Origin of the sequence: Caballeronia sp. LZ034LL, from assembly GCF_031451215.1 — a bacterium.
Taxonomy (GTDB): domain Bacteria; phylum Pseudomonadota; class Gammaproteobacteria; order Burkholderiales; family Burkholderiaceae; genus Caballeronia.
Window position 1 is genome coordinate 267,893 of the sequence record NZ_JARUXR010000002.1, and the last position, 115,343, is coordinate 383,235.

Annotated in this window: 93 protein-coding genes and 2 pseudogenes (1 of these 95 cut by a window edge); 59 read left to right on the forward strand and 36 right to left on the reverse strand. The window is 64.5% G+C overall.

Features of this window, described 5'->3' with window-relative positions; all coding sequences use genetic code 11:
* The 3 genes in view from QCE83_RS15665 to QCE83_RS15675 are tightly spaced (at most 8 nt apart) and all read left to right on the forward strand, a layout consistent with a single transcriptional unit that may run on beyond the window.
* Window positions 1–350: the final stretch of a restriction endonuclease subunit S gene (locus QCE83_RS15665; RefSeq protein WP_309812440.1), read on the forward strand. The gene continues 910 nt to the left of window position 1, outside the view; 350 of the gene's 1,260 nt are visible here — the last part of the coding sequence; its start codon lies off the left edge, out of view; it ends in the stop codon at window positions 348–350.
* Between the two features lie 8 nt (window positions 351–358).
* On the forward strand, window positions 359–3,445 hold the full coding sequence (locus tag QCE83_RS15670; RefSeq protein ID WP_309812442.1) for a type I restriction endonuclease subunit R: 3,087 nt from the start codon (window positions 359–361) through the stop codon (window positions 3,443–3,445).
* Window positions 3,446–3,447: 2 nt separating this feature from the next.
* Window positions 3,448–4,170 carry a SprT family zinc-dependent metalloprotease gene (locus QCE83_RS15675; RefSeq protein ID WP_309812444.1) on the forward strand — a complete coding sequence of 241 codons (723 nt, stop codon included), beginning with the start codon at window positions 3,448–3,450 and terminating at the stop codon, window positions 4,168–4,170.
* A 299-nt stretch (window positions 4,171–4,469) separates the two neighbouring features.
* Here the strand turns inward: QCE83_RS15675 and QCE83_RS15680 are convergent, their stop codons facing one another.
* Window positions 4,470–5,432, reverse strand: a complete 963-nt coding sequence (locus QCE83_RS15680; protein WP_309812446.1) for an AraC family transcriptional regulator — start codon at window positions 5,430–5,432, stop codon at window positions 4,470–4,472.
* Between the two features lie 100 nt (window positions 5,433–5,532).
* Here QCE83_RS15680 and QCE83_RS15685 point away from each other — a divergent pair, with 100 nt between their 5' ends.
* The 10 genes from QCE83_RS15685 to QCE83_RS15730 all read left to right on the forward strand — a co-directional run bounded on the left by QCE83_RS15685 (window position 5,533) and on the right by QCE83_RS15730 (window position 15,467).
* Complete coding sequence (locus QCE83_RS15685) at window positions 5,533–6,558, forward strand: aldehyde reductase (protein WP_309812449.1); 1,026 nt, start codon at window positions 5,533–5,535, stop codon at window positions 6,556–6,558.
* 320 nt (window positions 6,559–6,878) lie between these two features.
* On the forward strand, window positions 6,879–8,111 hold the full coding sequence (locus QCE83_RS15690) for a porin (RefSeq protein WP_309812452.1): 1,233 nt from the start codon (window positions 6,879–6,881) through the stop codon (window positions 8,109–8,111).
* 181 nt (window positions 8,112–8,292) lie between these two features.
* Window positions 8,293–9,495 carry an MFS transporter gene (locus tag QCE83_RS15695; RefSeq protein ID WP_309812456.1) on the forward strand — a complete coding sequence of 401 codons (1,203 nt, stop codon included), beginning with the start codon at window positions 8,293–8,295 and terminating at the stop codon, window positions 9,493–9,495.
* Between the two features lie 60 nt (window positions 9,496–9,555).
* Entirely contained in the window at window positions 9,556–10,386 is an 831-nt protein-coding gene (locus tag QCE83_RS15700) for a fumarylacetoacetate hydrolase family protein (RefSeq protein ID WP_309812458.1), read from the forward strand.
* Window positions 10,376–10,858: a nuclear transport factor 2 family protein gene (locus QCE83_RS15705; protein ID WP_309812461.1), complete on the forward strand. Its 483-nt coding sequence runs from the start codon at window positions 10,376–10,378 to the stop codon at window positions 10,856–10,858. The genes QCE83_RS15700 and QCE83_RS15705 overlap by 11 nt, the downstream gene beginning before the upstream one ends.
* A 3-nt stretch (window positions 10,859–10,861) precedes the next feature.
* Window positions 10,862–11,863: an ornithine cyclodeaminase family protein gene (locus tag QCE83_RS15710; protein ID WP_309812463.1), complete on the forward strand. Its 1,002-nt coding sequence runs from the start codon at window positions 10,862–10,864 to the stop codon at window positions 11,861–11,863.
* Window positions 11,864–11,907: 44 nt separating this feature from the next.
* Window positions 11,908–13,011, forward strand: a complete 1,104-nt coding sequence (locus QCE83_RS15715) for a hypothetical protein (protein WP_309812465.1) — start codon at window positions 11,908–11,910, stop codon at window positions 13,009–13,011.
* A 55-nt stretch (window positions 13,012–13,066) separates the two neighbouring features.
* Window positions 13,067–13,870, forward strand: coding sequence for a 2-oxo-hept-4-ene-1,7-dioate hydratase (hpaH, locus tag QCE83_RS15720; protein ID WP_309812468.1), 804 nt, complete (start codon window positions 13,067–13,069; stop codon window positions 13,868–13,870).
* A gap of 9 nt (window positions 13,871–13,879) precedes the next feature.
* On the forward strand, window positions 13,880–14,695 hold the full coding sequence (gene hpaI, locus QCE83_RS15725; RefSeq protein WP_309812471.1) for a 4-hydroxy-2-oxoheptanedioate aldolase: 816 nt from the start codon (window positions 13,880–13,882) through the stop codon (window positions 14,693–14,695).
* Between the two features lie 28 nt (window positions 14,696–14,723).
* Window positions 14,724–15,467: an SDR family oxidoreductase gene (locus QCE83_RS15730; RefSeq protein WP_309812474.1), complete on the forward strand. Its 744-nt coding sequence runs from the start codon at window positions 14,724–14,726 to the stop codon at window positions 15,465–15,467.
* Between the two features lie 20 nt (window positions 15,468–15,487).
* Here the strand turns inward: QCE83_RS15730 and QCE83_RS15735 are convergent, their stop codons facing one another.
* A complete protein-coding gene (locus QCE83_RS15735) occupies window positions 15,488–16,420 on the reverse strand; it encodes a LysR family transcriptional regulator (RefSeq protein ID WP_309812479.1) in 933 nt (310 codons plus the stop codon).
* A 152-nt stretch (window positions 16,421–16,572) separates the two neighbouring features.
* Between QCE83_RS15735 and QCE83_RS15740 the strand changes: the two genes are divergently transcribed.
* From QCE83_RS15740 to QCE83_RS15795, 12 genes are all read left to right on the forward strand, one after another.
* Window positions 16,573–17,712, forward strand: a complete 1,140-nt coding sequence (locus QCE83_RS15740; RefSeq protein WP_309812482.1) for an FAD-dependent monooxygenase — start codon at window positions 16,573–16,575, stop codon at window positions 17,710–17,712.
* A 213-nt stretch (window positions 17,713–17,925) separates the two neighbouring features.
* On the forward strand, window positions 17,926–18,636 hold the full coding sequence (locus QCE83_RS15745; RefSeq protein WP_309812486.1) for a hypothetical protein: 711 nt from the start codon (window positions 17,926–17,928) through the stop codon (window positions 18,634–18,636).
* Window positions 18,637–18,970: 334 nt separating this feature from the next.
* Complete coding sequence (locus tag QCE83_RS15750) at window positions 18,971–19,876, forward strand: HEPN domain-containing protein (RefSeq protein WP_309812489.1); 906 nt, start codon at window positions 18,971–18,973, stop codon at window positions 19,874–19,876.
* Window positions 19,877–20,423: 547 nt separating this feature from the next.
* Window positions 20,424–20,816, forward strand: coding sequence for a DUF4174 domain-containing protein (locus QCE83_RS15755; protein WP_309812492.1), 393 nt, complete (start codon window positions 20,424–20,426; stop codon window positions 20,814–20,816).
* 147 nt (window positions 20,817–20,963) lie between these two features.
* Complete coding sequence (locus tag QCE83_RS15760; protein WP_309812495.1) at window positions 20,964–22,004, forward strand: LacI family DNA-binding transcriptional regulator; 1,041 nt, start codon at window positions 20,964–20,966, stop codon at window positions 22,002–22,004.
* 107 nt (window positions 22,005–22,111) lie between these two features.
* Window positions 22,112–23,296 (forward strand): enolase C-terminal domain-like protein, encoded by a 1,185-nt coding sequence (locus QCE83_RS15765; RefSeq protein WP_309812498.1) that lies wholly within the window; start codon window positions 22,112–22,114, stop codon window positions 23,294–23,296.
* 112 nt (window positions 23,297–23,408) lie between these two features.
* Complete coding sequence (locus QCE83_RS15770; RefSeq protein ID WP_309812499.1) at window positions 23,409–24,752, forward strand: MFS transporter; 1,344 nt, start codon at window positions 23,409–23,411, stop codon at window positions 24,750–24,752.
* Window positions 24,749–25,711 carry a D-glycerate dehydrogenase gene (locus tag QCE83_RS15775; RefSeq protein ID WP_309812502.1) on the forward strand — a complete coding sequence of 321 codons (963 nt, stop codon included), beginning with the start codon at window positions 24,749–24,751 and terminating at the stop codon, window positions 25,709–25,711. Before QCE83_RS15770 ends, QCE83_RS15775 begins: the two co-directional genes overlap by 4 nt.
* A gap of 5 nt (window positions 25,712–25,716) precedes the next feature.
* The gene (locus tag QCE83_RS15780; RefSeq protein WP_309812505.1) at window positions 25,717–26,766 is read left to right on the forward strand and encodes an Ldh family oxidoreductase; all 1,050 of its coding nucleotides are present in this window, start codon (window positions 25,717–25,719) and stop codon (window positions 26,764–26,766) included.
* A gap of 30 nt (window positions 26,767–26,796) precedes the next feature.
* A complete protein-coding gene (locus QCE83_RS15785) occupies window positions 26,797–27,705 on the forward strand; it encodes a dihydrodipicolinate synthase family protein (RefSeq protein WP_309812509.1) in 909 nt (302 codons plus the stop codon).
* Between the two features lie 18 nt (window positions 27,706–27,723).
* Window positions 27,724–29,067 (forward strand): MFS transporter, encoded by a 1,344-nt coding sequence (locus tag QCE83_RS15790; RefSeq protein WP_309812511.1) that lies wholly within the window; start codon window positions 27,724–27,726, stop codon window positions 29,065–29,067.
* A 52-nt stretch (window positions 29,068–29,119) separates the two neighbouring features.
* Window positions 29,120–30,301 (forward strand): porin, encoded by a 1,182-nt coding sequence (locus QCE83_RS15795; protein ID WP_309812514.1) that lies wholly within the window; start codon window positions 29,120–29,122, stop codon window positions 30,299–30,301.
* Here the strand turns inward: QCE83_RS15795 and QCE83_RS15800 are convergent.
* Complete coding sequence (locus QCE83_RS15800) at window positions 30,228–31,028, reverse strand: hypothetical protein (protein ID WP_309812518.1); 801 nt, start codon at window positions 31,026–31,028, stop codon at window positions 30,228–30,230. The genes QCE83_RS15795 and QCE83_RS15800 overlap by 74 nt on opposite strands.
* On the opposite strand from QCE83_RS15800, the gene QCE83_RS15805 reads away from it, so the two are divergent.
* Genes QCE83_RS15805 through QCE83_RS15820 form a run of 4 tightly spaced genes read left to right on the forward strand, consistent with a single transcriptional unit; the run spans window position 30,997 to window position 36,369 of the window.
* The gene (locus QCE83_RS15805; protein ID WP_309812522.1) at window positions 30,997–32,496 is read left to right on the forward strand and encodes a methyl-accepting chemotaxis protein; all 1,500 of its coding nucleotides are present in this window, start codon (window positions 30,997–30,999) and stop codon (window positions 32,494–32,496) included. The genes QCE83_RS15800 and QCE83_RS15805 overlap by 32 nt on opposite strands.
* Before the next feature lie 45 nt (window positions 32,497–32,541).
* The gene (locus QCE83_RS15810; protein ID WP_309812525.1) at window positions 32,542–33,276 is read left to right on the forward strand and encodes a gluconate 2-dehydrogenase subunit 3 family protein; all 735 of its coding nucleotides are present in this window, start codon (window positions 32,542–32,544) and stop codon (window positions 33,274–33,276) included.
* A gap of 2 nt (window positions 33,277–33,278) precedes the next feature.
* The gene (locus QCE83_RS15815; protein ID WP_309812528.1) at window positions 33,279–35,060 is read left to right on the forward strand and encodes a GMC family oxidoreductase; all 1,782 of its coding nucleotides are present in this window, start codon (window positions 33,279–33,281) and stop codon (window positions 35,058–35,060) included.
* A 4-nt stretch (window positions 35,061–35,064) separates the two neighbouring features.
* A complete protein-coding gene (locus QCE83_RS15820; protein WP_309812532.1) occupies window positions 35,065–36,369 on the forward strand; it encodes a cytochrome c in 1,305 nt (434 codons plus the stop codon).
* A 217-nt stretch (window positions 36,370–36,586) separates the two neighbouring features.
* On the opposite strand, the gene QCE83_RS15825 is transcribed toward QCE83_RS15820, so the two are convergent.
* Window positions 36,587–37,528, reverse strand: a complete 942-nt coding sequence (locus QCE83_RS15825) for a LysR family transcriptional regulator (protein WP_309812535.1) — start codon at window positions 37,526–37,528, stop codon at window positions 36,587–36,589.
* A 280-nt stretch (window positions 37,529–37,808) separates the two neighbouring features.
* Complete coding sequence (locus tag QCE83_RS15830; RefSeq protein WP_309812537.1) at window positions 37,809–38,813, reverse strand: aldo/keto reductase; 1,005 nt, start codon at window positions 38,811–38,813, stop codon at window positions 37,809–37,811.
* 198 nt (window positions 38,814–39,011) lie between these two features.
* On the opposite strand from QCE83_RS15830, the gene QCE83_RS15835 reads away from it, so the two are divergent.
* From QCE83_RS15835 to QCE83_RS15885, 11 genes and pseudogenes are all read left to right on the forward strand, one after another.
* On the forward strand, window positions 39,012–39,395 hold the full coding sequence (locus tag QCE83_RS15835) for a Rid family hydrolase (RefSeq protein ID WP_309812540.1): 384 nt from the start codon (window positions 39,012–39,014) through the stop codon (window positions 39,393–39,395).
* 30 nt (window positions 39,396–39,425) lie between these two features.
* On the forward strand, window positions 39,426–40,223 hold the full coding sequence (locus QCE83_RS15840) for an alpha/beta fold hydrolase (RefSeq protein WP_309812543.1): 798 nt from the start codon (window positions 39,426–39,428) through the stop codon (window positions 40,221–40,223).
* 15 nt (window positions 40,224–40,238) lie between these two features.
* Complete coding sequence (locus QCE83_RS15845; protein ID WP_309812546.1) at window positions 40,239–41,234, forward strand: helix-turn-helix domain-containing protein; 996 nt, start codon at window positions 40,239–40,241, stop codon at window positions 41,232–41,234.
* A gap of 10 nt (window positions 41,235–41,244) precedes the next feature.
* A complete protein-coding gene (locus tag QCE83_RS15850) occupies window positions 41,245–41,787 on the forward strand; it encodes a flavin reductase family protein (RefSeq protein WP_309812547.1) in 543 nt (180 codons plus the stop codon).
* A gap of 32 nt (window positions 41,788–41,819) precedes the next feature.
* Complete coding sequence (locus QCE83_RS15855) at window positions 41,820–42,845, forward strand: ABC transporter substrate-binding protein (RefSeq protein ID WP_309812551.1); 1,026 nt, start codon at window positions 41,820–41,822, stop codon at window positions 42,843–42,845.
* Window positions 42,846–42,951: 106 nt separating this feature from the next.
* Complete coding sequence (locus tag QCE83_RS15860) at window positions 42,952–43,776, forward strand: ABC transporter permease (RefSeq protein ID WP_309812554.1); 825 nt, start codon at window positions 42,952–42,954, stop codon at window positions 43,774–43,776.
* Between the two features lie 22 nt (window positions 43,777–43,798).
* Window positions 43,799–44,602: an ABC transporter ATP-binding protein gene (locus QCE83_RS15865; protein ID WP_309812558.1), complete on the forward strand. Its 804-nt coding sequence runs from the start codon at window positions 43,799–43,801 to the stop codon at window positions 44,600–44,602.
* Window positions 44,603–44,635: 33 nt separating this feature from the next.
* Window positions 44,636–45,760 (forward strand): LLM class flavin-dependent oxidoreductase, encoded by a 1,125-nt coding sequence (locus tag QCE83_RS15870; RefSeq protein WP_309812560.1) that lies wholly within the window; start codon window positions 44,636–44,638, stop codon window positions 45,758–45,760.
* Window positions 45,757–46,161: a RidA family protein gene (locus QCE83_RS15875; RefSeq protein WP_309812562.1), complete on the forward strand. Its 405-nt coding sequence runs from the start codon at window positions 45,757–45,759 to the stop codon at window positions 46,159–46,161. The genes QCE83_RS15870 and QCE83_RS15875 overlap by 4 nt, the downstream gene beginning before the upstream one ends.
* Window positions 46,158–46,733, forward strand: a pseudogene (locus QCE83_RS15880) (nitroreductase family protein). Before QCE83_RS15875 ends, QCE83_RS15880 begins: the two are co-directional and overlap by 4 nt.
* A 499-nt stretch (window positions 46,734–47,232) precedes the next feature.
* Window positions 47,233–47,517 (forward strand): hypothetical protein, encoded by a 285-nt coding sequence (locus QCE83_RS15885; protein WP_309812564.1) that lies wholly within the window; start codon window positions 47,233–47,235, stop codon window positions 47,515–47,517.
* Between the two features lie 1,269 nt (window positions 47,518–48,786).
* Here the strand turns inward: QCE83_RS15885 and pepE are convergent.
* The 13 genes from pepE to QCE83_RS15950 all read right to left on the reverse strand — a co-directional run bounded on the left by pepE (window position 48,787) and on the right by QCE83_RS15950 (window position 61,723).
* A complete protein-coding gene (gene pepE, locus QCE83_RS15890; protein WP_309812566.1) occupies window positions 48,787–49,503 on the reverse strand; it encodes a dipeptidase PepE in 717 nt (238 codons plus the stop codon).
* Between the two features lie 52 nt (window positions 49,504–49,555).
* Window positions 49,556–50,494: a DUF1177 domain-containing protein gene (locus tag QCE83_RS15895; RefSeq protein ID WP_309812569.1), complete on the reverse strand. Its 939-nt coding sequence runs from the start codon at window positions 50,492–50,494 to the stop codon at window positions 49,556–49,558.
* 46 nt (window positions 50,495–50,540) lie between these two features.
* Window positions 50,541–52,160, reverse strand: coding sequence for an OPT/YSL family transporter (locus QCE83_RS15900; RefSeq protein WP_404984877.1), 1,620 nt, complete (start codon window positions 52,158–52,160; stop codon window positions 50,541–50,543).
* 48 nt (window positions 52,161–52,208) lie between these two features.
* Window positions 52,209–53,033: an IclR family transcriptional regulator C-terminal domain-containing protein gene (locus tag QCE83_RS15905; RefSeq protein ID WP_309812573.1), complete on the reverse strand. Its 825-nt coding sequence runs from the start codon at window positions 53,031–53,033 to the stop codon at window positions 52,209–52,211.
* Between the two features lie 351 nt (window positions 53,034–53,384).
* A complete protein-coding gene (locus QCE83_RS15910) occupies window positions 53,385–53,738 on the reverse strand; it encodes a RidA family protein (protein ID WP_309812575.1) in 354 nt (117 codons plus the stop codon).
* Between the two features lie 79 nt (window positions 53,739–53,817).
* A complete protein-coding gene (locus QCE83_RS15915) occupies window positions 53,818–54,960 on the reverse strand; it encodes an FAD-binding oxidoreductase (RefSeq protein ID WP_309812578.1) in 1,143 nt (380 codons plus the stop codon).
* Window positions 54,953–56,359 carry an FAD-dependent oxidoreductase gene (locus QCE83_RS15920; RefSeq protein ID WP_309812580.1) on the reverse strand — a complete coding sequence of 469 codons (1,407 nt, stop codon included), beginning with the start codon at window positions 56,357–56,359 and terminating at the stop codon, window positions 54,953–54,955. The genes QCE83_RS15915 and QCE83_RS15920 overlap by 8 nt, the downstream gene beginning before the upstream one ends.
* The gene (locus QCE83_RS15925) at window positions 56,349–56,711 is read right to left on the reverse strand and encodes a (2Fe-2S)-binding protein (protein WP_309812583.1); all 363 of its coding nucleotides are present in this window, start codon (window positions 56,709–56,711) and stop codon (window positions 56,349–56,351) included. Before QCE83_RS15925 ends, QCE83_RS15920 begins: the two co-directional genes overlap by 11 nt.
* Window positions 56,712–56,718: 7 nt before the next feature.
* The gene (locus QCE83_RS15930; RefSeq protein WP_309812586.1) at window positions 56,719–57,855 is read right to left on the reverse strand and encodes an FAD-dependent oxidoreductase; all 1,137 of its coding nucleotides are present in this window, start codon (window positions 57,853–57,855) and stop codon (window positions 56,719–56,721) included.
* Window positions 57,852–58,649, reverse strand: a complete 798-nt coding sequence (locus tag QCE83_RS15935; RefSeq protein ID WP_309812589.1) for an ABC transporter permease — start codon at window positions 58,647–58,649, stop codon at window positions 57,852–57,854. Before QCE83_RS15935 ends, QCE83_RS15930 begins: the two co-directional genes overlap by 4 nt.
* A 16-nt stretch (window positions 58,650–58,665) precedes the next feature.
* A complete protein-coding gene (locus QCE83_RS15940; protein WP_309812592.1) occupies window positions 58,666–59,538 on the reverse strand; it encodes an ABC transporter permease in 873 nt (290 codons plus the stop codon).
* Complete coding sequence (locus QCE83_RS15945; protein ID WP_309812595.1) at window positions 59,525–60,613, reverse strand: ABC transporter ATP-binding protein; 1,089 nt, start codon at window positions 60,611–60,613, stop codon at window positions 59,525–59,527. Before QCE83_RS15945 ends, QCE83_RS15940 begins: the two co-directional genes overlap by 14 nt.
* 42 nt (window positions 60,614–60,655) lie before the next feature.
* On the reverse strand, window positions 60,656–61,723 hold the full coding sequence (locus QCE83_RS15950; protein ID WP_309812601.1) for an ABC transporter substrate-binding protein: 1,068 nt from the start codon (window positions 61,721–61,723) through the stop codon (window positions 60,656–60,658).
* Window positions 61,724–61,895: 172 nt separating this feature from the next.
* Between QCE83_RS15950 and QCE83_RS15955 the strand changes: the two genes are divergently transcribed.
* Entirely contained in the window at window positions 61,896–62,840 is a 945-nt protein-coding gene (locus QCE83_RS15955; protein ID WP_309812604.1) for a LysR substrate-binding domain-containing protein, read from the forward strand.
* A 39-nt stretch (window positions 62,841–62,879) separates the two neighbouring features.
* Here the strand turns inward: QCE83_RS15955 and QCE83_RS15960 are convergent, their stop codons facing one another.
* Entirely contained in the window at window positions 62,880–64,415 is a 1,536-nt protein-coding gene (locus QCE83_RS15960; protein WP_309812607.1) for an NADH-quinone oxidoreductase subunit M, read from the reverse strand.
* A 374-nt stretch (window positions 64,416–64,789) separates the two neighbouring features.
* Between QCE83_RS15960 and QCE83_RS15965 the strand changes: the two genes are divergently transcribed.
* Window positions 64,790–65,023, forward strand: a complete 234-nt coding sequence (locus QCE83_RS15965; protein ID WP_309812610.1) for an adhesin — start codon at window positions 64,790–64,792, stop codon at window positions 65,021–65,023.
* A gap of 109 nt (window positions 65,024–65,132) precedes the next feature.
* Here QCE83_RS15965 and QCE83_RS15970 read toward each other — a convergent pair whose 3' ends face one another.
* The 3 genes from QCE83_RS15970 to QCE83_RS15980 all read right to left on the reverse strand — a co-directional run bounded on the left by QCE83_RS15970 (window position 65,133) and on the right by QCE83_RS15980 (window position 66,339).
* Window positions 65,133–65,264, reverse strand: a complete 132-nt coding sequence (locus QCE83_RS15970; protein ID WP_309812615.1) for a DUF3563 family protein — start codon at window positions 65,262–65,264, stop codon at window positions 65,133–65,135.
* Between the two features lie 68 nt (window positions 65,265–65,332).
* On the reverse strand, window positions 65,333–65,509 hold the full coding sequence (locus tag QCE83_RS15975) for a hypothetical protein (RefSeq protein ID WP_309812618.1): 177 nt from the start codon (window positions 65,507–65,509) through the stop codon (window positions 65,333–65,335).
* The gene (locus tag QCE83_RS15980) at window positions 65,506–66,339 is read right to left on the reverse strand and encodes a class I SAM-dependent methyltransferase (protein WP_309812621.1); all 834 of its coding nucleotides are present in this window, start codon (window positions 66,337–66,339) and stop codon (window positions 65,506–65,508) included. The genes QCE83_RS15975 and QCE83_RS15980 overlap by 4 nt, the downstream gene beginning before the upstream one ends.
* 309 nt (window positions 66,340–66,648) lie before the next feature.
* Here QCE83_RS15980 and QCE83_RS15985 point away from each other — a divergent pair, with 309 nt between their 5' ends.
* Window positions 66,649–67,680, forward strand: a complete 1,032-nt coding sequence (locus tag QCE83_RS15985) for an AraC family transcriptional regulator (protein WP_309812623.1) — start codon at window positions 66,649–66,651, stop codon at window positions 67,678–67,680.
* A gap of 4 nt (window positions 67,681–67,684) precedes the next feature.
* Here the strand turns inward: QCE83_RS15985 and QCE83_RS15990 are convergent, their stop codons facing one another.
* Window positions 67,685–68,641 carry a helix-turn-helix domain-containing protein gene (locus QCE83_RS15990; RefSeq protein WP_309812627.1) on the reverse strand — a complete coding sequence of 319 codons (957 nt, stop codon included), beginning with the start codon at window positions 68,639–68,641 and terminating at the stop codon, window positions 67,685–67,687.
* Window positions 68,642–68,735: 94 nt separating this feature from the next.
* On the opposite strand from QCE83_RS15990, the gene QCE83_RS15995 reads away from it, so the two are divergent.
* On the forward strand, window positions 68,736–69,980 hold the full coding sequence (locus tag QCE83_RS15995) for a DUF1479 domain-containing protein (protein WP_309812630.1): 1,245 nt from the start codon (window positions 68,736–68,738) through the stop codon (window positions 69,978–69,980).
* Window positions 69,981–70,037: 57 nt separating this feature from the next.
* Window positions 70,038–71,285, forward strand: a complete 1,248-nt coding sequence (locus tag QCE83_RS16000; RefSeq protein ID WP_404984885.1) for an ABC transporter substrate-binding protein — start codon at window positions 70,038–70,040, stop codon at window positions 71,283–71,285.
* A gap of 10 nt (window positions 71,286–71,295) precedes the next feature.
* Here the strand turns inward: QCE83_RS16000 and QCE83_RS16005 are convergent, their stop codons facing one another.
* The 5 genes from QCE83_RS16005 to QCE83_RS16025 form a co-directional block, all read right to left on the reverse strand.
* Complete coding sequence (locus QCE83_RS16005; protein WP_309812632.1) at window positions 71,296–71,652, reverse strand: hypothetical protein; 357 nt, start codon at window positions 71,650–71,652, stop codon at window positions 71,296–71,298.
* Window positions 71,653–72,610: 958 nt separating this feature from the next.
* The gene (locus tag QCE83_RS16010; RefSeq protein WP_309812633.1) at window positions 72,611–73,585 is read right to left on the reverse strand and encodes a ferritin-like domain-containing protein; all 975 of its coding nucleotides are present in this window, start codon (window positions 73,583–73,585) and stop codon (window positions 72,611–72,613) included.
* Window positions 73,586–73,858: 273 nt separating this feature from the next.
* Window positions 73,859–75,004 carry an epoxide hydrolase gene (locus tag QCE83_RS16015; RefSeq protein ID WP_309812636.1) on the reverse strand — a complete coding sequence of 382 codons (1,146 nt, stop codon included), beginning with the start codon at window positions 75,002–75,004 and terminating at the stop codon, window positions 73,859–73,861.
* A gap of 95 nt (window positions 75,005–75,099) precedes the next feature.
* Window positions 75,100–75,378 carry a hypothetical protein gene (locus QCE83_RS16020; RefSeq protein WP_309812639.1) on the reverse strand — a complete coding sequence of 93 codons (279 nt, stop codon included), beginning with the start codon at window positions 75,376–75,378 and terminating at the stop codon, window positions 75,100–75,102.
* A 144-nt stretch (window positions 75,379–75,522) separates the two neighbouring features.
* Entirely contained in the window at window positions 75,523–76,065 is a 543-nt protein-coding gene (locus QCE83_RS16025; protein WP_309812641.1) for a low affinity iron permease family protein, read from the reverse strand.
* Window positions 76,066–76,257: 192 nt separating this feature from the next.
* Here QCE83_RS16025 and QCE83_RS16030 point away from each other — a divergent pair, with 192 nt between their 5' ends.
* Window positions 76,258–76,497, forward strand: a complete 240-nt coding sequence (locus tag QCE83_RS16030; RefSeq protein WP_309812644.1) for a hypothetical protein — start codon at window positions 76,258–76,260, stop codon at window positions 76,495–76,497.
* Between the two features lie 10 nt (window positions 76,498–76,507).
* Here QCE83_RS16030 and QCE83_RS16035 read toward each other — a convergent pair whose 3' ends face one another.
* Window positions 76,508–77,728 carry an MFS transporter gene (locus QCE83_RS16035; protein WP_309812647.1) on the reverse strand — a complete coding sequence of 407 codons (1,221 nt, stop codon included), beginning with the start codon at window positions 77,726–77,728 and terminating at the stop codon, window positions 76,508–76,510.
* Between the two features lie 101 nt (window positions 77,729–77,829).
* Here QCE83_RS16035 and QCE83_RS16040 point away from each other — a divergent pair, with 101 nt between their 5' ends.
* Window positions 77,830–78,768 carry a LysR substrate-binding domain-containing protein gene (locus QCE83_RS16040; RefSeq protein ID WP_309812650.1) on the forward strand — a complete coding sequence of 313 codons (939 nt, stop codon included), beginning with the start codon at window positions 77,830–77,832 and terminating at the stop codon, window positions 78,766–78,768.
* On the opposite strand, the gene QCE83_RS16045 is transcribed toward QCE83_RS16040, so the two are convergent.
* Window positions 78,765–79,688 (reverse strand): LysR family transcriptional regulator, encoded by a 924-nt coding sequence (locus QCE83_RS16045; protein ID WP_309812652.1) that lies wholly within the window; start codon window positions 79,686–79,688, stop codon window positions 78,765–78,767. The genes QCE83_RS16040 and QCE83_RS16045 overlap by 4 nt on opposite strands.
* A gap of 126 nt (window positions 79,689–79,814) precedes the next feature.
* Between QCE83_RS16045 and QCE83_RS16050 the strand changes: the two genes are divergently transcribed.
* On the forward strand, window positions 79,815–81,014 hold the full coding sequence (locus tag QCE83_RS16050; RefSeq protein ID WP_309812655.1) for a M20 aminoacylase family protein: 1,200 nt from the start codon (window positions 79,815–79,817) through the stop codon (window positions 81,012–81,014).
* Window positions 81,011–82,318 (forward strand): MFS transporter, encoded by a 1,308-nt coding sequence (locus tag QCE83_RS16055; protein WP_309812658.1) that lies wholly within the window; start codon window positions 81,011–81,013, stop codon window positions 82,316–82,318. Before QCE83_RS16050 ends, QCE83_RS16055 begins: the two co-directional genes overlap by 4 nt.
* Window positions 82,319–82,333: 15 nt before the next feature.
* Here QCE83_RS16055 and QCE83_RS16060 read toward each other — a convergent pair whose 3' ends face one another.
* Window positions 82,334–83,332, reverse strand: a complete 999-nt coding sequence (locus QCE83_RS16060) for an ABC transporter substrate-binding protein (protein WP_309812661.1) — start codon at window positions 83,330–83,332, stop codon at window positions 82,334–82,336.
* A 113-nt stretch (window positions 83,333–83,445) separates the two neighbouring features.
* On the opposite strand from QCE83_RS16060, the gene QCE83_RS16065 reads away from it, so the two are divergent.
* Window positions 83,446–83,952: a MarR family winged helix-turn-helix transcriptional regulator gene (locus tag QCE83_RS16065; protein ID WP_309812663.1), complete on the forward strand. Its 507-nt coding sequence runs from the start codon at window positions 83,446–83,448 to the stop codon at window positions 83,950–83,952.
* Here the strand turns inward: QCE83_RS16065 and QCE83_RS16070 are convergent.
* The 4 genes from QCE83_RS16070 to QCE83_RS16085 all read right to left on the reverse strand — a co-directional run bounded on the left by QCE83_RS16070 (window position 83,949) and on the right by QCE83_RS16085 (window position 89,237).
* Window positions 83,949–85,322 (reverse strand): efflux transporter outer membrane subunit, encoded by a 1,374-nt coding sequence (locus tag QCE83_RS16070; RefSeq protein ID WP_309812664.1) that lies wholly within the window; start codon window positions 85,320–85,322, stop codon window positions 83,949–83,951. The genes QCE83_RS16065 and QCE83_RS16070 overlap by 4 nt on opposite strands.
* Before the next feature lie 7 nt (window positions 85,323–85,329).
* Window positions 85,330–87,327: a MacB family efflux pump subunit gene (locus QCE83_RS16075; RefSeq protein WP_309812666.1), complete on the reverse strand. Its 1,998-nt coding sequence runs from the start codon at window positions 87,325–87,327 to the stop codon at window positions 85,330–85,332.
* Window positions 87,321–88,508, reverse strand: a complete 1,188-nt coding sequence (locus tag QCE83_RS16080; protein ID WP_309812668.1) for an efflux RND transporter periplasmic adaptor subunit — start codon at window positions 88,506–88,508, stop codon at window positions 87,321–87,323. Before QCE83_RS16080 ends, QCE83_RS16075 begins: the two co-directional genes overlap by 7 nt.
* A 96-nt stretch (window positions 88,509–88,604) precedes the next feature.
* Window positions 88,605–89,237, reverse strand: coding sequence for a nitroreductase (locus QCE83_RS16085; protein WP_309812670.1), 633 nt, complete (start codon window positions 89,235–89,237; stop codon window positions 88,605–88,607).
* Between the two features lie 382 nt (window positions 89,238–89,619).
* On the opposite strand from QCE83_RS16085, the gene QCE83_RS16090 reads away from it, so the two are divergent.
* From QCE83_RS16090 to QCE83_RS16130, 9 genes are all read left to right on the forward strand, one after another.
* Window positions 89,620–89,865 carry an MbtH family NRPS accessory protein gene (locus tag QCE83_RS16090; RefSeq protein WP_309812671.1) on the forward strand — a complete coding sequence of 82 codons (246 nt, stop codon included), beginning with the start codon at window positions 89,620–89,622 and terminating at the stop codon, window positions 89,863–89,865.
* Between the two features lie 3 nt (window positions 89,866–89,868).
* On the forward strand, window positions 89,869–90,666 hold the full coding sequence (locus QCE83_RS16095) for an alpha/beta fold hydrolase (protein ID WP_309812672.1): 798 nt from the start codon (window positions 89,869–89,871) through the stop codon (window positions 90,664–90,666).
* Complete coding sequence (locus QCE83_RS16100) at window positions 90,654–91,628, forward strand: TauD/TfdA family dioxygenase (protein WP_309812674.1); 975 nt, start codon at window positions 90,654–90,656, stop codon at window positions 91,626–91,628. The genes QCE83_RS16095 and QCE83_RS16100 overlap by 13 nt, the downstream gene beginning before the upstream one ends.
* Before the next feature lie 73 nt (window positions 91,629–91,701).
* The gene (locus QCE83_RS16105) at window positions 91,702–102,630 is read left to right on the forward strand and encodes a non-ribosomal peptide synthetase (RefSeq protein ID WP_309812676.1); all 10,929 of its coding nucleotides are present in this window, start codon (window positions 91,702–91,704) and stop codon (window positions 102,628–102,630) included.
* Window positions 102,627–108,089: a non-ribosomal peptide synthetase gene (locus tag QCE83_RS16110; protein ID WP_309812678.1), complete on the forward strand. Its 5,463-nt coding sequence runs from the start codon at window positions 102,627–102,629 to the stop codon at window positions 108,087–108,089. The genes QCE83_RS16105 and QCE83_RS16110 overlap by 4 nt, the downstream gene beginning before the upstream one ends.
* A gap of 65 nt (window positions 108,090–108,154) precedes the next feature.
* Window positions 108,155–108,946 (forward strand): ATP-binding cassette domain-containing protein, encoded by a 792-nt coding sequence (locus QCE83_RS16115; RefSeq protein WP_309812680.1) that lies wholly within the window; start codon window positions 108,155–108,157, stop codon window positions 108,944–108,946.
* Window positions 108,943–109,884, forward strand: coding sequence for an ABC transporter substrate-binding protein (locus tag QCE83_RS16120; RefSeq protein WP_309812681.1), 942 nt, complete (start codon window positions 108,943–108,945; stop codon window positions 109,882–109,884). The genes QCE83_RS16115 and QCE83_RS16120 overlap by 4 nt, the downstream gene beginning before the upstream one ends.
* A 1-nt stretch (window position 109,885) precedes the next feature.
* Window positions 109,886–111,901, forward strand: a complete 2,016-nt coding sequence (gene fhuB / locus QCE83_RS16125; RefSeq protein WP_309812683.1) for a Fe(3+)-hydroxamate ABC transporter permease FhuB — start codon at window positions 109,886–109,888, stop codon at window positions 111,899–111,901.
* A gap of 426 nt (window positions 111,902–112,327) precedes the next feature.
* The gene (locus tag QCE83_RS16130; RefSeq protein WP_309812685.1) at window positions 112,328–114,463 is read left to right on the forward strand and encodes a TonB-dependent siderophore receptor; all 2,136 of its coding nucleotides are present in this window, start codon (window positions 112,328–112,330) and stop codon (window positions 114,461–114,463) included.
* 662 nt (window positions 114,464–115,125) lie between these two features.
* Here the strand turns inward: QCE83_RS16130 and QCE83_RS35135 are convergent.
* A pseudogene (locus QCE83_RS35135) lies at window positions 115,126–115,269 on the reverse strand (hypothetical protein); the annotation flags it as partial.
* Window positions 115,270–115,343: the final 74 nt, after the last annotated feature.

The following is a 115,343-nucleotide window of genomic DNA, read 5'->3' on the forward strand; positions in this document are numbered from 1 at the left end:
TTGACAAACTCGATAGGCCTGCAACGTTGAACAGTGGCGTGTTTGTTATTCGCCCCAAAAGCGGTAAGTTCGAACAAGAGTTTCTTTATTTCCTGCTTAAGTCGAGGGCGTTTGATGAATTCCTATCTCAGCTAAGTGCTGGCTCGACCATCAATCATCTTTATCAGAAAGATTTTGTTGGATTCACCTATCTGATCCCGCCAACGAGTGAAGAGCAGCTTGCCATCGCTAACGTGCTGTCCGACATGGATGCCGAACTGGCTTCACTTGAAACCCAACGCGAAAAAACCCGCCTTCTTAAACAAGGCATGATGCAAGAACTCCTGACCGGCAAGACCAGACTGGTATAGAGGCGACAATGACCGACCAAATCGGCAAATCAGAAAAAGCCACGCAGAACCGCATCGTCAAGCTGCTTACCGAGCAGCTAAGTTACGCCCCGCTCGGCGACTGGACCGATCGCCCGGGCAACAGCAACATCGAGGAAAGTCTGCTGACGGCCTATCTGACCGAAGCCGGTTATCGTCCCGCGCAAATCAGCCATGCCATCTACCGCCTGAAGACCGAGGCCAACCATCCGCAGCGCGGCCTCTACGCGAACAACGAAGCGGTCTATAAGCTTCTGCGCTACGGCATTCCCGTCAAGGTTGAAGGCGACAAGGTGGCCGAAACGGTCTGGCTGATAAATTGGGACCAGCCGCTGCGCAACCGTTTCGCCGTTGCCGAAGAAGTCACGCTAAAAGGCGGGTACGAGCGCCGCCCCGACATCGTGCTCTACGTCAACGGCATCGCCATCGGCGTGCTCGAACTGAAAAACAGCCGCGTCAGCATAGGTAACGGCATCCGGCAGAACCTGTCCAACCAGCAGCCCGAATTCAACGCATGGTTCTTCAGCACCGTGCAGTTTGTCTTCGCAGGTAATGATTCGAAAGGTCTGCAGTACGGCACGACCGGCACACCCGAGAAATTCTTCCTTCAATGGAAAGAGGACGAGGCCGAGAACAGCGGCTATAAGCTGGACAAGTACCTGCTGAAGATGTGCGAGAAAACCCGACTCGTCGAGTTGATGCACGACTTCGTCCTGTTCGACGGCGGTATCAAGAAGCTGCCGCGCGTCCACCAGTATTTCGGCATCAAGTCCGCGCAGGAACATGTGCGCAAGCGTCAGGGCGGCATCATCTGGCATACCCAGGGCGCAGGCAAGAGCATCTTGATGGTGCTGCTGGCCCGCTGGATTCTGGAGAACAATCCGCGTGCACGCGTCGTTGTCATCACCGACCGCGACGAACTGGATAAGCAGATCAAGCGTGTCTTCGAGAACAGCGGAGAAAAAATTCATCGCACCAGCAGCGGGCGCGACCTGATGACTCAATTGAGCCAGCCGGCTCCGCGCCTGTTGTGCTCGCTGGTACACAAGTTCGGCGCGGGCAAGGGTCTCGGCGATGGCGATTTCGATGCTTTCATCAAGGAACTGGCCTCTCAGCCGAGCGCGGCGGTAGGCGATCTCTTCGTGTTCGTCGATGAATGCCATCGCACCCAGGGCGGTCGTCTGAACCGCGTGATGAAAGCGATGATGCCTTCGGCGGTATTCATCGGCTTTACCGGCACGCCGCTGCTGAAGCGCGATGCGGCGACCAGCCTGGAAGTGTTCGGCAGCTATATCCACACCTACAAATTCAGCGAGGCAGTTGAAGACGGTGTGGTGCTCGATCTCGTCTACGAAGCGCGAGATATCGACCAGACACTCGGCTCCCAGGACAAGATCGATACCTGGTTCGAGGCCAAGACAAAAGGCCTGAATGACTGGCAGAAGAACGAACTGAAAAATCAATGGGGCACGATGCAACAGGTGCTCAGTTCGCGCGCGCGCATGGATCGCGTGGTCCAGGACATCATCTTCGACTTCGGCACCAAACCACGGCTGTCCAGTGAACGCGGCAATGCGATGCTCGTGGCTTCCAGCATCTACGAGGCATGCAAGTATTTCGCGCTGTTCCAGAAAACTCCGTTCAAGGGCAAGTGCGCGATCATCACGTCCTATAACCCGCTCGCGAAAGACGTGACGCTCGAAGAGACCGGCGCGAATACCGAAACGGACAAGCAGTTCATCTACAACACCTACAACGACCTGCTGGCGAACGTGCAGCCGAAAGCCGGTCTGTCCAAAACCGAGACGTACGAGGAGCAGGCAAAGACCCGTTTCATCAAGGAACCGGCCACGATGAAGTTGTTGATCGTTGTGGACAAGCTGCTGACGGGCTTCGATGCGCCACCTTGCAGCTATCTCTACATCGACAAGTCGATGCAGGACCACGGCCTGTTCCAGGCTATCTGCCGCACCAATCGCCTGGATACCGCCGACAAGGATTTTGGCTACATCGTCGATTACAAGGACCTCTTCAGGAAGGTGGAAAAGGCCATCGCGGTGTACACGTCCGAGCTGGATCACAGCGCGGGCGGCGTCGAACCGGAAGTCCTGCTTGAAAGTCGGGTCCAAAAAGGACGCGAGCGTCTGGACGCGACGCTGGAAGCGTTGGCTCTGCTGGTCGAGAAGGTGCAGCCGCCCAAGGGCGAACTGGACCACATTCATTATTTCTGTGGCAATACCGAGGTTGCCAGCGATCTGAGCGAACGGGAGCCGCAGCGGGTTGCCTTGTATGCAGGAGTGGTTGCACTGTTGCGTGCTTATGCCAGCGTTGCGGACGAGTTGGACGAGGCCGGGTACGACGCGGCACAGCAGGCATCGATCCGGCAGGAGCTCGATTCATACGTGAAGCTGCGCGAAATTATTCGTCTGGCGAGCAACGAGACGCTTGACCTCAAGCCGTATGAAGCTGACATGCGCCATTTGGTCGATACGTATATCTCCGCCAGCGAGCCGCGCAAGATTTCCGAATTCGAGAACATCGGTCTGCTTGACCTGATCGTGAAGACGGGCGTCGCCGATGCGATCGCGAAGAAACTCGGCGCCATGAAAGACCGGCAGTCGGTCGCCGAGACCATCGAAAACAACGTTCGTAGCAAGATCGTCAAGGATCACCTGACCGATCCCGCCTACTTCGCCAAGATGTCCGCGCTGCTCGACGAAATCATCAAGAAGCGCAAGGAAAAGGCCATCGACTACGAAGAGTACCTGAAGCAGATGGCCGATCTGGCGGGAAAGGTTCAGAGCGGCAAAGCTGACGATACGCCAGCGGTGCTGGATACAGGCGGCAAGCGCGCGCTTTTCAACAATCTGAAAGCCGCTGAGAGCCATACCTCGGAACAGGCGCTGGCACTGGCGCTCGACATCGATAGGGCTGTCAGGCGGGTTCGTCCCGATGGTTGGCGTGGCGTGCTACCGCGCGAAAACGTCATCAAGCAGGCGCTGTGGGACATTCTTGGGAACGATTCGGAAGTCGAACGTATCTTCCTTATCATCGAAGCTCAGCAACAGGAGTATTGAACGTGGAGCCCCGCGACAGCATCGACTTAGGCGAGATGAGCATCGATGTTGTGAGAAAGGACATCAAACACGTCCATCTGAGCGTGTATCCGCCGGATGGCCGTGTACGTATTTCCGCTCCCCGAAATATGACTTTGGACTTGATCCGGGTGTATGCCATTACCCGGCTTGACTGGATCAGGCGGCAGCAGCGCAAGTTACTGGCACAGGAGCGCGAGACGCCTCGTGAGTTTCTGGATCGCGAAAGCCACTACGTCTGGGGCAAGCGCTATCTTCTCAAGGTAGTAGAGGCCACCGCAGCACCGATGGTGAAGCTGAAGCATTCGACGCTAGAGCTCTGGGTACGTCCGGGAAGTGATGTCAGCCGACGCCGCGAAGTGCTGGATGGATGGTATCGCGAGCAACTGCGGGAGGCCGTCGGGCCGTTGCAGGAAAAGTGGGAGCCGTTGCTAGGCGTTAAGGCACACCGCATTCTCGTGCAGCACATGAAGACGAAGTGGGGAAGCTGCAACTCGGGGTCCGGCAATATCCGCCTGAATACGGACCTGGCTCGTAAGCCGTCAGATTGCCTGGAATACATTCTCGTGCATGAGTTGCTGCATCTTGTCGAGCCAACTCACAACGCACGGTTTCAGTCGCTGATGGACAAGTTCATGCCGCAATGGAAGCAGATTCGAGACGAAGTGAATCGACTACCTGTGCGGCATGAAGATTGGGCGTATTAGTCCTTGAATTTTATCCGGTATGTTCAATCGACCGGACATCACGCAAGGCGGCTTCGAGGGGAACGAGGTGCGGCTGGTCGTTGCACTCCGTCAAAAGACGTCCGGTCGAGCGAGAATCGAAAGACCGCTCTGGGTCCATCGCTGACAAACATTCCAACATCGCGTGAACGTCCCACAGCCTGACGCGAATGCCGTTACGGCGTTTGGTTTCCTCTCGCGAAGTGCGAGATTGAGCCCTTGCTGCGCGTTGAGCGCTCTTGGCGGAGCAGCACGAACACCCGATATCGCGCGATCTTCAATCACACCGATTCATCCTCCGCCTTCAATACATCATCGCGAGCACTGGAAAAGCGCCCCGCACTGCGATACTCCCTCGGCGAATGTCCGGTCGATCGCTTGAACGCGTTGCTGAACGCGCTTTCCGACGCATAGCCGATTGATTCCGCAATGGCCGCCACCGGTGTCGCCCCATCCCGCAACGCACGCTCCGCGAGACGCATGCGCCACTCGGCGAGGTAGGTCAGAGCGGGCACGCCCGCCGTGGTCCTGAAGCGCAGCGCGAAGGTGGTGCGCGACAACGCACAGGCGTCGGCAAGTTCTTCGAGGCGCCAGTTGCGCGCGGGATCACCGTGCATCAAGGCCAACGCGGGCGCGAGACGCCTGTCGCTCATCGCGCGGAACCAGCCGGCGGACAGCACCGCATCGGTCTCCATGTGCGCGCGCAGAATCTGGATGAACAGCAGTTGCGCCAGATGCGCGGTCGCGAGCGTCGCGCCGGGCTGCGTATCGTTGCGTTCCGCGACGAGCTCGGCGAGCAGCCACCGGAAGGCGGTCGCCTGCGTGCGCGATGCATCGATCCTGATCCATGGCGGCAGCACATTCGCGAGTAGCTGGCCGCTCGCGGCATCCAGCAGAACATGTCCGCCGATATACGCGAATTCCCGTCCGTCGCCGATGCACACGGGCGACTTCCCGGCGCTCGAAAAGAGGCTCATCGCATCGACCGGAACGAGACCCGGCTCACTCGACACGACGAAAGACCGCGCCAGGGTCATCAGCCCGACATCGCCCTCGGCGAAGCGGATGGATTCGGCTTCGCCGTCGATGCTCACCCAGCAATGGCCGCGCGCGATAGCAAAAAACTTGATCCTGGTGGGCGCCGGAAAGCGGATCGCCCACGGGCCGCCCGCGGAAAAGCCACCCGTCACGAGCGACTGGGCGCAGGTCAGCCTGAGGATGTCGGACAAGGGATCGACGTTCATTTCCGTACTATTGCGCAACTAAGCCGCACTTTCAAGCATTCTGCGTACGGCCGCGCGCCGTTAATCTGATCGCACTCCAACACACGGAAGGATCGATCTGATGAGCGGCGAATTAGTTCTGGTCACTGGCGGCACAGGTTTCATTGCGCAGCATTGCATCCTGGCGCTGCTTGAACGCGGCTATCGCGTGCGGACGACGGTTCGTTCGCTTGCGCGGGAAAAGGACGTGCGCGCCCAGTTGCGTGTCGGCGGCAACGTGGCGGACGAGCGTCTGTCATTCGTCGAGGCCGATCTTTCGAACGACGCCGGCTGGCGTGACGCGATGTCGGGTTGTGTCTACGTGATGCACGGCGCATCGCCGACGCCGTCGGGCGATCTGATCACTGAAGACGACTGGATCCGGCCCGCCGTCGAAGGCAACCTGCGCGTGCTGCGCGCCGCGCGCGATGCGGGCGTGAAGCGGGTAGTGCTGACGTCCGCGTTCGGTGCGATCGGCGTGGGGCATCCGCCCGAATACCGGCGTCCCTTCGATGAAACAGACTGGAGCGATCTGACGGGCGATGTCGCGCCGTATCAGAAGTCGAAGACACTGTCGGAGCGTGCCGCGTGGGACTTCATCGCGCGCGAGGGCGGCGGGCTGGAGTTGTCGGCGGTGAATCCCGTTGCAGTGCTCGGCCCGGTACTGGGCGCGGATTTTTCGCATTCCACGCGAATCATCAAGAGCCTGCTGGACGGGCAGCCCGGATGCGTGAACATCAACTCATGCTTCGTCGATGTCCGCGACGTCGCCGATCTGCATCTGCTGTCGATGATCCATCCCGCCGCCAATGGCGAGCGCTTCCTCGCGACGGCGGGCGCGAGCCTGCGGATGATCGAGGTCGCAAGCGTGCTGCGCGACAGGCTCGGCGCAGTGGCGGACAAAGTGCCGACCAACGTCTGGCCGGACGAGGAAGTCCGCAAGCATCCCGGCATGAAGTCGGTCGCGCCCTTGCTCGGCATCGACATGAATGCAACGAGCGCCAAGGCCATACGCCTGCTCGGCTGGAGGCCGCGTTCGAGCGAGGAAGCCATCATCGCGAGTGCAGAGAGCTTCCTCAGGCTCGGCCTGATCGACGGACAAGCGTAAGGCCACTTGCAATCGCGTCAGGCGGCGACGGATGGTCATTGTGGCCCAAGGCGCACAAGGACCGTCAGCCACCTATTGCCCTCGTCGCCGCCAACATTCAGCCTCACCCAGGGCATGTAGCGAACCTCGCCCTATCTCCAACCAAAGCACCCCCAATTCGCCTCATGCATGTCTCTCATGCGCAGGTTTCAGTTTCGGATGCATCTGTCATCCGATAGATTCGCAGCGTCCGATCGCGCTTGCAGCCTTAAAACAAAAAGCACAAAAGGACACGCTTCCACTGAAGCGAAGCATATAAAAAATAACTCGGAGGAGATTGGATGAAAAGGTACGTGCTATTGGCACTCGTCCCTGGCGTGCTCACAGTTCCCGCCTACGCACAATCGAGCGTCACGCTGTATGGTCTTCTGGATGTCGGCATCAGTTATGCCGTCGGCTCGCAGCGAGCCGTAGTCAAGGGTCGTCCGGTCGGCGGCGGAAACCAGCTCGCCATGACCGACGGCGCGTTCGGTCTGAGCGGAAGTCGCTGGGGCATTCGCGGCGCCGAAGAACTCGGCGGCGGCTTGCGAGCCATCTTCACGCTCGAGAGCGGCTTCACGTTGAACAACGGCGCCCTCGCGCAAGGCGGCAGTGAGTTCGGCCGGCAGGCCTTCGTGGGCATCGAGTCGGGACTGGGCCGGGTCGCACTCGGCCGGCAATATGATCCGCATCTCGACATCGTTGCACCGTTCTCCGCCGCATGGCAGTTCGGCGGCTATGCGGCCACGCATCCAGGCGACATCGACAACCTGTTGAGCACGCGTCGGCTGAACAACAGCATCAAATACGTGATGCCGAAAATCGGAGGCATCACGGCGGAAGCGCTGTACAGCGTGGGCGGCGCAGCAGGATCGAATGCGCGCAACTCGGCCTGGTCGCTCGGCGCTGCCTACGACGGCGGAGCGCTGCGTGCCGGTACTGCCTGGCTCTCCGTGCGCAATCCGAACGTCGCCTTCTATGGCGCGAATCCAAACGGTGCGGGTGTCGGTGCAAACAATCTCGGCTCGCTCGGCAGTGCGACGACGCCCGAGAGCAATCCGTTGTATGCGGGCTATGCATCGGCCAATGCGTTCGATCTCTTCGGGGCCGGCGCATCCGTCACGTGGCAGGCGGCGACCGCAGGCGTCATCTACACCAATGTCCGTTACACCGGTCTCGGCGATGTCGCGACATCCGGGCCCAATCCGCTCGGATACACGGGCACGGCGGCCATCAATACGGTCGAACTGAACCTGCGCTACCAGTTCTCGGCAGCGCTGCTCGCCGGGGTGATGACAAGCCTGACACGCTCGGCATCGGTGGGCGGGCACGACGGCGCCTGGTATCGCCAGCTCGGTCTGGGAGCCAGCTATGCGCTGTCCAAACGCACCACGATCTACACCACCGCCGTCTATCAACGCGCAAGCGGAATCGATTCGACCGGCAACGCCGCGGTCGCCTCGATCTCCGGTCTGAGTCCGTCCGCGACCCATGCCCAGACCGCCGTGCGGGCCGACATCGCGCATCGCTTCTAAGCTCGATGCAGCGCGTGCACTTGGCGAATGCACAGGTTTCAGTGTCAACGCCCGCGCAGATCCGCTAGATTTCATTCATAAAAAATCCAGATCCAATCCAGGAGACACCACGATGGAAGGCTCGCACACGGCCCTTTCTGAGCCGATTGCCGCATCTTCGAGTGAAACCCGGCACTCTGTCATGCGCAGCGCCATTCTGCTGCTCGCGACGTCGCTGGGACTGGCAGGCGGTTACACCTCGCTGTTCGCCGGCACGACGGGCGTCTTTTTGCTGCCGATCGCGTCATCGCTCGGCTCCGGCCGTGCGGTCGCGTCCACCTGTCTTGCCATGGCATCGCTCGGACTTGCGCTGGGCGCACCGATCGCCGGCAAGCTGATGGACCGCTACGGCGCCTATCGCGTGATCGCGTGGTCGCTCGCGCTGTTCGTGGCGAGTTTCCTCCTGATCTGCGTCGGCCCTGCGACGCCGCTGTTGATCGGCTTCAAGACCTTCGTGATCGGGCTGCTCGGCGTCGCGACATCGCCGGTCGGCTATCTGCCGATCCTGGCGCGTTCGTTCGAGCGCCGGACGGGCTTTGCGTTCGGCGTTGCATCGATCGGCGCGGGAATCGGTGCGGCGTCGGCGCCCTGGGTCGCGCGCTGGGCGATGACCCGCTACGGCTGGGAGCAAGCCTATGCCGTGCTCGGCGTGCTCGCGGCAGTGATGGGTGTGGCCGCGCTGTTGCTGCTGCGCGTCGACCGTCAGGCGACGCTGCCGATCCCCGCAGCCTCCCGCGGCGGCAAGCACGGACCGTCGAACTCGCTGCGCGAGTCGCTGGCAGAGCCGCGCTTCTGGGTCATCAGCATCAGCATCGCGATTGTGGCGGCGGTCGGGTTGGGCAGCATCGTGCATATTCCCGCGCTGCTGACCGACAAGGGCTTGTCGGCGAACCAGGCCGTGGCCGGCGCGGCGTTCTCGGCGATCGGTCTCACCATCGGCCGCTTCGGTGCGGGCGTGCTGCTGGACATCGTTCCGGCTCGCGTGGTGGCCTGTGGCGCGTTCCTGCTGGGCGCTGTCGGCGGGCTGATCCTCGCGACCTCGTCGCACAACCCGTCCTATGCGTTGCTGGCAACGGGCGCGGCACTGACCGGCATGCTCGTGGGCGCGGAAGGCGATCTGATGCCCTTCCTGGTGAAGCGCTACTTCGGTCTGAGGTCGTTCGGCTCCGTGTACGGCGTGATGATTTCGCTGTTCTGTCTCGGCACGCTGGGCGGACCGATTCTCTTCGGCATCGCTTTCGATCGCCTGCAAAGCTATACGCCCGTGATGATGTTCGCGTCGGCTGCATGCGTCGTCAGTGCATTCGCGATCACCTTGATCGGCCCGTACCGGTATCCGCGTTGATCCCCGCGTCGCGACGCATGGTTTCGACACGCAAGTGAATTCTTGAATGGGAAGTGCGAGATGAAAATTGTTCGTTTTGAGCACGCAAGTCGCCAGCGATGGGGCGTTCTGAGTGAAGACCAGGTGACGTCGATCGACGGTGCCGACACGTTCGAACAGGCCGTCGCACGGGCGCGCTCCGGCGCCGCTGGCGAGACCGTGCCGCTCTCCGCCGTGAGGCTTCTGCCGCCCGTCGGGCGCGATGCGAAGATCATATGCGCGGGCTTGAACTATCGCGCGCATCTGGTGGAAATGAAGCGTGCCTTTCCCGAGTATCCGTCCATCTTCGTTCGTTTCGCCAATTCGCTGGTCGGACATGGCGAGCCGGTAGTTAGGCCGTTCAATTCCGATTGCTTCGACTACGAAGCGGAACTGGCGGTTGTCATCGGCAAGCCTGCGCGGCATGTGAGCGTCGAGCACGCGCTCGAATACGTTGCCGGTTATACGTGCATGGCCGAGAACTCGGTGCGGGATTTCCAGCAGCACAACACGCAGGCAACGCCAGGCAAGAACTTCGAGCGTTCGGGTGCGCTGGGTCCGTGGATCGTCACCGCCGATGAAGTGCCCGATCCAGGCCGGCTTGTGCTGACTGGCCGGCTCAACGGCGAAGAAGTGCAGCGCTCCGGAACGGATGATCTGATCTTCAGCGTGCCGCAGTTGATCGCCTACCTCAGTTCGTTCACGACCCTCGATGCCGGCGATGTCATCGCCACCGGCACGCCCGAGGGCGTCGGCATGACGCGTAAGCCGCCGCGCTATCTGCGGGAAGGCGATGTGTTCGAGGTTGACGTGTCGAGCATCGGCACGCTTGCCAATACGGTGACCAACGAGCGGAGGACGCATGTCGGATGAAGCAACGCTTGCAGCGTCGATGGCCTGCACCGAAACCGTCTTCACCTTCTTCCGCTGTCTCGACGAGCGTACCCACGAGCTGGCGGTGTCGTTGTTCGCGCCGGATGGCGTGTGGCATCGGAACGGCGAGGCACTGCGTGGCCGCGAAAGCATCGCCCGGGCGCTTGCCGCGCGTCCGGAGAGCCGGAGAACGTTCCATGCGGTCTGCAATCCGCTGGTGTCGCAGGTGGACTGTACCCATGCCGAAGTGCGCTTCTTCCTGATGGCCTTCGAAGCGCAACGCACGGACGCAAGCGAAACGCCGTCGATGACACCCTCGGCAGTGCGGCGCTGCATCGATACGCTGGTCTTCGATGGCGAGCGTTGGCTGATCGCGAGCAAGTCGAGCGAGCGTCATCTTCCATTCATCCGATTCGATGTAGCCGGCAGCGACCACGATCGCCCCACACTCCATTCACATTTGGAAGGATAACTGATGACACAAGAAGCAATCTGGATCACTGAATCCGATGTATCGAAGCTGGTGCCGCTCGACGACGCCATCGATGCGCTGGAGAACAGCCTCGGCGAGATCGCGAACGACACGGCGTTCAACGTGCCCAAGGCAATCGGCGATATCGGCGATGGCGGTTCCATGCATGCGCTCGGCTCCGCGTCGCTGCGCGAGGGCGTGTGCGGCTTCAAGACATGGGTGCATACCGCCGCCGGCGCGAAAGCGGTGTTCTCGTTGTTCAGCACCGAAAACGGCCGGCTGCTCGCCATGCTCGAAGCAAACACGCTCGGCCAGATCCGGACCTCTGCGATGACCGCTGTCGGCACGCGCTGGATGGCCGACAGGCACGCGAGCGACATGGCGATCATCGGCAGCGGACGTCAGGCGCTCGCGCAGATCTTCGCCGTCAACGCGGTGCGGCCGCTCAAGCGCCTGCGCATCTGGAGTCCTACCGCCGAGAAGCGTCACGCGTTCTTCGAGAAGGTGGCAACCAGTCTCGGTTCGGTGCAGGTCGTCGAGGCAACGTCGCTCGAAGATGCCGTCGACGGCGCCGAGATCGTGACGCTGGTCACGCGCGCGACGCAGCCTTTCTTCAACGCCCGTTTGCTGGCGCCGAATGCGCACCTGAATGCGGTTGGCGCGATCCTGCCGCACAACGCGGAGTTCTTTCCCGATGTGTTCGAGCGTGCCGGCGCGATCGTGGTCGATAACCTCGTCAACACACAAAAGGCATCCCGCGAATTCATCGACTTCTTCGGCTCCGCGAATGAAGGCTGGGCACATGTTCAGACCTTGCCCGATGTCATTCGACACGGACTCGACAAGAAGCGTGACGGCGATATCACGCTCTTCAAGGCCATGGGCATGGGTATTTCGGATCTGGCGGTCGCCAAGCTCGCCTATGAGCGCGCAGTGACGGGACACGGCGCGGAGATCCGTCTGCCGCTCAGCGGTCCTGCGCCGATCCGCTGGTCCAGGAACTGACCGGCTCCCACCTCACAACAAGTTCAGGCATATCGGAGGACACCATGAGCGAACCCACATTCACGATGCTGGACGGCAGCGCAGCCGCACCGGCGCCCATCACACCCTGGCAACCGTTGCTGGTCCCGCGCGAGGAGATCGAGCGCGAGATCAGCCGCTTGAGCGAGATGCCGCTGCCCGAGGACGGCCGGCGTGCGGCGTTGATCGTTCATCCGTCGTGCACGGATGGCTCGATGGGCTTCGCGCCCGGCATCGACGTCACCATCAGCGTCGTCAATCCCGGCGAAGAGACGCGTGCGCTGATGCGCAATTCCAATCAGATCGAGTTCTGCATCCGTGGCTCGGGTAGCGTCAGAGTGGGGACGGAGGCGCATCAGTTGAGCAAGTGGGGAACGCTCACCATCCCTTCGATGCAGGCGTATTCGCACAAGAACACCGGCGACGAGCCCTGGGTGCGTCTCACGTATTCCAACGCGCCCTTGTTGCGCAAGCTCGCCGTGCACTGGATCAACTATGCCGATTCGGTCGCCGAACGCAATGTCGAGACCTCCACGACCGGACTCGACCACAGCTATAACCGCAACAACGCGCCTGACCGGCAGATCTCCGATGCAGGCGCGCGGCTGCGTGGTTATGAATTCCTGACGGATATCGAAGTGGTGCGCAACCGGCCGCTCGTGTGGCCGTGGGAAGCCGTCGCCGACATGCTGACGATGGAAAACGGCGATGCGAAGCGCAACATCATTCTTCTCTATAACCCGGCCACGGAACGCCGCAACGGTACGACGCACTCGTTCTTCGCCACGATCTTCTCGCATCCCGTGGGAAAGCCGGCACGCAAGGTCGGACGCGGACATAAGCACAGCTCGGTCGCGATCAACTATCACTTCACGGGGCACGGAAGAAGCATCGTCGATGGTGTCGAGATTCCATGGAAGGCGGGCGACCTGCTGCTCTCGGGACCGTCGTGGTCGGAGCATGCGCACTACTACGACGAAGAGGCGACCTTCATTCTCACGATCCAGGATCATCCGCTGCACATCGGTATGGAATCGCTGATCTGGCAGGAGCGCATGGACGGCCCCATTCTGAACCTCGGGTCTGAAGCCGGGCAGACGGGTTATGTCGGTCCGCGCATGGCCGGCTGATTCATGACGGTCCAATGCAATCTCCATCCGCCAGCCACAAGGAAAAGGTCGATTCATGCTTCCGCAAGACACCATCGCGCAACTCGCTCGCCAGTTGTATGAGGCGCGCAAGACGCGCGTCCAGTTGCCGCATTTCACGAAGCAGTATCCGCAGATGACCGTCGACGACGGCTATGCGATCCAGCGTGCGTGGGTCGCGCTCGAAGTCGCGGACGGCCGCAAGATCAAGGGACGAAAGATTGGCCTGACGTCGCGCGCGATGCAGCAGGCAAGCCAGATTACCGAGCCTGATTTTGCGCCCCTGATGGACGACATGTTCTTCGAGGGCGGCGGCGATATCCCGTTCGATCGCTTCATCGCGCCACGCGTCGAAGTGGAGCTGGCCTTCGTCATGAACCGTCCGCTCAAGGGCCCGGGCATCACGATGTTCGATGTACTGTCCGCGGCGAGCTATGTGGTCCCGGCCATCGAGATCATCGACGCGCGCATCGAACAGCGCGACAGCGAAACGGGCGCCATGCGCCGGGTCTGCGACACCATCAGCGACTTCGCGGCGAACGCAGGCATCGTTCTCGGCGGACGGCCGATGAACCCGCTGGAAGTGGATTTGCGCTGGATCGGCGCGATGCTCTACAAGAACGGCGTCATCGAGGAGACCGGGCTCGCGGCCGGCGTACTGAATCATCCGGCTAACGGCGTGGCGTGGCTCGCGAACAAGATCGCGCCCTACGACGAGCAGATCGAGGCGGGCGACATCGTGCTGGCGGGCTCGTTCACGCGGCCGTGCTTCGCGGCATTCGGCGACAGCTTCCATGTCGACTATGGTCCGCTCGGCGCGATCTCGTTCCGCTTCCATTGAGGACGTGCAATGCAGATTCGGCAGAATTCATTTCGACGGGCGCTGCATGCGGGAGAGCGGCAGATCGGGCTGTGGGTGGGACTCGCCGACGCCAATGCCGCCGAGTTGCTCGCCGCGACCGGCTTCGACTGGCTCCTGCTCGACAACGAGCACGCGCCCAACGATGTGCGGACGACGCTGGACCAGCTTCGTGCGATCGAGCCGTATTCGTCGCACGCGGTGGTCCGTCCTGTGCGTGCCGATGTGGCGCTCGTCAAGCAGTACCTGGACATCGGGGCGCAGACGCTGCTCATTCCGATGGTCAACACCGCCGAAGAAGCGCGCCTGATGGTGCAGGCCATGCGCTATCCGCCCGAGGGCGTACGAGGGCTTGGGGCAGCGCTGGCGCGGGCGTCGCGCTGGAACCAGATCGACGACTATCTGAATCAGGCCAACGGCGAGGTTGCCTTGCTGGTTCAGGCCGAGACGCGGCAAGCCATGGGCAACCTGCACGAGATCGCATCGACCGACGGCGTCGACGGCGTGTTCTTCGGCCCGTCCGACTTGTCCGCGGACATGGGTTTGCGCGGACAGGCCAATCACCCCGATGTGCGAGCGGCGATCATCGAGGGCATCGCGGTGGTGCGAAGCGCTGGCAAGGCGGCGGGCGTTCTCGTGACGGATCGCAAGCTCGCGCATGACTATCTTGAGGCCGGCGCGCAGTTCGTAGCCGTCGGTGTCGACACGACCTTGCTGGTGCGCGCGGCGACTGAGCTTGCGCGAAGTTTCAGCGCGACGGCTCTTGCCGCGAAGAGCGCGTCTCATCCGAGCGACGGCGCTTACTAGACCTCTATCAGACTGGAAAGGAAGCTGGATGAGCGATAAACCCCTGTTCGTGATCACGGGCGGCAGCCGCGGCATCGGCGCGGTCATTGCGCGTCGCGCCGCGATGACGCATCCCGTTGTGATTCTTTATAAGGACGACGCGCTCGCTGCGCAAGGTGTCGTCGACGAGATCGAAGCAAACGCAGGCAAGGCATGGGCGATCCGCGCGGACATGGGCGACGAGCACGCGCTGCTCGAAGCGTTTCGGCAGATCGACCAACTGGGCCGCATCGGCGTGCTGGTGAACAACGCGGGCATCACGGGCGGCATGTCTCGCGTGGCGGATCTCGCCAGCGACAACCTTTCCAAGCTGTTCAGCATCAACGTGATCGGCGCCTTCATCGCCACGCGCGAGGCGGTGCGGCGCATGTCGACGGCGCGAGGCGGCGCGGGCGGCGTCATCGTCAACATGTCTTCCGGTGCGTCGGTGCTGGGTGCGCCCAACGTATGGGTCCACTATGCGGCGACCAAGGGCGCAATGGATACGATGACCATCGGCTTGTCGAAGGAACTGGCGCAGGAAGGCATTCGCGTCAACGCCGTACGGCCCGGCGTCATCGACACGGAATTGCACGAGCAGCGCACGGCCGATTCGCTGGCGCGCTTTGCGAGCATGATTCCTATGGGACGCATGGGGACGGCGGATGAAGTCGCGGAAGCCGTGGTGTGGCTAGCATCGCCCGCTGCTTCCTACGTGACGGGCTGCCTGATGGATGTGCGCGGCGGATTATGACGATCGCCTTCAGGTAACCATCATCGCGCCGTCAGCGCCGCCACCGATTGCTCGTCCGACTTGAACAGGGAAAGAAAGGTCTCGCGCAGCCACGCGTGAGCGGGATCGGTGTCGAAGCGCGTATGCCAGTACATGCGGACATCGAAGAACGGGCAGGGGAAGGGCACGTCATAGACATCGAGCGACATGCTGCGCTGGAAGTGCGCGGCGACGCGTGACGGCACGGTGGTGAGCAGGTCGGACTGCGCGATGACGCTCGGCAAGGCGAAGTAGTTCGGCATGCGCATGACTACCGTGCGCCGGATGTTGAGATCCTCGAACGCGGACTCGACCGGGTCGTCCAGTTGTTTGATGGCGACATGCGAACCCGACTGGAATTCATCGAGCGTCAGCGCATGGGGGGCGCTGCCGGCACGTTCCCGCTTGCGCGTCACCACCACGCATTGATCGCGAAACACATGGGCATGTCGAATGGTCTGCCGGGTCATGTTGAGGTGACCCACCACCAGATCCACTTCGCGTCCCACCAGCATCTGCTCATAGCTCGAACGCGGCGCCTGGAAGATCGCGAGCTTCACCTTCGGCGCAATCTCGTTGAGGCGGCTGAGCAGCCGAGGAATGAACAGGATCTCGCCCACATCCGACAGCAGCAGGCGGAATTCGCGCGTGCATTCTTCGGGCAGGAATTCGATCGAGTCCAGCAGGGAATCCTGAATGGTCGCTAGCGCGGAGCGTATCGGTTCCGCGAGGCGCTCGCAGCGCGCCGTCGGCTCGAGTCCGGCGGACGTCCTGATGAACAAGCGGTCGCCGATGGCCTCGCGCAGCCGCCCGAGCGCATGACTCACCGCCGGCTGACTGAGATGGACTTCCTTGGCGACTTCCGACAGGTTACGCAGGCGATAAACAGCGTCGAAAATCTTGAGGAGATTGAGGTCCAGGCGGTTGATGTCCATTTGAATTGTCTGTATCGCCTCGGCCCGCGGAGAGGGTCACAAGGGTACAACGAAGGTCGGGTTTTGAATAGAAGCGCTTACGCGAATGGCGCATGGCACGCTGACCGATTGCGCTAGAATCGCCGGCAAGACCGACAGCGAGGAGATGTGCGATGACTCGAAACGTTCTGATTTCAGGCGCCGGCGTCGCTGGCCTGGCTGCTGCCTTCTGGCTGGACCGTGCCGGGTACGATGTGACGCTCGTCGAACGTTCCGGCAAATTCCGGCGCGGCGGTCAGGCTGTCGATATTCGCGGCGTCGCGCTGGATGTCATGCAAGCAATGGGCTTGCTCGACGATGCAAGGGCGTTGCGCACGCAGCTCAAAGGCATGTCGATGCTCGATGCCGATGGGAACGAGATACATCGGACGGAAGAACGTACCTACAGCGCGGGCCGTCTCGACAGCACCGACATCGAGATCTTTCGCGACGACCTTTGTGAATTGCTGATGAAGGCATTGAGCGCGAAGGTCGAATTTCTTTATGGCGAGAGTATTCGTTCAATCTCCCCGCGTGAGGACAGTGTCAGCGTCGTGTTTGAAAGCGGCGGCGACAGATCGTTCGACCTCTTGATCGGTGCGGACGGCATCTACTCGAATGTTCGCAAGCAGGTGTTCAACAACGAGGCGGCGTCTGTTTTTCCACTGGGCGTCGTCCTCGCACTGTTCTCGACGCCCAACTTCATTGCGCTCGACGACTGGCAGATCGGGCATCGCGTCGCCGATTTTGGGTACATCATTTATCCGAGCCGCGACAAGCGCGAGTTGCGCATCGGTGCGGGCTTCGCCGCGCCTGAACCGCCCTTGTCCCGAAACGATGTCGAAGGGCAGAAGCGCATCGTGTCCGAGAGCTGCGCGCATCTGAAAGGCGAGTTTCCCCGCTTCATCGATGCAATGAAGAGCACGGATCAGTTTTACTACAACGAACTCGCGCAGATTCACATGCCTGCGTGGTCGAAGAGCCGTGTCGTGCTGATCGGCGATGCGGCGCATTGTGCATCGCCGTTTTCAGGGCAGGGCACGAGCCTGGCGCTCGTCGGCGCGTTCGTGCTCGTGCATGAGCTCGTGCGCAACGGGTCGGATCTTGCGGCGGCGTTTGCGGCCTACGAGAATCGGATGCGTCCGTATGTCGATCTGAACCAGGCACTCGTCGATCCGGAGCGCGAGGGACCGGTGCCGGACGAGCAACTGGACGCAGCGAAGAATGGGATCGATTTGACTGGGCTGCTCGGTGGGGCGATCGGAAAGCGGTAGGTTCGTCAATCCAGCGGCTGCTCTACTCTGATTTTTACCGTTGCACCACTGCGGTTCGACCGGCGGCAAAGGATCAACTTGCGCTGCCCGCAGCGGGCTGGGTTCGGCGAGTATGGGACATTCGACATATGTCCGTTGATCGTCGACAATTCCCGTGTCATGCAACGAAATTGCGAACTTCCCGTCTCCGGTACATCAGTCAAGGAGCTGACAATGACTGAGAGAAGCAACGTCAGGTCGACGTACACCTTGTATGAAACTCTTTTGGGAAGCGCGGCGGTGGTCGCAGTGACGATCTCCGTCGTGGTGTTTCTGATTCAGACTGTAAAGGGCGTCGCGGCGCGTGACATATGGCCTGGCCTCAGTTCGCTAGGTACATTGGCAGCTGTTATTGTCGCGTTGGGTGTTGCGGCAGTAGACAGAAGCCGACGCAGGAGAGAGGAAGAAAAACGGGCACTTCTTGGGGCATGTGCGATAACGCCGCGCTTGGGTAGCCTATGTAGGCGCTTGCGGAATGTTGAAGAGACATTCCTGGCCGCCAGCGTGACCGACATCGGTGTTGCAGACTATACAAGAGCGATGAAGTATGCGCAGGAGATTTCTTTTAACCTTGATCTTGAACAGCTAGCGGCTCTCACCCCCTTACCTGGATACTGCGCACATAAGCTTGCAGCGGCTCAAGGATGCATCCAGGCTTTAAAGGAGGTGATTGAAAGTAACCAACCACTGCTCGTACTTGAAGGACAGGGAGAAGAACGCATCAAGGTTGCGGCTGACATACTCACCGTTGCGTCTCAAGCAGCGCGGTTCGTGCATGAAGCTCGAGATATCATGGATCGCGTACGCCCTGATGAGGCACGCCCATCGGCGGGACCTTATGCGCCGGTAGGCGTCATAGCAGTAACGCCCGAGGAAGGCACTTGAAGCAGCGCGTTACGTCATTGAACTGGGTTCGCCGCCAACCGCGATCATTCGACATGGGCGCCTAGATAGCTGACAATCGATCACAGGTACAAACGCGAGCCCTCCGAACCCTATGTCAGACGCGCCAAATGCAGCGAAAGAACCGTTGCGCCCTCGAGAGACGGTTCAAAAACTTCTGCTATCAAGCACTTGCCGCTTCATAGGCGAATATGAACAACCTGGAGTTTTGCTGACGCAAGCTTGGCCCGGCTTCCGTGACCGAGCCGGAGCAATAAGGATGGCAGAAGGGCCTCTTTCTAGGAACGCCTTTGTGCTGTGCTTTGAAAGTCCTCCCATGGAAAAGTCGGCCGGCATTGTTCTTCCAGACTACAGCCAGATCGGGGAATCAATGGCATCTCTGATGAGCGTGCTCTATGGGAAAAGGTTCGATAGTCATGGAGTCATTGAAAGCAATGGGCACTTCTCATTGCCAGACAGCACCATATTTGCCTTAATTTCCGATCCAGACCTGCCACATAACTCTCACCGCATACGCGCCAACTCGCCGGTCGATCTCGACATCAGAGAGGTGGCTCAGGTCGTTACGTTCTTCACCCATGCACGCGCGAATGAGCGCTTCTCACAAACGTTCGAGACCGCATGCTCTTTTTACAGCCGGTCATTGAGGGCTTGCGAAAGCGACCCTGAGGTTGCCTATCTTCATTTGATCACGGCCGGAGAAATCCTGGCGAGCTATTTTGAGCGGGACCACGATGACTTGCTTGATGAGTCCATGAAAAGCGCTTTGATCGCCATCGATTCTGGGTTGCCGAACGGCGACAAGATTGTGAAGACTATCAGAGGAAGGCTGCTCCAAATGCAGCGGAGGTTTGTAAAGGCGTTTACGGAATTGGTAACGGCCGACTTTTTCGTCAATTCCGAGTCGTCGCAAGCGTTCTTCGCTCTAAGTTTCGACACTTTCGAGCAGCGTATAGCGGCGGCCTACGATCTGCGAAGTCAATTCGTTCATACAGGTATTCATTTTGGTACTTGGATTGCGCCGCGGGGAACGCAAAGAGCGGAAATTCAACACGGCAAGCCAGTGGTTTCAAACAAAGATTTCGCTAAAACTTTGGCGACGGCGCCGACCTTTATCGGGTTGGAGCGCATAGTTCGATTCGCCTTGCTTCGTTTTGCCGCCACAGAAGGGCGCAAGGTGTTTCCGGCTCTCAACGTTGAGCAGCCAGGTCCGACCGCGTAAGCCACCTGAGATTCGAAATCCATTCGGATTACATTAGTTGAGTTGAGCGGCCGCTATGCGGAAGCGCGGATGTCTCATGTGGGTCGGAAACGGCCGCTCATCTAAAGAAGCACCGGTGCGGCAAACCACATGGGTGCAGCGACATTCGTCGCAACGAACATCGCGTTCCAGGGACTCGGCGATACGTCGAGGGGTCGGAATCCCGCTGGGTACGGCGCCAATGCGACGTTCAACAGCGCGGAGTTCGACCTCAAGTATCAGCCGATGCCATCGCTGCTGCCCGGCGCGGCCTGTATCCATACAAACGGCGGCAGCGTCTCGACCGCGACCGGAATCGGGGTAGACCAGCGCCGACGATCCCCTGTCCAAGCGCACAGAGTCTCAAGACACCCATCAAGCCCCAACCGAAGCCAACGGGTAGCGGTATGCTGAACATAGAAACCCGGAGCGCCATGTCGTATCTGGCCTCCTTGAACCTTGTCTGAGGGGTATGCCAATGCACCGGTATCTAGTACTTGCAGGCATGATGGGAACGATGCTGATGGGAATGACCACACTCTCAAGCGCTGGAGAAAGCACAGCCCCCACGACCGTAGAACAGTACTCGTGGCAAAAGCGCTTGCTCATCATCTTCGCCGGTAACGCAGATTCCGCAGCACTGTCGAAACAGCGCGCGACCATCAAGGGAAGCAAGGGCTTCCCAGAGCGCGACCTCCTGGTGATCGAAGTGATCGGGAATGACGTGCAAGGCGTCGGCGATTCCGCCAGCGCTCTACGTCAACGATACGGCGTCAAGGCCGGCACGTTTCGCGTGCTTCTCGTCGGCAAGGACGGCGGCGTAAAGCTGGACTCGCACGAGCCGATCGAATCCCGTGAGTTGTTCAAGACCATCGACGCCATGCCGATGCGCAAGCAGGAGGCAGCAGGCAGCGGGGCTTAGTCAACTCCAACTGGAGCACGCCACCCCAACGCGCCACAGCTCCAGCTCCTCTCAAACGCCATGCAGCCCAGCCCTTCGGGCATACTTCGCCTGTGGAGCTCGTCGAAGCACGAGCATTGTTACTCGCAAGTCTCGAGGGAACGCGTTTTGTCAGTCGACAACCCTTCTTCATTGGTCAAGCGTCGCGCGCGCAGAGGCAGCGGACGCGTGACGCTGGCCGATGTCGCCCGGGCAGCGGGTGTGGCGCCGATGACGGCCTCGCGAGCATTGAATTCGCCGGAAACCGTCAATCCGGAAATGGTCGAGCGTGTACGCCTCGCCGTGATCGAAACGGGCTATGTGCCGAATCTGCTCGCCGGGGCCCTTGCATCGGCGCGCAGTCTGCTGGTGGCGGTCATCGTGCCGAGCATCGCATCGACGATCTATCTCGAGTTCGTGCAGGCCCTGCGAAGCGCGCTGGCGAAGAAGGGTTATCAGGTCATTCTCGGCGAGAGCGACTACGGCCATCAACTCGAGCCCGCATTGCTGGATACGCTGATCGCACGCCGTCCCGACGCGATCGTCACGGTGGGCGCCGTGCGCTCGAAGGAAGGGCGCAAGCGGCTGCTCGTATCCGGCATTCCGGTCATCGAAACCTGGGACATGCCCCCGGAGCCGCTCGACATGCTCGTCGGTTTCTCGCAGACCGCCGTGGGTCGCGGGGCCGCCGAATTCCTGATCGGCGAAGGGCGGCGCCATATCGCCATCATCAGCGCGAACGATGACCGCGCAGCCATGCGCGCACAAGGTTTCATAGCCGCCATACGCGAACACGACAAGAAGGCACGCGTCGAATCCGTCCTGATTCCCGCGCCGAGCACACTCGGCGAAGGGCGCCGCGCGCTCGCCGACTTGCTGTCGCGGCCCGCGTCCCTCGACGCCGTATTCTGCACCTCCGACATGGTCGCGCTCGGCGTGCTGACGGAAGCGAAAGCGCGCGGCATCGACGTGCCGGAACAGCTCGCCGTGATGGGTTACGGCGACATGAACTTCGCGCCGGACACCGATCCCCCGCTCACCACGATCCGCGCCGACGGCAAGATCATCGGGCAGGAAGCGGCGCGGCTCATCGTCGAGCGTGCATCGAAAGACGTGACTGAACGCGTCGTCGATGTCGGCTTTTCTGTCGTGCGACGCGCTTCCGCGTAAACCCCAACCTCGAAAAGTAACGCAAAAAGCCGCTTGTCATCCGGATGAGATAGCGCTATCTTGCACATCGGATAGCGCTATCTCGCGCCGAACACCGGAGACTTCTCATGAGCAAAATCAACCGCGTCGAGATTTTCGACTTCGAATACGAGGTCGAGAACCTCGCCGCCGCGTCCGAGCACACGCACAACCACGTCGCCTACAAGAAGGGCGGCAGGATGAAGCTGAAGAAGTACGCCGTCGTGATCGAAGCGGACGACGGCGCGCGTGGCGAATACGTGGCGATGTGGGGCGGCACGCGCCCGGCGCTCGCCCAATCGATCATGCTTGCCCCGGACTTGCTCGGCCGCGATCCCGCCATGCGCGAAGAGCTCTACGACGAGTTCAAGCGCAAGCTGCATCACTTCGATCACATGGGCCACGGCCCGGTCGACATCGCGTTGTGGGACCTCGTCGGCAAGCAACTCAATACGTCGATCGCGAACCTGCTCGGCGGATATCGTTCGCGTCTGAAGGCCTATGCGAGCACCTTCCACGGCGATCGCAACGGAGGTCTCGACAGCCCCGAAGCGTATGGCGAATTCGCCGTGCGATGCCGCGAGATGGGCTATCGCGGCTACAAGATTCACGGCTGGTTCGACGGTAACCCGAAGGAAGAGGCCGCCGCGATTCTCGCGACGCGCAAGGCCGTGGGCAACGAAATGGACCTGATGTACGACGGCGCCTGCGATCTGAAGACCTTCGCCGATGCGCTCTACGTCGGCCGCGCCTGTGACGAAGCCCACTACTTCTGGTTCGAAGATCCGTATCGCGATGCCGGCCTGTCCGCGTTCTCGCACAAGAAGCTGCGTGAAATGCTCAAGACGCCGCTGCTCATCACCGAGCATGTGCGCGGCCTCGAACCCAAGGCGGACTTCCTGATGGCGGGCGGCACGGACTTCCTGCGTGTCGATCCGGAATACGACATGGGCATCACCGGCGCGATCAAGACGGCGCGTCTCGCGGAAGCCTTCGGTCTCGATGTCGAAGTGCATGCGGTCGGCCCGGCGCATCGTCACGTGATGGGCGCGATCCGCAACTCGAACTACTACGAAGTGGCCCTCGTCGGTCCGGACTGTGCGAACAACATTCCGCAGGTCTATGCGTGCGACTACAACGACCAGATCGACTGCATCGACCGCGACGGCACGGTGCCGGTGCCGACCGGCCCGGGGCTGGGCGTCACCTACGACTGGGACTACATCAAGCGTCACACGAAGCAGCATCACGTCTTCGAGTTGAACAAGCGCTAAGCACGGCGCTTGCAAAAAGAGCTGCATCGAGCAGCCGGATGCAGGGGCGGCCCGCCCGGGCCGCTTACCCGACGGGCGGCATGAAGGCCGCCCGACACTCAGGAGACATTCGATGTCAACGCAGGCTGTCCTCAGCGCAGTCCGTGCGCGGCACCGCTACGTGCGGTACTACGTGCTCGCGCTCATTCTGCTCGTCACCGCAGTCAATCTCGGCGATCGCGCGAACCTCTCGATTGCCGGCGCACCGATGGCCAAGGAACTCGGCCTGAGCAGCGTCACGATGGGTTATGTGTTCTCGGCATTCGCGTGGGCCTATGTCATCGGGCAATTGCCGGGCGGCTGGCTGCTCGATCGCTTCAACTCGATCAAGGTCTATGGTGCGGCGCTCTTTCTCTGGTCGTTCTTCACGTTTCTCCAGGGCTATGTCGGCTTTCTGCCGGTGACGCTTGCCATCGGCGCGCTGTTCGCATGCCGCTTTCTCGTCGGTCTTGTCGAGGCGCCGATCTATCCGGCCAACAACTACATCGTCGCGGCGTGGTTTCCGCTGCGCGAACGCGGACTCGCGACCTCGATCTTCAGTTCGGCGCAATACGTCGCGGTCGTTCTGTTCGTCCCGGTGATGGGCATGCTCAGTCACGCGTTGAGCTGGCACTGGGTGTTCTGGTTCATGGGCGGCTTCGGCATGTTGCTCTCGGTCTTCTGGTTCGCGGTCATGCGTGCGCCGGACAAGAGTTCCAAAGTGACGCAGGAAGAGCTCGACTATCTGCGCGAGCACGGCGCGATGATCGATATCGAAGCGAACAAGAAGAAGCGTGTCCCGCCGCCCGCCGGTTCGATCAAGGTGCTGCTCAGGAGTCGCATGATGGCGGGCGTGTATCTCGGCCAGTATTGCATCACGTCGCTTCAGTATTTCTTCATCACGTGGTTCCCGATCTACCTGGTCAAGGGGCGGGGCATGGATTTGCTGCACGTCGGTTTCGTCGCGACGCTGCCCGCGATCTGCGGTTTCGTCGGCAGCGTGCTCGGCGGATGGATTTCCGATCGCGTGTTGAAGAGCGGCGGCAGCGTGACGGCCGCGCGCAAGATACCGTTCGTCTCCGGCATGTTGCTCGCGAGTCTGCTCGTGCTGTGCAACTTCACGGATTCGACCGCCGTGATCGTCGCGCTGATGTCGCTTGCCTTGTTCGGCAAAGGTCTTGCGCAGATCGGGCTTGCCGTCGTCGTCGATACCGCGCCGCCTGAAATCGTCGGCGTCGCGGGCGGACTGTTCGGCGTAGCAGGGAATATCGCAGGCATCGTGACGCCGATCGCCATCGGCTACATCCTCGCGATCACCGGCTCGTTCACGGGCGCGATGTATTTCGTCGGCACGCATGCGCTGGTCGGTGCATTGAGCTACCTCTTCATCGTCGGCAAGCTGAAACGGCTCAAGTTGCCGGAGGCGGTCGCGGCATGAAGCATCGAATCATTCTGTCGCGGCCGATGCAGGCCGCCGTCGAGGAACGTGCGAAGGCGCTCTTCGACGCCGTCGTTCCGCACGAACCGCTGTCGGTCGACGATCTGGTGAACCGGGCGCATGCCCACGAAGCGCAAGGCTTGCTGTTCTCGGGCGCGCTGCGTCTGGATCGGGCGCTGATCGAGCGCCTGCCGCAGAGCCTGCGCGTGGCGGCGACGACCAGCGTCGGTTTCGATCACATCGACCTCGAGGCGGCCGAAGCCCGGGGCATCGTCGTGACGAATGCGCCGGTCGTGACCGAATGCACTGCCGACGCTACTTTGCTGCATATTCTCGCCGCCAGCCGGCGGGCCCGCGAACACCTGCAGGTGATGCAGGACGGCTGGGGCCGTGCGCTCGGGTTGAGCGAGCTGCTCGGGCATCGGGTGACAGGCAGCACGCTCGGCATCGTCGGGATGGGGCGCATCGGGCAGGCGGTTGCGCAGCGTGCCCGTGCGTTCGACATGAGCATCCTGTATCACAGCCGCCGACGCGTTGCGCAGGACATCGAGCAGGGCGCGCGCTACTTCGACTCGCTTGACGAGATGTTGCCGCATGCACGGATTCTGTCGCTGCATCTTCCCGCGAGTCCGGGCGCGGCGCCGCTCATCGGCCGACGTCAACTCTCGATGCTGCCGCGCGGCGCGATTGTCGTGAACACCGCGCGTGGTTCGCTGATCGACGAAGACGCGCTCATCGACAGCCTGCGCAGCGGCCACATCGCCGCTGCGGGACTCGATGTGTTCGCCAGCGAACCGCACTTCGACAGGCGCTTTCTCGAACTGCCGCAAGTCTTCATGACGCCGCACAGCGGGTCGGCCACCGTGCAGACGCGCAACGATCTCGGTCTGCGCGGACTCGACAACATTGCGCTGGTGCTGGGCGGAAATCACTGCCCCGACACGCTGAACCTTCATTGAACGCCATGCCAACTTATTCCCCTAACGATCTGACCCAGTACGCATCGCAGGCATTGCAGCGCTGCGGCATGTTGGCTGACCATGCGCATCAGGTCGCGGCAAGAATGGTCGATGCCGAGTTGCTCGGACATCGCAGCCACGGTCTCTGGCTGCTCGCGACCTATCTCGAACGCCTGCAGGCAGGTCAGATCGCAACCCAGGGCGAAGTGCGCGTCCTGTCCGATACCGACAGCGCATTCTCATGGCACGCGAACCGCCTGCCGGGCGCGTGGGTGATGCATCGCGCGATCGACGAGGTCATCTCGCGCGCGACGGCGCGTGCCGTGGTGGTAGCAACGATTGCAGAGTGTTCGCATATCGGCTGCCTGCAAAGCTATCTGCTGCCGCTCGTCGAACGCAATTTCTTCGTGACCTTGTCCGCGACCAATGCGGGCGTGGCTTCCGTTGCGCCGTTCGGTGGCATGGACGCAGTGCTGACGACGAACCCGATCGCCTACGGCATCCCGACGCGCGGCGATCCGATTCTCATCGATCAATGCACATCGCTCGGCAGCAATACGTTCTTCACGGCCTTCGCGCAGCGCGGCGAAACCTTGCCCGGCGAATGGCTGCTCGATGCGGAAGGCAAGCCGACGAACGATCCCCATGTCCTGACGGCCAGGCCGCCCGGCACGGTGCTGCCGCTCGGCGGCGTGGAGTTCGGCTACAAGGGCTTCGGCCTCGGCCTGGCCGTCGAGGCGCTGACGCTCGCGCTGCCGGGATCGGGCCGCCGCACGAAGCCTGACAAGTTTGGTCAAGGCGTGTTCCTCCAGGTACTGAATCCTCGTCTGCTCGGCGGACTGGATGTGTTCCTGGACGAAACCACCTGGCTTGCCGATGCCTGTCACGCCAGCCGCGTGCGCGAAGGTGCGCCGCCGGTGCGCCTGCCCGGCGAGCGCGCGCTCGCACTGCGTCGCGAACAGATACGCGATGGCGTCTCGCTCACTGACGACGTCATCGCCCGCATGAAGACCTGGTCAAACACACTCGATCTGCCGATGCCTGCATCGGCGTGATGCCAACGCAATTCAACTCTGGAGTTCCCCATGTTGCGCGATTCAAAAGGAGTTTTCATCGTCACGCAGACGCCCTTCGACGAGCGCGGCGAGGTCGATCTTGAAAGCATCGACACGCTCGTCGATTTCTACATCCGGCACGGTGCGCAAGGCTTCACCGTGCTCGGCGTGAGTGGCGAAGCCGGCAAGCTGAACGCGGACGAGGCCTTGCAGGTCGCGTCGCGTTTCATCAAGCGCGCGGGTTCGCGGCCGTGCGTGGTCGGCGTAAGCAACGCGAGCCTGGCGCAACTCACCGACCTGTCCGCGCGCGTCATGGACCTCGGCGCGGCAGGCGTGATGATCGCCCCGCCCGCCGGCATCCAGACCGACGAGGAATTGCACGGCTATTTTGCCGAAGTGTTCCGGCGGAACGTCGGCGTGCCGACGGTGCTGCAGGACTTTCCCTTCGCGTCGAAGGTGGCGATGTCCGTGCCGGCGATGCTCGCACTCATCGATACGCACAAGGAGATCGAACTGGTGAAGGAAGAGGATCTTCCTTGCCTGAACAAGATTTCTCGCCTGCGCGCCGGCGGCGGCCGTCGCGTTGCGATCCTGACGGGCAACAACGCGATGTATCTGCCGCTCGAACTCGGCCGCGGCGCCGATGGCCCGATGGCCGGCTTCTCGTATCCCGAGATGCTGTCCGAAGTCTATGCGTTGCACGCCGCGGGCAAGTTCGATCAAGCCGACGACGTCTTCGACATCTATCTGCCTTTGTTGCGCTACGAGGCGATGGGCTTCTGGGGAGTGTGCGCACGCAAGGAAATGATGCGCCGACGCGGCGCGATCAGTTCCGCCACGATGCGTACACCGGGCCCGAAGCTCTCCGCAGCCGACATCCAGGAACTGGACCGCTTGTCGAGCCGGCTGGAGAAGAGACTCGCCGAACGCCGCGCTTAAAGAGAAGACAGAGGAGACATGCAAATGAAAAGCGAAAGCGTCGCCGTAAGCGTAGCGACGACGCAGCGCACCTCCGTGCGTTACGCGGTGCTCGCGATGCTGGTCATCGCCAGCGCGGTCAATCTGGGTGACCGGGCGAATCTGTCGATCACCGGCTCCGCGATGTCGGCGGATCTTGGCATCGGACCGGTCGCACTCGGCTATGTGTTCTCGGCGTTCGCATGGGCCTACGTGCTCGCGCAACTGCCTGCGGGCTGGCTGCTCGACCGTTTCGATTCGATCAAGGTCTACGGCATCAGCCTCGTATTGTGGTCCTTGTGTACGGTCGCGCAGGGCTTTCTCGGTACGCTTTCGACGGCGGCCGCCATCGCCGGATTGTTCGTACTGCGCTTTCTGCTGGGGCTGGTCGAGTCGCCGGTGTCGCCCGCGAACAGCCACATCGTCGCGGCGTGGTTTCCGGTCCGCGAGCGCGGCCTTGCGACGTCGATCTATAACTCGGCGCAGTACATCGCGGTCGTCGTCTTCGTGCCCTTGATGGGTTTTCTCGTGCACAAGGCCGGCTGGCCGAGCGTGTTCTGGATCATGGGTGCACTGGGTCTCGTGCTGGCGATGGTCTGGTTCAAGGTGATGCATCAGCCGCAGACGCATCCACGCGCGAATGCCGCCGAGCTCGACTATCTGCGCGAAGGCGGTGCGAACCTCGGTACGGACGGGAAGAAGGCGCTCGAGACCAGTAATGTCGATCTCAGTGCGGTGCGCTTCTTCCTGAAGAGCCGGCTCATGCTTGGAGTGTACCTCAGCCAGTATTGCCTGACGTCGCTGCAGTACTTCTTCATCACGTGGTTCCCGATCTATCTGGTGAAGGGACGCGGGATGAACATCGTGGAAGTCGGCTTTCTGGCGACGCTGCCGGCGATGGCAGGATTCATCGGCGGCATCGCGGGCGGCTATCTGTCGGATTTGCTGTTGCGCCGCGGCCTTGGCGTCAGTGTGGCGCGCAAGACGCCGTTCGTGATTGGCATGCTGCTCGCGTCGAGCCTCGTGCTGTGCAATTTCGTCGCCTCACCTTATACGGTGGTTGCGTTGATGTCGCTCGCGATTTTCGGCAAGGGCCTTGCGGCCGTGAACTGGGCCGTGGTCTCGGACACCGCGCCGCCGCATCTCGTCGGAATGGCGGGCGGCCTGTTCAATCTGTTCGGCAGCATCTCGGGCATCGTCACGCCGATCGTCATCGGCTATGCGTTGCAGCTGACGGGCTCGTTCACCGGCGCGATGTACTTCGTCGCGGCCCATGGGTTGATCGGCGCGATCACCTATCTCTTCATCACCGGAAAGATCCGTCGACTCGAAGTGGCGCGCTGACCGCGTGGCTTCTCGCCATAACTATTCTTATCAGTACAGTCAGGAGACTTGCATGAAAAAGACGCTTGCGCTCGGCGCGGCTTGCATGACGCTGTCCACGATGTCCCACGCCCAAAGCAGCGTGACGCTTTATGGTGTTATCGACGAAGGGCTGACGTTCAATACCAACATGAATGGCAACCGCTCCTATGCGATGCAAAGCGGCGTGCTGTCCGGCAGTCGCTGGGGTTTGAAGGGTGTCGAGGACCTCGGAGGCGGGTTGAAGGCAATCTTCACCCTGGAGAACGGTTTCGATCCGAGCACCGGCAAGCTGGGGCAGGGCGGTCTGGAGTTTGGCCGCCAGGCATTCGTCGGCGTGTCGAGCCCGTTTGGAACGATTACGCTGGGGCGTCAATACGATTTGAGCGTCGACTTCGTCGGACCGCTCGAAGTGGGCGCGCAATGGGCGGGCAATATCGGCGCGCATCCGGCCGATCTGGACAACCTCAACAACGCGTACCGTACGAACAACGCCGTCAAGTTCAAGAGCATTGTGTACGGCGGCTTTTCGTTCGGCGCCATGTACAGTCTCGGCGGCGTGGCGGGCGATACCACGCGCAACCAGATCTGGTCGCTCGGCGCGGGCTATGCAAGCGGGCCGCTGACGCTCGGCGTCGGCTATATCAATGCACGCAATCCGAACGTGAGCTTCTTTGGCAACTCGACTTCGGGCACGCCTTCAGCGACAACAGCAAACTCGGTCTATCCGGTGTTCAGCGGTTATCTGTCGGCGCATACCTATCAGGTCATCAGCGCCGGCGCGGCGTATAACATCGGCGCGGTAACGGTAGGCGCGACGTATTCGAACATCGCGTTCAAGGGACTCGGCAACACGTCGAGCGGGCCGAATCCTTCGGGCTATAGCGGCAACGCGACATTCAACAGCGCGGAATTGAGCCTCAAGTATCAACTGACGCCCGCATTGCTGATCGGCGCGGCGTACAGCTACACGGATGGCGGCAGCGTGACGTCGGCAAGCGGTCGCAACGAAGGCGCGACGTATCACCAGGGGGATATCGGCTTCGATTACTTCCTGTCGAAGCGGACCGATATCTCACTGCTCGGCATTTACCAGAAGGCGTCAGGGACGGACTCGCGCAATCGCGCAGCGGTGGCGTCGATCAACAATCAGAGCTCACCGTCCAGTAACGATCATCAAGCTGTGGTGCGGATCGGTCTTCGCCATGAGTTTTGATTGATAGGTAAATGCAGGCGCGCCATCTCCGCGAAGTGGAAATCGTGGAGATTTTCCCCTTTGTTTCAGGGGCGAGCCATTGCGACAGGCCTGCGCCTACGACAGCGTAGTGCAGCAGCGGCCAAGATAGAAATTGTAGACGAGCTGCATCAGCCAGGTCGCCCTGCAACGGGCCGTCGACGAGCAACGCGCGGTGACCTTCCTCCTGTTGCGCACAAGGCAGATGGTAGTCGATGCGGCACGCATTCCAGATCGCCGCGTTATACAGAAAAAGCTGCACCGCCCCCGTGCGATGCTCGCGCGCAGGCAGCTGAAGACGGTCCTCGATCGAGGCCTGTGAAGTTGGGTTCGCGTCAGAGCAATCCGGACAAGCCGTTGATTTCGCGAGAGCTACGCTAATTTTGGTATACCGAAGTGCATTTGACAATCTACAGCGGAACGCCTTTCCTATCCCGGGCGCAAACGCTTTCGTACATTGGGCTAAAATGCGACGATTTCCGAACCTCACAATCTGGTATACCAAATTGGTGTAACATGCGTCGACGTCGGACAAGATGATGCGCGACATTCTGTCGCTAAATTTAAGTAAGTGTTCGCCGTAAACCTGACTACGCGGTATTGACGCCGGGTTACGGAGAAATGAGATGAGAAAGGGAAAGGCAGCATTCACGCTGCAAGCGCGAATCGCGTCGACGATGAGTTTTCTTGCTGTGCTGATGGTCGCCATCGGGGTGCTCGGTCTCCTTGGGACGAGCCGCGCGAATCGCGCCAATCAGGACACATATCAGAACAAGCTGACCGCCGCGACGAACATCGGCAACGCGGAAATCTATATCGCGCGCACGCGGCTCGTGCTGGATCGCGTCGCGCTGCATCCCGACGATCCGGAGACGGCCGATCAGATTCAGCGCGCGACGGGCTTCTTCGCAAAATCCGACGAGTGGTGGAACACGTTCGTCGCCCAGCCGCACGAGCCGGCCGAAGCCGCGCTCATCGGCGAGGCGACGAAGCGTCGGCAGGCGATGCGCGGCGCCGTCTCCGCGTTCATCGACGCGATCCGCGCGCATGACACCGCGACGGTCGACCAGATCGCGATGAAGCAGCTTTCCGCGCTCTACAACGACATGAGCGCAGCGAACGACAAGGTCAAGCAGGCGCTCTACGCCGATGCCAAGCGCAACTACGACGACGCCGAGTCCGCCTTTCGCACATACACCGTGCTGTCGGTCGCGATGATCATGATCGGCGCGATCGCGGCGGCGTTGAGCTGGGTCACGCTGCGTCGCGCGATCATGACGCCGCTCAACGAGGCGCTGTCGCATTTCGAGGCGATCGCCGCGGGCAACCTGCAGCGCCGCATCGACACGCATCGCGACGACGAGATGGGCATGCTGATGCGCGGCGTCGCGCAGATGCAGGCGAGTCTTGCGAGCACGGTGCGCGAAGTGCGCACGAGCACGGAATCGATCGCGACGGCGACGCAGGAAATCGCCACCGGCACGCTGGATCTGTCGGTGCGCACGGAAGAGCAGGCGGCATCGCTCGAGGAAACCGCCGCGAGCATGAGCCAGCTGACGGCGACCGTGAAGCAGAACACCGAAAGCGCGCGTACCGGCCGCACGCTCGCCGACAACGCGTCGGGCGTCGCGGCGCGCGGCAACGACGTGGTCGAGCGCGTCGTCGGCATGATGGGCGGCATCGACAATAGTTCGCGCAAGATTTCCGATATCACGGGGATCATCGAAGGCATCGCGTTCCAGACCAATATTCTCGCGCTCAACGCGGCGGTCGAAGCGGCGCGTGCCGGCGAACAAGGGCGCGGCTTCGCGGTAGTCGCGAGCGAAGTGCGCAGTCTCGCGCAACGTTCGTCGGCGGCAGCGAAGGAAATCAAGGAACTGATCGCCGAATCCGTGGAAGCGGTCTCGATCGGCAGCGGACTCGTCGCCGATGCCGGCAAGACGATGCGCGAAGTGCTCCAAGCGGTGCGCGACGTCGCTACCATCATGGCCGAGATCGCCTCCGCCGCCGAGCAGCAGCGCATGGGCATCGAACAGGTCGATACGGCCGTCAGCCAGATGGATTCGATCACGCAGCAGAACGCGGCGCTCGTTGAGCAGGCGAGCGCGGCAGCGCAGGCCTTGCGCGAACAGTCGAACCACATGCGCGGCCACGTCGAGACCTTCCGGCTCGCCTGACGCCATACAACAATTACACGTTTTCCTCACCACGACTCGCAATCCATGACGCAAGCGAAAGATCGCAGTCGCCGGAGCTTTCTCAAGGGCTCCATCGCGATTGCACCGATAGCCGTCGTCGGCATCTCGGGCGCCGTCGCGAGCAACGGCCAGCGCGCCGTTGCGCCCGGCATGCCGCCCGCCGACCAGCCCACCGCCGACAACTACACGCCCGGCTATTTCACGCCGGAAGAGTGGGTGTTCATCAACGCCGCCTGCGACGTACTGATCCCGAGGGACGCGAACGGTCCCGGCGCCACGGAACTGGGCGTGCCGCAATACATCGACCGGCAAATGCAGACGCCCTACGGCGATGCATCGCGCTGGTACATGCAAGGGCCGTTCTTCAAGGTCGAGCCGGAGTTCGGCTATCAGTCGAAGTTGACGCCGAAGGAGCAGTATCGCCTCGGCATCCGCGCGATCAACGGCTATTGCCGCAAGAATTTCAGCGGCAAGACGTTCGCGGAACTGACGCACGCGCAGCAGACCGACTTCTTCAAGAAGCTCGAAAAGGGCGACATCAAGACCGACGATTTCAACGCCAAGACCTTCTTCAGCTCGTTCCTGCTGAAGAACACGATGGAAGGCTATTTCGGCGACCCGTCCTACGGCGGCAACAAGGACATGGCTTCCTGGAAGATGATCGGATATCCCGGCGTGCGCGCCGATTACCTGGAGTTCGTGGGTGAGGCCAAGCCTTATCCGTACGCACCGGTCAGTCTCTACGGCAAGCGAGGATAAGCATGGCAAGCATCAAGAAGAAGCCGGTCGACGCCGTGATCGTCGGCTTCGGCTGGACCGGCTCGATCATGGCGATCGAACTGTGCAATGCAGGACTCAACGTCGTCGCGCTTGAGCGCGGCGATGCACGCGAGACAATTCCCGATTTCGCGTATCCGCAGATCGTCGACGAAATCAAGTATTCGGCGCGCCACGCGCTGTTGCAGAACCTCGCAAAGACCACCGTCACCACGCGTCATACGCAGGATCAGACGGCGGTACCGTATCGGCAGATCGGTTCGTTCAAGCCGGGCGAAGGCGTCGGGGGCGCGGGTGCGCACTGGTCGGGCGTGCAGTCGCGCGTCATGCCGGATGAACTGCGCTACAAGAGCCACATTACCGAACGCTACGGCGCGAAGTTCATTCCAGAAGGCATGAACCTTCAGGACTGGGGCGTGACCTATGACGAACTCGAGCCGTCGTTCGATCGCTTCGAGCGCGTGTGCGGTACGTCGGGCAAGGCCGGCAATATCGAAGGCAAGCCGATCGAAGGCGGCAATCCGTTCGAAGGCCGCCGCTCGGGCGAATATCCGCTGCCGCCGCTCGTCGATCATCCGACCGGCAAGCTGTTCGCGGCTGCTGCAAAGGGCCTCGGCTACAAGCCGTTTGCACTGCCTGCGGGCAATGCATCGGGTCCGTACAAGAACGAATACGGCTGCCAGCTTGGACCGTGCAACTTCTGCGGCTTCTGTAGCGATTACGGTTGTTTGAATTATTCGAAGGCATCGCCGCAAACGGCCATCATTCCGGCGCTGCTGCGCAAGCCGAACTTCGAATTGCGCGTGAATTCGCACGTCGTCAAGGTCATTATGGATTCGACGGGAAAGCGCGCTATCGGCGTGATGTATATCGACGCGGAAGGCAACGAAGTCGAGCAACCAGCGGAAATGGTGATTCTCGCGGCGTTTCAGTTGCACAACGTGCATCTGATGATGCTGTCGAAGATCGGCAAGCCGTACGATCCGGTCTCGGGCGAAGGCGTCGTCGGCCGCAACTTCTGCTATCAGCTTCTGAACAGCGTGAACATGTTCTGGGACAAGGACACGTACATCAACCAGTTCATGGGCGCGGGCGGCGGCGGTCAGGCTATCGAAGAGTTTAACGCGGACAACTTCGATCACTCGAAGCTCGGCTTTATCGGCGGCGGCATTATCTGGGGCCGTCAGACCGGCAACGGTCCGGTGCGTGGCATTCCGCTGCCGAAGGGGACGCCTAAGTGGGGCAGCGAATGGAAGCAGGCCGTCAAGGATAACTTCCTGCATACGGGCCGTATCGAATCGCAGTGCTCGAACATGGCGTATCGCAACTGCTTCCTCGATCTCGATCCGAACTATCGCGATGCCTACGGTTCGCCGCTCCTGCGCATGACGCTGGACTGGCAGGACAACGATCTGCGTGCATCGGAATACGTCGCCGGCAAGATGATGGAAATCGGCCGCGCGATGAATCCGAAGTCGATCTCGGGCCGCATCATCAAGCCGGGCACGCATTGGGACACGCGCGCGTATCAGAGCACGCACATCAGCGGCGGCACGGCGATGGGCGCGGATCCGAAGACGAGCGTCGTCAACAAGTATCTGCAAAGCTGGGATGTGCCGAACCTGTTCGTGCTCGGCTCGAACGTGTTCGCGCATGGCATCGGCTATAACCCGACGGGGCTCGTGGGCGGTCTCGCTTACTGGGCCGCGAGCAACATCCGCTCGCAATACCTGAAGAATCCGGGTCAACCGATGGTGCAGGTCTAAGACGATGAAGATCAAGAAACTCGTTTCGGCAGTGGTGGCGGTCGGTGTCGTTGCTGTGGGTGCGCTGTGGGCGTTCGCATCGGTGACGCCGGACGTGAAGGTCGATGCAGCCGTTGCCAGCAGCAAGGGCGATGCGGTCCACGGCGCGTATCTCGCGCGCGCGGGCGACTGTGTCGCGTGTCACACGGCAAAGAATGGCGCGCCGTTCGCGGGCGGTCTTCCGTTCGACACGCCGGTCGGCAGGATCTATTCGACGAACATCAGCAGCGACCGTGAACACGGTATCGGCGGCTATACCTTCGATGAGTTCGTGCTCGCAATGCGCGAAGGCGTAGCGAAGGGCGGCAAGCATCTTTATCCGGCGATGCCGTTCACGTCGTACGCGAAGGTGTCGGACGCGGACCTGAAGGACCTTTACGCGTACTTCACGACGCAAGCGCCGGCATCGACGCAAGCGAATCGCGATGCCGACATCGTGTGGCCGCTTTCCATCCGCTGGCCGCTCGCGTACTGGAGCAAGATGTTCCATGACGACACGCGTTTCATCGCGGATACGTCGAAGAGCGTCGAGTGGAATCGCGGTGCTTATCTCGTGCAAGGTCTCGCGCATTGCGGCACGTGTCACACGCCGCGCGGCTCGGCGATGCAGGAACTCGATCTGAGCGGCAAGAGCGATCTGTATCTGGCGGGTTCGTCGCTGGATCATACCGCGCCGATCAACCTGCGTTCGTCGGCGGGCGGCGGTCTGGAAGCGTGGTCGGTTGCGGACATCGTCGATACGTTGAAGACGGGTCGCAATCCGCATGCATCGGTTTCCGGTCCGATGGGCGAGGTCGTCGAGAACAGCACGCAGCATTTGAGTGATGCCGATCTCAACGCGATCGCCGTCTATCTGAAGAGCCTGGGCGCGCCGCCGCAAACGGCGTCGTTCCATGCGTCCGACGACACGGTCAAGGCGATCATGGCAGGCACCGTGCAGGGCCGCGGCGCGGAGATGTATCTCGACAGCTGCGCGGCGTGCCATCGTGTGAACGGACGCGGCGCATCGGGCGTGTTCCCGTCGCTCGTGAACAATGCGATGGTCACGCAGGCCAACGCGGATTCGCTGATCGGCGTGATTCTCGCAGGCGCCCGTCTGCCGTCGACGCAAGGCGCGCCTTCGCCGCTCGCCATGCCGCCGTTCGGCTGGCGCTACAGCGACGACGATGTTGCGCAACTCGCGACCTTCGTGCGTTCGAGCTGGGGCAATCAGGGCCCGGCAGTGACCGCGAAGGAAGTAGCCGCAGTGCGAGCGAAGGTGGGCGGTTGACGCTTGGCTGAATCTGCCGATGAGGACAAAGGGCGCTGTGAAAACAGCGCCCTTTGTTTTGTGCTTCGGTTGTATGCAAAGCGCGCAGTGCGTTGGCGCCCTTCGAGGTCGGGTTGCGGCGGCGAAGCTTGAACCGACAGATGGCTGGATCGGAATCGTCGACGATCAAGTCGGATGGAAACGCCATCGCCTGAGATTGGAGATGACCGCTGCGATATCAAGCACGGCGCCCCTTCCTTTGACTGCGAGTCGTAGAACGCGCCGAGTCAAGCCTGCGAAATTCCGCGCGCAGCACTTTCAGCAACTCACGCGCAGCAAACGACAACGCCCGATCGCGATGAATGCACAAACTCGTGCGTGACTCCGACAGTTCCTTGGACTCGACAGGAATAGGCCGCAACAGTCCTTCAGCGAGCTCACGCTGAACCGTGAGCGTCGGCATGAACGCAATCATGGTGCCGGTCATCGCCATGGCCTTGGTCAATTCGAGCGAATTCGTCGTGATGGCCGGCTCGAACTCCGAGCGGTATCGCTGAAACGCGCGCTCGATCAACTGCCGCAAACCGAAGCTCGATTCCGCGAGCGCCATCGGTTCGTCGATCAGCTGGCTGATCTTCAGTTGCGTCTCATCGGCAAACCGGTGATCCGGCGATACGAGGCACGACACCGGCTCCACATACTCCTCGATATTCTGAATCTCGTCGCGTGGCGGCGCATTGAACGTCAGCCCGATATCGGCCTCGTGCTCCAGCAGCGCCGCGATGATCTGATCGGTCGATGTCGAGCGAATCAGAAAACGAATGCCCGGATAAAGCTTGCGAAACTCGCTCACCAGACGCGGCAGCCAGTCCGACACCAATCCTTCGATCACGTGAATACGCACTTCGCCACGCCGCAACCCGCGCATGTCGTCGAGCGACTGGCGCGCATTGGCAAGGTCGAGCATCACGCGGCGCGTCTGACGCCAATAAGTCTCGCCCGCATTGGTCAGCGCGACCCCCGCCTTCGAGCGGAAAAACAACACCGCATCGAGATCGGCCTCGAGTTGCGCAATCTGACGGCTCACCGCAGACGGTGCGACGTGGAGCAAATCGGCCGCGCGGCGTATCGAGCCGAGACGCGCGACCTCATGAAAATAACGCAGGGAAAGCAGCTTCACGAATCGATCCACACAGTTGGACGCACGACACTCATTTGGACTGCGCCGCTCCAAACCGCGTCCGTACCGAAAGAGTGCATGGCCATAAAAAATGCGTCCAGCCCTTCAAAAATGGCGTGGCGTGGGCGCATCGCGGCGCAAATGTTTGCCAGGAACATGCCTTTGCCACGTCTGGAGGTGTTGCGATATCGGCAACGATAACGCTCAATTTCGGCGCTTGTCGGAGCAATATGGCGTCCCTAACCTGTTCCTCATTGAAGCCGGACGCCCATCGCAGTCATCAGAACGCGATGCGTCCTTCCACCGGATGATGAGGATCGAGATGACGCAGCGAGGATGCCTTGCCGGGCAGCACGAGTTGATCGATGAAGGCCTCGTCTTCGGCCGAGTACTCGCGTGGCGCAGGGTGCATGTAGTCGTCCCACTGCGCTTCGGTGCGCGGACCGCAGATGACCGACGCGACTTGTTTGTTGGCGAGCACCCATTGCGTGGCGAGCGCGCTGGACGTCGTGCCGGTGCGTTCCGCGTAGGCCGCGAGTTCACGCGCCACCACGAGCGATTCCTCACGCCATTCGGCTTGCAGCATGCGCGGATCGGCGCGGCCAGCACGCGTGTCGGCGCCCGGCGCTTCGCCCGGTGCGTACTTGCCGGTGAGAATGCCGCGCGCGAGCGGGCTATAGGTGACGACGCCCACGCCGTAATGCGCAGCGGCAGGCAGATGCTCGACTTCTGCCTCGCGATTGACGATGTTGTAGAGCGGCTGTGTCGCGGCAGGACGGTCGATGCCCGCTTCATTGGCAAGACGGCAGGTCTCCGCGAGACGCCACGCCTTGAAGTTCGACACGCCGAAGTACCGCACCTTGCCTTGCCGGATGAGGTCGGCGAAAGCGCGGACCATCTCGCCCAAGGGCGCATTGAAGTCCGCGCGATGCACGTAAAGCAGATCGATGTAGTCGGTGCCGAGACGCGCGAGGCTGTCTTCGACCGCACGCATGATCCACTTGCGCGACATGCCCTGTTCGTTCGGACGCGAGCCCATCGGATTGCCGACTTTCGTCGCCACCACCCAGTCGTCGCGATGCCCTGCAATCGCGCCGCCCACCACGCGCTCCGACTCACCCGCGTGATACATGTCCGCCGTGTCGATGAAGTTGACGCCCTGATCGTAGGCCTTCGCGACGATGCGTCGTGCCGTGGCCACATCGGTCTGGCCGCCGAACATCATCGCGCCGAGACAGATCTTCGAGACTTGCAATCCGGTGTTGCCGAGATACGTATAAGACATCGCGCTTCCTTGATTCATCGGTTGAGGTGTGAGCACTTTACTCACCTGAAAAGACCTTTTTCAAACGAAAAAAGCAACACGACGCAGAACTCCAACAGATCGGAGCGCTGAGTCCAAACGAAGCGAATATGCGCGTGTCAATCTGGCAATGCGAAACAAGTGACGCTTTCATCAACCTTAGAAACGAAATCTCGAACCATGAACGAACACATTCATCCCGAAGGCTGGACCACTTCCTTTACGCATCTTTCGTGGGGCGTCAAAGCCGACAAGGCCGTCTATGTTGCAGGCATGTTGTCCACCGATCCGGTCACGGGCGCGATCACCGGTCATGGCGACATCACCGCGCAGACGCGTCAGGTGATCGAGAACATCAAGGTCGTGCTGGAAGCGGCGGGCGCCACGCTCGAAGACGTCACGATGAATCACATCTTCATTCGTGACATGACCTATTACACCGAGATGAACAAGGTCTACATGGAGTATTTCAAGGAGCCGCGTCCGGCGCGCTTCTGCGTGAAGCTGGAAATGGTCAAGCCCGAGTTCCTCGTCGAGATCGCGACGGTCGCGCACATCAGCTAAGCGCTCTTTCAACTCAGGCCAGAACATCTCATGCCCAGCGCACGAATCAACGGAATCGATCTGCACTACGAGATCCACGGATCGGGTCCGCTGCTCTATCTGATCTCCGGCCTAGGCGGAAGCGCGCGCTTCTGGGAGCCGAATCTCGCGGCGCTCACGCGTGACTACACGGTCGTGCTGCACGATCAACGCGGCACCGATCGCAGCGAGCGCCCCGAGACGGCTTATTCCGTGGAGATGCTCGCGGATGACGTCGTTGCGCTGATGGATCACCTCGGCCATACGCGTGCGCGTTTCATCGGCCATTCGACGGGCGGCGCGATCTGCCAGGTGCTTGCGACGAAGTCGCCGGCACGCGTCGAAGCCATGGTGCTGTATGCATCTTGGCCGGCGACCGATGCGCATTTCCGCTGGTGCTTCAAGATGCGCCGCAACGTGCTCGACGGCGCGGGCCGCGATGCGTACGCACACGGCAACATCCTCTTCATGTATCCCGCGTGGTACGTGCAGGACAACGCCGAAGCGCTCGAAGCCGAAGCACACGGTGCGGCGGAGATGGCGCAGCCGTATGCGGTCGTTACCGCGCGCATCGACGCGATCCTCGCTTTTGACTGGCTCGAACATCTGACCGAGGTGAAGACGCCGACGCTCGTGGTCTGCGCGGCGGACGACATTCTCACGCCGCCGTATCAGTCGCGCAGGCTCGCTCATGCAATCGCGGGCAGCAGGCTCGAAGTGCTGGAAACGGGCGGGCATAGCTGCTCGCGCGTGGTGCCGGAGCAGTTCAACGCACTCGTGGGGGATTTCTTCGCCACGAGCTCGGCGTAACGCAAAGGACGCATCGTGCTCGACATTGCTCATTTCGACTCCGCGCAACTGCCTGAGGCGTCACGCACGCCGGGCTGGCGTCGTTTCGTCGAAGACCTGAACTGGGATATCGCGCCGCGCGATCCGGCCGGCGACATGCGTGCACGCGCGCGGCGGTGGCGTGCGCCGGGCGGCTTCGAGATGGTCGGCGTCGAGGTCGAGGCGCAGACCATCACGACGGAAGACCGCCGCCGCCCGAACGAATACTGGCTGGCCTACGTCGTCGCGGGTTCGGCGCGCGTGCGCAGCCAGAGTGAGTCGATTGTGCTCGCGCCCGGCGACATGGTGTTCGGGCCGCAGGGGCATCGTCTGGTGTTCGATGCTGCGGAGACGTTCACGCTCGAGTTCGTGCAGTTGCCGCGTTCGGGACGCGTGCCGCGCTTTCTCGCATCGGCCGCATTGAAGCCCGTGCAGACGGTGCGCGCGGATACCGGTGCGGCGCGTCTGCTCGCGAAGATCATCGAGACTTTCGTACACGCGTGCGACGTGATGACCGAAGCGGAAGTGCGCGGCATCGAGTTGTCGATTTCCGAGTTCTTCATCGCGGCGTTGGCGGCGTCGCCCGATCGGCGCGACATGACGGCAAGCCGCGCCGTGTTGCTGAGCCGCGCGCACGAGGCGATCGACCGGCAATTGCGCGACGCAGGCATCTCACCGGCGAGCGTCGCGCCGTTGCTGTCGATATCGGCGCGTTATTTGCAGAAGATCCTCAATGAAGGCGGCGAGGCATTCAATCTTTATGTGCGCCGCCGCCGGCTCGAAAGCGCCTACGAGGAACTGATGAACCCGGTGTACTTCCGCGAAAGCATTTCAGAAGTCTGCTTTCGCTGGGGCTTCAACGACTCGGCGTATTTCAGCCGCGTCTTCAAGAGTCACTTCGGCATCGCGCCGTCGCAGCATCGCGACAACTGGAAACGGCACGATGCGGATTGCACGCGCGGTGACGTGACCGCATCGCACGGATCGCTATAGAGAACCCAGCATGAACATGATGTCCTCACCCTTGCTCAACGTGTTGCGCGAAACGCACCGCATCGCCGCACCCGACATGAAGCCCGCGCTGGCGAACGCATGGGCCAATGTCGCCGCACCGGTCGCCGTGGTCACGATGCGCGATGCGAGCGGCGCCTGTCACGCGACGACGGTTACCGCGTTCACCTCGATCTCGTTCGATCCGCCGGTGCTGATGGTCGCGCTCGCGCATGCATCGAGCTTTCTCGCGCGGATCGACGAAGACAGCCGTCTCGCGCTGTCCGTGCTTGAAAGCGCGCAGCAGCATGTAGCGGCCGCCTGCGCGACGAAGTCCGACGACCGTCTTCGCAACGTGAAGACGATCGACGAAGGTTACGGTCCCGCCGTGCACGACGCGTCGGCGTGGTTCGGCTGTTCGGTCAACCGCATCGTCGATGCGGGTGATCACACACTCGTCTTCGTCGATATCGAAACAGTATCGAGCGCGGAGGCATCGCACGGTCTGCTGTACTGGCAACGGCGCTTCGGCTTTTCGACGCCCGTGGACGCCTGATTCTTCTTCTTTCAACATCGAGGTCATAAGACGTGAAATCCCACGCTATCTTCACTCGCTTCATCCGGCATGCCGCCTTCGCGTTCGTTGCCGCCGCTGCAGGCCTCGCCAGCGTTCAGGCCGCCGAGCCGCTCACGACCGTACGCTTCGCGCTCGACTGGACGCCGAACACCGATCACACGGGCCTGTTCGTCGCCATCGACAAAGGCTATTTCAAGGATGCGGGTATCGACGTCAAGGTGCTGCCGTATAACCAGACCTCGCCCGACGCACTGGTGAGCGCGGGCGTGGCGGACTTCGGCACGACTTTCCAGGACGCGATCACTTTCTCCATCGCTGCGGGCGCGAAGGTGAAGTCGGTCTTCGCGATCGATCAGCATTGGGCGTCGTCCATCGGCGTGCTCGCGAGCCGCGACGATCTGAAAAGCCCCAAGGATCTCGACGGCAAGAAGTTCGGGGGTGTCGGCACGCCGGGCGAGCGCGCGATCGTGTCGCAGGTCATCAAGAATGCGGGCGGGAAGGGCGACTTCAAGTTGATTACGCTGCGCTCGTCGTATATCGAAGCGCTCAAGCAGGGCACCGTCGATTTCGCGCTGCCATATATGGCGTGGGAAGGACTCGAAGCGAAGCGCGCGGGTAAGCCGGTCAAGTATTTCAAGTACACGGACTACGGCTTCCCCGATGCGTATGCGGTGATCGTCGTATCGAATCCCGCATGGCTCAAGACGCACGATGCGCTCGCGCACAAATTCGTCGGCGCGTTGCAGAAGGGGTATGAGTTCGCGGCGGCGCATCCGGAAGAGGCCGCGCAATCGCTCATCAAGCTGAATCCGTCGGCGTTCCAGGACAAGGACTTCGTGGTCGAAAGCCAGAAGATGCTGAGCCCGGACTATCGCGATGCGCAAGGCAAGGTTGGCCCGCAAACCGTCGCGCAATGGTCGGGCCTCTCGGGCTTCCTGTTCAGGAAGGGTCTGCTTTCCGGTCCCGATGGCAAGCCGCTCACGACGGAACCGAACTGGGCGAATTACTTCACGAACGACTATCTGACGAAGAACTAGTCGTGTATCTGGTTTTCAAGTGTTGCGAGGTCACACCATGCGCGAACTCACATCGTCTGCGCCGCCCGGTATGGGTCCATCCGTCAGCGACGACGGAGCCGAAAACATGACGGGCGCAGTACCTGCGGCCAGGGCCGAACGCGCGCCGAAGGGCGAACCGATGCGCGAGTTGCTCGTGCGCATTACGCCGCCTCTGGTGATCGTCGTGCTGCTGCTGTTCGTATGGGAAGCGGCGGTGCGTATCACGGGCGTGGCGCCGGAGATTCTTCCCGCGCCGTTGCGCGTGATCTCAGCGGGATGGGATGCGCGCGCCGATCTGTGGGAGAACACGCTGCCCACGCTGTACGTGACGCTGATCGGCTTTTCAGTGTCGCTCGTGATCGGTTGGGGACTGGCCGTCGCGATCGACTTCTCGACGTGGCTGCGACGCGGCATGATGCCGTTGCTGGTTGCGTCGCAGACCATTCCGATCATCGCGATCGCGCCGCTCGTCATCATCTGGTTTGGCTTCGGGCTCCTGCCCAAGGTGCTCGTCATCGCGCTGGTGACGTTCTTTCCGGTGACAGTCGGTCTTGTCGAAGGCTTCGATTCGGCCGACCGGGAATCGGCGAATCTTGTGAAGAGCATGGGCGGCGACCGCTGGAAGCTGTTCTGTTACGTGCGTCTGCCTTCAGCGTTGCCTGCGTTCTTCACCGCATTGCGCATCAGCATCACCTATGCGGTAACGGGCGCGATCTTCGCCGAGTACGTCGGTGCGGAGTTCGGTCTCGGCATCTACATGGGCATGCAGAAGAACGCGTTCCGCACGGACCTCGTGCTCGCGTCGGTGATGGTCACGGCGGTTCTGAGCGTGGCGCTGTTCTGCCTCACGTATCTGCTGGAGTACGTGATCGTTCCATGGCACGTGAAAGCGCGCCGGCGCGGCAAATGACCTTGCAAGACAGGAGCTTTTCATGAGCCTCAACAAAATCGAACTGCTCAACGTGCGCAAGTCGTTCGCGCTCGGCAAGGGCGTGGTGCGCGACGTGGTGGGCGATGTGTCGTTCCGCGCCGCGCCCGGCGAGTTCGTCTCGGTGATCGGGCCATCAGGATGCGGCAAGAGCACGGTATTCAACATCATGGCGGGGCTGGAGCCGCCGTCGAGCGGGCATGTGATCGTCGATGGACGCGACCGCACCGGCGACTGCACGCCGTTCGCTTATATGCCGCAGAAAGACCTGCTGTTTCCGTGGCGCTCGATTCTCGACAACACGGCGCTCGGTCTCGAACTCGCGGGCATGAAGCGCAAGGATGCACGCGAGAAGGCGCGCGAGTTGTTCGCCGCATTCGGTCTCGCAGGATTCGAAGACAACTTGCCGTTCGAATTGTCCGGCGGCATGCGTCAGCGCGCGGCGTTTCTGCGCACTGTCGTGCTAGGGCGCGAGATTCTGCTGCTCGACGAGCCGTTCGGCGCGCTCGATTCGCTGACGCGCATCGAAATGCAGAACTGGCTGCAAGGCGTGTGGGCGGAGCATGCGTGGACGGCGGTGATGATCACGCACGATATCCACGAAGCGATTTTCCTGTCGGATCGCGTCGTCGTGCTCGGCGCGCGGCCCACCCGCGTGCGGCTCGATCTCAAGGTCGATCTGCCGCGTCCGCGTACGCTCGCCATGACCGCATCGAAGGAATTCGCGCTGCTCGAAGAGCAATTGCTCGAAGCGCTGCATGACGAATCGCGCAAGGCGCTCACAGCCAATGCGCTCAGCGCGGCGTAAAGCAACGGACATCATATTCAGCAAGGAAACACCATGAACACAGCACTCAAGGAACGCAGCAGCGTCGAACTCGGTGTGTTTCTTCCAGTCGGCAACGGCGGATGGATCACGTCGACGACAAGTCCGCAATTGCCGGCGACCTATGACTACAACAAGCAAGTCGCGTTGCTCGCGGAAGACCTGGGCTTCGACTTCGCGCTCAGCATGGCCAAGTGGCGCGGTTACGGCGGCCCGAGCCAGCATTGGGACATCACGCTCGAATCGCTGTCCACCATGTCCGCGCTCGCCGAAGCCACGTCGCGCATTCAAGTGTGGGGAACGGTGCATACGATGGTGTTCCATCCCGCCGTGGTCGCGAAGATGGCTGCGGTGATCGACCAGATATCGAAAGGGCGTTTCGGGTTGAACATCGTTGCGGGATCGAACCCGTACGATCAAGGGCAGATGGGCCTGTGGCGTGATCTCGATCACGCGGGCCGCTATGCATTCGCCGAAGAGTGGCTGACCGTGCTCAAGCGCTTGTGGACCGAAGACCGCGTGAATCACAAGGGCGAGCATTTCACATTGGAAGATTGCATGTCGAATCCCAAGCCTTCGGTGATACCGCCCATCATTTGCGCGGGCGGCTCGGATACGGGATTTCGCTTCACTATCCGCAACTGCACGGCGAGCTTCCTGCTCGGCAGCGACAAGGACGATTTCATCAAGACCGGGCGGCGCGCGAAGGAACTCGCGGCGGAAGTAGGCAAGCACGACTTCAAGACGTATGGCCTCTTTACCATCGTGCCGGGCGACACGGACGCGATGGCGCAGGAACGGGTCGATTACTTCAATTCGGGCGTGGACACCGAAGCGCTCGACAACCAGACGCGCGAGTATTCCGGCGACAAGAGCCTCGCGCAGAACACCATGGCCAAGCGCTTCATCGCGCAGGGCAATGCCGCGCAGTCCCTGACGCCCGCTGCGATCGTCGGTTCGCCAGAGACGATCGGCGCGAAGCTCGCGCATATCGTGAAGGGCGCCGACCTCGATGGCATTACGGTGATCGTGCCGGACTTCATCGACGATCTGCGCACCATCGGCACGACGGTCGTGGAGTCGCTTGCTGCGCACGGGCTGTCGGCGAACGCCATGAAACTTCGCGGGGTGCACGCATGAGCGCGCGATACGTTAATCCACAAGGACTCAAGCAGCAGAGCTATTACACACACGGCATCGTGCGCGAAGGCACGCCGGTGTTTCTGACCGGGCAGGTCGCGTGGGATGAAGCGGGCAATCTCGTCGGCGCGGGCGATATAGAAGCGCAGATGGCGCAGATCTGGAAGAACATCGGTATCGCGGTCGGCGCATTCGGCGCAACGCTTGCCGATATCGTGAAGATCGTCACGTTCTCCACATCGCGCGAATGGCTACCCGCGATTCACGCGGAACGCAGCAAACACTTCGAAGCAGGGCGCTTTCCGGCGAGCACGTTCGTGCTGGTCGGAGGTTTGGTCGATCCGGAGATGCTAGTCGAGATCGACGTCATCGTGATGCTTCCTCAAGGGAGTGGAGCATGAGCGCCGTTCATCCGCTGATCGCGGAACGCCGCAGCCCGCGTGCATAGTCTGACACGCCTGTTGCACATGAAGACGTGCTGACGCTTCTCGAAGCCGCGAGATGGGCGCCATCGGCGTATAACCTTCAGCCGTGGCGCTTCGCCGTCTTCGAGAAGTCCGCTGATGGCGACGCGTTCGAGCGTGCTTTCTCCACACTGGTGCCGTTCAATCAGTCGTGGAATGCGAACGCGCAAGTGCTGATCGCCGTGCTTGCGGACACGCTCACGTCAAAAGGCACGCCGAATCCGACCGCAAGTTACGACGCGGGCGCAGCAGGCATGGCGCTTCTGCTGCAAGCGCACGCGCTAGGTTTTGCCGCGCACGCGATGAGCGGGCTGGATGTTGCGGCGTTGCGGGCATCGTTCGAAATCGCGGAGCGGTATGCGGTGCTCAGCATAATTTCAGTGGCACATCACGGCGATGCTGTATCTTTGCCGGCCGATCTGGCAGAACGCGAACGCGCGCCGCGCACTCGGCTGCCAATCGACGACGTCGTGGGGTTCGGACGCTGTATCGAGTCTGTTCGGCAATAGAGGAATGTGGCGTACTGAGTCTCTGGTGCGGTCGATCAATGGAAGACACGGCGGGAGTGCACCAGCCTACCTTGGATCACGTGTTGCGTGGCATCGCGAGCGGTTGTTCTGGCAGTGTCTGCCGGTCGCCGCAATCCACGGACATCGCGCAAGCGGCCCTCGATCGACTTAAAGGGCGTTGTGCAACCGAGTATCGAGCGGCGCCGACGAGTCGGCCGCTGCGCTACGCTGCAGGTCTAAGGGAGACCTGGCCGATCTGGACGTCTGAGCAAGGTCGGCCAGGAACGGTCAATCGCAAAAGCCTCGCAAATTGCCTACAGTCGGCTCTCGAATTACAGCTTCGACTGCATTATTCAGGGACCGGCACTAAGCGGGAAAGAAAAACCTGCGACCGCCTCGTCGCTTGATTACGCTCCTTCCCTTAAGAAATGTTCTCCCAAGTCGATATATCTACGAACCGTAGAACCTCATCAAGAACGAACTATTGCTTGCTCCGACGATGCGCGACGATTTCACAGACAGGCTCATTGAAATTCGAAAGAGTGAGCGGCAACGGACGATCGAGTTTTCCCTACGGCTTTGGGGCTTTGCTGCTGCAGTTCTGACGCTATTGACTGGCTTCTGGCTGTTGCAGGGCGACTACGTGATGATGCCCGTTTTTGTCTTCTTCCTTATGGTATCGGTCGGCGTGTGGGGCTGGCTGTCTGGCGGCCTGAAAGCTGCAAACCTTCGCCGAGGAAAACCCAATCCTTCACCTCTCTTACCCGGACCGAGCGGCTACTGATTTGGTTGTTGATTGGTTCATGGCTAGCTGCATACTGGTCGCTGAACAAAGGGTTTGAGCCGAGAGGAATTTCCCTAACGGCTGTACCTCTGTTGTCAGTGCTAATTGGCTTCGCAGCCTGGAGACTCAGATCCCGGGATGTGTCTCGACAGGCTTGGATCCGAGATCATCTGCCGACCATTGCACTTCTGTCCATGCTGACCCCGGCAGTGAGCATCGTTTTCGGCTATTACTTCTCACAGAATTGGGGAAGTGTGCACTCCGCACCCGAACGTATAGCGAAGAAGAGCGATGGTCGCCCCGTTATTAATTCTTTACACAGTGTCAATTCTCGATCGAGTTCCAAAGTGATCGAGTATGGGCATGGTCACATTGCATCTCGCAAGATAATTGGCGTGCGCTCAAGCCTGGAGCTTCAGTGCAAATCGAGAGACGACGATCATGGTGGGGCGATGTGGTGCAGCCTGCTCCCACAAGTGAAAGAGCCGAGTAGCACCGCGGGTTTGAATGGCTACTTCCAGCGACCTCCAGGGTCCGTGTTGGGTCAATATCTGTCATCGACCGCCCAAATGCCAGTGCGACGCTACGGGTCGCGAGTTCGCATTGGCGGACGGCGTGGCCGGTCATTCGCGACACGCTGACGTGCGAACGGCCGGAAAGCGGCGTTCAGCCGCCTGCCAAAGTCCGATGCTCGAGTGACGGCAATGGCCGAAAAACGCACCGGCGGGCGACTACCTCACGACCGATGCACTTCAATCAAGAGGCACCAAGGCACCGACTGACAAACGGCCGAGAGCAATCAAAACCCGACCCTCGCGCGACCTCCACCTCGCAAATCGAGGCGAAGCGCATGAATCGAGCAAAAAGTCGAGATGATTCAGTAGGAGGTGAGCCGGCGATCCAGAGCTGACCGCCGGGCGAAGCTCGAAACCCAAAGCACGACCTTCACATAACCCTCGGGCTCAAGCCCCAACCGCAAACACCCAGCGCCCGAACCCCCAGGCGCTTTCCCTCAATGACAGCGCCGTTCCCAATGATTATGCACGCGTACTTTATGGCACACGACATGATGATGGGGCGGCGCTGCGAAGGCGGGGGCGACGGACAGGAATGCGAAGCCGGAGGCGAGTACGGCGATGACTGCTTTCTTCATGGGGTGAGGGTTTATTGAGTGGAAGAGGCGCCATACTAGCAACTGGAGATTACGTCCAGCTTTGGGTAATTAATGCCGTACATCCAGGGCAAAACAGCCCGCACGAGCTCCCGCCATCAGCCACCCAAATTCGCCCCAGGCGCCATCACAACCGGCGCTGCCCCATGCGAGAAAAACCTTGCATCATGCGGACCGCGCAAGGTAATAGCAGCAGACGTCACCTCAACCCAATCCCCTTCCGGCAACCCAAGCACCTTCGCTTCCCGATTAGCCACAAGAAACTCTTCGATGCGTTGATCGCGCGTCTCTCCCTGATGTCCTTGCGGTAGCGCGTTGGTGTAATGCGGGTTGATCTGAATGCCAATAAGCCCGAGCGCATCAAAGCCACGAGGATCGACAATCGGCATGTCATTGGTCGTGCAGATAGTGGGACATGCGAGATTCGCGCCGGCGCTCCAGCCGAGATATCGCACGCCGCCTTGCACGGCCTCGCGAATCGCCGAGAGCAACCCTCGCGCGCGACACTGCGCGAGCAATTGAAACGTATTCCCACCGCCTACAACAATCAATTCCGCCTGAGCGACAGCCGCCTGCGCTTCAGCATCGCTTGCAAAGGCATGCACCGAACGCAACGCGATGTTGGCCGGCGCCAGCGCGGCGGCGACGGTATCCGTGTACTCGTCCCAACTCATCGTCACCCCGGCGAACGGCACGAACAGCGCCTGCGTCGTGGTCTGCGCCTGGCTCGGCGTAAGCGCGCGAATCGCGTCCAGCGCATGAACGAGATAAGCGCCATCAGGACTTCTGGAATTACTCAACAAAAGGGCGTTCATCAACAGTCTCCGGATCCGGAAAGAGTCGCGCAATCAGCGCATAAAAAGGCCATCACCCGCACCGCCCCGTGAGATGCACAAGCGACCCATAAAGTTCAAGCAGACGCGCATAGTCCACTTCATCGTAGAACGAACACGTGCCTTTCCCGAACTCCTTGGCAACCTCGACCGCGAACTTCACCACCAGCGCAATATCCGTTTCGTGGCTCGCTCCCGTACCGCAGCCGGGCACGGCAACTTGCGTCGTGAGCGCAACGCCGACAACCGGCGCGCTCGTCGCCGTCGACGGCTGCATGATGCTGTTTATATGATGCACGCCGTTATCGTAGGGCGTGATGTCCTGCGTCGTCACCGGAAACGTAACGGCAGGTTTCCCGGTCGTCGTCTCCATGATGCGCAGCAGGTCTTCCGAGACACGCAGGATATAGCCATCCTTCACCGTCGGCGAGAGGGCATAACCGCTGTGATTGATCACGCGGTTGCCCTTGGTCGTATCGAGCGACAGCACGGCGTCCATCTCGCCCCGGACTTCATGCGCCAGCAGGCGATTCGTTTCCACCGGCGTGTCCATGAATTCGACCGGATCGTGCGGCCGCGTGGGCGCGGTCGGGCAGACATGCGTCGTCAGCACGACGTCGCCGGGCAGCGGGTCGCCGTTGCGGCGCATCTGCGCAAGCTTGAGCGCGGTAGCGACAGTCGCGATGGCGCCATCGGCGTCCGACACCATGCCGATGCGCGACGGCCGCGCCCCAATCCCGCCCAGCCGCCCGACGACGCCAAGCGTCTTAGCAAGGCCGCCGCTATGCTTGCCGCGCTCGCCGGGAATGCCGATCCGCACGAAGTCGGTCGTGCCTTTCGGGCTGCTCAGTTCGAGCACCTCCACACTCACGCCGACACCTGCAAACGGCGCAAGCATGTCAACAACGGTCTGGCCGCTAGCGTAACGGCTGTCGAAGGCTTCAAAAACTTGCAGGGTCTGCGCGAGGCTCATAAAGGGGTTCTCCGTGTCCGGCAATGCAGCCAAAAAGCTGAATGAATCAGCGCGACTTGATGAGCGAGCCGCAGAAGCCGGTCAGCGCATCCGCCGCGATCACGCCCGCTGCGAACACTTCCGTGCGACTCTTTGCGCCGGGTCTGAGACGTCCGATCACAAGGCGCATGCCGATCCCCACCATCAACGCCCAGCCCGCGAATGGACTGGCGATCAGCAGGCCGGTCGCGAACAGCACGCCAAGCTGGCGCTTCGGCCCGCCGGCCCACTGAAGCGCCGCGCCGGCCACGGCCCACACGAGCAGCGCATGGAGGATGCCGGGCGCGACGCCCGCCTGAATCGTCGAGACATACACGCGCGCCACGGGCGGAATCAGCCCTTTCGCAAAGAGCCCGCGATACGCGAGCAGCACGACTGGAATCGCGATGACGAACGCGAGCATCGCGGCGATCAACTGCTGGCGTCGGCCGGCGAGCTCGAACGCCGGATCCTGGCCGTGGCCACGCAGGATGAAGCCTGCCTTCAGGTCGTAGCCCATGTCGGCGAAGGCCGGCCCGGTGGCGGCGGAAAACCCGCACAACATCACCAGCGACACCGCCGGAAAACCGATCAGCATGCCGATCAACAGCGTGATGAGCGCCACGGCGAAGGCCGGGAACCAGCCCGAGTGCATGGCCGCGATCCCGACGATCAGTTCATGCGCGAACGCCGCCGCCGCCGCATACAGCACGAACGCCGCCAGCATGCCCGGCGACATCTCGCCCCACAATCCGCTCAGCAGCGCGACGAGCGCCGCAAGCACGAGATAGGCGATTCCGCCGAAGCGCAGCGAACTCGCGATGGCCGGCGTGCGCGGCGCGTGGCTTGACGGATTCCGGTCACGCAGCACGAGCACGCCGACCTGGATCAGCGCGACGAGCCCCGCGCCGATCATCATGCCGTGCGGAATGAGGGCCTTGCTGATGTCGAAGTGAAACAGCGGCGTCGCATAGCCGCGAATCAATAGGCCGATGCCCAGCATGCCGAGCGCCCACACATTGCCGATGAACGCCGTGCCGAACGCGGACATGGGAATGCCGAGCCACGAGCCGGTCAGTCCCATCACGATGCCGGCGCCGAGCAGGCGCGCCTGCCTGCCGCCCTGGTCGCCGGCCTTGATGGCTTCCGCCGCCGCAACGCCATGCGGCCACGCGCCGGAGGCAGGAAACACGCTGGTGTTGAAGAGCCGGTACAGCATGTACCCATCGAGCAGCATGCCGAGCGCGACGCCCGCGAACATCGGCACGACGAGATCGTCCCGGCCGAACAGGAACGGAATGGCAATGGGCAGCAGCAGGCTGTTGGCCGCGCCGAACGTGGCGGCGGAGATGGCGCTCTGCGCGAGGTTCTGCACATGCACCGAGCGATACGCGCGAAACCAGCGCAGGGGCACGCGCGCGCAGATCATCGCGGCCAGCGCGCCGACGATGGACGTATTCGGCGTCACGCCAACCCGCACCAGCAACTCGATCCCGATAATCGCGCCGATCACGCCCAGCACCGCGAGCAACAGCAGAGTGGACGGGTTCAGCGCCGAGGGACGCACTTGCAACGCGCATGGCGCGGTTTGGATGACGGATGTCGTCGTGCTGGGTGGACGGTGTTCGGACAATTGGGATCCATGCATGACGTGTTCGTGTTTGCGGTGCGCGCGAAGGTGCGCATGAAGGCAGACTTATCTTTCAGCGGCAACCCAATACGGATCGCCGAGCGAGCGGCCGATGGCACGCGCCTGTTCGAGCAGCGCCTGACCCAGTTCGGCGAGCGCGGCGTAGTCCCGCGTGCCCGCCGGGAAGCTCAGGCAGAACGCCAGGCACTCCCCGCTCGATGGATCCGCGACCGCGCAGCCGAGCGAGCACACGCCGTACAGCGCTTCGTTCTCCGCGAGCGCATAGCCACGCGTACGGGTCACGGCGATCTCTTCGAGCAACGCGTCGAGCGTGGCGGGGCCGCGCGCCGGGGCATACGCGTCTTCCCGCGCCGCGCGGATGTCGGCAAGGCCGGCAGTGGGCGGCGTGTTGCCGGGCCGCAGTCCCGCCGCAAAACGCATGCGGATGGCCTGGTCGGTTTCGCGCGCCAGCAGTGCGCGGCCCGTGGACGTGGCCCACGATGCCGAACGATGCCCCGGATGCGTCGTCGCGCGAAAAGCCAGCGAGCCGGGCTGCACGCGCAACACCACGACGTCATTGCCCTCCAGCACCGAGATGTACCCGGTGTGGCCATAGCGTGCGCCGAGCGTTTCGAGCGCCTGCGCGCACATGACGATGAGCGGACTCGCCGAACGCACGAGATGGCTCAGTTCGAGCAGCAGCATGGACGGCCGGTAGGCCAGCGAATGCTTGTCGCGTTCGAGCAGACCGCAGTCGGTCATCTGCTTGAGCACGCGCGATGCGGAACTCTTCGGCATGTCGAGGTGATCGACGAGGTCGATCATCCAGACTTCCCGCTGATGCCGCGCCATGAAGCGCATGACGGTCGTGGCTGTGTCCAGGATGCTCATGTGGCTCGCTCTCCTTATCATGGTTCCGTATTTTGGAACCGGGTTCCAGCGCTTGATTTATCGTAGCGAAGGACGCGCGCGGCGAGAAGCGGCACAAGAGTGTTTTGTGTGGATTGGTCCTGCTTTTCAGAAACTGCGACGTCCGTTCTTTCGGGCCCGGAAACGGGCCGTCAGACTCGGCGTGCAGAAACGGAGAGGAGAGCGCTCAGTGTTCAATACACCGGCGTCTGCTTGGCGAGAAACGCGGCTCATGCTCTTGAAGTCGCGCTCGAAGAAGTGCGGCCACGCCGCTGAACGGCGACGAGAGAAAGACGCCCGGCGGCGAAAAAAGCCGCGCGGGCGGGGGCAGCGTCAGCCCAATGCGATCACGGCGATTTCAACCAGCAAGGTCGGCGATGCCAGTTGCGCCTGCACCGTGGCGCGGGCGGGTGCGCAGCCTTCCGGCACCCACGCGTCCCACACTTCGTTCATGCCGGCGAAATCACGCGCGATATCCGAGAGCCAGATTTGCGCCGACACGAGCCGCGTCTTGTCGATGCCGGCCTTCTCCAGGAAGCCGTCGATCTTCTCGAGCACTTTCGCCGTTTGCAGCTTGATGTCGGGCGTGGGATCGGCGGAAGTCTGGCCGCCGACGAACACGAGACCCGCCGCCTTCACGACGCGGCTCATGCGCTGATTGGTGTCGATGCGAACGATATCGCTCATGCGTTGTTCTCCAATGGGGTGAGTGAAACGAAGCCGCCGCCCGCGCAACATCGCGGGCGCGTGGCACAGGAAAGGTCGGTCAGTGAACCGAGGCGCCGCGTCCGAAGCGGTCGATGGCGAATGCATCGAGCGACAGCGAAGGCGCGCCGTCGAGCATCAGTTCGGACACGAGCTTGCCGCAGCCGGGCCCGAGCTGGAAGCCGCTGCCGCAGTAGCCGAACGAGTAGTAGAGGTTCGCGGCCGTGCGGCTCGCGGAGATCACGGGCAGATCGTCCTGGATGAAGGCTTCGACGCCGGCCCACGCGCGATTGACGCCGAGATGCTTCAGATGCGGAAACAGGTCGGTGACGGTGCGGGCGCTCTTCACGAGCCGCACGAAGTCCACTTCGCCATGACGGTTCGGCAGATCCGCAATGCCGATCAGCTTGCCGCCGATCACCACCGTCCCGTTGTCGAACTGCTTGAACGACAGTGGCCGTCCGGTGCCGAGCAGCGTCGAGCGGCAGAACGGCGCGACGCGCTGCGTCACCATCAGCATCAAGCCTTCGGGGCGCACCGGCACCGTTTCGCCGACTTGCTGCGCGAGTTCTCCGGACCACGCGCCTGCGCTCACCAGCAGCTTCTCCGCGCTGAACACGCCACGCGCCGTCTGCGCGACCCAGCGGTTGCTCCGCTGTTCGATGCGCTTCACCGGCATGCCTTCCAGAAAGCGCGTACCGAGCCGCTGTGCGGCGCGCCGGAAAGCGTTGGTCGTGCGGAAGGGCAGCGCATAGCCGTCGCGCTCGGCCCAGATGCCGCCGGTCACATGCGGCGCGATGGCCGGTTCGAGTTCGAGCACGGTCTTGCGGTCCACGAGTTTCTCGTGCGTGAAGCCCTGCGCTTCGAGCAACGCGACGCGCTGACGGCAGGCTTCGAGATCGTCCTCGGATTCGGCGATCTTCAACTGGCCCGATGCCACGAAGCCGCCGTTCTCGCCGATCAGATCCGTCATGCCGTGCCAGATTTCGCGCGACATCAGCGCGAGCGGAATCTCCGGCAGCGGCCGCCCGAGCGTGCGCACGCCGCCGGCATTGACGCCCGACGAATGGCGCGCGACGTAATCCGCTTCCAGCACGATGACCTTCGCGCCGCGCCGGGCCATGTGGAACGCGCTGCTCGTGCCGTGCAGCCCGCCGCCGATGACCAGCACATCGGCTTCCGTGATCGGGTTGACGTCATTCACCGGCGAGTTCCCCGAGCGTGAGCGGCTTGATCGGCGGACGGATGCGGTAATAGCCGACTTCGGCGGGCGACACGCGCCGCGCATCCGCGATGACTTCCGTCACGGTCAGCCCGCACATGCGGCCCTGGCACGGCCCCATGCCGCAGCGTCCGAACGACTTCGCCTGATTCGGCCCGACGCAGCCCAGTTCGACGAACTCGCGCAACTGGCCCGCCGTGACTTCCTCGCAGCGGCACACGACGGTTTCATCGCGCGGGATGCGGTTGATGTCGCGCGGACGATAGAGGCTGTCGAGAAACGGGCGGATGCGCATCACGCCCGCGAGCGCGCGGCGTAGCGGCGCGGCTTCCGCATCGCGCCGGGCGCTGTCGAGCGCGCCGAGCTGCGCGGCCACGCCAAGCGCCGCCAGCGCGCCCTGCAAGGCCGCCGCCTGCGCGCCGCCGATGCCCGCGCCATCGCCTGCGACGAAGATGCCGGGCACATCCAGCTCGCCCCACGCATCGACCTTCGGCGTGAAGCACAGTTGCGCATCGTCCCAGCGATGCGTCGCGCGCAGTGCATGCGTGAATTGCGTGTTCGGCACGACGCCCTGATGCAGCAGGATCACATCCGCCTCGATGCGATGCGCAACGCCCTGCGTCGTGAAGCGCAGCGCCGCCGCGCGCTCGACTCCGTCCGCGCCGACGCCGGATTCGACACGCAAGTCGTCGGCGGCTTCGAAGATCGGCACGCCTGCTTCGCGCAGCGTGCGGATCAGCTGCAATCCCTTCGACAGGAACGGCCACGCACGCAGCGCCGACAACATGTGCTTCTTCGCGCGCCAGCGGTCTTCGTGGCGCGTCGTGTCGACCAGCGCGCGGATCGGCACGCCGGCCCGAACGTATTGCCAGCCGAGCAGATACAGCAGCGGCCCGCAGCCCGCCAGCACCGGCGGCGCGGCGGGCACTTCGCCCGCGCTCTTCAGCAGGATCTGCGCGGCGCCCGCGCTCAGCACGCCGGGCAGCGTCCAGCCGGGAATCGGAAATGGACGCTCCAGCGCGCCGCTCGCGAGGATCACGCGCTGCGCTTCGAACGAACCGATCTTGCCGTCCTTCAGATAATGGACGCCATGCTCGCGCGTGACTTGCCAGACGCTGGCCTGCGTCACGTGCCGCGCGCCGGACGCCGCGAACGCCTGCGCGATCGCCGTTCCCGCCGCGTAGTCGGGGCCGAGGATCTGCTTGCGGCGCGCATCGGCCTTCCCGATCGCGCGATAGATTTGTCCGCCCACGGCGTCCTGTTCGTCGATCAGCACGGTCGACAAGCCCGCGCGCGCGGCGCGTGTCGCGGCGCTCATGCCGGCGGGACCGGCGCCGATCACGACGACATCGACGGCTTCGGAAGTGAAATCAGCGGCCATGGACGTTCTCCAGCGAAGTATCGAGCGCAACGGCCGGCGGCAGATCGCGCGCGCCTTCCTGCGAGCGCACCCGCATGCCGGCGCGCACTTCCACCATGCAGCTCTGGCGGCTCGGCACGCCGTCGATCTCGACCAGGCATTCGAAGCACGCGCCCATCATGCAGAACGGCGCACGCGGCGCGCCGGAAACCGGCGTGGCCCGGAACCGCGAGACGCCCGCCGCGAGCAGCGCCGCCGCGACTGAACAACCCGCGGGCACGGTGAGTGGCTGATCGTTGAAGGAGATGTCGAGCGTGGCGCCGGTCTCGCCATCGAGAGGCTTGAAGAGTGGGGGATGCGTGTGGACTGTCATGTCGAACTCAATGTGCGGGAGTCAGTTCTTGTGCATGCTCGAAGCGGCGCGCGGAGAAGGTGGGCAGTTCATCCGGGATCGGCGCGCCAGTGATCCACGGCGCGACGCGCATCGCATGCGCGGCGGCCAGCGTCACACCGCTATGGCAGGTGACGACAAACGCGCCCGGATGCGCCTCCGACTGGTCGTACACCGGAAAGCCGTCGGGGCTGTAGACGCGCAGCGCGGCCCACATGCGTACGAGCCGCACGTGCTGCAGCATCGGGAACGCGCGCACGCCGCGACGGGCGATGTCCGACAGCACGGGCGTCGTCGTGAAGTCGTTGAAGCCAACTTCCTCCATCGAGTCGCCGAATTGCACGCTGCCTTCGTCGGTCTGGCGCACGTTGAGCGTCGGATAGTCGAGGAACGGCGCGACGCGCTCGCTCACCAGCACCTGTCCGCGATTGGGCGCGACCGGCGCATTCAGCCCGACGAACGGCGCAAGCGTCCGGTTGCCGAGCCCGGCCGCGAGCACCACGCGCGCCGCGCGATGAGTCCCGCGCCGGCCGTGCACGGTGAAGCCGCCGCGCTCCGGCACGATGCGCTCCACGCGCTCGCCGGAGACGAGCTGCACGCCGCGCGATTGCATCGCCCCGTGCAGACCGCGCAACAGTTTGAGCGGGTTCACGTGGCCGTCCATCGGCGTATAGCTCGCGCCGATCACCGCCGGGCCGATCTGCGGAATGCGCGCGCGCACCTCGGCGGCGTCGAGCATCTGGTACGGGTAGTCGCCGAGTTCGGCTTGCAGCGTCGAGAGACGCTTCTCGCGTTCGGCGAGTTCGGCGTCGTCGAAACAGAAGTGGAAGCCGCCGGGCTGGCGCAGCGCGACATCCACGCCGGTTTCCGCACGCAGCGCCGCGGCGAAGTCGGGCCAGCGCAGCGCCGAACTGCGCGACCAGCGCGCGTACGGCGACAGGCCGTAGCCCTTGCCCTGGATCCACACGAGGCCGAAGTTGCCGCGCGACGCGCGCAGGCCGCCGTCGTCTTCGTCGAGCACGGTGACGCGCGCGCCTTCGCGGGCGAGTCCGTAGGCCACGGCCGAGCCGACCAGCCCGCCGCCGAGAACCAGGACGTCGGGGCTGGCGGTGGAAGAAAGAGTCATCGGGCTTCTCCGATCAGGATTCGGTCCAGTCCGACCATGCGGTCGAGCAGGATCATCAGCAGGACCGTGCCGACGATCAGCACCGCCGACACGGAGGCCACCAGCGGATCGATGGTCTGCGCGATCTGGTTGTACATGGCGACGGGCAGCGTTGTGGTGCCGGGCGTCGCGACGAAGATGGTCATGGTCAGCTCGTCGAAACTCTGGATGAACGACAGCACCCAGCCGCCCGCGACGCCGGTGCGGATCATCGGCAGCACGACGCGCCGGAACGCGGTGAAGCGGCTTGCGCCACAGGAAAGGGCGGCGCGTTCCGCATCGCGATCGAGGCCGACGGCCGCGGACAGCGCGAGTCGCAGCGCATACGGCAGCACGATGATCACGTGCGCCGCCACCAGCGACCAGAACGATCCCGACAGATGCAGCAGCGACAGGAAGCGCAGGAACGCGATGCCAAGCACGACGGCCGGGATCATCATCGGCGAGAGGAAGAAGCTCGTGAGCGCCGCGCGCCCCGGAAAGCGATAGCGCGCGATGGCCAGCGCCGCGGGCACCGCCAGCAGCACGCCGATGCTGGCCGCCGCGAACGCGAGCCGCACCGAGAGCCAGAACGCCGAGACGATGTCGCCGTTCTCGATGATCGCGTGAAACCAGCGCAGCGAGGCGCCGTCGAAGGGCATCGAGATGAAGCCCTTGTCGGTGAACGCGACCAGCATCACCACGACCAGCGGGGCGGCGATGAAGGTCAGGAACAGCGCGTTGAAGGTGAGGCCGAGCCAGCCGTTTTCTTTCATGACGGGAGTCCTCCGCTCAGTCGAAGATGTGCTTGAAGCGACGTTCCGCGAGCCGGCTGCAACCCATCACGATCGCCACGTTGGCGATCAGCAGCAGCACCGCGATGCTCGCGCCGAGCGGCCAGTTGAGCGTGCCGAGGAACTCGTCGTAGGCGGCGGTGGCGACCACTTTCAAACGCCGTCCGCCGATCAGCGCAGGCGTGGCGAACGCCGAGGCCGACAGCGCGAACACGATGATCGAACCGGACAGCACGCCCGGCATGATCTGCGGCAGCACCACGCGGCGGAACACCTTGAACGGCGAGCCGCCGAGCGAGCGGCCGGCCCATTCCACTTGCGGATCGAGCTTCTGCATCGTGGCCCAGACCGACATCACCATGAACGGCACCAGCACATGCGTGAGCGCGATGATGACGCCGGTCATCGTGAAGACGAGGCGGATGGGTTCGTCGGTGATGTGCAGCGCCTGGAGCACGTTGTTCAGCACGCCGTTGTTGCCGAGCAGGATCTGCCAGCCGAGCGTGCGCACGACCACCGAGATCAGCAGCGGCCCGAGCACGATCAGCAGGCAGACGGATTGCCAGGGCCGCTTCATGCGCGCCAGCACGATGGTTTCTGGCACGCCCAGCACGATGGACAGCAGCGTCACCGCGAACGCGAGGCCGGCCGTGCGCAGGAAGATGGTGCCGTAGTACGGGTCGCTGACCACTTCCCAGTAGTTGCCGAGCGTGTAGGCGGGCGTGACGCCGGCCGTATCGCTGAAGACGCGGAACGACAGCAGCAAGGTGAGCAACAGCGGCACCAGCAGCAGGCCGGTGAACAGCAGCAGCGCGGGCCCGGACAGCAGCCACGGCGCGGCGCCGGGGCGGGCGTCTTCAAGCGTGGCCATGCGCGTTCTCCCGCAGTTCCTGCGTGAGCACGCGCAGGTCGTCGTCGGTCCAGTCGAGGCCGACTTCGTCGCCTTCCTCGGGCGGCGGCGCGCCATGGTTCGGCTGCGCGACGCGCAGCTTGCCGAGCCCGGTCTCCACTTCGAGCAGCCACTGATTGCCGACGAACACACGCGTCGCAATGCGGCCGCGCACGCGTGCCTCGCCGTTGCTGCCGTTGGCGAGATGGACCTTCTCAGGACGGATATAGACGTTCACCGCGCCATCGACGGCACGGCCTTCGTGCGGCACGTGCAGCGTCGTGCCGGCGACATCGACGATCGCGCAGCGCGGATTGCGTTGCAGCACTTCGCCTGCGAACGCATTGGTGCGGCCGAGGAACGTCGACGCGAACGGCGTGGCGGGCCGCTCGTAGGCGTCATAAGGCGTGGACAGCTGCGCGATGGTCCCGCGATGCATCACCGCGATGCGATCGCTCATCGTCATCGCCTCGACCTGATCGTGCGTGACGAGAATGGTCGTGATGCCGAGACGCTTCTGGATCGCCCGCAGTTCGATGTGCATCTCTTCGCGCAGCTTGGCGTCGAGGTTGGACATCGGTTCGTCGAGCAGGAGCAGTTGGGGCTGCATCGCGATGGCGCGCGCGATCGCCACGCGCTGCCGCTGTCCGCCCGAGAGCTCCTTCGGATAGCGATGCCCGAGGCCGTTGAGACGCACCAGCGCGAGCGCTTCGGCCACGCGTTCATCGCGTTCCTTGCGCTTCACCTTGCGCATCTCCAGACCGAAGCCGACATTGCCGGCCACCGTCATGTGCGGAAACAGCGCATAGCTTTGAAACACCACGCCGAGGCCGCGTTTCTCCGGGCGTTCGTGGGTGATGTCGCGGCCATCGAGCAGGATGCGGCCGGTGGTCGGCGTGACGAAGCCGGCCACCATCTGCAGCGTCGTGGTCTTGCCGCAGCCCGACGGGCCGAGCAGGGACAGCAGTTCGCCGCGCTCGACCGAGAGATCGAGCTGTTCGATCGCCGTGAAATCGCCGTAGCGTTTCGAAATGCCTTGCAATGTCAGAAAGGCCATGTGCCTCGCTCCTTCGTCACGTCAACGGATCGCGTGTGCGGCTCAGCGCTCGACCGAACGGTTCCAGCGTTCGGTCCACTCGGTGCGATGCTGGTTGATCGTGGCCCAGTCCATCGCGGTCAGCTTCGCGACCTGATCGGGACCATAGGGCACGCGCGCGGCGACTTCAGGCGTGAGCTTCACCGTCTTGTTGACGGGACCCAGGCCGATGTTCTGCGCCTGGAGCATCTGGACTTCGGGCGTCAGCAGGTATTGCACGAACTGCTGCGACAGCTGCGGCTGCGCGTTCTCCGCAATGGCGCAGGCGGCCACCTGCAAGGCCACTGCGCCTTCCTTCGGGTAGATGAACTTGAGCGGGAAGCCCGTGTTCTGCAACGCGACGGCGCGGCCGCTGCCATACGGCGCGAGGATCACGTCGCCGGACTGCATCTGGCCGTCCATCTCGCCGGGCGTCGGCGCCCACGAGAGGACATTCGGCGCGACCTGCTTCGTCATCTCGGTGAAGCCGGGATCAATGTTCTTCTCGCCGCCGCCCGACAGGCGCGCCAGCATCACGAGCGTGTGCAGGCCGTAGGTGTTGGTGATCGGCGGGACACCGAGCTTGCCCTTGATGCGCTTGTCGGTGAGCACCTTCCACGAATCCGGCGGCGGCAGGCCGGCCTTCTTGAAGGCTTCCTCGTTGTAGCCGATGCCCGTCGCCACCATGCCGACACCCACCGCCGTCGGCCCGAGTTTCGCGAGCGGATACACGTCCTGCATGATCGGCGCGTCATCGAGCTTCGCGCACAGGTTCATCTGCATGGCCTGGTACATGGGGCCGTCGTCCATCACGGCGACGTTGATCTGCTGATGACCCTTCTGCGCCTGGAGCTTGGCGAGCGTGTCGCTGGAATTGCCCGCGACGTAGACGATCTTGACGTTGTGCGCCTTCTCGAAGGGCGGGATGATTTTCTGCCGGTAGAGCTGCTCGTTCGAGCCGCCGACATTGGCGACATACAGCGTGGTTTCGGCGTGGGCAAGGAGCGGCGCAGCCAGCGCGCCGGTGATCGAGACGCCCGCCAAAGCGGTGCGGGACAGGACGGACAGACGGCGATGCAGCGCGCTTCTCATGACGACGATCTCCAGATCCGGTATGTGGGGGAGCGGGCTGTTGCGCCCGTCGCTGAAAATCAGTGTCGCGCCGTCAAACCATATCGTCCAATACGAATAAAATAGCTATCCATGCAGGAATGATATGGACTCGGCTTAACGAGAACAGGGAAAACACGGGGAGAAACCCACGATGAACCTGAAGCACATCGAGGCATTCCGGGCGGTCATGGTGTCCGGTTCGATGACCGCCGCCGCCAAGGCGCTGTTCACGTCGCAACCCAATGTGAGCCGCCTGATCTCGCAACTGGAACGCGAAACCGGCCTGCAATTGTTCCAGCGCAGCGGCGTGCGGCTGATCCCGACCAGCGAGGGCACGGCGTTCTTCCGTGAAGTGGAGCGCGCGTTTGTCGGCTTGCAGGGACTCGCCAACGCGGCCGCGCAAATCCGCAATCTCGGCAGCGGCCGTCTGCGCATCGCGGCGATGCCCTCGGCGGGCATCACGCTCGTGCCGCATGCGATCAAGCGCTTCGTCGAGCGCTTTCCGGAAGTGACTGTCTCGCTGCACGTGAACACGTCGGGCACGGTGAACCACTGGACGGCGTCGCAGTTCTGCGATCTCGGCGTGGCCGTGTATGTGAGCGAGGCGTCGGATTGCGAAGTGGAGCAGTTATCGAGCGTTTCGGCCGTGTGCGTGATGCCCGCGCAGCACCGGCTCGCGAGCAAGCGCGTGATCCGGCCGGAGGACCTGGAAGGCGAGTCGTTCATCTCGCTGTGTCATGGCGACCGCACGCGCGCGCTCATGGACGAAGTGTTCCAGCGCGCGGGCGTCAAGCGCGTGCTGGCCATCGAGGCGCAGTACACGGCCATGTGCTGTGAAATGGTGCGGCATGGGATGGGCGTGACGCTGGCGCATCCGATCGTCGCGCGGGACTACCGGGGGCCGGAAATCGCGATTCGCCCGTTCTTGCCGGACACGCGTTTTCCTACGTATCTGCTGTTTCCGCCGCATCGGCCGCGCGAACGCTTGGCTTCGGCGTTCGTGGACGTGCTGCGCGAACTGCACGAGGAACTGCTGGAGGATGTGGTGGAGCCGCCGCCGCGGCGGGCGCGGCGCGCGGTGGCGGCCGGCCGCTGACGAGGCGCGCGCGGGCAGGGCGCCCGCGTGTCGGGAAGCTTAGCCGGGCGGGCGGTCGGTTTCGGCCACGCTGTGCGCGTTGTACGAGGCCGCGCCGGCATCGTCCGGAAGGGACGAGCCTTGCGCCGCCGAGAGGAAATGCTCGACCGACGGGCCGATCGCATCCGTGAAGGTCTTCGGATGCACGCCGATGCCGAGCACCAGCACCGCCATCGCGCCGAACAGCACGAACTCGCGCTTGCCCAGATCGCGCAGCGAGGCCACGCGCTCGTTGCGCACCGCGCCGAACATCACGCGCTTGACCATCCACAGCGTGTAGGCCGCGCTCAGGATCAAGGTGGTCGCGGCAATCGCGCCGATCCAGAAGTTCAGGCGGATCGCGCCCATCAGCACCAGGAATTCGCCGACGAAACCGGACGTGCCCGGCAGGCCGACATTGGCCATCGAGAACAGCACGGCGTAGGTCGCGAACTTCGGCATGGTGTTGACGACGCCGCCGTAAGCGTCGATGGAGCCGTTGCGGGTGCGGTCGACCAGCACGCCGGTACACAGCAGCATCGCGCCCGAGACCACGCCGTACGACAGCATCTGCACGACCGCGCCTTCGGTGCCGAGGCGGTCGAACGTGAAGAGGCCGAGCGTCACGAGACCCATGTGCGCCACCGACGAATACGCGAGCAGCTTGCGCATGTCCGTCTGCGCGAGCGCCACGAGACTGCCGTAGATCACGGCGACCAGCGCCAGCGTGATCATCGCGGGGGCGAAGAAGTGCGACGCGTCGGGCACGATGGGCAGCACGAAGCGCATCAGGCCATAGCCGCCCACCTTCAGCATGCCGAGCAGTACGGCCGCGCCGGTCGGGCCTTCAGCGTTGACGTCGGGCAGCCAGGTATGCACCGGCCACATCGGCACCTTGACCGAGAAGGCCGCGACGAAGCAGAGGAAAATCACGACCTGCGGGGTGAAGTCGAGCTTGAGCGCGCGCCAGGCCTCGATGTCGAAGCTGTGCGCCTGCGTCCACAGGTAGACGAGCGCTGCGAGCATCGCGAGCGAACCGACCAGCGAGATCAGGAAGTAGCGCAGCGCCGCGTAGACGCGCCGCTCGCCGCCGCCCCAGGTGCCGATCAGCAGGTACAGCGGGATCAAAGAGGCTTCGAAGAACACGAAGAACAACATGCCGTCGAGCGAGGCGAACACGCCCTGCATGCAGCCCGACAGCACCAGGAACGCGCCGTAGTACTGCGCCACCTGCTTCGTCACCGATTGCCACGACGCGATGAAGATGATGAGCGTGGTGACGGCGGTAAGCACCGTGAACCAGAGCGAGATGCCGTCCACGCCGAGGTGGTACGAGATGCCGAACTGCGGCAGCCAGTCGATCTGCTCGACGAACTGCATGGCGCTGGAGGAGGCGTCGAAGTGGGCGAGCAGCGGGAACAGCGGCAGGATGCCGAGCACCGCGCCGAACAGGGCGACGGCTCGCGAGAGGGTGGCCGACGCGCTGAAGGTCAGCACGAAGATGCCGGACACCACGGGGATCCAGATTAGAAAGCTGAGAACGGACGGCAGATGCATACGGTTGCTTTAGATCGGGTTGCTTTGGATCGGGCAAAAAAACGCGGCGGGCACGCGGTAAGGCGGGCTCGCGACGGACTGCGCGGCGGCTTGATGGACGACGGGCGGGAAAGTTGCGCGTAAGGAAAGGCCTCGCGCGCGTATGAAATGAAAATGAAAGCCTGTTGCCTAGGGTTAACGAGGATAACTCAAAAGAAATAATTTCGTGGAATTTGCCGCGTATCAAGTTCATTGCGCGGCATGGCGTTGACATCGGGGGCGAGGTCGGCATGAGGCGGCGCAATCGTTTGCCGGACGGGGCGTTGCGCGTCTCCGGGCTTGCCCTGATTTGCCTCTCCAGGTCTGGCCCTTAGCCTAGAGCCAAGGAGACACGCATGAAAAAAGCATTCAACATTGCTGTATTTGCGCTCGTTGCCTATCTGGTCGCCGATCGCACCGCGCTGCACGCGCAGGGCCGCGACGTCGATAGCGCGTCTTGTGTCCGCCACGCCTCGCAGGTCGAATTCGACGCGCTCGGCAAGGGCTTGAGCCATGCAGCCGCCAGCAGTCAGGGGGAAGCGTTCAGGGCGCAATGCCTGGTGATGGGGTCGGCGGAGCGCGCTCGCTGACAGGTGGCTTTCGGTTTTTCGCTTTCAATCCCTTTCTCCTGGCTGACGTTCCGGTACGCGCCGGCGCAGCGACGATCCCGAGTAAAACGCCAACCTCTGCGCGCGTCGTTCAGTCATCGAGCGAACGCATGCGGCGTTCGAGTTCGGCGATATCGACGGCGTCGCGCAGATACGAATCGCGACGGCCGTGCTCGGCGAGATCGAGCGCCTTTTCAAACAGCAGGTAGAGATAGAAGATCATGCGTTCCTCCGAACGATGATGTCGCTGCGCGCCTTGCCGAAGTGATCAGTCAGGCAAAGCGCGCATCGTCAGACTGCTACGCCATACACCGACAGCACGAAGCGAAACGCGAAGAAGCACATCGACGAGCACAACGGCAGCGCGATCAGCAAAGAGCCATAGCGAAGCCTCGCGAGGAACACCAACGAGCCCAGCTGCGCGCAGACGGCCGGCGCCGCGAAAAGATGACGTTTGAGCGGGATCATGTTCGTTCCACCACCACTTCGAGATATTCACTGGGCAACACGAGCGTCTGGTCGCCGGAGCAATTGCGGCTGTCGATCAGCGCCGTCAGGTCGTGCAGAAACGCCGCTTGCCGTTCACCTTCCAGCGCGGCGAACGCCTTGTTCATCGGACCGTAGTACGTGCGGAACACATCGATGAAATGCGCCGCCGAGCGATAGCGGAACACGAACTGCCGGCTCATCGCCGAGATGCGCGCTTCATGGCCGCCGAACAGTTCCGCAAGGCGCGCCTCGGTGCCCCATAGCGCCGGCGACTTCACGCCCGCAGGCGGCGCGATGTACTTCCCGATCGTCCTGAACACCTGTCCGATGAAACTGTCCGGCGTCCAGTTCGCCAGCCCGATCTTTCCGCCCGGCCTGCATACGCGCATGAGTTCGCTCGCGGCGCGTTCCTGGTCGGGCGTGAACATCACGCCGAAGGTGGACATCACGACCTCGAACGAGGCGTCCTCGAACGGCAGCGCTTCGGCATCGGCCTGCTCGAAATGCACGTCGAGTCCTTCGGCTTGCGCCCGCGTGCGGCCTGCATCGAGCAGGGACGCGACGTAGTCGGTGGACGTGACCTCGCACCAGCGTCGCGCGGCGGCGAGGGTCGCGTTGCCGTTGCCCGCCGCGACGTCCAGCACGCGGCTGCCCGCACGCAGGTCCAGCGCCTCGCACAATGCTTCGCCGACGATCTGCAACGTCGTGCCGACGACGGCGTAGTTGCCCGTCGACCAGGCGGCTTGTTGGCGGCTTTTGACAGTGGAAAGATCGGTGACGGACGAAATAGCGGAAGCGACTGCGGACATGTCGTGACTCCTGATGAATGAGTTGAGCGAAGGCCGCCCGACGACTCGAACCCGCGGGCGATGCGCATGCCCGCGACGCTTTGTCTTCGGCACTTCCTTCATCGTCGGCGGACCGCGCTGCCTGCTGTTGCCGTGTACGGCGATCGTTTGCAGCGATCCCCCGCAGTTGCGGGTTGGCGTTTCGGTCCGGTGCGCTTAACCTCTTGTCGAAGAGGCATCGCGTGAAGAGAAGTATTGGCGCGCGGGCGAATTTTATGAATGACCGTGCGTCCAGATGTCTTGCGCAGGACGCCGGATCCTGGACTGCTCATGGATGCGCTTTCCGATGTTCTCCGGCTGCTGCGTCTCAGCGGCGCGGTGTACCTGAATGCCGAATTCACGCCGCCGTGGTGCGTGATCGGTCACGTGTCGCCGGCGCTGTGCGCGACCTTCCTGCCGCGTGCCGAGCGCGTCGTGTCGTATCACCTGATCGTGGAAGGCAGTTGCTGGGCTTCCCTGACCGACGACCCTGCCACGGCCATGCGTATCGATGCAGGCGAACTGCTCGTGGTCCCGCAAGGCGAAGCGCATCTGATGGGCAGTTCGCTCGAACTCGCGCCGGTGTCGTCGGATGTGATGGTGGCGAGATATCTGGAGACTTCGCCCGGCGAAGTGATGCGTCTGAGCTATGGCCCGGACCAGCCGGATCGAGCGAACGTGGCGCAGGCAGCAGAGGCCACGCGCATCATCTGCGGCTTTCTTGCGTGCGACGACATGCTCGCCAATCCGGTGCTGTCGTCGTTGCCGCGTCTGTTCAAGGTCGACATGCGCAACGATCCGCACTCGGCGTGGCTCGAATCTTCACTGAAGTTCGCGGCGGCGGAGGCGGCCGAATGGCGGCCCGGCAGTGCAACGGTGCTGGCGCGGTTGTCTGAGCTGCTGTTCGTCGAGGCCGTGCGGCGCTGCATCACCGCGATGCCCGCCGACCGGCGCGGCTGGCTGGCGGGTGTCGGCGACCGCTTCGTCGGCAAGGCGCTGGCCGCGCTGCACGCACAGCCCGGCCATGACTGGACCGTCGATGAACTCGCGCGCCGCGTCGGCCTGTCGCGCTCCGCGTTCGCGCAACGCTTCACGCAACTGCTCGGGCAGGCGCCGATGCAGTATCTCGGCAGCTGGCGCTTGCAGGTCGCAGCACAAGACCTGCTGTCCGGACCGCACTCGATCGCGGCGGTGGCCGAGCGTGTGGGCTACGACTCGGAGGCGGCGTTCAACCGGGCATTCAAGCGCCAGTTCGGCATGCCGCCCGCGAGCTGGCGGCGCAGTCAGGGCAAGGGCGCAGCATCCGACGGCATAGCTGCATAAACGTTCACGCGCGCTCGCGCCGTTGCTTCGACGGGCGTTGCAGCGACGGCGACCGTTCCATCAGACGAGCCTCTTCATCCTGCGCGGCAGCACGTTCAGTCGCAAAATGCCGCCGATACTCCGCCGGCGTCGTCAGCTTCGCGGCCTTGAACTGCCGGTTGAAGTTGGCCACGTTCGCGAATCCCGAACGGGTCGCGATCACGGAGATGGGCAGGGACGTGTCGCCCAGCATCCGGCACGCATGACCGATCCGCACCCGCGCGATATACCGCCCGACGCTCTCGCCGATGTGTTGCACGAAGTAGCGCGTGAGCGTGCGTTCCGAGAGGCTCGCCGCCGCGCACAGGTCCGCGAGCCGCAAGGGCTCGGCGAAGCGTGCGTCGATGAGGGACAACACCCGGTTGATGCGCTCGGGCTCATGGCCGGAGGGGCCGGTATCGGTCTGATTGAAGGCGCTTGGCGAAGCGAGCGGCCGGCCGGGAGCATCGGCGAGGGTGCAGAGAATGTCGAGCGCGGCGCTCAGCCGTTCGCGCGCCACGTGCGACAACAACGGTTCCAGGCGGCCGCGCATCCATTCGCCCGCAGGCGGCTCGAAGGCCAGTCCGCAGGCGGCGCGGCGCAACAGCCGGCGCAGCGGCTCGTATTCGCGGCAGCAATCCGCCATGCGCCGCGCCCAGTCGCCGTCGAACCAGATGACGATGGCCACCTGCGGCGCGGAAGGCTCGACAGACTTGTTCGACGACCACGTATGCGGCAAGTCCGGCGGCACGAGCACGAGATCCTGCGCGGCGTAGTCATCGACGGCATCGCCGATGTAGCGCTTGCCGTGACTGTTCATCGTGAGCGTGAGTTCGTACTCGGGATGATGGTGCCATTCGAACGGAATGCGCGGCAGCCGCCGATGGTATACCCGCACCGAACAATCCTCGCCGAACTCCACGTGTTCATAAGCTGGTTTCATGGCCGGATACGCGAAGAGATTGCCTGAATAGTATCACCGGCGTTTTGGCGCGCGTCATATGCTTGCGCTCAAGCTATTCACACGGGAGACGATCATGGCGCTGCATATCGACGACTTGCCGGGCGCGATCCGTCAGGCAAAAAAGGAGTTACGCGCGGCCTTGCCGAAGTATCGCGAGGTGTTCGCGGAAGTCGAGGAAGCCATCAGCGAGGAAGCACGGCGGATCGCTGCACAGCGCGATCGCGGCGAGAACGTCATCCCTGAAATCCAGTACGCCGACATCGCTGCGAAACGCGTCTCCGATGCGCACATCGCGCTCGTGAAAGCGCGCGGCGCGTGCGTGATCCGCGGCGTCTTTCCGCGGGCGCTGGTGCAAGGCTGGGACGACGACATCGCCGCGTACGTGGAGCGCAATCATCTCGACCAGCGTCTCGAACACCGCGCCGAAGACAAGTACTTCGGTCAGCTGGCGTCCAGCAAGCCGCAGATCTATGGCGTGTACTGGTCGAAGCCGCAAGTGCTGGCGCGCCAGTCGGAAGCGCTGACCGAGGCGCGCACGTTTCTCAACGGGCTATGGCGTCACGAGAGCGAAGGGCGCGTGCATTTCGATCCTTCGCGCGTGCCCGTCTACGCCGACCGCTTGCGGCGCAGGCCGCCGGGTTCGGCATCGCTCGGGCTCTCGGCGCATTGCGACGGCGGTTCCGTCGAACGCTGGATCGAAGGCAATTTCCGCAAGGTCTATCGGCACGTGTTCGCGGGCAACTGGCGCGCCTACGATGCCTTCGACGCCGCGCATCGCACCGACGTGGAGGAGATCGCTTCGCCGGCCGTGTGCTCGATGTTCCGCACTTTCCAGGGCTGGACCGCGCTGACGCCGCAAGGTCCGGGCGACGGCACGCTGCAACTCGTGCCCATCGCCAACGCCATGGCGTACATCCTGTTGCGCGCGCTTCAGGACGATGTCGCCGATGACGACCTGTGCGGCGCGATGCCCGGCCGCGCGCTCTCCATCCGGCCGGAGTTTCATGCGCCGCTGTTCGAGGCGTTGTCGTCGATCCCGAAGATGGAGGCAGGCGACACCGTGTTCTGGCACAGCGACGTGATTCACGCGGTCGAGGACGAGCACAAGGGCGCGGGCTACAGCAATGTGATGTATATCGCGTCGGCGCCCGCGTGCGCGAAGAACGACGCGTATCTCAGGCGCCAGCGGCCGAGCTTCCTGAAGGGCGAGAGCCCGCCCGACTTTCCCGCCGATCACTTCGAAACCGACTTCATCGGCCGTGCCACGGCGGACGATCTGACGCCGCTCGGGCGGTCGCAACTCGGGCTCGATCTGTAGTCCGGCGGCTTAAGCGTTGTATTGCGTTGCATCCATAAAAATACTTCGGAGACTGGAATGAAACGACACCTGACGTCGATGGCGGCGGCAGCCGCACTGCTCGTCGCGGGCATGCAGTCGGGACACGCGGCGGAAGCGCTTTCGGTGCTGCACTGGTGGACGTCGGGCGGCGAATCGAAGGCCATTCGCGTGCTCAAGGACGACATGAGCAAGCAGGGCTACGAGTGGAAGGACTTCGCGGTGGCAGGCGGATCGGGCACGGCGGCGATGACGGCGCTCAAGACGCAGGTGATCTCGGGCAACGCGCCATCGGCGGCGCAGATCAAGGGGCCGCTGATCCAGGACTGGGCCGATCAGGGCGTGCTCGTCACGATCGATCAGGCCGCTTCCGACTGGAAGAGTCATCTGCCCGCGCCCATCGATCAGGGGATGAAAGCGGACGGTCACTATGTGGCCGTGCCGTTCTCGGTGCATCGGATCAACTGGCTGTGGATCAACAAGGCCGACCTCGACAAGGTCGGCGGCCAGCCGCCCAACACGTGGCCGGAGTTCTTCGCGCTCGCCGACAAGTTTCGTGCGGCGGGCATCACGCCGGTCGCGCACGGCGGCCAGCCGTGGCAGGACATGACCATCTGGGAGACGGTCGTGCTGTCGCAGGGCGCGGAGTTTTATCGCAAGGCGCTCATCGATCTGGATCAGAAGACGCTCACGTCACCGCAGATGGTGCAGGTCTTCGAGACCGTGCAGAAGATCCGCGGCTACTTCGACAAGGCCTATCACGGCCGCGACTGGAACCTCGCGACGGCCATGGTGATCTCCGGCTCGGGCGGCATGCAGTTCATGGGCGACTGGGCGAAGGGCGAGTTCCTCAACGCGAACAAGAAGGCGGATGCCGATTTCGTGTGCGCGCCCGCGCCGGGCACGGCGCAGGCCTTCACATACACGGCGGATGCCTTCGTGTTCTTTCAGCAGAACGGCAAGAAGGACGCAACGCCCGGACAGCTCGCGATGGCCCGGACGATCATGTCGCCCGGGTTTCAGGAGCAGTTCAGCCTGAACAAGGGATCGATTCCGGTCAGGCTGGATGTGCCGATGGACAAGTTCGACACTTGCGCGAAGAAGTCCCGCGCCGACGAGCAGGCGACGCTCAAGTCGGGCAGCTTCTTCCCGTCGCTTGCGTTCGGCGAACTGCAATCGCCGGTGACGGCGGGCGCGATCACCGACGTCGTGACCACCTTCATGAACTCGAACGAGGATGCGAAGGAGGGCGTGCGCAAGCTGGCCGCTGCGGCGAAGGTGAGATAGCGCGCTGCATTTACTCGGTGGACTTCGGCTGTTGGCGCATGTCGCGGCTGGCGGTGGTCGACGCATCGTTGTCATGCTGGCGAGCGCTGCTGCTCATGCTCATGTCGCCCGGCACGCGATTCCACGGGCTCGAAACGGGCTCGCTGTGATAGGTCATTCCGGCCGTGGCGGCGCCGTGCGAGCCGCCGCTGCCGTTTCCGCCGTTGCCGTTGCCTCCCGCAAGCGCAACGGATGAAGCGAGCGCGGTCAATGCGCCTGCACCGATGATAAGGACCCTGCTGGAAGCGCTTGAATGGTTCATCGCGATCTCCTGATGTTGTTCCTGCGACCGATCCCAAGGCAGTGAAAGAGCGCCTGGGTTCTTCACTTGAATACGAGCGAAGCGATGTGCCGGATGCAGGAAGAACCTCGCCTACTCGGATGATCGGCTGAGGTTGCCCGGCGCACCGCCGGGTCCAGCCGGATCCGGATTGCCGAATCGGGGCAGGGCGCCGCTGCTCCTTGCGGCGCGCAATTCGTCTTCCACTTGCTTGCGGGTTTTGGGGCCTGTCGTTGAGGACAGGTTCGGGCTCGCTATATCGACTGCTGGCGCTGCAGTCACAGGTTGCTCGCTCGGCGCTACGTCAGGCTTTGCTGTCTCGGCCGCTGGAGGTTCATTGACGGGTGGCGCATCAGCGGGAGGCCGGGAAACGGTCGGGTTGTGAGCTTGCGCGACTTCATCGCGAAGCTGCGCGGACCGTTTGGCGTGTGCTCTCGTGCTGACTGAATGATCCGAACGTGCACTCTTCGCCTCCGGAGCCGGCCTGGCTTCTGCAGGGAGCCGGTCTGCTTCGGGCGTGCTCTTGCTTTCGTCCCGCGCGTCGACGGCCGTGCTCGACGCTGGCGCAATCGGAGCCGCGGGAACAGGCTGCTCTCGTACCGCCCCCGCCGACACCGCCCCGCGTTGCCGTGAAGAGTTCATCTGATCGTCCATGCGTGGCGCATCGTGTTTGAGCCACACGCCTGCGAGCGCAACGACCAGGGCCGTCACGCTCACACCGATAACAACAGGCCGATCGAATCGACGGATCATCAAAACGTGTATTCCTCCCGATGAATGTATTCAAGTGAAGATTGAAAGACGATCAGTACAGCCGGAATCACCGTGAGTGAAGCAATTGCAGCGCCACGCCCGCGAGCAGGAACGAGACGCCCAGGACCAGCCGGATGCGGAAACGCCATGCACCCGCAGACAAATCGCGCATGAAGAACCTCCAAAGTGTGGTGTCCGGTCGCAAGAAGGCTTCGAGCCGTCGCGGCCGGACGTACAGGTCATTGACTCCGTTTTAGGCGAAAGCGCTGCTCATGTGAAGCGTGCCATTGACGCCGGCAGGAAAGAACCCGCCCTGCGTCACCGCGCCCTTGTTCAGATAGACGATGTTGAGCACGTCGTCATAACTTCTGCTAAAGGCGATGCCGTTGTTATCGAGCGGCACGATATTGGAGATATCCGCGTTCACGCCGGCGATGCCCTGATCCACGTCACTCGATGAATCCAGCGAGTCGCGCGCATCCGAAATGGCCTGCGTTGCACTCACGAGACTCGGCGTCTGGATGCCTTTCGAATACAGCACGGTCCTGACGAGACTCGCGTGATAAGCCTCCGCCGCCAGAATGCCGGCGGCCGCCTCGAGATAGGTCTTGTTGGTGATGAGCGGCGCAGCGCCTTTATAGGCCGTGACGCCGACGTCTTCGAAGATGAAGGCGCCAAGCAGAAAGTTATTGTCGTTCAGATAGGGATTGAACGGCGTGCCGGCGGGCGCGAGGCCCGCAGCCTGCGCCGCGAGCGAGAACGCGCCGTTGGGATCCGTGCCGCCGACGTCGAGCGCGGGCATGGCCACCGCCGACGTGCCCAGCGCCGTGCGCAGGAAGGCCACGTGTTCGAGTTCATCCTTCGCGATCTCCCGTGCATAAGCGGCCACGACGGGATCCGAGAACGACACCTGCTGACCCGGAATCACCTTGCCGGGCGTGCCGGTTCCGCTCATGAGATTCGCGGGCAGGCCGGCCCCGGTCGTCGCATAGGCATAGAAGGTCGCTTCGAGATATTCGAGGTTCAGCGCGAAGTTGAGAATCTCGGCGTCGGTCGGGCCGCTTGCCGCGTTGGCGTTATCGCCCGAGCCGCCTCCGCATGCGCCGAGGATGGTGCCGCCCACGAGTCCCAAGCCGAGACCGCCCGCGCTGCGAAAGAACTGGCGCCGTTTCTCGCGCCGTTCGACGCGCCGCTCGAGTACGTTGGTGATCGAAGCATTGTCTGCCATGTCCATCTCCTTGGTTGTACCTTTGGACGCCGTGCATTCGGCCCTGACAGGGATGAACGCACGCCGCGGGAGAGCGGACTGCCACATGAGCTTTGCGATCAGCTCGTACCGCTCATCGGGCGATACGAGATGCCGTCTTCAACCGGATTCGCGCCGTAACAGATGCTTTCACTTCACGCACCGCTTCGCGCACCTTTACCGGAGCCGCGGTGCGGTAGTCGGTATCGAACGCCGATTCCAAGGCGCGTCCGTTGACGCTCGCTTGCTGACTCGTTATCGGCGTGAATCGCTCAACCAGCCGCGTAAGTCCTCGACAAAGAAGGCGGGCGCTTCCATCGCGGCGAAGTGTCCGCCTTGCGGCGCCACGTTCCAGCGCCTGAGATCGTAGCCCTTGCGCACCCAGCTCTGCGGCGGCGCCGGCATGCGCGGATCCGGGTAACAGGTCACCGCGGTCGGGACATCGACGGTATGCCCCAACGGCATTTGCCGGACGCCTTCCATCCGGCTGCCGAGATAGAAGTTCGTCGAGGACGCAAAGGCATCGTTCATCAGGTAGACGAGGATATTGGCGAGCAGCCGCTCCTTCGGGAAGATCTCTTCAAAGCTTCTTTCTCGCCGATCCGACCAGTCGTGAAACCGTTCGAGTATCCATGCCGCCTGTGCAGCCGGGTTGTCGTGCATTGCATAGGCCAGCGACGCGGGCTTGCTCCCCTGAAGCTGCGCGTACGCGCCGAGCGTCTGTTGCGTGCGCTCGACCTTGGTTTTCCATTCGCGTTCTTCGTCGGTTTGCGGCTGGGCATCGGGATGGACGAGCACGTAGTTCAAGTGGATGCCCTTGATGGCCGCACGATGCTCGATACCCAGCCACGCGGCGATTCCGGAACCCCAGTCGCCGCCTTGCGCCAGATATCGGTCGTAGCCGAGTTGCTGCATGAGTGTGTTCATGATGCCGGCGGTCGTCCGCGCGCCGATCGGCGAGGCCGGCTTCGCGCTGAATCCAAATCCCGGCAGCGAGGGGATGACGAGATCGAATGCGTCGCTTGCGTTGCCGCCGAATCGTGACGGAAAAGCCAGCGGTTCGACGACATCGCGGAACTCGACGACCGAACCGGGCCAGCCATGAAGCAGCAGGAGCGGGTTGGTTCCGCGCGCCTCGCCGATCACATGGATGGCGTGGATATCCAGATCATCGACCCGCGCCATGATTTGCGGGAAGCGATTCAGTTCGCGTACGCAGGCGTCGAGGCTGAACTCGTCGGCCCAGAAGTCGAGAAACGATCTCAGATAGGCCGGATCACAGCCGTAAGACCAGCCGTCGTCCTGCGGAAGAGCGGGAAGAGCAGGGAGGGAAAAGTCCCTGACCTTACGGCGAAGTTGATCGAAGCTTGCCGCAGTCCAGTCGACCTTGAAATCGTTCATCGGAGACTCCTTGGGGAAAGACGCTTACGCTGGGAACATCGCACTCGGCAACGGCCACCTCGGATCGCCCTTCGCATGCGATCAGTTAGCGCGCGCTATTGCGGGATCTCGTCGATGCTTGCCGGATTGTGCGCCGTGACGCCATTCTGTCCATGACGAAACTTCGACAACGCCCGGTGCACTTGGAGCCGTGCACGCATGACGGAACCGAGCGGCCGGTGCGCGGCAAGACGGTGCGCCGGACGGAACGTCATGCGCTCATCGAAGAACGCGACGCGCGCTGGCCCATAGGCGTCCTGACGCGGAATGCGCAGCGTCGCGATCGTGCGATACGGGCTTTCCTCGACCGGCTGCGACTCGTCTTGCGTCCACAATTGGGGATATGCCGTCCTGCGGAATCTTTTCGATGGTGTCGCTGTAGGGGAGGTAGGTCATCGTGTTCTCTAATGAATGCAAAGACATCGCATGCGGGTATGACCGTCCGCAATGGCTGTTCCCACGATGACGCCCCCAACGCTTCAGTGCTTCTTCTTTCCGGACCGATGCTGTGCGTCCTGCAACCGACGAGCGATGTCCGCGGCGGCATTGACATCCGGATCCTCGGCGCGCGGCGTACCGCTTTCGCCGGCGGCCAGCTTCAGATAGGCGGCTGCCAGTTTGCGAAGCTCGTCTTCGGATGCGTCCTCGATCCCGATCAGCTGATTGTTGGCCTTGCGATTCGAGGCCAGCAATTCGTTGAGTTTCAGGTGTACGGCGACGCTGTCCTTGTTGGCGCTCTGCTGAATAAGAAAGACCATCAGGAAAGTGATGATCGTGGTGCCGGTGTTAATGACCAGCTGCCAGTTCTCGGAATAGTGGAAAAACGGCCCGGAGATGATCCAGGCCACTACCGAGATGACCGCAAGGGCGAACGCGAGCGGCGAACCGGCCCAGCGTGTGACGGCGCTGGCAAAGCTGTCGAAGGCGCGCGTGAGCGGATGACGGCCCGCATAGGCTGGCGTCGAGGTCGAGGGAACCGTTTCGATGGGATCGGCTCCTGCGAGATGGTCCTTGCTGTTCATGACTAGTTCGAAAGTGGAGATTCGGGCAACAATTTAAGCTGTCCAGCTTTCGACTAACCTACGTTGCACACTTCGATAAGCGCGCCTTACGTCCGTCGTATTTTTCCCGGAAGGTCAAGGAAAAATGGTGCATGAGCTTTTGATGAAAGCCGTGTCTGACTCGATGGAAGCCTCTGGAAGACACGGCCATGCATGGCACAAGCACTGGAACACCGCTGTGATTCGATCAAACGTGTCACCACCAAAGGCTTCGACATCTCCATTACCGTCGTTCGCCCCCGTCCCGGCGCGGGATGGCGTATCGAATTTGCGCACGGCAATGGCTGTTTCGTCGTCGTCACCGCGAGTCAGGCCGAAGCGCTGCGGCTGGCCGTGCGAGTCCGGCCGGATGTCCCCGTTCGAATGCTGCTCGACGCCGCGCCGTCGCTCTGAGTCTCTTCCTTTAGCTGCCCGTCTCGCGCAGATGCCGCCCCAGCATCAGCGCGACCGGCACGATAACCAGCGCCGTCAGCGCGGTCGCGATCGTGGCGTCCTGCACGCCGATGCGGTCGCCAAGCAACCCGTAAGCCACCGGCGCGAGCGCGCCTGACGCGATCGTGCCGGTATAGAACAGCGCGAAGGCGCGCTCCGTGCGCTCCACCGGCGTGAGTTCCGGCACCGTTCCATACAGCACGGACGATGTGCCGTTGAGCATCAGCCCGAGCAGCGGCAACACGACGAGCGCGGGCGCGAGCGGCAGAAAGATGACGGCGAGAATCAGCGCCGCCGTGCCGCCTTCGGTGGCCAGCACGGTGCCGATCGGACCCATGCGCGCACCGAGCCAGCCGCACGCGAACTTCCCCGCCGCTCCGCCGATGAACACCAGCGCGAGCGCGGTGCCCATCATCGCCGGGGAGATGCCCTTGGCTTTCAGCAGGAACGGCAGGAAGGTCAGCAGGCCCATGCGCACGGCGGTATCGAGCACGCCGATGGTGAGCAGCAGCGAGAAGCCGGAACGCGCGCCCTGCACGGCCTGCTGCGCGGGCTCTTCGACAGCAGCGGCGCTGCGCGGGATCGACGGGAGAAAAAGTGCAATGACCGCCGCGACCAGCATGCCGATGCACGACATCGCCCAGAGTGCGTGCCGCCACGGCATGACTGTGATGAGCAGCGAGATGGTCGCCGGCAGCGCGGACTTGCCGAGGTCGCCGGCGAAGTTGTAGACGCTCAGCGGGCCGCGCGCCTGGCGTCCATAGGCGCGCGAGACGGCGCCGGAGGCCAGCGGATGTTGCGTGCTCGAGCCGCTCCCCGAGACAGCCAGCGCCACGCACAAACCCGGCAGCGTTCCCGACAGCCCCGCGACCGCATAACCCAGCGCGGCCAGCAGCGTGCCGCAGGCGAGCGTCGCGCGCGTGCCCCACATGCGCGCGAGACGTCCGGCGGGTAGCTGGAGCGTCGCCATGGTGCCGGCGTACACGCCGCGCAGGATGGCCAGCGCGCCGTAGCCCAGGCCGAAGTCCGCCTGCCAGACGGGCAGCAGGGCGTAGATCATGTCGGTGTAGCCGTCGTGCAGCGCATGGGCCATGCAGGAAAGCCACAGGACGCGCTTGCGGGTTTCGACGCCCGGCTCGCCGCGTTCGTCAGCCGCGCGCGCAACCGGGGAAGAGAAGGAAAAGAGTCGCATGCTTCAATGAGCGTGATGGTTCTGAGCCTCCGAGTCTAGGTGGCCCCGAAACGCCCGACAACTGACGTAAAATCGGGTGAGACGGGAAAAAAAGTCACCTCATGAGCACGCGCGGACGCACATCGAAAGACCCCGACAAGCTGCCGCCCTTGAACGCCTTGCGGCACTTCGAGGCCGTTGCACGCCTGGGCAGCTTCGCCGCTGCGGCGGAAGACCTGCACGTTACGCACTGGGCGGTCGGCAAGCAGATCCGCTTGCTGGAAGACTGGTTCGGCGTGCCGCTGTTCGAACGCCGTTCGCGCGGCGTCGTGCCCACCGACGAAGGCGCCGCCTTGCTCAATGACGTCAACGGCGCGTTCGCGCGCCTGAGCAGTTCGGTCACGCGGCTGCGGCACGAATCGATCACCCGCCGGATCACGGGCGTCGTGCGCGTCAATGCGCTGGCGAGTTTCGCGCTGTGCTGGCTGATCCCGCGCCTCGCCGATTTCCAGGCGCGTTATCCGGATATCGACGTGCGGCTGTCCACTACGTCGCGCAGGCTGCGTTATGTCGGCGATGCCTTCGATATCGGCGTGCGTTCGGGTCCGGAAGAAGCGAGCGGCCTGCACTCCAGCACACTGATGCCCGATGTCCGCCTGCCCGCGTGCAGTCCGTCCACACTGCTGAGCCATCCGATTCATACCGTCGCCGATCTGCGCCACCACACGCTGCTGCATTCCACCAGCACGCGCACGGCGTGGTCCGACTGGCTGCGCGCGGCGGGCGCGCCGGGCCTGCAGGGCGCGCGCCATCTCGACTTCGATCACGTTTTCCTGCAACTGGGCGCGGCGTCGGAAGGGCTTGGCGTGACGCTGGCGTCGCTGCCGCTGATCGAACGCGACATGGCCGCCGGACGTCTCGTCTGTCCGCTTGCGGGGCCGGTGTGGCGCGGGCCGGATTACACACTGGTCGTCAACGCCGAGCGTGCGGACGATGACGCCGTGATGGCGTTCAAGCGCTGGATCCGGGAGCAGGCGTCACGTCACGCGGTGACACCCTAACGCACTTTCTCCTCCAGAAAGCTCTGCGCAAGCTGCTTCCAGAGGTGATCCGCCGCAGGCGACAACCGCCGCCCGACGCGCGTCATCATCTGACTGGCGAAGCCCTCTGCGATCGGATGATCGATCGGCACCGCCACCAGTTCGCCCAGATCGATGCCGCGCCGCGCCGTGATCGACGACATGAACGCCACGCCCAGTCCCGCCGCCGCGAGCGTCTGCGCCGTGTTGAACAAATCCACGCGATAGGCCGGGATCACGGTCAGGCGCACGTCGTCGAGCAGGGACTGCACGAACTGCTGCACGCCGAACGCCTCGGTCATGAAAATGAGCCGCTCGCCATCCAGTTCGGCGGGCGGCACCTTCGGCATCGAGGCGAAGCGGTGCGTCGGCGCCACCACCGCGCACAGCGGGCGCGCGGCGAACGGATGCATGCGCATGGCGGGATCGTCGGCGGAACGGGCGGAGAGGCCGATGTCCACGGCATCGTCGCGGACCATCGAGAGCACGGCGGGCGTCGGCCCCGAGCGGATCTCCACCAGAATGTCCGGATATTTCATCGAGAAGCGTTGCAGCGCCCGCGCAATCAGATTGCCGATGAACCCTTCGCCGACGCCCAACGCCACCCGGCCGCGCCGCAGATGCCGGTATTCCTCCAGCCGCGCGGCAAGGTCGCGCTGACGCCGCTGGCCGTCGCGATAATGCTCGATCAGCACCTGCCCGATTTCCGTCACCACCACATGCCGCCCGCGCCGCTCCACCAGCGGAAAGCGCAGCCGCCGCTCCAGCGCCGCAATCTGCCGACTGATCACCGACGGATTCACGCCCAGCGTTTCCGCCGCCATCCGCACGCCGCCGGTCGCGGCGATTTCGGCGAGATAACGCAGCGCACGCTCGCCGATGTCCTCGATCGAATCGCTCACTTCGTCCGTCCATTGTTGACTTGAAGGCAACATTTTGGATGCGTTGCAGTCATCGGTCGAGTTTTTCGTCGGTGCAATACTCGCCGTATGACTTCCGCGCAGCCATAACAGGAGGAGCCCCGCGCCATGAATCAAGCCCACGAACAGCATTTCTGCGAACTCGCCGATCTCGCCGACGCCCGCCCGCAACTTGATGAAATCCGTCATCACATTCACCAGCATCCCGAGTTGTCGTACGAAGAAGCGGCGACGTCCCAATTCGTGGCCGGGAAGCTCGAAGCCTGGGGCTACGCGGTGACCCGCAATGTGGGCGGTCATGGGCTGGTGGCGTCGCTGTCGGCCGGCACGAGCAAGCGCACGGTCGGCGTGCGCGCCGACATGGACGCGCTGCCGATCAAGGAGCAGACCGGTCTGCCCTACGCGAGCGTTCACGACGGCAAGATGCACGCGTGCGGCCACGACGGCCACACCACCGTCCTGCTGGGCGCGGCGCAGCATCTCGCGAAGACGCGCAATTTCGACGGCACCGTCCACCTGATCTTCCAGCCCGCCGAGGAAGCCGGTTCGGACAGCGGCGCGGAACGCATGATCGCCGATGGCCTGTTCGAGCGTTTCCCCTGCGAAGCCATTTTCGGTCTGCACAATCATCCGGGCGTCGCGACCGGCACCTTCGGCTTTCGCGCCGGCCCGCTGATGGCGGCCTGCGATACGGTCAAGCTGCGCATCGTCGGCCGCGGCGGCCACGCGGCGCGTCCGCATCTCGCGGTGGATCCGGTGGTGGTCGGCAGCAGCATCGTGATGGGCTTGCAGACCATCGTCGCGCGCAATGTCGATCCGAACGAAGCGGCGGTCGTCACGGTCGGCTCGTTCCGTTCAGGCTTCGCGGCCAACGTGATTCCCGAAGACGCCACGCTCGAAATGAGCGTGCGCTCGTTCTCGCCCACGGTGCGCGCGACGCTGGAGCAGCGCATTCGTGCATTGGTGGAAGCGCAGGCGCAGGCGTATGGCGCGACCGTCGAGATCGATTTCATCCGCGGCTATCCGGTGCTCGTCAACAGCGCGGCCGAGACGGAGTTCGCGCGTCAGGTCGCGGAAGAGCTGGTCGGGCCGGAGAAGATCATCTCGCCGTTTCCGCCGATCGCAGGCAGCGAAGACTTCGCGTTCTATCTGCAGAAGGTGCCCGGCTGCTTCGTGCGGCTCGGCAACGGCGAAGGCCAGCCGATGCTGCACAACGCGCGCTACGACTTCAACGACGACAACCTCACGGTGGGCGCGGCCTTCTGGACGCGGCTCGTCGAACGTTTCCTGAGCCAGGACCGCGCATGAACGCCACGACGCAATCGCTTTCCGGCGCGGGCGCGCACGGCGTGCAGATGTCGCCCTCGCAGCAGCGCAAGATCGTCTTCGCGGCGGTCATCGGCAATCTGCTCGAATTCTTCGACTTCACGGTCTACAGCTATTTCGCGCTGACCATCGGCCGGCAGTTCTTTCCGTCGAACGATCCGGTGACGTCGTCGCTGCTCGCGTTCGCGGTGTTCGCGGTCGGCTTCGTGATGCGTCCGCTCGGCGGCTTCGTGCTCGGCCGTTATGCCGATCGCGCCGGCCGCAAGCCCGCACTCACGCTGACCATCCTGCTGATGGCGCTCGGTTCGGTGGCCATCGGCCTTGCGCCCACCTATGCGCAGATCGGGCTGGCCGCGCCGTTGCTGATCGTGGTCGCGCGTCTGGTGCAGGGCTTCGCGCAGGGCGGTGAATTCGGCGCGGCCACGGCGACGCTGCTCGAAATGGGCGGCACGGCGAGCCGCGGCTTCCGCGCGAGCTGGCAGCTGGCGAGCCAGGGCGCGGCGGCGCTGCTCGGCTCGGGTCTTGCGGCGAGCCTCGGTTTCCTGCTCTCCGATGAAACCATGCACAGCTGGGGCTGGCGCATTCCGTTCCTGATGGGCACGCTGATCGCGCCGGTCGGCATCTATCTGCGTCGACACATCCAGGAGGAGCCGCCTGCCGCGAAGGCGGTCGCCAAGCGCGACGATCCGAAACGCGGCCTCTACGTGCGCAACTGGTTCCTGACGATCTTCTCGATCATGGGCATGTCGGTCTCGACGTACGTGATGATGTACTACATGCCGACCTACTGCATCCAGTACCTTGGACTGCCGGCGAAGATGTCGATGCTCGCGGGTGTCGCGTCCAGCGTGATCTCGCTCGTGATGTGCCCGATCTACGGCGCGTGGTCGGACCGCATGGGCAAGCGCAAGCCGCTGACGCTGATCGGACGCGTTGCGCTGGTCGTGCTGCTGTATCCGGCCTTCTGGGTGATGACGCATTTCCCGTCGCTGCCGGTCGTGCTCGCCACGCTGATCGTGCTGATGCTGTGCTACACGATGGGCTCCGCGCCCGCCTATGCGCTGATGCCGGAGAACTTCCCGAAGCATCTGCGCGCCGGCTATATGTCTAGTGCTTATGCGATCGCCGTGTCGGCGTTCGGCGGCACCGCGCAACTGGTCGCGGCGTGGCTGATCCGCGCGACGGGCAACAAGATGGCGCCCGCGTGGTACATGATCGGCTGCGTGCTGATCTCGCTGATCGCCGTCTCGATGTTCGAGGAGACGGGCGGCAAGGCGCTCGACTGAGGCGTCCTTCTGGCGTCAGGTAGCCAGGAGATACGGCACGAAGAGATCTTCGATCGTATGACGCCGGCGGGTGAGCCCCTGCTCGTGGTGATAGCGCAGGATGGCATTGAGCGCCTTGCGGTTGCGCTCGATGCCATAGGGCCACCAGTCGTCGCCGAGTTGCTTCAGGTTGCGTTGCATGAGATCGGTGAGCCAGGGCACCATCGTTGCCGTGTTGTTGAAGGTCATGCCCTTCGTCAAGGCTTCGCGGGCGGCGTCTTTTGCAAGGCAGAACCCGCGATAGATGGTCTTCACGATCTCCGGCTGTTCCTCCACCAGTGAACGGCGCAGCGCCACCGTGTGCATGATCGGAAAGATGCCCGTGCGCGCGAAGTAGTCGTTTTCCATCTCCACGAAGTTCTCGAAGAGCCGTCCTACGTTGGGTGAGCCGCGCAGTACGCATGCGGGGATGTCGGCGGAAATCAGCGCGTCGATCTCGCCCGCTTCGAGCAGTTGCCCCAGGTCGACTTCCTTCGACGCCCATTCCACGTCAATACCCGCCGGATGAGGCCTTTCCACGAAATCGATGGGGTCCATCGGAAAGTCGATTCCGCCTATCAGCCAGCGGCACTGCGCCGGGTCGAAGCCATGTTCGTCGGACAGCATGCCCTTCGCCATGACGCCCGCGTCGTGTCCATAGAGCGCCAGTTCGCCGATCCGCTTGCCCGCCAGATCCGCCGGGCTTTCAATGCCGCTTGCCTTGTTCACGTAGATGGCCGAGTGGCGGAAGCAGCGGTTCAGGAACACGGGGAGCGCGAGCAGGTCCTCGCCTGAATCGATCGCGCGCAGAAGATAGGTCATGCCGAGCTCGGAGACGTCGAAGCGCCGCGCACGAAGCATGCCCTCGAAAATCTGCGTGACGATGCGCTCGGTGTGATAGCGCGCCTCCACGCCCTCGATGCCGACCGTGCCGTCCCTCAATGCCTGAACGCGGTCATAGTTCCAGAATGCGATGTCGAGCGGTACCTGATTCATGAAGCGTCTCCTTCGAGATGGGCTTGAGGAACAGAGTAGTAAATATATTTACCACGTGCAAGTGCTGGCGTATGTGAGATATTCTTCACAAAGAACGACGGAGCGCGACCGACATGAAGATCAAGGGAAACGAACTGAAGGAGATGTTCGCGAACGTGTCGCTGGGTGCGCCTGAGCGTGCCATCGGCTTCGTGTTGTGGCGCATGTTTCATCGCTATCAGCGGGCCATCGACCGGGCCATGGCGCCGCTCGATCTGACGCATCTCCAGTTCACGGTGCTGACGCTGATCGCCTGGGCCACGCGGAATGGCGAAGAGGTGTCACAGGCCGAACTGAGCCGCACCAGCGACATCCATAAGATGCAGCTCTCGCAGATCCTCAAGACGCTGGAAGCGAAGGGCTGGGTGCAACGGGTGTCGAGCAGCGTCGATGTGCGCATGAAGAACGTGCAGCTGACGCGTACCGGACTGACGCGGGTGCGGAAGGCGCTGCCGCTTGCCATCGACGTGCAGCGGCGGCTCTTCGGTGACGAAGGGATGCCAGAAGGCGATCTGCTCAAGACGTTTTCGACGCTGCTTCATCGCATCGAACAAGAGACGGATGAAGCGGAGCCTGGCTAATGCCACCCGCCACCCAGCGCCCGATACGTCGCCACCGCCGCGCGCAGCCGCGCGAGATGCAGTTGCACATGCTCATCCTCGGCGCTGTACAGCGTGCGCTGGGCATCGAGCACGGTGAGCGCCGTTTCGGCGCCCGCGCGATAGCGGCTCTGCGCCAGTTCCAGCGTATGCCGCGCCTCGCTTAGCTCGTCGTCCTGCGCGCGCGTCTGCGCATCGGCGCCGCTGCTGGCGTTGAGCGCGCGCTCGACATCCGCGAACCCGCTCACGATGGCCTTGCGGTACGCCGCCAGCAATTCCTCCTGCTGCGCCTGCGCAAGATCGCGCCCGGCGGCGAGCGCGCCGGCATCGAAGATCGGCGCGGTCAGGCTCGCCGCGACGCTATAGAGCGGATTGTCGAAGATGCGCTGCGCGCGGTCGCTGCCCGTGCCAAGGTAAGCGCTCAGCGTGATGCTCGGGAACATCGCGGCGCGCGCGGCGGCGACGTCGGCGTGAGCGGCGGCGAGCTGCGCTTCCGCATACGCGATATCCGGACGGCGCGTCAGCAAGGACGCGGGCACGCCCGCATCGACCCCCGGCGCGTTGACGGCATCCAGCGTGCGCGTCGTTACGATGAACCCCGTCGCGGGCACGCCGAGCAGCGTGGCGAGCAGCGCTTCGCTGTCGTTGCCCTGCTGATGCAACGCCGCCGCCGCACGCTGCTGCGACGCCACCAGCGTGCGCTGCTGCGCGGCATCGAGCGCGGTCACATAACCCGCGCGATATTGCGATTCGACATTGCGCAGGATCGCGCGCGCCGTCTCGAGATTGCGCTGCGCGATCTGCTCGCGTTCGCGCAGCGCGACGGTTTGCAGCCAGCTGTCGGCGACGTCGGCGGTGAGCGTCATCTGCACGGTCGCCTGGTCGAACGCGGAGGCGCGCACGCGCTCCACGGCGGCGTCGCGCGTGGCCTGGTTCTTTCCCCAGAAATCGAGCTCGTACGTCGCCGACACCCCCAGGTCGAACGCGCTCCCGCTCGGCAACTGGTTGTTCACCATGAAGCCGCCCTGGCGGCTGGCATCGGCGAAACCGGTTACGGCGGGCAGCAGCGCCGCGCCCGCGATGGTCGCGTTGGCGCGCGCCTGTTTCACCCGCGCGACGGCGGCGGCGAGATCGAAGTTCTGCGCCGTCGCCTGCGTGACGAGGCGGTCGAGTTCGTGGTTGTCGAAGCGCCGCCACCAGTCGGCCGTGACCGCGTCTTCCGGTCCGCCCGCGATGGCATAGCGGTAGGTGGCGGGCGTCGTGACATCGGCGGGCGGGATGGGCGGCCGGCTCAGGCAACCGGCCAGCAGCATGCAAGCAGTGACGGATGCGAAGGCAAGGAAGCGTCTCATGGCGTCCTCATTCGCTGGACAGCGCCACGACCGGATCGAGCCGCGCGGCCTTGCGCGCCGGCATGAAGCCGAACACGAGGCCGGTGAGCAGCGCACACGCGAACGCAGCGATGATCGCGCGCACCGAAAAGATGGCCGGCACGCTAGCCGCAATCAAGCCCGCGCCGATCAGCACGCCCGCCAGCACGCCGAGCGCGCCGCCGATGCCCGAGACCAGCGTCGCTTCGGTGAGGAACTGGCGCAGGATGTCGCGTTGCCGCGCGCCCGTCGCAATGCGGATGCCGATCTCGCGCGTGCGTTCCTTCACGGTCATCAGCATGATGTTCATCACGCCGATGCCGCCCACCAGCAGCGAGATGCCCGCGATCAGCCCGAGCATCAGCGTGAGCGTGTCCTGTGTCTCCGACTGCGCCTTCACCGACGCCGCGCGGTTGTAGACGTGGAAGTCGCGCAGATGATGCGCTCCTTCGAGCACCCGCCCGATGTCGGTGGCGGTCTGCTCCGACTGCGCGATGTGATCCACCAGCACCGAGATCCACGACAGATGTGTGGTGCCGAGCACGCGGCGGCTGCCGGTCGAGAAGGGGATGAGGAGCACGTCGTCGTCATCGGCGTCGCCCGAGGTCGCGCCTTTCTCCTCCAGTTCGCCGATCACGAGAAACGGCGTGTTGTTCACCAGCACGTACTTGCCGACCGGATCGGCCGGGCCGAACAGCTTCTCGCGCAGACGCTTGCCGAGCAGCGCGACCGTCGCGAGCCGGCGCTCGTCTTCCGCGTTAAAGAACACGCCGCGCGCCGGCTTCCAGTTCAGCACGCGCGAGCCTTCGGGGCCGACCGCCCACAGCGACGTGCGCGTGTCCGCGTTGCCGTAGCGCAGTGTGACGCCGCCGGTGAGGAAGGGCATCGCGTATTCGACGTTCGGTACGTGCGAGACGAGATCGACGTCCGCGACGGACAGCGTGCCGCCCGGCGCATGCGCGGACGGGCCGTCGGGCGTCACGTACATGCGGTTGGTGCCGAAGCTCGCCATCTTCGCGATCACTTCGCGCTCCGTGCCGGTGCCGATCGCCAGCATCACGATCACCGACGCCACGCCGATGATGATGCCGAGCAAGGTCAGCAGCGTGCGGAAGCGGTTGATCCACACAACGCGCCACGCGGCGCGCATGGCCTCGTGCGCGTCGGTGAGGAACGACGCCGTGTGCGCGGAACCGCTCGACATCGAGCGCAACAGCGACGCGCCATCGAGCGCGGCGGGGTTTGGGGCGGGTTTGTCTTCAGTGCCTTCGAGCGAATCGGCGACGATGCAGCCGTCGCGTATCTCGATCGACCGATGCGCCCGCGCGGCCACTTGCCGGTCGTGCGTGATGAGGATGATCGTGTGCCCCGCCGCCGACAGTTCCGCGAGCAGCGCCATCACTTCCGTGCCGCTTTTGGAGTCGAGCGCCCCGGTGGGTTCGTCGGCGAGCAGGATGTGGCCGCCGTTCATCAGCGCGCGGCCAATCGACACGCGCTGCTGCTGTCCGCCGGACAACTGGTTCGGCCGATGATCGAGCCGCTGTTCGAGCCCGAGCCGCGCGAGCAGTCCGGTGGCGCGCTCGCGACGCTGTTCCGGCCGCACGCCCGAATACACGGCGGGCACTTCCACGTTTTCGCGCGCCGATTCGGTCGCGATCAGGTGATAGCCCTGGAACACGAAGCCGAAGGCCTCGCGGCGCAGCCACGCGAGTTCGTCGGCGGACAGCGTCGCGACATCGCGCCCGGCGAAGCAGTAACTTCCCGACGACGGCCGGTCGAGGCAGCCGAGGATATGCATCAGCGTGGACTTGCCCGAACCGGACGCGCCGACGATCGCAACGAACTCGCCCGCCGCAATCGACAGCGACACGCCGCGCAGCACCTGCACCGGCGGCTCGGTGCCGTCGCCGCCATAGGACTTGCAGACGTCGCGCAGTTCGATCAGCGGCGCGTCATGCGGCGGCAGCGGGGATGCCGGCGTCACCATTCGAACTTCCCGTCGGCGCCGCGCACGCGCCGGATGCCGGTGACGAGACGCTCGCCCGGCGCGAGGCCCGAGCGGATCTCCGCGTTGAGCCGGTCATGCACGCCGACGCGCACGTCGCGCGTCACGACCCGGCCGTCCGCCAGCACCCGCGCCTGGTAGCGGTCGCTCGAACCGGCCACCGGCGTGAGCGCGGACAAGGGCGCGAGCGGCACGTCATGCGCTTCCTGCGCGACGAAGAACACCTGCGCGCTCATCTGCGGCAGCAACTGGTTGTCCTGGTTCTTCACGTCGAACAACACCGTGTAGGACACGACCTTGCCGGTGTTGATCGCGTTGGCGTTCGGCGCGGCCTGCTGGTCGCCGCCGCTCGGCGGGGCCGTGTTGGGCGGCGCGGGCAGCACCTGGCGCACCGTGCCGTTCCAGCGCGTGTCGGCGCCGAGCGTCGTGAACCAGACCGGCATACCGGGCTTCACCTTCAGCACATCCGCTTCGGAGACTTGCGTCCAGACCGTCATTGTCGAGAGATCGGCGATGCGCAGGATGATCGGCGTCTGATACGTGGCGTTGAGCGTCTGGCCTTCGCGTGCATCCAGCGTGACGATGGTGCCGGACATCGGCGCGTAAATTTTCGTGTAGCCGAGCTGGGCTTCGTCGCCCTGCAAGGTGGCGCGCGCGCCGTCGATTTCCGCGGTCAGGTCGGCCACCGTCGAACGCCCGCTCTGCCACGCCGACAACGCGCTTTGCAGGTCTTCCTCGCGCGTCGAGCCTTCCGACATCATGCGGCGCTGGCGTTCGTACTGATGCTGCGCGAACGCAAGTTTCGCCTGCTCGCCTTCGAGGCGCGCGCGCAGGCTCTTGAGCGCGGAGGCATCGACGTCGTAGCGGGCCTGCTGCACGCTCGGATCGATCTCGACCAGCAGTTGGCCCTTCTTCACGGTATCGCCCGGCTGCACCGTGATGCGGCGGATTTCGCCCGAAGCCTGCGCGCCGATATCGACGTAACTGTGCGGCTGCAAGGTGCCGAGCGCGGTGACGCTCAACTGGATGTCGCCGCGCGAGATCGCGACGGTATCGACGTGCTCGACCGTCCTGAACAGCAGCGCCCACAACGTGAGCAGCACGAGCAGCGCGACGGCGAGCAGAGCAAGGGCCCGTGGGGAGGCTTTGATGGCGTGTCTCATCGATGCAGTTTCGAGCCGGCGGCATGCGTTCTGCTGGCGCAACGCCGCACGACACTGATTCTTTTAAGGAGCTGCCGCTGCAGGACTTCGAGCGTGTCAGGACGCGGCGGCGGGCACGGTCAGTTCACGCACGAACTCTGCGCGCTCGGGACGCGCCGGCGGCCGTTCGGACGAGCGCTTCGGCGTGCCGACGAACAGGAAGCCCAGCAAGCGTTCCGACGCGCCGAAGCCCAGCGCCGCGTGCATCGCGGGTTCGTAGGTATCGTCGCCGGTGGCCCAGAAGCCGCCGTAGCCGAGCGCGTGAATGGCGTTCAGCAGGTTCATCGTCGCCGCGCCGACCGACATCAGCTGCTCGATCTCCGGGACGTGCGAAGTTTCATCGATGGCCGCGCCCAGCGCGATCACCACCGGCGCCGCAAACGCCTTCTGCCGCCGGTGAGCATGCGCCGAGCGCGGCTCCTCCGGCGTGCGGGCGCAGGCGAGGTCCACCAGCACGTCGCCGAGCGCGCCGCGCGCGTCGCCGCGCACCAGCACGAAGCGCCACGGACGCAAGCGCGCATGGTCCGGCGCGCGCAACGCGGCATCGAAGATTTGCGCGAGTTCGGCATCGTCCGGGCCCGGCTCGGCGAGCGGCCAGTGCGACTGGCGCGACAGCAGCGAAGCAAGCACGGTCTGCGCGCGATCGGTAGGTTCTGCGGTGAGAGCAGCGTTCGGAATAGGCGAGTTCATCGCGAGTTCGGGCGGGTTTTGACCGCCGTCATGATGGCCGAACTCGACACTAAACGCAAACGATTCGCATTTGGTGAAGGTGAAGATTTGCCTTCACTTCCGACGTTTTACGGACCGCTTACAAGGCAATTGCGTGTTTTGACGAACCGCGCGTCAGCTTGACAAAGACGGGCGCAACGCTCAGAGTAGCGCTTCTAAACAGCAATGATTCTCATTTATGACGATGCGGGCCGAGGTGCGCCGAGCGTCGCGAATGCTGGCTGTCCAGTGTCGCCGTCCCCGTCATCTTTGCATCGTCTGGCGATCTTTCTGATCGCGAAAGGGTTTCGTTGTGTCCGTCACGCATGGCAGCCGCTCGGCTGCGGATCCATTGGAGCGATCGATGAGCTGGGGCGACGAAGACACCAATTTTCACGTGGTCATCAACGACGAAGAGCAGTATTCCATCTGGCCGGACTACAAGGCGATTCCCGCGGGCTGGCGACAGGCCGGCAAGTCGGGCAAGAAGGCCGAGTGCCTCGCCTATATCGATGAAGTCTGGACCGACATGCGCCCCTTGAGCCTGCGCCGCGCGATGGAGGCGGATGCCGCCCGCGCGACAACGGCACAGGCCGATCCGGCCGCCTGACGCATGGCGTTCGCCGCCGCACCCGGCGTCATGCCGCGCGTGCAGCTGTTCTGTCTCGCGCATGCGGGCGGGACGGCTGCGTTGTATCGGCGCTGGTCGCAGCGGCTGCCGGCGGAGGTGCAGGTCGTGCCGCTGGAGTTGCCGGGGCACGGCGCGCGCCGCGATCAGCCCGCGCACACGCAGTGGCCCGCGCTGATCGACGGCCTGTGCGCGGACTGGCGCGCGGCGCGCAATCCCGCGTTGCCGTTCGCCGTGTTCGGACACAGCATGGGCGCGCTGGTCGGGCTGGAGCTGTTGCATGCGCTGCGCGGGCGCGGCCTGGGCGAGGCGGTGTGGCTGGGGACATCGGCGTCGGTGGGGCCGGCTTGCCGGGTGCTCGAAACGGACTGGCTCGAGTGCGGCGTGGACCGGATGATCGACAAGCTGCGCGCGCTCGGCGGCACGCCGGAGGCCTTTCTCGCCGACCGTGACCTGATCGCGTTCCTGTTGCCCACGCTGCGCGCCGACTTCCACCTGTGCGGAACTTTCATAGCAGGCGGCAAGGCCCGCGAGCCGCTCGACTGCCGGCTCACCGTCTTTACCGGCCGCGACGATCCCGCCACGGTGCGTGAACAGGACGTGCTGCGCTGGCGGGACGAGACGCGCGGTGCGTTCGCGCGCCGTGCCTTCGAGGGCGGCCATTTCTATCTCGATGAAGCATTGGATGCGGTGCTGGAATGCGTCGCCGCTGCGCTTGCGCAGGCGGGGGCGCGCCCGTTGGACGGCGAGCCGCGCGAAAGAGGTGAAGCATGGATGCGATGACCAGTCATATCGAAACGGCGTTCAGCGAGCGCGTGATCGAGGAGAACGGCACGCGTGTGCTGGAGATCCGTCCCGCGCATGACGAGGCTGCCGCGCCTGATCCGGCCGCGCTGCGCGCGCGGGTGGACGCGGCGAAGCTGCAGTACGGCGGCGTGCTGCTGCGCGGCTTCACGCCGCTCGACGCCGCCCAATTCAACGCGTTTGCCGCGAGTTTTGGCAAACCTTTGCTTTCCTACGAGTTCGGCTCGACGCCGCGCAGCCGGATCGAGAAGGACGTGTACTCGTCGACGGAATATCCCGCCGATCAATGGATCGACCAGCATAACGAACAGTCCTACACGCTCAAGTGGCCCGGCTCGATCTGGTTCTACTGCACGGTCGCCGCGCAGTCGGGCGGCGCGACGCCGGTCGCCGACAGCCGCCTCGTGCATGCGCGTCTGTCGCCGGCATTGCGCGAGCGTTTCGCCGAGCACGGCGTGATGTACGTGCGCAACTATGGCAATGGCCTCGATCTGCCGTGGGAGCAGGTGTTCGGCACCGAGGACCGCGCGGAGGTGGAGCGCTATTGCGGCGCGCATCGCATCGACTTCGAATGGCTCGATGAAGGCGAAGCGCTGCGCACGCGCCAGGTCTGCCAGTCGGAGCTGCGTCATCCGCTGACGGGCGAAAGCGTCTGGTTCAACCAGGCGCATCTGTTCCACGTGTCCAACTTGCCGGAGCCGGTGCGCGAGGCCTTGCTCGACGTCGTCGATGAAGACCGTCTGCCGCGCAATACCTTCTTCGGCGACGGCACGCCGATCGACGCCGCCATGCTCGACGAGATACGCGCCGTCTATCGCGACACGATGCTCGCCTTCCCGTGGCAGGCCGGCGATGCGCTGGTGCTCGACAACCTGCTGATGTCGCACGGCCGCGCGCCGTTTGCCGGCCCGCGCCGCGTGCTGGTGGCGATGAGCGCCTGAACTGCCGTGCCCTGGCGTCGCATCGGCGGCGCCCCGCGTGCGCGGCCATTCATCTTTCGATCCCACATTATTCATGACTGAGATTGCCCGCGAAGTGTCGAAGGAAATGCTGTCGATATCGGCGGCCTATGCCGCGTTGCCTGCGGACAAGCGCGCGGCGTTCCGCGAGCGGCTGAAGGCCGGCGGCTTCGACGCCGCGCGTCTGCCTATCTCGCGTTTCCCCGACAACGAGCGCCGCTTCGCGCTGTCGCATGCGCAGGAGCGTCTGTGGTTCCTGTGGCGTCTGGAGCCGTCGAGCGCGGCCTACAACGTGACGGGCGCGGTGCGGCTGCGCGGCAGGCTCGACGAAGCCGCGCTGCGCCGTGCGCTTGATCGCGTGATGGACGCGCATGAAATCCTGCGGCAGCGCTTCGGCGAGACGGGCGGCGTGCCGTTCCAGCATACGGGCTCGGGCGAATACGGCTGGGAAGCGCTGGACCTGGCCGGCGATGCGTCGCTCGATGCCGAACTGGCACGCCGTTCGGCGCTGCCGTTCGATCTGGAAAGCGGCCCGCTGCTGCGCGTGAGCTTGTTCAGGCTCGCTCCTGACGATCAGGTTCTGCACTTCGCACTGCATCACATCGTGGCAGATGGTTTGTCGACGGAAGTGTTTGTGAGCGAACTGGCCTCGGCCTATGGCGATGCGCTCGAAGGCACTTCAATCGCGAACAAAGCAAACAAAGCAAGCATCCAATACGGCGACTACGCGCAATGGCAGCGCGAATGGTTCGACGAAGACACGCTCGCGCGCCAGCTCGACTACTGGCGCGCGTGTCTCGGCAACGATCATCCGGTGCTCGACCTGCCGCACGCGCACACGCGCGCCGGCATGCGCAGCGGCGCGGGCGCGCGGCTCGCGCGGGTGGCGCCGCCAGCGTTGCAGAAAGCGCTCGGACGCGTCTCCCTGACCGCCGACGCCACGCTCTTCATGACGCTGCTCGCCGCCTACGACCTGCTGCTCGCGCGCTACAGCGGCCAGACGGATATCCGCGTCGGCGTGCCGGTGGCCGGGCGCGACCGGCCTGAAGTGGCGAACATGATCGGCTTCTTCGTCAACACGCTGGTCGTGCGCACCGAGTTCGCGGGCGTGGCGACCTTCGCGCAGCTGCTCGAACGCGTGCGCGATCGCGTGCTCGAAGCGCAGGCGCACGCGGACCTGCCGTTCACGAAGCTCGTCGAAGCCTTGCAGCCGCAGCGCAGCTTCGGCCACACGCCGCTGTTCCAGGCGATGTTCAACTACCTCGGCACGGAACGCGACAGCCTGCGCCTGCCGGGCCTCGACGTCGCGACGCACGACATCGCCACCGACACCGCCCGCTTCGATCTCGTGCTGGAAGCCCGCGAGCGGGCGCAGGGTCTGGAAGTGGCGCTGGTCTACGCGGAAGACCTGTTCGATCCGGCGCTGATCGGCCAGATGCTCGATCACTACGTGCGTCTGCTCGAACAGATCGCGGAGGATGCGGCGCGGCCGCTCGGCGCGTTCGAGCTGACGCGCGGAAAGAACGTGTTGCCGCCGAAGAAAGCTTTCGAGCCGGTGTCGGTGCGCTTCGCTCAAAGCGTCGCGCGCGTGCCGGATGCGCTCGCGGTGCATTGCGAAGGCGAGCGCGTGACTTACGGCGAGCTGGACGCGTGGGCGGCGGACATCGAACGTCGGCTGGCCGACGCGGGCCTGCGCGCCGACGAACGCGTGGGTATCTGCATGACGCGTTCCGTCGCGATGGTCGCGGCGCTGCTCGGCACCTTGCGTTCGCCGGGCGCCTTCGTGCCGCTCGATCCCGCGTATCCCGCCGACCGTCTCGCGATGATGATGGACGATGCAGGCGTGCGCGTCGTGCTGACCGATGCCGCCGCGCTCGCGCAATGCGGCGCGCTGTTCGCGGGGCGCGTGGCGCTCGACGTGGGCGTGCGTCCGTCTGACGCTTCGAGCACGCCGGTTTTCAACGCCATCGCGCCGCATCCGGAGCAACTCGCCTACGTGATCTACACGTCCGGCTCGACGGGACGGCCGAAGGGGGTCGCCATCAGCCACGGCGCGTTTGCGTCGCACCTCGACGACTTCATGGCGGCGCACGCGATCAGCGCGGACGATACGGTGCTGCAATCGTCGACCATCAATTTCGATGTCGCGCTCCACGAGTTGCTGCCCGCGCTGCTGCGTGGCGGCAAGGTGGAAATGCGCGGCCAGCAGGCGTGGGACATCGACACGACGAGCCGTCATCTGATCGACGCGCGCGTCACGTTTTCGCGCTTACCCACGGCGTATTGGCAGCAATGGCTGCGCTCGCCGCCGGCGCCCGAGGCGCTCGCGGCGCTGCGGCAGATCACGGTCGGCGGCGAGGGCCTGCCGGGCGACGCGCTCGCGCAATGGCGCAGCGGGCCGCTCGGACACATCGGGCTGGCCAATCTGTACGGCCCGACTGAAACCACCGTCGCCTGCATGTTCCGCGCGACCACGGCCAGCGACGTCACGCAGGCGGTGGTGTCGATCGGCGTGCCGTATGCATCGCGCACGGCGCGCGTGCTGGACCGCGACGGCAACGAAGCGCCGGTCGGCGCGCTGGGCGAGTTGTGCATCGGCGGACATACGCTCGCGCGCGGCTATCTCGACCGGCCCGCGCTGACGGCCGAGCGCTTCGTGCCCGATCCGTCCGAGCCGGGCGCGCGCCTGTATCGCACCGGCGATCTGTGCCGGATGCGTGCGGATGGCGCGATCGATTTTCTGGGACGGCTGGATCAGCAGATCAAGCTGCGCGGCATCCGTATCGAGCCGGGCGAGATCGAGGCCGCGTTGCGCCGTCAGCCGGGCGTGGCGAGTGCGGTCGTCGTGCTGGTCACGGATTCCGGTGCGCCGCATCTGGTCGCGTACGTGGTGGGCAAGCAGCAACTCGACGACGCCGCACTGCGACGCGCGCTGGCGCAGGAACTGCCGGCCGCGATGGTGCCGTCGGCGATCGCCGTGCTCGACGCGCTCCCGGTCATGCAGAACGGCAAAGTGGACCGGGCCGCGCTGCCGCCGGTTGCGCTGGTCGCGCAGGGCGAGCGCATCGCGCCGCGCAACGAGGCGGAGCGCATCGTGCTCGCGCTGTGGGCGGCGGTGCTGGGCCGCGACGATCTCGGCGTGGACGATGATTTCTTCGCGGTCGGCGGCGATTCGATCCTGAGCCTGCAACTGATCGCGCGGGCGCGCGCGCAGGGCTGGCTGGTGACGCCGCGACAGGTCTTCGAACATCCGACCGTCGCGCGTCTCGCCGCCGTGATGCAGCCGCTGGAGAGTCAGGCGGTAGCGGCGGAGATCGTCGAACCGTTGCCGCTCACGCCGATCCAGTCGTGGTTCTTCGAGCGTCATCCGCAGGGCGAGCGGCACTGGAACCAGTCGGTGCTGCTGCACGTGCGCGGCGAACTGGACACGACCGCGCTCGAACGCGCGCTGCAAGCGGTGGTGGCGCGTCACGATGCATTGCGGCTGCGTTTCGAACCGCATCCCGAAGGCTGGCTTCAGGAAGTGAGCGCGACAGTGCCGGCCGATCTGCTGAAGCAACACGACCTGCGCGATCACGCGTCCGACTGGCGCGCCGCGTTGACTGCGCAGGCGCAGCACGCGCAGCGGCAACTGGACCCGCAGGCGGGCCGCGTGTTGCAGGCCACGTATTTCCGGACCCCGGAGAGCGGCCGACTGCTGCTGGTGATCCATCACCTCGTCGTCGATGGCGTGTCGTGGCGCATTCTGCTGCGCGACATCGAGACGGCCTACGGCGCCGCGCGTGCGAACCGCGAACCGGTGGTGGAAGCCGCGACGCCGTGGAGCGCGTGGGTCGTCACCCAGCGCGAGTCGATCACCGACGAGAAGCTGCAAGCAGCCTTGCCCGCCTGGCTCGACGTGCTGCGCGACGCCCGGCGGACGCTCGCGCCCGCGCAGGGCACGACGGCCACGAGCCGCGTGCTCGACTGGCGTCTCGACGCCGCCGCCACCGATGCCTTGCGCCGCGCCGCGCCGCGCGCGTACCGGCTGGGTATCGACGAGTTGTTGCTGGCCGCGCTGACGCGCGCGATGACGACGGTGTTCGGCGGCGCGGGCGCGTTGATCGCGCTGGAAGGCCATGGCCGCGATGCCGCCGCGCGTGACGATGTGGACCTGAGCCGCACGGTCGGCTGGTTCACGACGCGCTATCCGGTCTGGCTGCGCGCGCATTCCGACGATGCAGCCACGCTCATCGCGACGAAGGAACGTCTGCGTACGCTGCCGGACGGCGGCGCGTCGTGGGGCTGGCTGCACGCTTATGGCGAGAACACCGCCGCACTCGCAGACCTGCCGGTACCGGGCGTGAGCTTCAACTACCTCGGCCAGTTCGACCAGAACCTCGCCGCCGATGGCGCCTTCAGCTTCGCGACGGAAAACGCCGGCGATCCGCAACCCGACGACGAAGCGCTGGTGTATCCGCTGGATCTGAACGGCATGATCGTCGATGGCTGTTTGTCGTTCGGCTGGCGCTACGATCCGGCGGTGCTGCCGCAGGCTCAAGTTGAAGCCCTCAAGCAAGCCTTCGATGCTGAAGTCGCGCAGCTCGTCGCGCATTGCGCCGCTACGTCGCCGCGCGCCACCGCCAGCGATTTCCCGCTGGCCGCGCTCACTCAGGACGAGTTCGATGCGCTCGGCATCGCGCCGGATGAAATCGAGGACCTCTATCCCGCGACGCCGCTTCAGCAAGGCCTGGTGTTCCACAGCCTGCTGAAGCGCGACGCCTACGTGAACCGCAAGCGCCTGACGCTGCACGGCGCGCTCGACATCGACGCAATGCGCGCGGCCTGGGATGCCGTCGTCGCGCGGCATGCGGTGCTGCGCACGCGCTTCACGCGCGCGCATGGCGGCGACATGTTGCAGGTCGTGCAGGCGAAGGTGCAGCCGTTCTTCGCGGTGCACGACTGGCGCAGCCGCGACGATTACGAAGCCGCCTTTACCGACTGGTTCGAGCATCGCGCGCCGGAACTGATCGACCTCGACGCCGCGCCGTTGCTGCACGTCGCGCTGTTCCGGCGTCCGGACGGCGCGCACGATCTCGCGTGGATCAACCATCACGCGCTCGCGGACGGCTGGAGCAGCGCGCGCCTGCTGAGCGAACTAGGCCACGCCTACCGGGCGGCGAGCCGGGGCGAGCCGCTCGTGCTGGATCCGGTCGTGCCGTATCGCGCGTATGTCGAATGGCTGCGCGCTCAGCCGGATGCGCACGTCTGGTGGCGAGGCCAGATTGCGCGCGCGGATCGTCCGGCGTTGCTGCTGGACAGCGTGCCCGCCACGCGTATCGCCGAATCGGAAAACGCGGCGGACAGCGCGTTCCACCATCGCGACGACCGGCTCGACGCCACGCTCGGCGCGGCACTGGCGCAGGCGGCACAAGTCTGCGGCGTGACGCTCAATACGCTGGTGCAGGGCGCGTGGGCGCTGTTGCTGGCGCGCTTCGGCAATCGTCGGCAGGTGGCGTTCGGCGTGACGGTGGCGGGACGTCCCGCCGATCTGCCCGGCGCCGATGCCATCCAGGGCCTCTTCATCAACAGTCTGCCGTTGTGGGTGGACGTGCCGTCGAACCGGCCGCTCGCCGACTGGCTGCGCGACCTGCAAGCCGCCAACGTCGAACTGCGGCAGGCCGGCCATACGCCGCTGCCGTCGATCCAGCAATGGGCCGGGCAGGGCTTCGGCGTGCTGTTCGATTCGCTGCTGGTGTTCGAGAACTTCCCCGTCGATGCCGCGTTGAACGACGGCTCGCTCGGCCTGAGCGTGAGCGCGTCGGAGTCGTTCGAGCGCACGCATTACCCGTTGACGCTGGGCATCGTGCCGGGCGAGCGCATTGCGCTCGAATGGAGCTGGGACGCGCGGCGTCTGCCGGACGCGACGCTCGAACAGGTGCGCGACGCCTATGTGAGCCTGCTGCGGCAGATCGCGGACGCGGTCTCCCGCGACGCCACGCTCGGCCTGCTGCGCGTGCCCGGCCGCGACCTGCGGCGCGGGGCGCCCGAAGGCACGGCGGCGCATGCGTACCGGCCGTTCATCGCGCGCTTCGAGGAACGGGTGCGCGCCCAAGGAGCGGCGCTCGCGGTGCATTGCGATGGCGTCTCGCTGACGTATCGTGAATTGCACGCGTGGTCGAACCGGATCGCGGCGCGGCTCGACGCTGAAGGCGTGCGGCGCGAGGGGCGCGTCGGCGTGCTGGTCGGGCGCTCGGCGGGCATGATCGCGGCGCTGCTCGGCGTGATGAAGGCGGGCGCGGCCTATGTGCCGCTCGACCCGGCGTATCCGCGCGAACGCCTGCGCGACATGATCGACGATGCGCAACTCGCCGCGCTCGTCACCGATGCGGGCACGCACGCGCTGCATGCGGAACTCACTGCATGCCCGGCGATCCGCATCGACCAGACGGACGGCTTGCCGGAACTCGAAGACGCCCGCGATCCGCATCCCGAACAACTGGCCTATGTGATCTACACCTCGGGCTCGACGGGCAAGCCGAAGGGCGTCGGCATCAGTCATGGCGCGCTGAGCCTGCATCTCGATGACTTCATCGCGGAGAACGGCCTGAGCGCCGCGGATCGCGCATTGCAGTTCGCGACGATCAACTTCGACGGCGCGGTGGAACATGTGTTCGCGACGCTGGCGGCGGGCGCGTCGCTGGAAGTGCGCGGGCCGGCGCTGTGGAGCGCGGACGAATTCACGCGCGTGCTGCGCGAGCGGCGCATCACGGTGGCCGATCTGCCGACCGGCTACTGGAAGCAATGGACCCAGCATCTGCCGCAACAAGCGCCCGCTGAGGTGTCAGGCCTCGTCCTGCGGCGCGTGACGGTGGGCGGCGAGGCGCTGCCCGGCGCGGCGGTCGCGCAATGGTGCGCCGGGCCGCTCGGCGGCCTGACGCTGGTGAACACCTACGGTCCGACCGAAGCCACGGTGACGACCTCCGGCGAAACCGTCACGGCGGCGCACGCGGAGAGCGTCGCGGTGCCGGTGGGACTGCCGTGGGCCTCGCGTCACTATCGCATTCTCGATGCCGACGGCGAGCCCGTGCCCGAAGGCGGCAGCGGCGAACTGTGCATCGGCGGCGCGACGCTCGCGCGCGGCTATCTCGGCCGTGCTGCACTGACCGCCGAACGCTTCGTGCCCGATCCGGCCGGCGTGCCGGGCGCGCGGCTGTATCGCACCGGCGATCTCTGCCGCTGGCTGCCGGATGGCGGCGTCGCGTTCCTGGGACGCATCGACGAGCAGGTGAAGCTGCGCGGCTATCGCATCGAACTGGGCGAGATCGAGCGCGCGCTGAGCGCGCAGCCGGGCGTTGCGCAGGCGGTCGTGATCGTGCGCGGCGAACAGGAAGCGCGCCGGCTGCTGGGCTATGTCGTGCCCGCCAGCAACGCAAGCCCGACGGACGCCGCATTGCGCGATGCGCTCGCGGACATGCTGCCAGCGTACATGGTGCCGTCGGCCATCGCCGTGCTCGACGTCTTGCCGACCCTGCCGAACGGCAAGCTCGACCGCAAGGCGCTGCCCGACATCGACGCGCGCAACGCGGGCCATGTCGCGCCCGCCGACGGCACGGAAACGCTGCTCGCGGGCATCTGGCAGAGCGTGCTGGGCAGCACGCAAGTGGGCGCGCACGACGATTTCTTTGCGCTCGGCGGCCATTCGCTGCTGGCGCTGCAAGTCGCGGCACGGCTGCAACGCGCGCTCGGCCGCGAAGTGCCGCTGCGCCTGCTGTTCGAGCATCCGCAATTGCGCGCGCTGGCCGAGGCGCTCGACGGACTGTCGAAGCAGGCGCGCGAGCCGGTGCGCCGTCTGCATCGACGGGAAGCCAGGCCGACGCATGGCCAGGAGCGTTTGTGGTTCCTGTGGCGCCTGACGCCCGACAATCCCGCCTATCACCTGTCCTTCGCCGTGCGGCTCGACGGCGCTCTCGATGCGCGCGCGCTGCATGCGGCGCTCGATGCGGTCGTCGAGCGGCACGAGATCCTGCATAGCCATTTCGAAGAGCGCGATGGCGCGCCGTGGCTCGTGGTGGATGAAACGATCGGCGCCGAGTGGTCCGAGTCCACGTTCCCCGATGCCGTCGATGACACGAACCCGGCGCTCGCCGCCTGGCTGCGCGAGGGCGCGGACCGCGCCTTCGATCTTTCGCGCGGCCCGCTGCTGCGTGCGCGGCTTGCGCGGCTCGGCGACGGCTCGCATGTATTCGCGTTGACGGTGCATCACATTGCGGCGGACGGCTGGTCGATGAACCTGCTGATCGACGAACTGCTCTCCGTGTACGGCGCGCTGCGTGCGGGGGAAAAGCCCGCGCTCGCGCCGCTGCCGGTCCAGTACACCGATTACGCCGTGTGGCAGCGCGAGTCGCTCGATGCCGCCGCGCTCGGCCAGCAGCTCGACTACTGGCGCGCGCAACTCGGCGGCGAGCAGCCGGTGCTGGAACTGCCCGCGGACCGTCCTCGTCCCGCCGTGCGCAGCGCACGCGGCGGCGAAGTGGAAACGGCGCTTGACGCCTCGCTCGCCGATGCAGTGCAACGCTACGCCCGCCGTCACGACGCCACCGTGTTCATGACGCTGCTCGCGGCGTTCCAGGCGCTGCTGCATCGCTATGGCGGCCAGCGTGAGATTCGCGTCGGCATTCCGCTCGGCGGGCGTGAGCAGGTGGAGACTGAAGCGCTGATCGGCTTCTTCGTGAACACGGCCGTGATCCGCGCCGAGGTGTCCGGTGCCGCGCGCTTCGATGCGCTGCTGTCGCAAGTGCGGCAACGCTTGCTCGAGGCGCATGCGAACCAGGATGTGCCGTTCGCACAGATCGTCGATATGTTGCAGCCGGTGCGCGCCGCCAACCAGACGCCGCTGTTCCAGGCGATGTTCAATCTCGACGTGCCCGCGAGTCCCTTCGAGCGGCATGCCGGAACGGGGCTGCGCTGGTCCGCGGTGGGCACGCGGCGTTCGGCGGCGCAGTTCGATCTGAGCCTGAACGTGTCGGTCGGCGAACGCACGGGCCTGACGTTCAGCTACGCCGCCGATATCTTCGATCCCGCCACGGTGGAACGCATCGCGCGGGATTATGTCGGCGTGCTGGAAAGCATCGTGCGCGAGGACGCCGTGCGTCTGCGCGATCTGCCGCTCGCGGCGCAGGCTGTCGCGCAACGCGGCGCATCGCATGCCGATGCCGCGTTCGTGCCGGTGCATGTGCGCGTCGCGGAGCAGGCGCGCCGCACGCCGGATGCCATCGCCGTGCGCTGCGAGGGCGCGACGCTCACTTATGTCGAACTCGATGCACGCGCCGGCCGTCTCGCGCAACGCCTGTTGCAGCAGGGCGTGGGCGCCGAAGCGCGAGTAGGCGTGTGCATTACGCGTTCGCCGCACATGCTGGTGGCGACGCTCGCCGTCATGAAGACCGGCGCGGCCTATGTGCCGCTCGATCCGAACTATCCGGTCGCGCATCTGGCCGTGATGACCGACGATGCGCAGCTTGCCTGCATCGTCACCGATGCCGCCGGCCGCGACCGGCTCGCGGAAATCGCAGGCGATCACGCGCTGATTGCAGTCGAACGCGACGACGACGCGCCCGGCCCTGTCGAAACGCTGGCGCCGGTTCACGCCGGGCAACTTGCCTACGTGATCTACACCTCGGGCTCGACGGGCAAGCCGAAGGGCGTCGCGGTTCCGCACGGCGCGCTGACGCGTTTCCTCGACAGCATGCAGACGCGCCTGTGCTTGCACACCGATGACGTGTGGCTCGCCGTGACCACGCTGTCCTTCGATATCGCCGCGCTGGAGCTGTATCTGCCGCTGCTCACGGGCGCGACAGTGGAACTCGCCACCCGCGAGACGATTGCGGACGGCAGGCGGCTGGCGGCGCTGCTGGAGGCGTCGAAGGCGAGCGTGATGCAGGCCACGCCGATGGGCTGGCGCGTGTTGCTCGACGGCGGCTGGCAAGGCCAGCGCGCCGCGCCGTTGCGCGCGCTGTGCGGCGGCGAAGCGCTGCCCGCCGATCTCGCCGCCGCGCTGCATGCGCGCGGCGTGAGCTTGTGGAACCTCTACGGGCCGACTGAAACGACCATCTGGTCGAGCGCCGCGCCGCTGGCGGCGGGCACGCCGGTCACGCTCGGCGCGCCGCTCGAACACACGTCCCTGATGGTGCTCGATGCCGATGGCAATCCGGTGCCGGAGAACGGTGTCGGCGAGTTGTGCATCGGCGGGGACAATCTGGCGCGTGGCTACACGCGGCGCGCGGGGCTCACCGCCGAGCGCTTCGTGCCGGATCCGCACGGTGCGCCCGGTGCGCGCCTGTACCGCACCGGCGATCTGTGTCGCGTGCGTCGCAACGGTCAGCTCGACTATCTCGGCCGCGCCGACCAGCAGACCAAGCTGCGCGGATTCCGCATCGAACTGGGCGACACGGAAGCGGCGCTGCGTGCGCTCGACGGCGTCGACGACGCCGTGTGCCAGGTGCAGGGCGAAGGCACGGCGCGTCGGCTCGTCGCGTTCGTGACGGGCCACGCGGAGCCGGGCGCATTGCGGGCGCTGCTCGCGAACCGTCTGCCGCCGCAGCAGGTGCCCGCGCAGATCGAAAGGCTCGACGCGCTGCCGCTCACCGCGAACGGCAAGCTCGATCGCAAGGCGCTGCCGCTGCTGAGCGCGACGTCGAAGGATGGCTACCGGCCGCCTGTGACCGCCACCGAGACGCTGCTGTGCGAGATCTGGACCGAGGTGCTCGGCGTAGAGCGCGTCGGGCTGGATGACGATTTCTTCGTGCTCGGCGGTCACTCGCTGCTGGCCGTGCGCGTGGCGTCGCGTGCCGGCGAGGCGCTGGGCCGCAAGATCGAACTGACGCTGCTGTTCGAGCATCCCGTGCTCGCGGATCTGGCCGCGAGGCTGGATCGCGATGCCCCCGCCGCCGGTGCTTCCGGCGCGGACACGCTCGATGCGTTGCAGGACCTGATGGATTCGCTATGACCGACACGCTCGATACTCCCCGCGCCACCGAAGCTCCGCGCCGCCCCGACGCCTTGCGCCTCGCGCAGCAATACGCGTTGCTCGCCGAGGACAAGCGCGCGCTGTTCCGGGCGCGTGCACGCGCCCAGGGCCTCGACGCGGGCGCGCTGCCGGTCGTGCCGCTCGCGCCGCGTCCCGCGCGCTTTCCGCTGCTGCCCGCGCAGGAGCGGCTGTGGTTCCTGTGGTGTCTCGATCCGGATCACGCGGGCTATCACATCGCACATGCGCTGCGGCTGTCGGGTGCGCTCGACGTCGCCGCGCTGCAACGCGCGCTCGCACAACTGGTGCGGCGTCACGAAGCCATGCGCCTGCGCTTCGACGCGCAGGACGGCGTGCCGATGCAATACGCCGCCGAAGACGCCGAATGTGCTCTCGTGCGGACGCGCATCGAAGATGAAGGCGCGGTGCTAAGCGCGTTCGCGTGCGAGCCGTTCGACCTGACGCGCGGGCCCCTGCTGCGGGTCGGGCTGTTCGAGACTGGCGACGAGCAGTGCGTGCTGCAACTGGTCGTGCATCACATCGTTGCGGATGCGTGGTCGATGCAGGTCCTGTTCCGCGACCTGCTGACGCTGTATCGCGACGAGAGCGGAGAGAGCGGAGCAGGGCTGCCGCCGTTGCCCGTGCAGATGACGGACTACGCGCTGTGGCAGCGCGAATGGAGCGCTGACGACGCGCTCGCCCGACACCTGGACTACTGGCGCACGCGGCTCGACGGCGCTCCCGCCGCGCTGACCTTGCCGCGCGATGTCCCGCCGCGCGCGACGCGCTCTCACGATGGCGGTCTGGCGCGGCTGACGCTGCGCGCGGACCTGGCCGATGTCGCGCGGCGCATTGCGCGCGAGCGGCGCACGACGCTGTTCACGGTGCTGCTCGGCGTGTTCGACGTGCTGCTGTATCGCTATTCGGGGCAGCGCACGGTCGTGGTCGGCGTGCCGGCGGCGGGGCGTGCGCGCAGCGAGCTGGAGCATCTGGTCGGCTTCTTCGTCAACACGCTGATCGTGCGTGCGGATCTCGAACCCGCGCAGACTTTCGACACGATGCTCAGCGATCTGCACGACCGCGTGCTCGAAGCGCAGGCGCATCAGGACGTGCCGTTCGCGAGGCTGGTGGAGGCGCTGGGTGTCGAGCGCAATCTCGATAGCTCGCCGCTGTTCCAGGTGATGTTCGATCTCGCCGTGGATGCGCCGCAGGACGTCATCGCCGGCGATACAGGTGGACTGCGCGTCGAGTCGATCGCGGATGCCGCCGTCACCGCGCGCTTCGACCTCGCGTTGAACGCGCGGGACCGGGGCGCGGGCCAGCCCGTGGAACTGGCGCTGACCTATGCGCAGGATCGTTTCGTCGCCGCGACCGCGCAGCGCATGCTGGACGATTTCGCGGCGCTCGTCGAACGGGTCGCGGCGCAGCCGGCGTGCCGTATCGGCGACCTGGCCGTGCAACGCACGCCGGAAACACACGCCGATGACATCGCCCGCAGCACCGAGCCAGTTCACCTGCGCATTGCCCAGCGGGCGCGCGCATGCCCGACGCGCGATGCGCTGCGTTGCGAAGGCGAGTCGCTGACCTACGCGGCGCTCGATGCCTGGGCGGACCGCATCGCGCTGGCATTGCGCGTCGACGGAATCAAGCCGGGCGAGCGCGTCGGCCTGCTGCTCGAACGTTCGCTGGCGCTGCCGGCGGCGCTGCTCGGCGTGCTGAAGGCGGGCGGCGCGTTCGTGCCGCTCGATCCCGAATACCCGGAAGCGCGTCTGCGCGCGATGATCGACGATGCGCGGCTCGAACGCATCGTCGTCGATCCGGCCACGCGCGAACGCTGGCGCGATCTGCTCGCGGCGCAGCGCGCCCTCTGCGCGCAGGCTGCTCATGACACAGACACAGACACAGACACAGCGCCGGCCGCGACGCCTGCATGGACCGTCGCCCCCGACGCACTCGCCTACGTGATCTACACCTCGGGCTCGACGGGCACGCCGAAGGGCGTCGCTATCTCGCATCGCTCGCTCACGCTGCATCTCGACGACTTCCTGCACGATCACCGCATCGCGGACACGGATGTCGTGCTGCAATCGTCGACCATCAATTTCGATGTCGCGCTGCACGAGCTGCTGCCCGCGCTCATCATGGGCGGACGCGTCGTGATGCGCGGCCCGCGTGCGTGGGAACTCGACACGCTGAACCGCACGCTGATCGACGAGCGCGTGACCTTCGCGCGCATTCCCACCGCGCTCTGGCAGCAATGGCGCATCGCGCTGCCGCCGGCCGAACGCATCGCGCTGCGGCAGATCACCGTGGGCGGCGAAGGCCTGCCCGGCGACGCGCTGCAACGCTGGTACGAAGGACCGCTCGCGCACGTCGCCATCGACAATCTCTACGGTCCGACCGAAACCACCGTCGCGTGCATGCATCATCCGGTGACGCGCGACGACACGCATCATGCAATCGTCGCGATCGGGCGCTGCTATCCGTCGCGTCACGCCTATGTCGCCGATGCCGACGGCAATCGCGCGCCCCCCGGTGCGCCGGGCGAACTGTGCATCGGCGGCGCGACGCTCGCGCAGGGCTATCTCGGCCGCGCCGCGCTCACCGCCGATCGTTTCGTGCCGGACCCGTACGGTGCGCCCGGTACGCGCGTGTATCGCAGCGGCGACCTGTGCCGCGCGCGGACCGATGGCGTGATCGACTTTCTCGGCCGTATCGATCAACAGGTGAAGCTGCGCGGGCATCGCATCGAACTGGGTGAAATCGAAGTGGCGCTGCGCCGTATCGACGGTGTGCGCGAAGCGATTGCCGAGGTGCGCGGCGAGGGTACGCGCAAGCGGCTCGTCGCGTATTTCACGGCCTTGTCAGGCGCCGCCATCGAGGCCGATGACGTGCGCGCCGCGCTCGCCGCGACCTTGCCGGCGTCGCACGTGCCGTCCGCGTGCATGCGGCTCGATGCACTGCCCACGCTGCCCAACGGCAAGCTGGACCGCCGCGCGCTGCCCGACCCGGATGCGCTGCTGGAGACCGGCTCCGCCGCGCCGGAGGGCATCGTCGAGACGGCCTTGCTGGCCGTCTGGCAGACCGTGCTGGGGCGCGAGGATATCGGCGTGACCGATCATTTCTTCGAACTCGGCGGCGACTCGATTTCGAGCCTGCGGGTGATCGCCCAGGCGCGTGGCGCCGGATGGGTGGTGACGGCGCGCCAGGTGTTCGAGCATCCGACGGTGCGCCTGCTGGCACGCGTCGCCCGTCCGGCCGATACACAAGCGGCCGCCGCACAGACCCCCAGCGGCCCGCTCGATGCGCCGCTCGCCCCGATGCAGCACTGGTTCTTCGAACGCTTCCCGGCTGCGCCGTCGCGCTGGAATCAGGCGGTGCTCCTGCGCGCAACCGAAGCGCTCGACGCCGACGCGTTGCGCACGGCGCTCGCGGCGCTGATCGAAGCGCACGACGCGTTGCGGGCGCGCTTCCGTTTCGATGCGGCGCGGCAGGTGTGGACGCAGACGATCGAAGCGGCGTCGTCGGCGGGCGCGCTGGCCTCGGATGCGTTGATCGTCGAAGACCTGCGCGCTTCGGCCGATCCGGCGGCGCGCATCGAAGCCATCGCCGAACGCGTGCATGACAGTCTCGATCTGAATAACGGTCCGCTGTTGCGGGCCGCGTGTATCGCGACGCCGGACGGCTCGCGCTTGCTGATCGCGGTTCATCACCTGGTCGTCGATGGCGTGTCGTGGCGCATCCTGCTCGATGACCTGATGACAGCCTACGAAGCCGCGCGCACGCCCGGCGGCGATGCGGCTTTGCCCGCGCCGTCCACGAGCTGGGCGCAGTGGAACGCCGCACTCGCCGACTACGCGCGCTTGCCGGAACACTTGAGCGAGCTGGCGTGGTGGCAGGCGCAGCTGGGCCACGACACTTCTTTCGCTACGCCACAAGACGACGCCACCCGTCATCTCGACTGGACCCTCGATGCAGCATCCACGCGACGTCTGACCGGCACGGGCGCGCGCATCGACGAAGTGCTGCTCGCCGCGCTCGCGCATGCCTGCGCCGAGCATCTGCCGGCGCTGCCGGTGGTGGTCGAGATGGAAGGGCATGGCCGGACCGAGCGCGTCGCGGGTCTCGACTTGAGCCGCACGGTCGGCTGGTTCACGACGCAGTTTCCGTTGCGCGTGACCGCACTCGACCATCCGCGCGCGACGCGGCGTGCGCTGGCATCGGCCCTGCGCGCCGTGCCCGCCGATGGCCTGCACTACAACCTGTTCCGCTACGCCGGCACGTCGCAGACGCGCACGACGCTCGCCGCGCTGTCGCCGACGACCATCGGCTTCAACTATCTGGGCCGCTTCGAGGAACGCCTGAGCGAAGGGCGTTTCGCGTTCGCGGCGGAGGACAGCGGCCATGGCACGCGCGGCAGCGTGGCCGCCGGGCCGCGTCATGTGCTCGACCTGAACGGCCTGATCGCGGACGGCTGCCTGAAGGTGGACTGGAGCGCGGCGGCATCGGTAATCGACGAGGAGCGGCTAGAACGCATCGTCGCGAGTTTCGACGCGCACGTACGCACGCTGGCCGACGACGCGGACAGCGGCGTCGCCGTGACTGCGCGCGCCGTTGCGTTGCCCTTGTTCGACGGACTCACGCAGAGCGCCTCCGTCGCCACGGACGACGACAATCAGCAAGCCTTCGAGCTCTGGCGTCAACGCTTCATCACCGAGGCGATGCTGTGCCCGTCGGCGGATGCATGCGTGCAGCCGCTCAACGCAAGCGGTGCGCCGCTCACGCTGTTCTGCTTCTATCCGGGCTTCGGGATGGTCGGCGAATACCGCTTTCTCGGCGCGGCGCTGCAAGGCGTGGCGTCGGTGATCGCGCTGCGTTCGCCGGGTTTCGCCGACGAGCACTTCCAAAACGCGGATTCCTTCGAAGCGCTCGCCGAAACCTGCGTCGAGCAGATGCTCGGCGTGCAACGCGCGGGGCCGTTCCGTCTGCTGGGCTGGTCGTTCGGCGGACGGCTCGCGCTGAGCGTGGCCGGACTGTTGCGTGCGCGCGGCCATGAAGTCGATTTTCTCGGCCTGCTCGATACGGCGACGCACACGAGCGATCTCCCGGAAGCCGCCGAAGCAGGCGATCCCCTGTCCGCCTGGCTCGACGCCCAGCCGGACGGCGCGCGCCTGCGTGCGCTGTTTGACCGCACCGCCGCGCTCGACGACCTGCATTACCGTTTGCGGCTGGCACACGCGCTGCCGCGCATCGACGTGCCGGTGACGTTCTGGCGCGCCACGCGCGATACCTCCGCCGAGCGCAAGCGCGACTGGCGGCCGTACACGAGCGCGGCAGTCGAGGAGATCGGCATCGATGCGACGCACAGCGCCATCGTCCATCATCCGGCCTTGCATGCGAGCGTCGTGGAACGCTTGCGCGGGATCGCCGGCTCCGTTTGAACCTACCAAAACACAGCGGCGCGCCAAGGCCGCGGTTCCCACCATCGAAAAGGCAACATCGGGTCATGCAGCACACAACGGAAGACGCTCTCTACACGCTGTCGAACGTCGATTTCGAAATCGGCGGCAAGCAACTGCTGCACGACATTTCGCTCAGCATCGGCACGGGCGAGGTGGTCGGGCTGATCGGCCATAACGGCTCGGGCAAGACCTCGCTGATCCGGCTGCTCGCGCGGCTCCATCAGCCGACGCGCGGCGCCATCGAGTTCGGCGGCGAGCGGCTCGCCAGCTGGCCGCACCGCAGCTTCGCGCAGCAGGTCGCGCATCTGCCGCAATACACGCCGGCCACCGACGGCCTGCTGGTCCGCGAACTCGTCGCGCTCGGCCGCTATCCGTGGCATGGCGCGCTCGGGCGCTTCACGGCGCAGGACCAGCGGCTGGTGGACGAGGCGATGACCTGGACCGATGTCGCGCATTACGCCGACCGGCCCGTCGACAGTCTCTCGGGCGGCGAGCGCCAGCGCGTGTGGCTCGCGATGCTGATCGCGCAGAACAGTCGCTGCGTGCTGCTCGACGAGCCGACTTCGGCGCTCGACATCAGCCATCAGCTCGAAGTGCTCGGCCTCGTGCGCAAGCTGTGCGACGAGCGCGGCATGACGGCGGTGATCGTGCTGCACGACGTCAACATGGCGACGCGTTTCTGCACGCAGCTCGTCTCATTGCGCGGCGGCAAGCTGCTGATGCAGACCAGCCCGGCCGAGACCATGCGTCCCGATGTGCTGCAAGCCATCTACGGCGTGCCGATGGGCGTCATGACCGATGCCGTCAGCGGTCATCTGATCGGATTCCCGCGATGAAGCGCGTTGCATCGAATCGTCGTCGCTGGCTCGCGACGGCGCTTGCCATGACGGCGGGGCTGGCCGCGCCGTCCGTCTTTGCCGCTGACGTCAACACGCCGCGCCGCATCGTCACGATGAACTGGGAACTGACCGAAACGCTGCTGGCGCTGGGCGTCGCGCCGGTCGGGACGTCGTTGCCGGACTGGTATCGCACGACCATCGTGCAGCCGCCGCTGCCGCAGGGCGTCGCCGATATCGGCTTGCTCTATCAGCCGAACTTCGACGTGCTGCGCATGCTCGACCCCGACCTGTTCGTCATCACGGTCGAACACGCGCCGGCGAAACCGTCGCTGGAGCGTCTCGCGCCGACCATCACGCTCGGCACGTACATGTCGAACCCCGCGCCATACGCCGCCTTGTGCGCCGAAACCGCCGAACTGGCCACGCGTCTGCAACTTCCGGCACGCGCAGCTGCGCTGATCGGCGATGCGCAGCGCACGGCGGATGCGGTGCGGGCGCGGATCGGCGCGCGGCCCGAGTTGACCGCGGCGCCGGTGATCGTCGCGGATCTGGTCGACGACCGGCATCTGCGCGTCTACGGCCAGGGCAGTCTCTTCGATGCGATGCTCACGAAACTCGGTGTCGTCAACGCCGTGAATCCGCCGACGGGCGGCCGCGTGTGGGCCACGCAGGTGGGCGCGGCGATGGTGCCCCTGCAACGGCTGGTGGAAGTACAGCAGGCGAGCCTGCTGCTGGTCGGGCCGGTGGCGGCGCCGGTCGTCGCGCAGCTGGGCTCGAATGAGATCTGGCAGGCGCTGCCGGCGGTGCGTTCGAAGCGCGTCGCCAAGCTCCCGGTAATCGCGCCCTACGGCGGCCTCGTGTCGATGCAGCGCTTCGCGCACGCCATCGACGACGCCCTCACCCTGATTGCGGCGGGAGGCGGCGGTGTCGCGTGACATGACGGCGGTATCCGGACCGCGCGCGCCCCGCGATTTCCGCGTGGCGCTGGTCGGCGTGCTAGGGCTGGTTGCGTTGTGCCTGTCGATTGCCGGCATCCACGGCGAACTGAGCGGCGCATCGTTCTGGTCGACGCTCTTCACGCCCGACCGCACCGACCTGCATCAGGTGCTGGTGCGCGACAGCATGTTGCCGCGCATCGCCATGACGCTGCTATGCGGCAGCGCGCTCGCGTTGGCCGGCACGCTCGCACAGCAGGTGCTGCGCAATCCGCTCGCGGAGCCGATGACGCTTGGCATCTTCCCCGGCGCCTATCTCGCGCTGATGCTCGCCGAGCTGTGGGCGCCTTCGCTGCTGGCGAGCGGACGCATGGCCGTCGCGCTCGGCGGCGGCGCGCTGGCGATGACGCTCGTGTTCGCGCTCGCGTGGCGGCAGCGGATGTCGTCGCTGGCGGTGATCCTGTCGGGCATGATCGTCAATCTCTATTGCGGCGCGATTGCGCTCGGCATCACGCTCGCGCACTTCGACCTGATGCGCGGCCTGATGATCTGGGGCGGCGGCGCGCTCGACCAGACCGGCTGGCACGAGAGCACGCGGTTGTTCGTCGGCGTGCTCGGGTGCTTCGTGCTGACGGCCTTCATGCTGCGTCCGCTCGGCGTGTTCGAGGCCGGCGACTCGACCGTGCAGGGACTCGGCATCGCGTTGCAGCGCACGCGATTCGCGGCCTTGCTGATCGCCGTGGTGCTGACCGCATGCGTGGTGTCGGCGGTGGGCGTGATCGGCTTCGTCGGACTGGCGGCGCCGACGCTCGCGCGGCTCGCGGGCGCGCGGCGGCTGCGTCAGCGGCTCATCTGGGCGCCGTGTCTCGGCGCCGTGCTGCTCTGGTGCACCGATGAAATCGTCCGCGTGATTGCATCGGGCGAACTATTCTCGGCGCATCTGGTGCCGACCGGCACTGTCACCTCCTTGCTCGGCGTGCCGCTGCTGCTCGCGCTGCTGCCGCGTCTGCGCACCCAGCCGGACCTGCATGCGGCGGCCGTCGCGCATGCGCCGCCCGCGAAGCTGGAGCGCCGCCTGCCGTGGGCGTGCGCCGCGCTCGTGGCGGTGCTGGTGCTGTCGTTCTGTGTGTCGCGCGGACTCGACGGCTGGCGCTTCGCCAGCCGCAGCGATCTCGACGCGCTGATGTTCTGGCGCCTGCCGCATACCGTCGCCGCGCTCGCGGCGGGCGTGCTGCTCGCGGTCGCGGGCACGCTGATCCAGCGCGTCACCGCCAATCCGATGGCCAGCCCCGACCTGCTCGGCGTGAGTTCGGGCGGGGCGCTCGGCATCGTGGTCGTGTTGTTCGCGGGTTTGACGCCGTCGCCGGGCGTGCTGTTCGCCGGCTGCCTCGCCGGCGCGATCGTCACGCTGGCGCTGCTGCTGTGGCTCGGATCGAAGGCCGCGTTCGCGCCCGAACGGCTCCTGCTGATCGGCGTGGCCATCAGCGCGCTGTTCCAGGCCGTGGTGGGCGCGCTGCTCGCAAGCGGCGACCCGCGCGGCGGCATGCTGATGAACTTCATCATCGGCTCGACCTATTACGTCGAAGCATCGTCCGCCTACACGGCCGCCGCCATCGCGGTGCTCGGGCTGGCGCTCGCGCCGCTGCTGTCGCGCTGGCTGGAGGCGCTCGGACTCGGCACCCACATGGCCGAAGGACTCGGCGTGCCCGTCACGCGCGCGCGCTTTGCCATCCTGATCGTGGCGGCGCTGCTGACGGCGGCATCGACGTTGATTGTCGGACCGTTGTCGTTCGTCGGGCTGATCGCGCCGCATGTCGCGCGCTATTCGGGCGCGCGCCGTCCCGGCGTGCAGATCTTCGTCGCCGCGATCTTCGGTGCGCTGCTGATGGGCTTCGCAGAATGGCTCGGCCGCCAGCTCATGTTCCCCGAGGAAATGCCCGCGGGTCTGGTCGCTACGCTTATCGGCGGGCCTTATCTGATCGCGCTGACGCTGCGCAAATCCGTGTCAGCCACATGACGAATTTCTCCGGCGCAGGGGATTAGCACGTCGGCTTTTTGAAAGCAAGACATAAACTGTGTCAAGGCTTGCAAATGCGAATCATTCTTGTATAGTGTCGATGTCGAGACGGTAGCGCGCCAGAATTTCACACCGTCTCGTCACGTCGATGACGTGTTCAGCATTCAGCATGACCTGCGCGCGACGCTGTTCCCGGCCATGACGGACAGACGTGCACGCTGTCCCGTGCACGTTGTCCGTTCGGCGCCTCGCTGTATCTCCAGAATCTCAACTTGGCAATCCTGAATACGTCCATCGATGCAATGGACGCCGGGGTTTTCCATGAGTCTTCTTCGAGTTTCCACGGGTTTCCACCATCAGGCAGATGCGATCAGCACAATGAATAACAACAGACAACGGCGCCACGCACCGCGGCCCAACCACCGCTTGCCCGTCCGATCGGGACTCACCCCCATTGCGCTGGCGCTGGTCGCCATGTGGGGCGCGCCCGTGCATGCACAGCAAGCCGCGGACACGCAGCCGTCGAATCGCGACCTGCCTGCCGTCGAAGTGAATGCCACGCCGGATGCCACCACGGAAGGCAGCGGCACCTATTCGGGCCGTACGGCGACGGTCGCGGGCAAGACGGAGCAGTCCATCAAGGAAATTCCGGCATCGGTGTCGGTGCTGACGCGGCAACGCATGGACGACCAGAACCTGACGACCATCCAGGACGCGCTCAAGTACGTGACCGGCGTGGAGTCGGTGGATTACGGCGACGGCACCGCCTACTACAAGGCGCGCGGCAACTTCCTGGGCGTGCAGTTCGACGGCGTGTCGACGCCGGGCGGCCTCCAATATCTGCAACAGTTCGATCTCGCGATGTACGACCGCATCGAAGTGCTGCGCGGCCCGACTGGCGTGATGGACGGCGTGACGGATCCGGGCGGCACGGTGAACTTCGTGCGCAAGCGTCCGCAGGACACCTTCCATGTATCGACGGAAACGCAGGTCGGCTCGTTCGGCAGCTTCCGCCAGGTGCTCGACGTGACCGGCCCGCTCAACAAGGACGGCTCGCTGCGCGGTCGCGCCGTGCTGGTGGGCAGCGACGGCCTGCAGTCGGTGGACCGGACGCGCCAGAAGGAAGTGATGGCCTACGGCGCGCTCGATTACGACATCAGTCCGCGCACCACGTTGTCGCTGTCGGCGGGTTATCAGATCAACCCGATCAACGGCATCGACTACGGCGTGAGCGGCGTGACGGATCCGGACGGCAATCTGCTCGGCCGACTGCAAAGCTCGTACACGCAGAACTTCAGCCCGAGCTGGAACTACTCGTACACGTCGCTGGAAGAAGTGAACGGCAATCTCGTGCATCGCTTCGGGAACGGCTGGAAGTCGAACACGACGCTGTTCTATCGCCACGAACTCACGAAGGCCGACTACGCCTACGCAGGTCCCGGCGCGACCGCCGACGGCCTGAGCTACTACGGCGAGCAACGCCAGCGCAACACCTACAACTGGTGGGGCGTGGACAGCAACGTGAGTGGGCCGATCCAGGCGTTCGGCCAGACCCATACGCTGACCATCGGCGCGAACTATTCGCTGCAGACGGGCACGGCGGAATCGGGTTTCGTCGCGCTGAACGGTCCCTTCGATGGCGAGACCTTCAACGTCTTCGATCCCAACGCGGTGCCGAAGACGGACGTGCCGTTCACGTTCGGCTCGAACAACCGCACCGAGCAGTACGGCATCTATGCCCAGGCGCGCATCAAGCTGCTGACGCCGCTGACGCTCGTGCTCGGCGCACGCGAGGCGTTCCTGCAGGAGACCTCGCAGTCCACCATTCCGACCGTCGAGGACTGGAGCACGCAGGCGCAGGTCAATCACCGCTTCCTGCCGAGCGCGGGCCTGGTGTACGACATCACGCGTTCGCTGACGGCCTATGCCAGCTACTCGCGCTTCCTGACCGCGCAGACCGCGCTGACCTACACGGGCGCGCTGCTGCCGCCGCGTTCGGGTGAGCAATACGAAATCGGCCTGAAGAGCAGCTTCCTGAACAACCGCCTGACGACGACGGCAGCGGCGTTCCACATCAACGACAACAACCGCGCGATTACCGACCCGAACAACCCGACCGGTTCGATCCCGGGCGGCAAGTCGACGGACGAAGGTTTCGAGTTCGAGATTGCGGGCCAGCCGGTGCCGAACTGGAATGTGTATGCGGGCTATACGTACCTGAACGTCAACTACGAGAACGATCAGCCGGATCTGACGACCGGCACCGATCCGAAGCATCTGTTCAAGCTGTGGACGAACTACCTGTTCACGCAGGGCACGCTGCGCGGCTTCTCGGTGGGCGGCGGCATGCTGGCGCAGACACGCATTTCGCGCGGCGTGGAGCAGGGCGCGTACTCGATTTTCAACGCGCAGGTGGGCTATCAGTTCAACAAGCACCTGCAGGCGTCGCTCAACCTGAACAACATCTTCAACCGCGATTACTACATTCGTCCGCCGGGCAACTTCTATAGCGAGTTCGGTCAGCGCCGCAATGTGATGCTGACGGTACGGTCGGATTTTTGAGGACTTGAAGGGCGTGTTGGCCGGCATGCCGCGACATGCCGGCCGACACTCAGCAGCAGCAGATGCAGATCCGGGGAGCCGTGCGAAGTCGGCACGGCTCAACACACGGATGCAACACGTTTCTCTTATCTTCAGTGAGTCAGCCGCAGGAATACGATCATGACGCAACCCTCGTCTTCATTGTTTGACTTCTCACCCTTCGCGGGCCAGAGCGAACGCTATGTCGGCCTCATCAAGCAGTTCGCCGCCGCGCAGCCGTTTCGCAGCGCGGAGGTCAGCGAACTGGTGCTCGACGACGACTACCATCGCCGGCCGTTGCGCCCCGAAGACTTCGAGTTCCTCAAGTTCGCGAAACCGGTGCGCCCGCATAACGTGAGCCGCCTGCCTGCGCTGGCGTCGAACCGTACCTTGCTGTCGATCTACGAACTGGGCACGGCGCGTCTGCCGGCCTCGGCCGCGCCCGCCGACTGGCAACGCTTCGTCGAGTTCTACGGCGACGAGGCGCAGGTGCTCGGCGCACAGATCGCGCCGTTCCTCGAAGCCTACGCGTTCGAGTATCTGTGCCAGGAGCAGGGCGCCGATGCAACGCAAGGACTCGCCCGCATCCTCGATGCCGAACTGCAGTTCTGGGATCAAACGTTTGCGCGGCTGATGCGCAACGATTACCTCGAAGAAGGCTTGCGTTTCATCATGGTGCAGCGCTGGTCGCTGGCGCCGTCGAAGCAGCGCGCGCTGGCGCGGGCGGCGGCGAGCGGGCTGTTCGACATGCTTCCCGCCGACCAGCGTCCCGCGCTCGACACCGATGCAACCGATGCCGCGCTGTACGCGAAAGTGGCGGCATCGTGCGGCGTGACGCGCCAGCAGCATGCGTACTGGCAGT

What these genes read in the sequence shown, in the direction of transcription:
- QCE83_RS16060 (WP_309812661.1), bottom strand. Translation starts at nt 83,332, where the DNA reads ATGAATCAGGTACCGCTCGACATCGCATTCTGGAACTATGACCGCGTT.
- QCE83_RS15910 (WP_309812575.1), bottom strand. Translation starts at nt 53,738, where the DNA reads ATGAGCGATATCGTTCGCATCGACACCAATCAGCGCATGAGCCGCGTC.
- QCE83_RS15790 (WP_309812511.1), top strand. Translation starts at nt 27,724, where the DNA reads ATGCAAATGAAAAGCGAAAGCGTCGCCGTAAGCGTAGCGACGACGCAG.
- QCE83_RS15815 (WP_309812528.1), top strand. Translation starts at nt 33,279, where the DNA reads ATGGCAAGCATCAAGAAGAAGCCGGTCGACGCCGTGATCGTCGGCTTC.
- QCE83_RS15900 (WP_404984877.1), bottom strand. Translation starts at nt 52,160, where the DNA reads ATGCATGGATCCCAATTGTCCGAACACCGTCCACCCAGCACGACGACA.
- QCE83_RS15850 (WP_309812547.1), top strand. Translation starts at nt 41,245, where the DNA reads ATGAACATGATGTCCTCACCCTTGCTCAACGTGTTGCGCGAAACGCAC.
- QCE83_RS15670 (WP_309812442.1), top strand. Translation starts at nt 359, where the DNA reads ATGACCGACCAAATCGGCAAATCAGAAAAAGCCACGCAGAACCGCATC.
- QCE83_RS15935 (WP_309812589.1), bottom strand. Translation starts at nt 58,649, where the DNA reads ATGAAAGAAAACGGCTGGCTCGGCCTCACCTTCAACGCGCTGTTCCTG.
- QCE83_RS15805 (WP_309812522.1), top strand. Translation starts at nt 30,997, where the DNA reads ATGAGTTTTCTTGCTGTGCTGATGGTCGCCATCGGGGTGCTCGGTCTC.
- QCE83_RS15730 (WP_309812474.1), top strand. Translation starts at nt 14,724, where the DNA reads ATGAGCGATAAACCCCTGTTCGTGATCACGGGCGGCAGCCGCGGCATC.
- QCE83_RS15965 (WP_309812610.1), top strand. Translation starts at nt 64,790, where the DNA reads ATGAAAAAAGCATTCAACATTGCTGTATTTGCGCTCGTTGCCTATCTG.
- QCE83_RS15975 (WP_309812618.1), bottom strand. Translation starts at nt 65,509, where the DNA reads ATGATCCCGCTCAAACGTCATCTTTTCGCGGCGCCGGCCGTCTGCGCG.
- QCE83_RS15680 (WP_309812446.1), bottom strand. Translation starts at nt 5,432, where the DNA reads ATGAACGTCGATCCCTTGTCCGACATCCTCAGGCTGACCTGCGCCCAG.
- QCE83_RS16085 (WP_309812670.1), bottom strand. Translation starts at nt 89,237, where the DNA reads ATGAACTCGCCTATTCCGAACGCTGCTCTCACCGCAGAACCTACCGAT.
- QCE83_RS16080 (WP_309812668.1), bottom strand. Translation starts at nt 88,508, where the DNA reads ATGAGACACGCCATCAAAGCCTCCCCACGGGCCCTTGCTCTGCTCGCC.
- QCE83_RS15820 (WP_309812532.1), top strand. Translation starts at nt 35,065, where the DNA reads ATGAAGATCAAGAAACTCGTTTCGGCAGTGGTGGCGGTCGGTGTCGTT.
- QCE83_RS15875 (WP_309812562.1), top strand. Translation starts at nt 45,757, where the DNA reads ATGAGCGCGCGATACGTTAATCCACAAGGACTCAAGCAGCAGAGCTAT.
- QCE83_RS15835 (WP_309812540.1), top strand. Translation starts at nt 39,012, where the DNA reads ATGAACGAACACATTCATCCCGAAGGCTGGACCACTTCCTTTACGCAT.
- QCE83_RS16035 (WP_309812647.1), bottom strand. Translation starts at nt 77,728, where the DNA reads ATGCGACTCTTTTCCTTCTCTTCCCCGGTTGCGCGCGCGGCTGACGAA.
- QCE83_RS15695 (WP_309812456.1), top strand. Translation starts at nt 8,293, where the DNA reads ATGCGCAGCGCCATTCTGCTGCTCGCGACGTCGCTGGGACTGGCAGGC.
- QCE83_RS15985 (WP_309812623.1), top strand. Translation starts at nt 66,649, where the DNA reads ATGGATGCGCTTTCCGATGTTCTCCGGCTGCTGCGTCTCAGCGGCGCG.
- fhuB (WP_309812683.1), top strand. Translation starts at nt 109,886, where the DNA reads ATGACGGCGGTATCCGGACCGCGCGCGCCCCGCGATTTCCGCGTGGCG.
- QCE83_RS15775 (WP_309812502.1), top strand. Translation starts at nt 24,749, where the DNA reads ATGAAGCATCGAATCATTCTGTCGCGGCCGATGCAGGCCGCCGTCGAG.
- QCE83_RS15865 (WP_309812558.1), top strand. Translation starts at nt 43,799, where the DNA reads ATGAGCCTCAACAAAATCGAACTGCTCAACGTGCGCAAGTCGTTCGCG.
- QCE83_RS16065 (WP_309812663.1), top strand. Translation starts at nt 83,446, where the DNA reads ATGAAGATCAAGGGAAACGAACTGAAGGAGATGTTCGCGAACGTGTCG.
- QCE83_RS16050 (WP_309812655.1), top strand. Translation starts at nt 79,815, where the DNA reads ATGAATCAAGCCCACGAACAGCATTTCTGCGAACTCGCCGATCTCGCC.
- QCE83_RS15780 (WP_309812505.1), top strand. Translation starts at nt 25,717, where the DNA reads ATGCCAACTTATTCCCCTAACGATCTGACCCAGTACGCATCGCAGGCA.
- QCE83_RS15685 (WP_309812449.1), top strand. Translation starts at nt 5,533, where the DNA reads ATGAGCGGCGAATTAGTTCTGGTCACTGGCGGCACAGGTTTCATTGCG.
- QCE83_RS15950 (WP_309812601.1), bottom strand. Translation starts at nt 61,723, where the DNA reads ATGAGAAGCGCGCTGCATCGCCGTCTGTCCGTCCTGTCCCGCACCGCT.
- QCE83_RS15895 (WP_309812569.1), bottom strand. Translation starts at nt 50,494, where the DNA reads ATGAGCCTCGCGCAGACCCTGCAAGTTTTTGAAGCCTTCGACAGCCGT.
- pepE (WP_309812566.1), bottom strand. Translation starts at nt 49,503, where the DNA reads ATGAACGCCCTTTTGTTGAGTAATTCCAGAAGTCCTGATGGCGCTTAT.
- QCE83_RS15840 (WP_309812543.1), top strand. Translation starts at nt 39,426, where the DNA reads ATGCCCAGCGCACGAATCAACGGAATCGATCTGCACTACGAGATCCAC.
- QCE83_RS15970 (WP_309812615.1), bottom strand. Translation starts at nt 65,264, where the DNA reads ATGATCTTCTATCTCTACCTGCTGTTTGAAAAGGCGCTCGATCTCGCC.
- QCE83_RS16120 (WP_309812681.1), top strand. Translation starts at nt 108,943, where the DNA reads ATGAAGCGCGTTGCATCGAATCGTCGTCGCTGGCTCGCGACGGCGCTT.
- hpaI (WP_309812471.1), top strand. Translation starts at nt 13,880, where the DNA reads ATGCAGATTCGGCAGAATTCATTTCGACGGGCGCTGCATGCGGGAGAG.
- QCE83_RS16055 (WP_309812658.1), top strand. Translation starts at nt 81,011, where the DNA reads ATGAACGCCACGACGCAATCGCTTTCCGGCGCGGGCGCGCACGGCGTG.
- QCE83_RS15800 (WP_309812518.1), bottom strand. Translation starts at nt 31,028, where the DNA reads ATGGCGACCATCAGCACAGCAAGAAAACTCATCGTCGACGCGATTCGC.
- QCE83_RS16040 (WP_309812650.1), top strand. Translation starts at nt 77,830, where the DNA reads ATGAGCACGCGCGGACGCACATCGAAAGACCCCGACAAGCTGCCGCCC.
- QCE83_RS15700 (WP_309812458.1), top strand. Translation starts at nt 9,556, where the DNA reads ATGAAAATTGTTCGTTTTGAGCACGCAAGTCGCCAGCGATGGGGCGTT.
- QCE83_RS15905 (WP_309812573.1), bottom strand. Translation starts at nt 53,033, where the DNA reads ATGAGCATCCTGGACACAGCCACGACCGTCATGCGCTTCATGGCGCGG.
- QCE83_RS16075 (WP_309812666.1), bottom strand. Translation starts at nt 87,327, where the DNA reads ATGGTGACGCCGGCATCCCCGCTGCCGCCGCATGACGCGCCGCTGATC.
- QCE83_RS16090 (WP_309812671.1), top strand. Translation starts at nt 89,620, where the DNA reads ATGAGCTGGGGCGACGAAGACACCAATTTTCACGTGGTCATCAACGAC.
- QCE83_RS15860 (WP_309812554.1), top strand. Translation starts at nt 42,952, where the DNA reads ATGACGGGCGCAGTACCTGCGGCCAGGGCCGAACGCGCGCCGAAGGGC.
- QCE83_RS16100 (WP_309812674.1), top strand. Translation starts at nt 90,654, where the DNA reads ATGGATGCGATGACCAGTCATATCGAAACGGCGTTCAGCGAGCGCGTG.
- QCE83_RS15945 (WP_309812595.1), bottom strand. Translation starts at nt 60,613, where the DNA reads ATGGCCTTTCTGACATTGCAAGGCATTTCGAAACGCTACGGCGATTTC.
- QCE83_RS16095 (WP_309812672.1), top strand. Translation starts at nt 89,869, where the DNA reads ATGGCGTTCGCCGCCGCACCCGGCGTCATGCCGCGCGTGCAGCTGTTC.
- QCE83_RS15735 (WP_309812479.1), bottom strand. Translation starts at nt 16,420, where the DNA reads ATGGACATCAACCGCCTGGACCTCAATCTCCTCAAGATTTTCGACGCT.
- QCE83_RS16070 (WP_309812664.1), bottom strand. Translation starts at nt 85,322, where the DNA reads ATGAGACGCTTCCTTGCCTTCGCATCCGTCACTGCTTGCATGCTGCTG.
- QCE83_RS16000 (WP_404984885.1), top strand. Translation starts at nt 70,038, where the DNA reads ATGAAACGACACCTGACGTCGATGGCGGCGGCAGCCGCACTGCTCGTC.
- QCE83_RS15930 (WP_309812586.1), bottom strand. Translation starts at nt 57,855, where the DNA reads ATGACTCTTTCTTCCACCGCCAGCCCCGACGTCCTGGTTCTCGGCGGC.
- QCE83_RS15940 (WP_309812592.1), bottom strand. Translation starts at nt 59,538, where the DNA reads ATGGCCACGCTTGAAGACGCCCGCCCCGGCGCCGCGCCGTGGCTGCTG.
- QCE83_RS16015 (WP_309812636.1), bottom strand. Translation starts at nt 75,004, where the DNA reads ATGAACGATTTCAAGGTCGACTGGACTGCGGCAAGCTTCGATCAACTT.
- QCE83_RS15755 (WP_309812492.1), top strand. Translation starts at nt 20,424, where the DNA reads ATGACCACACTCTCAAGCGCTGGAGAAAGCACAGCCCCCACGACCGTA.
- QCE83_RS16010 (WP_309812633.1), bottom strand. Translation starts at nt 73,585, where the DNA reads ATGGCAGACAATGCTTCGATCACCAACGTACTCGAGCGGCGCGTCGAA.
- QCE83_RS15745 (WP_309812486.1), top strand. Translation starts at nt 17,926, where the DNA reads ATGACTGAGAGAAGCAACGTCAGGTCGACGTACACCTTGTATGAAACT.
- QCE83_RS16115 (WP_309812680.1), top strand. Translation starts at nt 108,155, where the DNA reads ATGCAGCACACAACGGAAGACGCTCTCTACACGCTGTCGAACGTCGAT.
- QCE83_RS15765 (WP_309812498.1), top strand. Translation starts at nt 22,112, where the DNA reads ATGAGCAAAATCAACCGCGTCGAGATTTTCGACTTCGAATACGAGGTC.
- QCE83_RS15925 (WP_309812583.1), bottom strand. Translation starts at nt 56,711, where the DNA reads ATGACAGTCCACACGCATCCCCCACTCTTCAAGCCTCTCGATGGCGAG.
- QCE83_RS15785 (WP_309812509.1), top strand. Translation starts at nt 26,797, where the DNA reads ATGTTGCGCGATTCAAAAGGAGTTTTCATCGTCACGCAGACGCCCTTC.
- QCE83_RS15770 (WP_309812499.1), top strand. Translation starts at nt 23,409, where the DNA reads ATGTCAACGCAGGCTGTCCTCAGCGCAGTCCGTGCGCGGCACCGCTAC.
- QCE83_RS15705 (WP_309812461.1), top strand. Translation starts at nt 10,376, where the DNA reads ATGTCGGATGAAGCAACGCTTGCAGCGTCGATGGCCTGCACCGAAACC.
- QCE83_RS15990 (WP_309812627.1), bottom strand. Translation starts at nt 68,641, where the DNA reads ATGAAACCAGCTTATGAACACGTGGAGTTCGGCGAGGATTGTTCGGTG.
- QCE83_RS15740 (WP_309812482.1), top strand. Translation starts at nt 16,573, where the DNA reads ATGACTCGAAACGTTCTGATTTCAGGCGCCGGCGTCGCTGGCCTGGCT.
- QCE83_RS16025 (WP_309812641.1), bottom strand. Translation starts at nt 76,065, where the DNA reads ATGAACAGCAAGGACCATCTCGCAGGAGCCGATCCCATCGAAACGGTT.
- QCE83_RS15710 (WP_309812463.1), top strand. Translation starts at nt 10,862, where the DNA reads ATGACACAAGAAGCAATCTGGATCACTGAATCCGATGTATCGAAGCTG.
- QCE83_RS15830 (WP_309812537.1), bottom strand. Translation starts at nt 38,813, where the DNA reads ATGTCTTATACGTATCTCGGCAACACCGGATTGCAAGTCTCGAAGATC.
- QCE83_RS15810 (WP_309812525.1), top strand. Translation starts at nt 32,542, where the DNA reads ATGACGCAAGCGAAAGATCGCAGTCGCCGGAGCTTTCTCAAGGGCTCC.
- QCE83_RS15960 (WP_309812607.1), bottom strand. Translation starts at nt 64,415, where the DNA reads ATGCATCTGCCGTCCGTTCTCAGCTTTCTAATCTGGATCCCCGTGGTG.
- QCE83_RS15995 (WP_309812630.1), top strand. Translation starts at nt 68,736, where the DNA reads ATGGCGCTGCATATCGACGACTTGCCGGGCGCGATCCGTCAGGCAAAA.
- QCE83_RS15920 (WP_309812580.1), bottom strand. Translation starts at nt 56,359, where the DNA reads ATGGCCGCTGATTTCACTTCCGAAGCCGTCGATGTCGTCGTGATCGGC.
- QCE83_RS15955 (WP_309812604.1), top strand. Translation starts at nt 61,896, where the DNA reads ATGAACCTGAAGCACATCGAGGCATTCCGGGCGGTCATGGTGTCCGGT.
- QCE83_RS15690 (WP_309812452.1), top strand. Translation starts at nt 6,879, where the DNA reads ATGAAAAGGTACGTGCTATTGGCACTCGTCCCTGGCGTGCTCACAGTT.
- QCE83_RS15750 (WP_309812489.1), top strand. Translation starts at nt 18,971, where the DNA reads ATGGAAAAGTCGGCCGGCATTGTTCTTCCAGACTACAGCCAGATCGGG.
- QCE83_RS15885 (WP_309812564.1), top strand. Translation starts at nt 47,233, where the DNA reads ATGCGCGACGATTTCACAGACAGGCTCATTGAAATTCGAAAGAGTGAG.
- QCE83_RS16030 (WP_309812644.1), top strand. Translation starts at nt 76,258, where the DNA reads ATGGCACAAGCACTGGAACACCGCTGTGATTCGATCAAACGTGTCACC.
- QCE83_RS15870 (WP_309812560.1), top strand. Translation starts at nt 44,636, where the DNA reads ATGAACACAGCACTCAAGGAACGCAGCAGCGTCGAACTCGGTGTGTTT.
- QCE83_RS16105 (WP_309812676.1), top strand. Translation starts at nt 91,702, where the DNA reads ATGACTGAGATTGCCCGCGAAGTGTCGAAGGAAATGCTGTCGATATCG.
- QCE83_RS16110 (WP_309812678.1), top strand. Translation starts at nt 102,627, where the DNA reads ATGACCGACACGCTCGATACTCCCCGCGCCACCGAAGCTCCGCGCCGC.
- QCE83_RS15715 (WP_309812465.1), top strand. Translation starts at nt 11,908, where the DNA reads ATGAGCGAACCCACATTCACGATGCTGGACGGCAGCGCAGCCGCACCG.
- QCE83_RS15795 (WP_309812514.1), top strand. Translation starts at nt 29,120, where the DNA reads ATGAAAAAGACGCTTGCGCTCGGCGCGGCTTGCATGACGCTGTCCACG.
- QCE83_RS15980 (WP_309812621.1), bottom strand. Translation starts at nt 66,339, where the DNA reads ATGTCCGCAGTCGCTTCCGCTATTTCGTCCGTCACCGATCTTTCCACT.
- hpaH (WP_309812468.1), top strand. Translation starts at nt 13,067, where the DNA reads ATGCTTCCGCAAGACACCATCGCGCAACTCGCTCGCCAGTTGTATGAG.